Origin of the sequence: Flexithrix dorotheae DSM 6795 (assembly GCF_000379765.1) — a bacterium.
GTDB classification, from domain to species: domain Bacteria; phylum Bacteroidota; class Bacteroidia; order Cytophagales; family Flammeovirgaceae; genus Flexithrix; species Flexithrix dorotheae.
Genome location: NZ_KB903435.1, coordinates 57,672 through 173,014, shown reverse-complemented (window position 1 = coordinate 173,014; position 115,343 = coordinate 57,672). Strand labels below are relative to the sequence as shown.

Sequence of the window (115,343 nt, the reverse complement as noted above, 5' to 3'; positions counted from 1 at the left end):
ACAGGTATCATTTGCTTACAGCTTTTTTTCCTAATGACCTTGCTTATTCAATGCAGCGGGCCTCAGGAAAAAGATCCTGAGTTTTTGTTTAGGGCCAGCCTGTTGATGAATGAAAATCATACCTGGTTTAAGGGCCTGGAACATTTTAGTGCGCTTGTTTTAGAAAGATCTGAGGGTAGAATAAAAGTAGAAGTTTACCCTTCGGAGCAATTGGGAAAGGAAAGTGAAGCCATTAGAATGATTCAGGCTGAAATAATCGATCTGACCACCACTGGTGCTTTGTTAAACAACTGGATGGAAATTGCTGCTTTTTGTGAAATGCCTTTTTTGATTAAGGACTCTTTACAGAAAGAAATGTTGATCAATGGTCCAATTGGTAAAAGAATAAAGGAGGATATGATTAAAAAAACTGGTCTTCGGCCAATTGCCTACTTTCAAACCGGACCAAGAATGTTGACATCCAACCGGCCCATCAAACATCCGGATGATTTGAATGGATTAATCGTAAGAGTACCGAATGTTCCTTCCTTTGTGACGGCCTGGCAGGCATTGGGAGCCAAACCTACCCCAATGGCATTTTCCGAAGTATTTACCTCATTGCAACAGGGTACCATCGAGGCTCAGGAAAATCCCCTGGCTTTAATTGATGCTTCTGGTTTTTCCGAAGTCCAACAATATGTCAACCTTACCGCCCATGTGAATAGTTGGAGCTATGTGGTAGTGGGGGAAAAGCAATTCAAAAAGCTTCCTGATGATTTGAAAACCGTTTTTCTGGAATGTGCACAAGAGATGCAAAAGTTCGAAAGAAAACTATATCAGGAGGACGAATCGAAAATTAGGGAAAGACTAAAAAGTCAGGGGATGATTTTCATCGAATCAGACAAAGCCGCTTTCAGCAAAGCTGCCGAAGAAGCCATATTCCAAAGCTTATCCCCGGAAATGCAGAAAGTTTACAAGGAAATTTCAGTATTGGGAGAGTAATACCAATGGATTTTTAGTAGTAGATAGATAAAAACAAAGCCCCATTCTTTCCAGAATGGGGCTTTGTTTAGTGATTTAGGACTCTAAATTGGTTATCCCTGATAATTAGTGATCTAATAAATCGAGATGATATCTTTTGATGATGCTTTTTAATAAATTCCCATATACGGGTGAAGTGGCATAACCTACTCCTCCATCTTTTACTGAGCCAATTTTTTCAGCCCAGTCCTGATACCTTTTCCCCCCGGTAAAAAGTGGTGCATATCTTTTGTTATTCACCAAAAAAACAGAATGCGCCCTAAAAGAATGCCAGGGAGAAGCATATTGCTCAAATTTATCTTTCACCCGGCAAACGTATAATTCCTGCCCATTCACATTCAGCTTTTTCTTGGAAATGATTTTATGCTTGTTTCTTTCCACTTCCTTTTTGTTGTAATATTCAGTAGTAACCTGAGCCTTGGTTTTCCCCGATTTATCCTTTATCCCAAAGTAATTATTGTTTTCCACCCGTCTGCCATAGGAGCTTTCCAAAGCAGATTGTGCCAGCTTTATGGAAGCGGGAACATTGAACTTCGCCTGCTCCATAAGAGCTGTTTCCAGCTTGTACAAATCTTCTGTATCAGTAAAATACTTCCATACATGGGGCTGAACATCCAGCTGACTGAGTACTTCTTCAGTAAATAAATCACTGATTTCCCTGTTCATTTCCAGTAGAGAATTATCATTCAGCTGATCTACCCTGCTCACATTGTTACGAGTGGTATATTCGAAAATAATTTTCAGTTTTCCCTTGATAAATTTGCTTCGGAAATCTTCTGCATTTACAGTTTTAAAATGACTGTCAAAATCCAGGTCTTCTTCCAGGGACTTAATTTCCTCAGTTACGGAAATTTCAGGTTTCGGCTTTTCATAAATATTGACTTCCACAAAGTGGCCCGTATGATTTAAAAAGATAGTAATGGCAATGATCATCAGCCATCGGGAATCAAGGATGAAGATATTCTGACCACCATTGTATTCAATGAAAGCGCTTCTTCCCCTGGTCCCCACGGTTATCGGATTTCTCTTATAGGTGATTAAAGGTAGTGTATATTTTTTATCATTCATTGTGATGGATTTTATTGGCTGTTGCCTGATAAAAAAAACAATTTTGCTAGTCGAAAAAACTTCCCGGAAGTAAAAATTTATACCCCCAAAAACACCTGGGGAAAATTTTAAAAATCAGGTTTTCAGAATTCTAATTTAGGATGCTAATGGCATCCTAAACACCATTATCGATTTACTATAGTTTGTTGAAATTAATAAGTCTCTCACAAAATTCAATGGGTTTCAAACATTTTAAGTTCCGCAACTTTTTAAATCCTTCACTCCCACTGACTTTAATTTTTCAACTTCCTTACTTTTACAAAAGTATACTTAAAAAACAAAAATGTCAATATTTTAAACATTTATAGTTTAAAATATTGACATTTTTAATACAAGTGATTGATTATCAGCATTAAAAATCTTCAATCAATACACCCATTTTCCCCATTTGGTAATCTCTCATCGCTTCCATGATCTCGGTGTCTTTATTCATCACAAAAGGTCCGTGAGATACTACTTTTTCTTCTATGGGAACCCCTGCTAAAAGAATAGCCCTGGTGTTTTCCTCCGCTTCTAATTGTATAGATTCACCATCATTATCAAAAACTACCAATTCTTTTCTGCCGGCCAAATGGCTGCCATTGATTTTTAACTTCCCATCCAACAGGTACAACAAAGTGTTAAAATTCTGATCAATTGGTAACTCAATTTTTCCACTTTTTTGAGCAGTAATTCTCAGGTTAACCATTGGGGTAAATTGCGGAATCGGTCCTTTCACTCCTCCAAACTCTCCGGTGACTACTTGCACATTTACCAGGTTATCTGGGGAATTAATCTCAGGAGTTTCCTCCGCTTCCAAAGGAAAATACCTTGGTTGAACCATTTTATGTGCTGCCGGAACATTTATCCACAACTGGATAATTTCCATTTTGCCACCTTCAGCAGCAAAAGCCTTAGAGGGTCGCTCGCTATGAATAACCCCCATACCTGAGTGCATCCACTGAGTACCACCAGCTTTCACTACAGAGCTGTTTCCCCTCGAATCTCTATGGTGAACTTCTCCTTTATATACAAAAGTAACTGGAATAAAACCCCTGTGGGGATGAGGTCCGACTCCGGTTGTTTTTGGATTTGCCCCTGCTTCATATTTGGCATCAGCATGATGAATGAGCAGAAAAGGGTTTACCATATTTATTTGAGGTAATGGTAAAGCCTGATCAACTATAAAACCGTCCATATTTACTTTCTGAGCCTTATCTACCCGGCTAATACTTCTTGTTTTCATTTTTATTCTCCTTATATTTCTATGTTAGAACTAACTTATGTTGTTACAATTATTGTTATAACAAATAAATGGTAAAATGATTCAATTTAAGAGAAACAGATGTCCAATAGTAGGTATAGCATTGCAAAACCCAATGTGATAAAAGTGATGTCCCAGCAGGGTCTGCGTTTTCGCGACCCTGCGTCATTAAACATCAGAAGCCCTTTCTTAGCAAGGTCTCTAACGAAGACCTTGCTAAGAAAGGGGTTACAATTACCAAGAAAAATACTGAAATGAGTCAATTTAAGAAAACATAAAAAAACCTTAAACCTGTTTTTCAGGCTTAAGGTTTACATTGACAAGAATACTAAAAAATTACCTCACCGAAAAAACAGCTTCAAGCGCTTTTGGAGCCCCTAATTCCTCTGATCTTTTTCCAGGAGATGAACCTCCAATCGTAACTTTAAATTCTCCTTTTTCAATTTTAGATTTTCCTGCCTCGTCTACCAGCATCATATCCTTTTCCGTAATTTCAAACTCCACAGTTTGTGATTTTCCCGGAGCCAGTTTTATTCTTTTAAAACCTTTAAGTGCATAAAGCGGAGTCCTTGTAGAAGCTTCCAGGTCGGTGATATAAAGCTGTACAACTTCCTCACTTTCCCAGTCACTTGAGTTGCTTACGGTTACCGATGCCATTACCGAACTTCCCGCTTTGATTTTTTCATTGTCTAGTTTAATATCTGAATAAGTGAATTTGCCATAAGTTAAACCAAAACCAAATGGATATTGTGGTTCTTCTTCCATATATCTGTAAGTCCTGCCTACCATGGCATAATCTTCATATGCAGGTAATTGATCTACAGATTTAGGAAAAGTGATGGGCAATCTGCCTGAAGGAGAAGTTTTCCCAAAAATGATATTAGAAATAGCTTCACCACCAGCTTCTCCGGGGTACCAGGCATAAATCACGGCATCCACCAAATCGTGTACCTCAGGAATAGCCACAGGACTCCCTCCTGATAAAATAAGGATTATTGGCTTATCTCCCTTGGATTTCAGTTTCTTTAAATAATTGATCTGGTTTTCTGGCAGGGAAATATCGAATCGGTCGCTTTTAGTTGGGGAAGCCAAAGCTTCACCTTCTTCGCCTTCCAGTAATCCGGATAATCCCATGGAAACAATAATGGCATCTGTTTTATGCGCATCATCAGTGGACCAGTCAATTGGATTTATATTTTCCCTGTCAAGTAAGAAAGCATGTTTGTATTCCATGCTGGTTCCGGGATGCATATTTTGGGCAATTCCCTCCAGAATTGTAGTCATATTTGGAGTAACGCCATAATAATTACCCAGCATCACATCTCCATTGGTAGCATTTGGCCCCAGCACAACCAGACTTTTAATGTCCTGCTTCAGTGGCAATACATTGTTTTTGTTTTTTAACAATACCACTGATTTTTCTGCGGCTTCCAAAGCCAGTTTGTGGTGCGCTTCAGAGTTGATCACATCAGCGGAAATATTATTATAAGGATTCATTTCTACCGGATCGAATAGGCCCAGTCTGAACCTTGTTTTCATTAAAGTAGCCAATACTTCATCAAGTTTCTCTTCTGTGATTAATCCCTGTTCTACAGCCCCTTTCAAATTGGGAGAAACCGAACCACAATTCACGTTTACACCACTGTTAAAGGCCAAGGCAGCTGATTCCTCAGGCGTTTTAGTGACTTTATGGTATTCATGGAAATCTACCAAAGCCCAGCAGTCAGAAGTAACATGTCCATCAAACCCCCATTCATCTCTCAGAATATCTTCCAATAAATAACTACTTCCGCAGCAGGCTTCATCAAAAGTTCTGTTATAGGCACACATTACAATTTCCACATCGGCCTCCTTTACTAAAGCCTCAAAGGCTGGTAAGTAAGTTTCCCTGAAATCCTTCATTGGCGGAACCGCATTGAAAACGTGCCTGTCTCCTTCCGGCCCACTGTGTACCACATAATGCTTGGCACATGCCGCTGCTTTTAAATATTTAGGATTATCTCCCTGCAGGCCTTTTACATAATTCACTCCGATTCGACTGGTCAGATAGGGATCTTCTCCGTAAGTTTCCTGTCCCCTTCCCCATCGTGGATCACGGTATAAATTCACATTGGGTGACCAGAAAGTTAGGCCGGAATATCGGTTGTAATTACCAATTTTCTGAGAAGCATTAAACTTTGCCCTGGCTTCATCTGAAATAGCTGTGGCAATTCTGAAAATTAAATCTTCATCGAAAGTAGCTCCCAGGCCTATTGGTTGGGGGAAAACCGTGGCTCTACCATTCCGGGCCACTCCATGAAGGGACTCATTCCACCAATTGTATTCCGGAATTCCCAATCTTTCTATGGCCGGAGCCTCATAATTGAGTTGGGCAATTTTCTCTTCCAATGTGAGATGGGAAACGAGATCTTGTGCACGTTCCTCAATTGATAATTCAGGATTCCAGAAAGCCAGATCAGACTTTTTCTGGGCACTGGTGTTTAAACAAAAAAACATTCCTGCGATCAGAAATGAATATAAAAATTTGGTCATGATAAAAAGAATTTGTTTGTAAAAAAATCTTCTATTAGTTTATAAAATACATGGGCACAATATAAGGACAAGAAAAAAAGATAAATGCCCTAAAAAAAACTGATAAATTGATTTGGATTTTCCCTATTGTAAGCTTTTACAGTGGGTCTAAAAACGAATAAAGAAGAACTAAACATCAGTCTGAGCAAGGTCTGTATTTTGACTGCGCTGTGTTCTAATTGGTATTTTATTATAATGCTGAGGCACTCGACAAAGAAACCCTTTTAGGTAAATTGGATATTTTTGGTACCTTTCACTGCAATCAAGGTATTTGCTTTGTTTCAGTTTTCAGAAATTGAGAAGAAGAGAACTGTAAATAAAATTACCCCCTCTTATTTCCTTAAAATTAACTTTTTAAAAAAATCTTTTTTTAGTGTGACGAAAAGGACTTCCTTTTAATTTTTTTATGTAAATTAATACCAACCTCTATGGTAAATTATTTTTTTGTCGACAAAATTCTACCCTGGATTCCATAATTGGAATTTTTTGTAATAAAGCCAAAAAAGCCCCTCTCATTGTGGCGCTTTTTTGTAAGTATTTTTTTAAATGGTAAATAACATTCTGCTTGTTTCTGACACTACTGCTGGAGAGTCCCAAATTGAAAGTCTCCTTCAGGAAAACAATTTGAACATAAAGATTTTCAAATGCACTTTTAAAGCGCTTTCTCTCCGATTGAAGACCACATTATTTGACCTTTTGTTGTTGGAAATCGGGGATAGTGAGATTCTGGAGACGCTAAAAAAATTAAAGGATAAAGAAATAACTGTCCCTCCGGTAATGCTGATTTCTGATCAGCTGGATGACTTTAATTTTGAAGAAGCTATAGAACTTGGCGTCAGTGATTTTATTGAATTACCAACCGATTCCAAGCATATTGTCAACAGGATCAGATTTAACCTGAAATTCAATTTAAAAACAGGATCTTACGGATTAAAAGAAGGAAAAGCCCTTAATCGGGGAATGATGGACGCCATTATTTCCTATTCCCCAATGATTATCTATGTGTTGGATTACGAAAGCAAAACACCTATTTATCTCAATAACAGAGGACTCACTTTATTGGAATATTCGGTAGAAGAACTGGATGCCATGGGTAACAGTTTCACAGAGGAAATTATGTACCCTGAAGACCTTCCTGGTTTTTTCAAACACTTTAATGAGCTGGGAAATCTTAAAATTGGGGAAACAAAGGAATTCGAATACAGGCTGGTCTCTAAATCTGGAGAAATCTTTTGGTATAAAAGTAAGGATTACATTTTTACTGTAAATGAAAAGGGTAAGCCGAAGCGGATCATAGGAATTGCGGATAATATTTCAGCTGAAAAAAATATAAAGAAAGAGCTTCTTTTTTTCCAAAAAGGACTTAAAACCCTCAATTTAATTTCCACTGATGCGCATTTAAATTTTGAGGAAAAAATTCAGAAAGCACTGGAGTTCCTTACCTCTTATTACCAAATGGAGATTGGGATAATTAGTAAAATAGCAGGTCATAACTATACCATCAAGAAAGTTTTTTCTACTATGTCCAATTTGGAATTAGGCGAAGGAGACGTTTTTGATCTCCAAAATACTTATTGTGACATTGTCTGGAAAAAGAAAAGAGTAACCGCCATTCATGAGATGGGAAAGTCTAAATATTCCCAGCTTCCCTGCTATCAGTTATTTAAATTAGAAAGCTATATAGGTGCTCCTTTGGTGGTAAACCAGAAACCATATGGCACCATTAATTTTTCCTCTTTCCAGGTGGGAAAAACTACTTTTTCAACTCATGAAAAAGAACTGATGGTCATTTTTGCCCGATGGGTTGCTTCATTATTGGAAAGGAAAAAATACGTGGACCGACTTGAAAAACTAAATGCTTCCAAAGACAGGGTTTTGGCTACAGTGGTGCATGATTTGAGAAATCCATTGCATAATATAAAAGGCTTAAGTTATATAATTGGTCAGGAATTACTTCGGGGTGGAGATGTAAGCCAATTTTTGAATATGGTAAATGAATCCTGCGATAAAGCCGATCAGCTGATTAAAGAGTTATTGGAAATTGCGGAGCTGGAAGATGAAAATTTTGTAATGAAAAAAGAAGAAATTGAACTTACAGATTTTATTAAAACCACTGTTTCTGCCTTGGAAGATGATATAAAAGCGAAAAAAATTAACCTCGAATTGAAGCTACCCAAAGAATCCACACCGGTAATAATTAATCGCTCCAAGTTTTCCCGGGTAATTGAAAACCTGGTAAATAATGCCCGAAAATTCACACCAGAAAATGGAAAAATTAAAATCTCCTTAAAAAAACTGAAAAAAGAAGTGGAGATCAAAATTGCCGACACCGGCATTGGCATCCCCAACGAACTCCAGCCCATCATTTTTGACAAATTTTCCCGAGCCAGAAGGGAAGGATTAAAAGGGGAAGCTTCCACCGGCCTGGGCATGTCCATCGTAAAACAAATTGTGGAGCTTCACCACGGGGAAATATGGCTGGAAAGCCGGGAAAACATTGGAAGTACCTTTACCATCAAAGTTCCCCGACAAGCAAGTTAATGGGCAAATTTGCCTATTTTTTCAGAGAGGCCTTTGAGAAAATGTAGTCGGGAATATCCGCATCAAATTCAATTTTTTCAATGATAAAATCAGTTCCCTTTCCGTCTTTAAGCATGTCTTTATAATTCATTTTTTTGGGAAACCACCTTCCATCCAGTCTCTCCACCTGGCTTAGGGTAATTCTTTTCAGCAACTGCCCGCTTTTAGCATAAAGTTCCTCTTTCAAGGGTACGTATCTTTCCTGATCAATCCAAGATTTTCTGGATTCATAAGAAACATCATCTACCTTGGCAGTAAGTTCCAGAATCCAGACTTTTCTATCTTCTATGGTTTCTTCACCAATAACTTTTGCATTATAAATTTCGGTGAGTTCACGGTCTTCCATCATATCTTCATAAGATAAATCAGAACCCATTACTGATTGCCTGAGCATGTGTCCGGAAAGTTGAATTGTTCTGTCTGTGGATGGAGAATAAATCCATAGTCGGTCTTCCAGCTTAAGCATTTTTGTTCCTTTCTCTCTCTCAGGAGATAAATACTCCGTAAATGATTTGGTGTCTCCTTCTGAATAGCCTTTAGAGGTAACCGTTCTGCTATTTCTTCTGCCATAAATAACCATTTTTGATTCGGTAATCCGGTTTTTGGACATCAGGTTTTCATCCACTTTTTTCAAAATTTCATTGGCATCGGGGAAATCTCCTCCCCCACCAATGATTAAGGAAAATACTATTACCAATAATGATTTCATCTTTATCTGTTTTTTTAATTTTTTCTATTTCAGGCATTACAAATGCCACATTTATTACAGTCGCAATACAATTGCTCCCGAGCTGGAAAAACTAATTACCAACCACCAACCTAAACTTCAAGTTCTTTAAACAATACAGCTGTTTCCCTTTTATAAATACCGATTCCGGAAAGTGCATTTCCTATTACCATGGCAATCAGACCGGGAATAAATCCAATGTATAACAAATCAGGTGTAAATTTCGAGCGTAAAATCGTAGGCATCAGCATGGTACTGTTATTCAGCATTTCACTTATATCAATTCCCTCGTATTGCATGTAAAATGTTATGCCCAAACCTATAGCTGTACCAATCACCGATCCTATTACCCCAATCAGGATCGCCTCCAATATCAGGGTTTTGTATATCTGATTTTTAGCTTCTCCCAAAGCAAGTCTAATCCCAAATTCCTGATATCTTCTTAAACCTCCAAGCAAACCAGTATTCCAAAGGACTATTGACATGGCCATTACAAAAATGCCCACGAAAAATGCAGAATATAAATCTACATAGTCCAGGTAACTGGCCAGATTATTTTGCTCTTTAAGCGTGAGCATCATTGGTGCAAATTCATCGGCTGCATCCAGGTTTTGATTAAAATCAGCTTTGAGTGTTTTAGCTTTATCATCATTGTAAACTCCCTCATTGAAATAACCCAGGATTTCGCTGCTCCCATCGAATAAGTCCAGCATTTCCTGCACATCGGCTATGTCTGCAATGATGGTTCCTCTATCCATAGCCGCTACTCCAAACCGAATCGTACCACTCACCACAAAGTTCTTGAAAGTCATACTGCCGTTCATAGTGGAGCCTACATAAGTGATTTCATCTCCTGTTTCAATTTGCAGTTTATGGGCAAAATCATCCCCAATTAAAGCCTCTCCTCTCTTTGTAGGCAGATTTCCCTTCACTAGCGAACTGGCAATATTCAGCCGGTCAATTTCTCCGCTTTTGTCATCCAACAATTGAAGAGACATCCCGGCTGCCGGTCCCTGTCCTTTAGTTTCTCCATTTTCATCCGGAACATCTATCAATCCCCCAAACCTTGTCCGTTTTACCCACTGCACATCCGGATATTTAGTGGAAAGAACCTCCTGAAGGGAATCTACTCCAAGTAGGGCCAGATCGATAGGAAGCTGATCCATATTTTCATGGTAAGCCCGGGTAACCACTTTCACATGCCCTGTTTCAAATCTGGCGTTTTGATCGGTGATATCTCCCATGGCCCCCCGAATATAGCCACTGAGCATTACGGTAAGTGACACACCTATGGTCACAATAATGATGGGAAGCAGACTTCTGCTTTTGTCCCTTAAAATCCCTTTTAACAAAAACTCTATCATTGTAATTTTCCTTTAATGGCGTTAACCGGGTCCATTTTCGCAATTTTTCTGGCTGGTAAATAACTTACAATCGTAGCAGAAATGACAACCAAGGCAATAGTCCCCAATATGAGTACAATTCCGTAAACCGGATAGATTCTATCAGCTAGGGATACCCCCATATTTTGTGAAGCCTCAGGAATTCCAATTCCCGTTGCAGATAAATAGAGCAATAATGGGATGCCGTAAGCACAACCCAGCACCATGGCAAAAATGCTGTACATCCCTCCTTCTACCGTGAATAATCCCACAACCTGTTGTCGGGTCATACCCAGGGAAATATAAGTTCCAATTTCCTTTTGCCTTCTGAAAATGGACAGCACCTGAGTATCGAATATGGCTAAAAGTGCGATAGCCAACAGCAAAATATACATGATAGAGCTACTCGCTTTTTTCATCTCAATAATTTCAGAAAGCTCTCTCAGCAAATCTTCCTGGCTTCTGAAATTCCATCCCGGTACATCCACTGGCTGATCTGCTTCGGAAATAAACATTGTCGCATGGCCTTCCATTCCAGTCATTTCCCATAGTTTTTTAATGGGAATCCAAAACTGTCCATTATCTATAGTAGGAACATTAGAATCGAAAATGCCCACAATGGTCACATTTTTTGCATCGAAAGTGCCATTTTTATCCCGCCACCTGAGCAACAATTCATCATTCACTTTTAAGTTGGCCGATGTGGCCATCCTTTTCCCAATAATGGTAGGAATATCTGCTTTGCTGTTTTCTAGTAAATCAGTAGGTAATCCCAGAATTTCCTGCGGAACCTCAATCCCTTTTAAGGAAATGGAAAGCATTCTTCCCTCAGGGTAAACAGAAGCCTGTCTGATCAGAATAGGAACCAGGTTCTCTTTTGCAGACGTTGGCAAAATTCCATGGCCATCCTGCACAGAAAAAGGGTCGAAGGGATCATAATCTGTATGGATGAGTTGCCCTTTCCCATATTCCCATTCTATATTATCCCGTTTTGCCTGCTGATTCCATCCATCAAGTAATCCATTAAAAAACAGGATAACCACAAAGGCAAAAGACAAAACCGCTGCATTGAGCCAGGTCCTCAAACCAGCTCCCATGAGATTTCTATATGCTAACTGAAATGCCAGTATCATGATGCTACGACTTTAGTTCTAATTTCATCCTTTACCACCTTTCCATCTTCCAGATGCACTATTCTTTCCAGGTACTCCATCACTTTTTCATCATGTGTAGAAAAAAGGAATGTGGTATCCAGTTCCTTATTCAGTTTTTTCATCATTTGTAAAATGACATGTGCATTATTTGCATCCAGATTGGCAGTGGGTTCATCGGCAATTAAAATTTCCGGTCTTTTTACCATGGCCCTGGCTATGGCCACTCTTTGGCCTTCCCCACCAGAAAGCTTAGCTGGTTTTTTATCGGGCATATTTTGTAAACCTACCCATTCTAGTGCTTCCATTACCATTTTCTTTCTTTCGGAGGTATTATAGTCTTGCAGCAACAAAGCAAATTCTACATTTTCGAATACGGTATAAACAGGAAGCAGATTATAAACCTGAAAAATGAAGCCAATATGCTTATTCCTCAATAAGGCAGATGCTTTGTGGGAAAGTCCGGCAATGTTTTTTTCCATAACAAAAGCATTGCCCTCAGTCGGACTGTCCAAAGAGCCAATGATATTGAGCAAAGTTGTTTTTCCCGAACCACTTGGCCCCACCAATCCGGCAAATTCCCCTTTTCCAAATTGAAGATTGATATTTTTTAAGGCGGTAAACTCACCATCACCATCCTTAAACTTTTTGGTGACATTTTCAAGCGAGACTATGATATCTGTTTTCATTTCTATGAGGTATAAATTGATAATTCAAAACCGAGCCTAATACCCATTTTAATTAAAATCTACATTCCCTCCCCCTACCCCCCTCAATTGAGGGGGAAATAACTTTCCCCTCTGGAGGGGATACAGGGGAGGTTTTTAGCATTCAACAATGAGAAATATTTATAATTCCTGAGCGAATGATTTCTGATTAGAATTATTTTTGTCCATTAGTATGCAAATCTGTTATTTATCTGTCGTACCTAGTTTCATTAAAAGCACTAGTGCTCAATGATTATAAACCAACATCAGCCTAAATCCTGGTCCTTTTAAAGCATTTTCTATATCATTTTCAATAAATCCCGGTGGTGTATCCGGATTATAAAAGAGCATTGCATAACCTGAAAATTTGCTAAACTGATGTTCGTAATTTAGGAAAAAGGAAGCATCTTTTGATTCCCAATTGAAGGTAGAAACCGCGCTTAGATTATCGAAAAAGCCCAATGGATAAGCCAGGGTAACCGCTGAAATATTAAAGGTTTTTTCAAATTTGAAAGCATTTTCATCCACTGCAGAAATAAGGTGCTCAAATACGAAATTCATTCCGTTTCCAATGCCAAAAGTGTAGTCCATTCCGAGGTTAATCAGGGTCTGATTGGTAAAAATTCCAAGGTTTTTCGTCTTGTGAATATGGGACGCTTCCACCCACAAACCGATGGTTACATCCCATTTGGCATCAAATCCGAAACGGTTTTCCGGAATTCTCTCATATTGAGGCAGGGTAGGAATACCCTGGGAATCGGCTACTCTGTGATGATAAGTAAATGCTATTTCCCCTTTGGGCACCGGATATTGAATCCTTCCGCCAAACTCGGGAATATGGGAATTTGAGCCCATAATTTCAAAACCCTTTGGCTTATCGTTTCCATATAGTGTCCAAATCCATATATTGGCATTGTTTAGAAAATAGTATCTCCCCAATGCGCCATAAACTCCATTTGTAATTCCTAAAGGATCTCTGGGATCCACCTGATTGAACCATTGCAAGGGTCTTAAAACTGTGGCTACTCCAAAGTCAATTTTCTGCAGCCCAACCCGCACTTCATATTGATTTCCGGTAAATCTGGCCCATATGCGATAAGGTTGTACATCCCCTACATAATGAGTAGAATCGAATGGATGGAAACTGGCACTGCCGTAAATATTTCCAGAGGCAAAAAAATCTAACGTTTTTCCTGAATCCAGCGGAAGGCTATAGGACAGTTCTGGGATGTACCTGGCTCCAAATAAATAATTTAAGTCATTGTCTGGAGCATAATTTCCAAAGGCTGATACCTGACCATCAAAAACCACCTTATTTTGGGCAATTCCCAAACCGGGTAAAGTGGTAAACAGACATATCCATATGAAGATTTTCAGTTTCATCAGGCTTTATCATCTGGAGGAAATAATCCATACAGGAAAAAATTGGTAATTTCCATTGCAGCATCATGAACATTTTCATACTGACTCAGGAAAGCATCATCCACCATTTTCTGGCTGAAATAATCCAGCATCTGCATGATAAAACTTATCTTAATATCCTTCCTGATTTGTCCAGTTTTCTGGGCCTCCAGTAAATCGTCAAAAAACCTTTTGTAGGAATTTTCCTTATGTGTTTCTAAAAAATTTCTTAACTCAGGATCATTTGCTTTATAAAGGTCTTTTATAAATTCCATGCTTACATTTTGGGATTGTTCGTGCTTCAGCAACACCAGTTTTCCCATTTTCTCCGCAAACGAAATTTCCTGATGCATGATCGCATTATAGTTTGCCAATCCCTCTTCAGTAAGGTTCTGAATAACAATTTTTGCCAATTCCTGCTTGTTGGAAAAATTGCGATAAAAAGTCATTTTACTGATGCCCGCTTCCTCACAAATATCCTCAACCGTAACTTTTTTTATCCCGAATTTCCAGAATAAGTTTTTCGCACTTTCCACTACTTTGATATGTGTCTTACTTTTCTTCACAATCAAATATACTTACTAAATTCAATTAATGTTACGTTTTTTGTAATTTTTTATATTTTTTATAACATTCTTTAATTTTAGTATCGCTTATTGGATAAAAAAAAGGAAGCTGCTTTAAAACAACTTCCCTTCTCATCTCAAAATAGATAATCCTAATTTGGCTGAATTGGAAATTTTTTAAAGAGATCAGATATACCTTTATTAACTCTGGCGTCCATTTTTTGATCATTTTTGGTGATGTTACCCATAATCACGCCCTGCCACAGCATTACATTTTCTTTGCGATCAACCATATCCACTTTTACTGTTCCGGATTCGTACTTGTTCACTACCACCTCCTCACTTTCCCAATGGTAATTTCGCTGCCCGGTATAACCTAATCTGGCATCCCTGAAATCAGTTTCCCTGGTTTGTTCCAGTTCTTCTATTATCAGTCCTAGGTTAATCATCAGGTCCGGATCTTTATCTTTTAAAGTAAAATCCCGTAATTCCATTTCATGTGTGATGGCCTTTTTAAGTCTGGAAAAATCCGGTTCAGAAAACAAAATTTGATCTCTGTCTTCCACTGTAAGTTCATAAAAACCAAAAGTTTCATAATCCCTGAAATTAACATCAGGATCTTCTTCTGATGAAACTACTCTAACGGGTACACAGGCTACAATTAAGCACAAAAGGAAACCAAAAATCAATGCCAGGGTTTTCATATTCATAAGTGTTATTTAAAATAAGGTTCTTCTGCAATAATTTTAATTAAATCGCCCTCCTTCAATTTGGTATTTTCTTCTAAACCATTGGCTATTGCCGTAAATTTAGGGTCCCAATAATTATTTAGGCGTTTTCCCAAAGCTTCAAAAGATTCTCCTTCTTTTGCTTTCACCACTCTTAAGACCCTGTTTTTCACCAGCCCCTTGTCGGAAGAGGATAAGGATTTTATACTTTGGGCACAATTAATAAAGGCATCTTTAAAATTGCCATAGTCCATCCCTACAAGCCTCATGAGTTGATTCCCAATTTTAAACCAGACCATATTTATAAAAACCACCTGTCCTTTATCTTCCATAGCCATGGTAATCATGTAGCCCTTTTGTCCATTAATATCAAGTGTTTTTTTTGCTTTGGGATCAAGCTCCATTTTATATTTTTCTTTCAGCGCATTTTCAAATTTTTGAGCATACACTTCAGGGCTGTCATTGCTCTCCTCAGCCTGCAATAAAATCATTCCCTGCTGGTTTTCATCAACTGCTCCTACGACCCGCGGACTATTGGATGTCAGCCATTTTTCCGGAAAATCTATCACAAAATTCATATCCGGATGAATAAACTTTGTTCCTGCAAACACCCCTTGTTTTGGATTTTCACCAAAATGCACCCCGTCCAGCTTTGCGAGAAATTCTGCTTTATTTTGGGTAATAGGAGCTGCTTTGGAAACCTGAATTTCTTCGGATTTCTCATTTATATATTCTACTCTTTTGGGTGTAAAAGGGTGATCATTCAAATAAGATTTTTTTTCAGCTTCACCAGTCTGGTGCTCCAGGGAAGTGGATAAATTCCTTAAAATAATAGCAAGTTGTTGTGGTTCATAGCCGGTTTTTGCCGCAAGCTGAATACCATATTCATCCGCTTCCTTTTCCTGCTTTCTGCCATATCCGGCAATAGTCATTTCAAAGGGTGTATTAATGATATTGCCCAAATCGCTATTGATCACACTACCTACAATATTTCCGGGAACTTTCAGGATATTGGGCAAAATATTTCGCTTCATTCCTTTTACCGAATGTCTCCTGTTCACATGGATAATTTCATGGCTGATCACATCAGCCAGTTCATCTTCAGTATTGGCCAAAACAACCAACCCTCTGGAAACATAAATATATCCTCCGGGAAGCGCAAAGGCATTTGGCTCTTCCATATCTACCAGATGAAACCTGTACTTAAAGGGCTGATCTCCTAGATTTTTCACCAGTCTTTGACCGATTGCATCTACAAATTGTAAAGTTTTTGGAGCATCATATAAACCCATGCTTTGTTCTACTGCCGCTGCATTTTCAGCACCTAATTTTTTATCCAGGTCAGTGTTTTGGGCAAAACCTGACATTGCATAAACACACAGGAAAGCAAGTACAAAAAAAGTTTGAAGTCTATTCGTTTTAATCATTATAATTTCAGGTTAAATTTTGATATCCTAAAGATAAAAAACCCCTTTCCTTTAAAGCAAAAAACTAAAATAATTATTTTTGATAATTTACAAGGCTACAAATAACTTCCTTTACTTTTCCATTTTCCATCTAGTTTATTTTAAAAAAACAAAACTTTCAGGAGAAATTTGTATGTGGATTAAACAGGCCTTTCCATAACAAATTGTTATTAGCAAATCCTACCGCATTTCTAATCATTAATGAAAAAAACCAGGAAATTACTTTCCTCAGCCCTTATTCCTGAAGGGCATTTATTTCATTATCAAGGCTATTCTCTAGGTTTTCTATTTGTTGGCTAAAAGCGGCATATTTTTTCAGTATAAACTTTCGCCCAAAATATACCTCCTCCAGAAGATAGCGTAATTCATCATCTCTGCGAAAACGGTAAAAATCTTTTGGAGAAATGGTAAACTTCACCATTTTGTCACCTTCAAAAGCATATTTATAGTTGGTGAAGTTTCTGCTGAAATAGCCTGAAAATCGCTGGTGAAATTGCAATGGATAATAGGAATCTTCGAACTTTTCCAATTCTGCAAAATCATGCTCATAATAATTGGCTATTTGTGAGCGAAGTTGGGCATTGGTTATTTTATCCAAACCACCGGATTTTGCTGCTTCGTAAGCACCTTTATTACAGGTAAGCAGCTCTTCTGCCAATAAATCATTAAAAAATACACTCATAGAATCATTAAAAGAATAATCTACGACTTCCATATAATGGTTGATGGCATTATATGCTCCCAATCCTTTTTGATGTGCCTTTAAATTTTGGGCTATCGTGGTTTTATCACTTTGTAATGCAGCCTTTATTTGTCTTAAAGTAGCGATTTCATTTGCAGCTCTTTCATTTTCTTCCAGCATATTGTTAATGCCAAATACAATAGAAATTCCAATAAGAACCGATAAAATTTCAAGGGAAAACGCCAGAAAATTAATTTTTAAAGAAGTGCCAGCCATTTAGTTTCAGTTAAAAAGCATTGTGGCAGTAATTGATGATAAGGGTGAATTTAAATTTTAGATTAAAATTTGTTCTGTTCAATTACTTTCTGATTGCCTAATACTTGGTTTCTAATATTATTTAATTTGCAAATCTCTAAGATTTTTTGAGAAAGGAATATTTATTAACAAAAAAATGAAGAAATATGCCCTAATTGTGAGTTAATGGCTATTGCCATCAGTGTTTTTATTCAAGTTTTCTCCGATTTTAAAGCATTAACAAGCCTGATTCCCTTAATCTCCCCCAGGTGAAACTATTGGCCAGTTTATCAAAATCTCCAATTCCCTGCGATTCAAATGTTTCAATTAATTTTCCCAAAGTATATTTTTCAGGGTTCGAAGAGGCCAGTTCTGGAAGTATTTCGGACAGCCATTTCCCGATTTCCGGCATTGTTATCAGCTCAATTTTTTCTGCTTTATTGTGTATAGTGATCTTCCCTTTCCTGCGGATTTTACCTTTTTTATTTACTTCAATTTCGGAAAATACCGGCAAGTTTCCCAGCCAGATCACTTTGGAATTTTCTGATTCAAAATCGTAGGAATTGGCAATCGCTTTTTGAATATAATTTTTCGGAACAGTGGTTTTCGGAATTTTAAAATCGAACCATTCGTAAAGTGGAAAATCCAGGCAAATCCCGTGCATATAATTGAATAGTGATTTTCGGAGTCCTTCACTAAATTGTGCATGATCGGCACCATCCGGATCTTCATGTACCAGGTCATTATTGGCAAAGCTGCCCTCATCCGGTCCTACTTTTACCACACCAAATGCTGCCGGATTGAGGCCTACAGGACTATGCGCAGTCATGGCAAACCTGTGCCAAAAACCAGACTGCACTACTCCGGCTTCAAACAATTGCCTCACCATTTCCAGCGAATCAATGGTTTCCTGAGCTGTTTGGGTAGGAAAACCGTACATTAAATAGGCATGCACCATAATTCCTGCTTTGGTAAAATTCTCTGCTACTTTCGCCACCTGTGCTACGGTTACCCCTTTTTTCATCAAATCCAGCAAGCGATCTGAAGCTACTTCCAAACCTCCCGATACTGCCATGCAACCAGCTGCCTGTAAAAGCCTACACAAATCAGCTGTAAAGTTTTTCTCAAAACGAATATTCGTCCACCAGGTGACAGTAAGTCCTCTTTTTAGAATTTCCAGGGCCACATCACGCATCAATGCGGGAGGAGCAGCTTCATCTACAAAATGAAATCCAGACTCCCCGGTTTGTGCGATCAACTCTTCCATTCTGTCACAAATAATACTCGCATTTACAGGAGTATATCGCCCAATATAATCCAGGGAAATGTCACAGAATGTACATTTTTTCCAGTAGCAACCATGCGCCAATGTCAATTTATTCCATCGCCCATCACTCCAAAGCCGGTGCATAGGATTGACAATCTCAATGACTGAAAGGTAATTTTTAAGGGGCAAATCGCTGTAGTCTGGTGTACCCGTTTTGGAAAATGGAATATCTCCTTCCAGTGCTCCATTCCAATAAATTACCGCATCCTCATGTCTGGAAAAAGTTCTTTTCAAATTTTTGAGTTCCCGTTTGCCTTCCAACATTTCAATCAGGCACTGGATTGGTCTTTCTCCATCATCCAGCGTAATGAAATCTACAAAATCAAATACTCTTGAGTCTGTCAGAGAGCGCAGTTCAGTGTTGACATACCCCCCTCCCAATACCACATGGACATGGGGATAATTGTTTTTAATAAATTGCCCACACCTAAAAGCCCCATAAAGATTTCCGGGAAATGGCACGGAAATACAAACTATTTCTGGTTGTTGGGTTTTTATTCGCTGATTGAGAATATTCACCAGAATATTATCCACAAAAGTCTCTGGTGCTAAGACAGCCTCATAAATTTCATCGAATGAATTGGCAGACATCCCTAATCTCTCTGCATATCGGCTAAATCCAAAATGAGGATCAATTGTTTCTTTGATGAAATCCGCCAAATCTTCCAGGTAAAGTGTAGCCAGATGCCGGGCTTTATCCCTAATGCCCATTGTGCCAAATGCCCAGTCCAATTCCTCTAATTGCTGAAACCGAGATGCTTCAGGTAAATATTCCCCATCACATATCGTATGGGCAAGTGTGGGATTTTTATCCTGAAGAAAAGCAATTACCGAATCTATTGTAAGTAAATAATCCTTTTTTAAACTCAGCATCCGCTGGGCATTTTCTGAAAGTTCATCACCATTTTGTTCTACTTCCCGAAAAAGTTTTTCCAACCCTTTTTTTGAGAAAAGTCGCAAAATTACATCTATTCCCAAATCAGATTGGAAAGCACTAATATTAATGGTATTCAGAAAACCTTTAAGGTAGGTAGTAGCCGGATAAGGCGTATTAAGTTGCGTAAATGGGGGAGTAATTAAATAAACTTTCTTTTCCAATATCCGGGTTAATTTTTTATAACTCCAAATTTCGGAAAATTTTGTCAAATTCCTCAAAAGAAAAGCCTTTTACCCCTTCATTTTCAGGCAAAAGGCTTTTCTTCACTTTTGAAAAGCAGATTTTACAAAGCCTGCGAAACTTTAAAAACCCAGGCATAATCACAAGGATTAGTGGCTGGAGTAACTGCAGGAGGGGTAATGGTTACCGAACTTCCACCAGCTTTATATTTCACTTTTCCTTCAAATCCCAATAAACTCACTTCTTTGGCTCCTTTCAGGTTTTTAACAGTGATAGATTTCTCTGGAAATTTGGTGCAAATCACATATAAATCATTGCCTTTTTGAGTGAAAAAGACATGGTCCTGCTTGTTGGCGTCCGCCTTTTCCCACATTTGTGTCCCATAAATGGCATCCCCATTCACATCCAGCCAATTGCCCATGTCCATCAGTCTTTGTTGCATAATCACTGGCACCCTTCCATCAGCAGTTGGGCCTATATTGAGCAGCAAATTCCCACCTCTTGCCACTTTATCAATCAGAATATGTACAAGTCCTTCAGAGGTAGAGTAGCTTTCCAGGTTTTCATTTCTGTTATATCCAAATGAACCACCAATTCCCCGGCATTCTTCCCAGGCACGCTGAAACGTACCTGTTTTTATTCCTTCATGTACCAAATCATATTCTGTGGTAAAAAAACCTCCATGTTTCCCACGGGTTTCTTTACCCCACCTGTCATTTACCACCACATTTTCCTTTACCGGAGAATCATTGTAGAGCCAGGCTAAAAACTCCGTACTTTTCCATACTTCACTTGGATGATCCCACTCTCCATCCGTCCATAAAACATCAGGTTGATATCGGGTGACCAAATCTTTCATTTGAGGAATCATGTGCTGATCCACATAGGCATCCACATTTTCTTTGTATTGGGGATTGAACCATTCGTAAAGGGAATAATAATAGCCCATTTTCAGGCCTTCCCCTTTCACCGATTTGATTAAATCACCCGCCAAATCCCTATGCGGACCTACATCCACCGCATTCCAATTCCACGATTGTTCACTTGGCCAGAGGGTAAATCCTTCATGGTGTTTGGAGGTAAGCACCACGTATTTTGCTCCAGATTTTTTGAATAATTTTGCCCAGTCGTCAGGATTAAACATTTCGCAATTAAAGCCGTTTACAAAATCCTGATATTTAAAATCTTCTCCATAAGTTTCGTGATGGAATTTTTTGAAATTTTCATGGACTTTAGAATCCTTATTCATCAGTTTGCTCCAATACCATTCTGCGTATTTATCGTAAACTCCTGCATCAGTTGGACCCCAGGCTGGCACAGCATACAATCCCCAGTGGATAAATATGCCAAATTTGGCATCAGAAAACCATTCAGGAATAGGTCTGGAATCTATAGATTCCCAATTGGCTTCATACTTTTGAGCAAAAGAAAATAGGGGGGAAAAAATGAGAAAAGAAATGGCAATTATTTTAATTGCACTTTTTTGGAACTGCTCCAAATGAGTGATATTTTTCATTTTCAATAAATTAAGTTTCAATTAATAGTATCTCAAATTTAAAAGAATGGCTTTCTTAATCACAACTTAGATAAGGAATATGCTTAAGGAATCGGGGTTAAACCTTTGCATCGTTAATCATATGATAAACTTCTTCAAAATTCCTTAAAAACTCTAGCTGGTACTCTTTTTCTACTATTTTTTCATTGTCATTTTCAAAATATTCTCCACAGCTAAATACTATGGTACCGACTTCAAAATATTTGTCTATCCATTGTCTTTCTAACCTACAGGATTTAATTAGATCAAATCTAAATTCCACTTCACCTTCTCTAAAAAGCTTTTTTTGAATTTTTAGAGAATTTGTTAAAACTGAATACTTTAAATTGGGGTAGAAAATCAAGTATTTAATAGCTTCACCAACCGAAAGTAAAATAATAAAACCACAAAATATTAGAATATCTTTCCTTACAAAGTAGGATAAAAATGGTTGCTCCCAGGAAAGAGTTGCGAAAAAAGTAATCGTATAGATCATAACTGGAAAAATTAAATAAACCAAAATCCCAGTTTTAAAACCCACTGTTATTATTTGAAAGGATTTAACCAAGTAAGGATAAAAATCAGGCTTACCTTCCCATATTACTTCTTTTTTATTCTCCAATAGCATTCATATTAATTATAACTTGCTTTGAAAAATAAGCAAATAACTAGCAAATCCTTTCAAAATTATTGAATTATTTTGAAGACTCTGTTAAGCTTACTCTATTCTTGCACAAAGACAAGAAAACAGAATACCTAACCTAAAAAATTATTGATTAATTTTACCCTTAATGAAATGCCAATATCATCATAAAATCCACACACCTTTATTTCTCCTGTTTTTTTTATTGTTGATCCAGGATAAGATGCTTTTTGCACAAAATTACCTGGACGATTACAGTTTTCTGGTAGAAGAAATCCGGCAAGCTGGTCCTGAGGAGACTATAGGTTATCAAATGGCCCTCTTTGGGGAAACTTCTCAACTGAATGAAGAAAGGTTGAAAGGAATAAAAGCTTTTTTGGAAAAGGACGAAAAAAGATTGGTTTGTCTTATTTTGAAAGATAAGGCCACAGGTTTTTATGAAAAATTGAAAAAATATAAACTTCAAACCCATTTATTTTCCCCCGAAAAGGCTGATCCGCTTTTGGGAATAGCACTCGATGGGAAAAGCAGGTTATTTGTATTTGCAGAGCAGCACCCAAAATTTTTAAATGCCTCCAATTATTTAAGGTATTTCAGGCTTGAAGAAAACAAGTTCATTCCGGAAGAAAAAGAAGGCAAAATCACCAATGACCTTTCTTTTATTTCACTACCAGCTCCTTTTGAGGGAAATTTTGAGCAGTTGTTTTTTGATTTTATTGACCAGACTGGTAAGCTTCCAAACTTTGTCTTCACTGCGGAAAAGGAAAACATTTCCCAAATTTTGAATGACATTAATCAGGAGAACTGGTTTAGAGCAATTGTGGCCGAAAAAGACCGAAAACTTGAAAATGTTTCCTGGAATGAGCTCCCGGAACTGACCAGCTCTGGTAAAATTCATGTTTCCCAAACCAGAATCAGCCCTCACAAACGGGGATACCGTTTTTCCCCTGATGTGATGAATTTTAACAACTTGAATTCAAACGTGGTTAAACTTTTTCGGGCCAGTAAATTTCGGTTATTTGATCATTTACAATATCATTTCGATTTCGATGAAAATCTCACTAACAAAGCGAATCCGGATCAGCAACTTCTTTACAGTTACATTGAATTTGAAACAGATGAGGAAAGGGGGAAATATGCCAGTTTCAATGGGGAAGGCCATTACATAGACTACGGAATCCCATCTTCACTTTCCATGGAGGAGATCACTATTTCAGCCTGGATCAAACCTGCCAACCTGATTGGGGGAAGAAGTATTGTGGGCATGGGAGAAGTCTTCAGTGCCAAAGTTTTTGATGGTTATCTGCATTTTACCACTCCTGATATAAAAGACCATATCAATGATGCTTCGGTAGTAAAAGGTGACACCTGGCAACATGTGGCTTATGTGTATATGGCCAATAAAGAAGTTCTATTTTATTACAATGGGAAACTGGCCGGAAGACTTCCTGCCTCCGAAATCACCGTTTCTCCCCAATCTTTACTGATAGGAACTAACCTTTGGGATGAGTATTTTGAAGGAGGATTAGACGACCTGCTTATTTGGAATCGCGCCTTAAGTGATCTTGAAATCAGGGAAATTTATGAAAATATTGATAGCCTTAATGAAGCGCAATCTGATTCAAAATCCTTACTGTGGCTCTTTTCTGCCCTGTTTTTTATTTCCGGGGGTATCCTTTATCTAATAAAAAAGAAAAAACCAGGGGAGGAAAAAAAATCTGCTTTTCCCACCTCAAATAAGAATTCAAAAGAGGTTTTAAATTTTGATTCTATCAAAAAAACCATCCCTGCCTGTGGAGTTTTTCTTTTTGGCGGATTTAAACTAATCAACAAAAATGGGAAGGAACTCACCGCCCTGTTTTCCCCAAAGCGAAGAGAACTCTTTGTACTTTTACTACTTTTTACGATTAAAAATAAAGGGATTACCTCTAAAAAAATGTCAGACATTTTATGGGCTGGGCATTCTTTTGAAGGAGCAAAAAATAACCGGAGTACACAAATCAAAAGATTAAGGGAAATTCTGGCTCAAAATACCGGAATTTCTATCACCTACGATGATAAACTCTGGAAAATCATCTTTGAGAAAAATGTGTATTGCGATCTGGCTGATTATTGGGAGGCAAAAGCAAATTATTTACAACAACCTCAGCCCGAGATTCGCAAAAACATATTGAAGGCCATGCTGGAAATTCCCCAGGTAGGATTGCTTTCACCAAATATGCAGTATGACTGGCTGGATAAGTTCAAAAGTCAGCTTACAGAAGAATTGCTGGAAATTTTAATTCCCACTTTAAATGAAAATCAGTTGGGTTTAAATAAAACTGATTTATTGAAACTTACTAACATCATTTTTACCCTCGATCCCCTCAATGAAGCTGCATTGGAACACAAAATCAGGCTTTTAATAGAGGAGGGAAAACACACCCTGGCTAAAACCACCTTCGAACAGTACGAGCACTTGTATTTTAAATATTACAATGAAAAATTCCCCGGAAGGTTTTCTGAGTTTGTTTAGGCTAAGCCCGCATTTTTACCGAAATTGATACCAGATAATTCACAAGGTCCGCTGTGCACCAAGCTGTGTACTATTATTTTAGAGAAATAATAATTTCTATATCAGGCTTTTGTGTCAATCGCATACTTGGTAATTTAATTTTAACAGCAGTAATCAATCTATGAAAATAATTATTTCGGAAACTAAACAGGAGTTGAGCATTGCAGCGGCAAAAAGTGGTGCTCAAAAAATTAATGAAGCAATTGAAGCCAAAGGAACAGCCAATATCATTCTGGCTACAGGAGCTTCACAACTTGAAATGCTCAACCAACTGATCAAAGAAGATATTGATTGGAAAAAGGTAACTGGTTTTCATTTGGATGAATACATTGACCTTCCTCCTACCCATCCGGCTTCTTTTCGAAAATACCTGATGGACAGATTTGTTAATCGGGTGCCTATTGGAGATTTTTTTCTTATTAACACTGAAGAGGATATCCCCACAGTTTGTAAAAAACTGAACCGCTTAATTCTGGCAAATCCAGTTGATGTAGCCTTTGTTGGTATTGGGGAAAATGCCCACCTGGCCTTTAACGACCCGCCTGCCGATTTTGAAACAGAAGAGCCATTTATAAAAGTAGTGTTGGATGAAGCCTGCCGTGAACAACAACTGGCAGAAGGATGGTTCGATTCCCTGGAAGAAGTTCCGACCATGGCAGTTAGTATGTCAGTCAGGCAAATCATGAAAGCCTATCATATTATTTGCACAGTTCCCGGTCCAAGAAAAGCCAAGGCCGTTGGAGCTGTATTAAATGGAAAGGTTGTTCCTGAAGTTCCGGCATCCATTCTAAATCTTCATGCCAGTACCCAGCTTTTCCTAGATAAAGACTCAGCCAAATTAGCCGACTCTGCAACTTCTGGTTGATTTCGATAAAAAAATCCAAAAAAAACAATAAAATCGGACTCGTTACCCCATTTGTTACCCCAAAAATTAAGCCCCCAGGCCCTATTCTTGGGTATTCCTGCTTTTTGAAGGGCATGGCATTTTTCCCGAATTTAATACAAACAATTACTTCAATATGAAAAATAACAGACGGAAATTTATAAGAAAATTAGGCGTAGCAGGTGCTTCTGTAGTAACTGCTTCCGGATTTGCATTGGAAGGAAATGCAAAAAATTTAACTTATCTGAAAAGAACTAATGGGCTTTCCGCCTCAACCGATATTAACCTGGCCATAATTGGAGCCGGAGGTATGGGTACTGAAGACACCAATACAGCTTTGAGACACGAAGGTGTGAAATTGGTAGCTGCCTGCGATTTATATCAGGGAAGACTGGAAAGTGCGAAAGAAAAATGGGGTGCGGATATTTTCACCACCACCGATTACAAAGACATCCTTAAAAGGAAAGATATTGATGCGGTAATTATCGGTACTCCTGACCACTGGCACAAGCAAATTTCCATAGATGCATTAAATGCCGGAAAACACGTGTACTGTGAGAAACCAATGGTACATTCTGTAGCTGAGGGACATGATGTGATCAATACCTGGAAAAAATCCGGGAAAATTTTTATGGTGGGAAGCCAGGGGATGTCCTCTTTGGGAAATGAAAAAGCAAAACAACTATTAGCTGAAGGCGCTATTGGAGAATTAAATTATGCGGAAGGCTTTTGGGCAAGACACTCTCCAACCGGAGCCTGGCAATATCCTATTCCCAAAGATGCCTCTGAGAAAACTGTGGATTGGAAAAAATACATTGCCAATACCAACAAAAGAGATTTCGATGCAATGAGATTTTTCCGATGGAGAAATTACCTGGATTATGGCACAGGTATGTCAGGAGATTTATTTGTCCACTTATTTTCAAGTCTTCATTTTGTGACCAATTCCAAGGGCCCTACAAAAATTAGCTCAATGGGTGGTTTGCGCTACTGGAAAGATGGTAGAGAAGTGCCAGATGTTTTGTTGGGTATGTTCGATTATCCTGAAGCTGAAGCACATCCCGCTTTCAACCTATCTCTAAGATGCAACTTTGTAGATGGCACCAGCGGCTCTACTTATTTGAAATTGGTAGGGAGTGAAGGATCAATGGATATTAAATGGGAAGAAGTAGTGCTCAAAAGAAACAATTTCAGTACAAACGATCCTTTTGCACTGGCCAAAGCCAAAGAAGCAGGAGTGGAAATCACAGACAGGAAAAAAATGGTTCCCCCACAAGAAATTAGTTATAAGGCGGAAAAAGGCTATAAAGGTGCCCATTACGACCATTTCAGAAACTTCTTCAATGCCATCAGAACAGGAGGAACGGTAGCTGAAGATCCGGTTTTTGGATTCAGGGCAGCAGCTCCGGCATTACTTTGTAACGATAGCTACTTCCAGGATAAGTTTATTCAATGGGATCCTGAAAAAATGGAGTTGGTGAGCTAAAATGTCTCAGACTATTATTTGTACAGGTCTGTACCAGGCCTGAAAATTTATTTCAATATTTAATGATTAGTAAAATGAACTTTAGTAAATATTTTATTTTCACTTCTCTGATTGGATTTACCTTAATGGGTTGCCAGCCAAAACAAGCAGAAGAAACCGCTGAAACCGAAGTGAAAGAATCAACAGAAAAGGTTTCTGAAACAAAAGGAGAATGGATTTCCCTATTTGATGGAAAAACTGCCAAAGGATGGAGAGGGTTTAATCAGACTTCACTTCCAGAAGCCTGGGTAGTGGAAGATGGTACTTTGAAATCTTTGGGAAAAGGTGGTGATGTTGGAGGAGATATCGTCTTTGGGGATATGGAATTTGAAGATTTTGAATTGCAATTGGAATGGAAAATTTCCGAGGGCGGAAACAGTGGAATTTTCTACCATATTCAGGAAGGAGATCAATATCACACGGCTTATGAAACTGCACCAGAATACCAGTTAATTGATGATATTGGATTCCCACAAAAGTTGGAGGAATGGCAGTCTCTGGGTGCTGATTATGCCATGTACCCTGCAGATAAGGAAAAGAAAATTGTTAAGAAAGCCGGAGAGTGGAATACTTCCAGAATTATTTTCCAGAAGGAAAAAGCTGAATATTGGCTTAATGGTGAAAAAGTAGTGAGTTTCGTTCCATGGTCGGAGGACTGGCAGGAAAGAAGGGATTCAGGTAAATGGAAAGACATGCCAGATTATGGAAAAGCTAAAAAAGGTTTAATTGGACTTCAAGACCACGGTAGTTTCATCTGGTTCAGAAACATAAAAGTAAGACACCTCTAACCACAAGCATGCTGCTTGACCCTTATATTGAAAATTATTTTTGGCAATATTTGGATTTAGTGGCACAGTAAAATCTTTAATAGCGAGTGGTTCAAACCATTCGCTATTACATAAAAAAGTGAAAAATTCGAACATCTAATTTCAAAAAGTAACAATACATGAAAAATAAATTAATTGGAATCATATTATTCTTTTGCCTGGGGCATTTGACCAGTTTTGCCCAAACCACCGAACTTTTTAATGGTAAAAACCTGGATGGCTGGAAAGCTTTCGGAACTGAAAAGTGGTATGTGGAAAATGGGGAATTAATTTCAGAAAGTGGTCCTGATGCCCAATATGGCTATTTAGGGACAGAGAAAAATTACAAAGATTTTATTCTTACCCTGGAATTCAAGCAGGAAGCCAATGGAAATAGTGGTGTTTTTATCCGATCATTTATTGAAGAAGGTGTGAAAATAAATGGATGGCAGGTAGAAGTGGCTCCAAAAGGAAAACATTCAGGAGGAATTTATGAATCGTACGGAAGAGGCTGGCTAATTCAACCTGATGAAAAAGGTGAAGAAGCATTGAAGGAAGGAGAATGGAATAAAATGAAAATCAAGGTGGATGGAAACAAAGTCACTACATGGATAAACGGACAGAAAATCGTAGCACTTGATGATGAAAAAATCGGTAAAGGTGAAGGATTTATTGCTTTGCAAATACACGATGGCGGGGGAATAAAAGTGAGATGGAGAAACATCAAAGTAAAAGAATTATAATTTAGAATTTCTAGCTGAAAGTCAGGGTGGAGTTTTCCAAAAAGGCTCTGCTTTGACTTTTTTAATTATATCAACTGCTTAATTACCCATTTACTGACTATATGAAAGTGAAGTTTTACCCTGCTAAATATACCTACCTGATTTTATTCATTTCGGCCTTTATTTGCTCCCAGGAATCTTTTGGCCAAAAGAAAAATGCTGCCTATCGCATTCACATTGCCAAGACCAGTGAGGAAATTACCATCGATGGTGATTTAACCGAAAAGGCATGGCAGGAGGCAGATGTGGCCAAAGATTTTTTTATGGTATTACCCATGGATACCAGCCTGGCTCAATCCAAAACTGAAGTGCGATTATGTTACGATGATAACGCCATGTACATCTCAGTGATTTGTTTTGATGACCTCCCCGGAAGAAGAACCGTAGAATCCCTTCGAAGAGATTTTTCTTTCGGAAGCAATGAAAATTTTCTGCTATTTATGGACCCTTTTGATGACCAAACCAATGGATTTTCCTTTGGTGCCAATGCAGAAGGTGCCCAATGGGATGGCCTGATGGCCGATGGCGGAAGTGTAAACTTAAGCTGGGATAATAAATGGTATTCCAAAGTTAAAAGTGATGACGAAAAATGGGTGTTTGAAGCATCTATTCCCTTTAAAAGTATTCGCTATAAAAAAGGGATTACTGAATGGGGAATAAATTTTAGTCGGCTGGATTTGAAGAGAAGTGAGAAATCCAGTTGGGCGCCTGTTCCAAGGCAGTTTCCTACCGCCTCTTTGGCCTATACAGGAACGCTGGTTTGGGATGCTCCTCCTCCTACAACCGGTTCAAATATCTCTCTAATTCCTTACACCCTGGGAGGGGTTAGTCGAGATTATCAAAATGGAAGTAACTCAGAAAACCGCTTTGATGTTGGGCTTGATGCTAAAGTAGCGGTCACTTCTTCCCTTAACCTGGACCTTACCGTAAATCCGGATTTTTCCCAGGTAGAAGTGGACAGGCAGGTAACCAACCTGAGTCGTTTTGAGCTTTTTTTCCCTGAAAGAAGACAATTTTTCTTAGAAAACAGTGACCTTTTTGGAAACTTTGGCCTGGACAATTTAAGGCCATTTTTTTCCAGAAGAATTGGATTGAACAGCCCCATGCAGTTTGGGGCAAGATTAAGTGGGAAAATCAACCGGGACTGGCGCATTGGGGTAATGAATGTACAAACTGGAAAAGTAGATAGTTTGGGAATGCCGGCTCATAACTACACGGTAGCTGCTATTCAGAGGCAGGTTTTTTCCAGATCCAATATTTCATTAATCTATATTGATAAAGAAGCTACCAATTACAACCCTAATCCGGATGATGAAAATCCATACTCAAAGTATAACCGAAACCTGGGATTGGAATATAACCTGGCTTCAGCCAATAATATCTGGACAGGAAAAGCCATCATCCACAAAAACTTCAGACCTGATAAAAAGGAGGATACCTATATGCATGCCATGAAATTAAAATATGGTGCTCGAAAACTTAACCTCACCTGGCAACATGAATTTGTAGGAGAAAATTATAATCCTGAAGTGGGATATGTTCCACGAAAAAATTATATCAGAGTTAATCCTGAAGGCAGTTTTCTGTTTTTTCCAAAATCCTCTGAAAAAGTAATTTCTCATGGGCCTATGGTTTATAACTCAACCTATTTCAACCATGAGTTTGAAAAAAATGAATGGGAAACGAGCATTGGATATGGGGTGGATTTTCTCAATCGAAGTAGTGCTGATGCCTGGGCAAGTGATATCTATATTAAACTTTTGGCTCCTTTCGACCCAACAAATTCAGGAAATGATACCCTCCCTGCAGGTAGTGAATATCAATGGAAAGAAGCCGGTTTTCAATACTTGTCCAAACCAAATAGTTTGCTGACCTATGAGTTTTCCACTATTGTTGGCGGTTATTTTAATGGCAAAAGGTTCAATACCAGTTTGGATATTGGCTATAGATTTCAGCCTTATGTAAGCCTGTCCACCAATATTGAATACAACAAATTAAGTTTTGATGAGGGAAATAATCTGATAGACCTCTGGCTTATCAGTCCCAGACTAGACTTTACCTTTACCAACAATATTTTTCTTACCACTTTTGTGCAATACAATAACCAGCGGGATAATGTAAACCTGAATGTGCGTTTCCAATGGCGATACAAACCTGCATCTGATTTTTATGTGGTATATACCGACAACTATTTCCCGGAAAACTTCCAGGTGAAAAGCAGAGCTTTAGTGCTGAAATTTACTTATTGGTGGAATTTATAGGTGGGTTATTCTTGTTAGATAAAGGATAATACTATTATACCATCCTCTGCAAAATTTGGAATAAGATATTCTTAATTATATTATTGTTATAAATAGAGAATCCAAAGTTATTTGGAAATATTTTACCGTAAAATCCTAACAGGGTTAATAATTATTCTCAAAATAAAAGCAGGAACTCATGAAAGTTTTATTAGATATTAAAGATGATAAGGTTGACTTTATCATGGAGTTACTTGGTAATTTTTCTTTCGTAAAAACCAAACCACTTTCTCCATATAAAGCAGAAATAATTGAAGGGCTAAAAGATGCTATGGAAGAAATAAGGCAAATTAAAGCTGGTGAAAAGAAAACTCAGTCTTTAAATTCTTTTCTAAATGAATTATAAGGTTGACACTATTGCAAATTTTCGTAAAGGGGCTAGAAAGCTCATAAAAAAATACCCGTCTTTAAAAAATGAATTGGCTGTTTTGGGTCAACAACTTTCACAAAAGCCTACTTTAGGAACTTCTCTAGGTAATAATTGTTACAAAATTCGGCTTTCAATAGCCTCAAAAGGTAAAGGAAAATCAGGAGGAGCTAGAGTAATAACTCATATTTATATTTCTGAAGAAACTGTTTTTTTAATTGCCATTTATGATAAGTCAGAAAAGGAATCTATATCTGATAAGGAAATAAAAGAAATACTTAAGGAAATCGATAACTAATCAATTTGTAAGGTTATTTTAACTTTCTAAACCTCAAACTCCATCCCTTCTCTGGCCAGGAAGCAGTTTTTGAATCGCTGCTGGCATTTTTTCTCTATTTCCCTGAGAAAGGCATCATTATGATCAGGATCGTGATGCGTCATCACCAGTTTTTTGCAATTGGCTTTTTCTGCCACTTCAATGGCTTGTTCAAAACTGCTGTGGCCCCAGTCTTTATGTCTTAGCAGTTCTTCTGAAGTGTATTGGGCCTCATGGATCAATAAATCTGCATCTTTGGCAAAGGCCACAATATTTGGATCAAGTTCATCACCATGCTCAATATCGGTGCAAATGACCAAAGACTTGCCCTTCCAGTCCCCTCTATAGCTAAAAGCTCCCCCCGGATGCTTATGTTTTTGAATGGAAATTTTTGCCGTAGGAAAAACTTCTCTTTCCGTCTCACTCAGTATAAAATCCATTTTTGCACCCATATCATCTAAAGCAATGGGAAAATATTCCGATTGCATCTGGGTACTGAAAAGCTCCTTCAAATCTGAAATTTCCTGTCCTTTTCCCAAAGCCATAATTCTCAGTTCCCAATCCTTTTCATAAGCCGGATCGAAAAAGGGAAATCCCTGAATATGATCCCAATGAAAATGAGTGAAAATTAAGGAAACCTCCTTTTTTAGGTTGGAAAAACCATCTGAAAGTATTTCTTTCCCAAGTTTCCTGATTCCGGTTCCTGCATCTAAAATGGTAAGATGATTATTGTCTTCATTGAATATGGAAATACAGGTAGTATTTCCCCCAAATTCAAAAAAATCCGGATCACAGATTGGAATCGAACCTCTAGTTCCATAAAATTTCACTTTGATTTTGGGAGCCATATTTAAATAATCTTCTTTGGAAAATTAGTTCTTCCGGATTTAAAATTAAAAATTCTAATCAACATTTTCCCATTGTTGACTCTCTAATAATTAATTTAGTTGGGAGAATTTTGGTCTGAATTTCAGGTTCATCTGTTTTTAGCTGATAAAGGAACATTTTTGCTGCTTCCTGACCCATTTTAAAAGCAGGTTGTTCAATTGTAGTCAACCTTGGGTTCAGTAATTTGGCATAAGGTTCATCATTAAAACCGATAACCGCCACATCATCTGGAATACTTAATCCTTTTTCCCTAATAGCAGCAAGCGTACCCATTCCAATCCTGTCATTAATACAGAAAAATGCATCAGGAGGTTCTTTCATACCCAGCATTTTTTTCGCATTGGAATAACCCATATCCGAACCAAACTTACAATGGCTTACAAGTTTTTCATCAAAGGGGATTCCCGCCTCTGCCAGGGCTTTGATATAGCCTTTTTTTCTGGCATTTCCTATAGGTAAACTTTCCGGCCCCTGTAAATAGGCGATTCTTTTACAGCCTGTTTCTATCAGGTATGATACTGCCACCCTCCCGGCTTCTACATTATCAATCATTACTTTAGAAATATTTGGTACATTAAAGCCTCTGTCAAATAACACCAGAGGAGTACCTCCTTCCAGTATATTATGTAAATGGCTCATTTGCTGTGTTTCTCCGGAAATAGAGGAAATGATGCCATCTACCTGATTGGCCATAAGGTATTCAAAATGTAAAATCTCCCTTTCGTATGATTCGTGGGTCTGGCAGATAATCAGGTTAAAACCTTCCTTCAGCAATATGTCTTCCAGCCCCATGATAAGAGTGGCATTAAAATAATAGGAAACCTCCGGTACAATCACTCCTACTGTAAAGCTTTTTTGTTTTATTAACCGCTTGGCCACCAAATTCGGTTTATAATTCCATTTTTTGGCCAGTTCCCACACCGCCTTTTTCGTTTCCTCCCCAATCTGATAACTATCCTGCAAAGCTCTGGAAATTGTTGAAGGAGAAACATTTAGCGCTTTGGCCAGGTCTTTTATGGTTACCCTTTTTGGCTTCATTACCCTTAAATTTTTGCTAATTATTGAGTTGCTTATTACCCGCTTTGAAATTACGCAATTTTACGCAAACCTTTGCGTAACTTCATCCTCAAATCCTTTTTTTAATCTTCAAAAAAGAGGAAAATTGTTACAGAAGGGAGGAGTCCTTCAACAGGAAACCCCTATAGAAGCGAATATTTGTCTTAGCAAGGTCTGCATTTTCGCGACCCTGCCTCTTTAAAGCTTCTGAAGTCCTGTTACGCAAGGTCTCTATCGAAGATCTTGCTGGGAAAATCTGTTTTAAAGATTTCTTTGGGAATTACTGATTTTTTCACAGGAAAGAAGCCTAACCGGGAAAGGCATTTGAAATATCCGAAATTAATTTGAAATCGGGCTAATTATCAATGAAAATGAAAAAATTACGATTTGCAGTAATGGGATGCGGTTTTTGGGCAAAGTTTCAGATTGGTGCCTGGATGGAGTTGAAGGAACATGTAGAATTAATAGCACTTTATAACCGAACCCTTTCCAAAGCAGAACATCTCGCAGATTGCTTCAATGTTCCAGCCGTTTACGATGATCCTCAAAAATTACTGGACAATGAAGAACTTGATTTTATAGATATCATCACTGATGTGGATACCCATCCGGTTTTTACCAAAATGGCAGCAGAAAGGGGAATAAATGTCATTTGCCAGAAGCCAATGGCTCCTACTTTTCAGCAGGCCAGAGCAATGATGGAAAGCTGTAAATCAAATAAAGTTGATTTTTACATTCACGAAAATTTCCGCTGGCAAAAACCGGTCAGGGTTTTAAAGGAAAAACTGACTTCTGGTATCATTGGAAAGCCATTTAAGGCTAATGTTTCCTTTTGTAACAGTTTTCCGGTATTCGATAATCAACCATTTTTGGCAGAATTAGAGCAATTCATTATCACCGATTTAGGCTCACATATTTTAGATGTTTCCCGGAGCCTTTTTGGGGAAGCAAAGTCACTGTATTGCAAAACTCAGCGGGTGAACCCGAATATCAGAGGAGAAGATGTAGCAAATGTCTTTATGGAAATGGACGATGGTGTGCATTGCTATGCAGAAATGTCCTATGCCAGTATTTTAGAAAAGGAGCGGTTTCCCCAAACCTATGTTTTAATTGAAGGAGATAAGGGGTCATTGTATCTGGGACCGGATTTTGAAATCAGCACTACCACAAAAACAGGAACTACCAAGGAAATAGTAGAGCCAACAATCTACGACTGGGTGGATCCTGATTATGCAGTTGTACATTCCAGTATTTTCGATTGCAATCAGGATATTTTGTTGGATATGTTGGGAAAAAAGGAGGCCGAAACCACCGGAGAAGATAATTTCAAAACGATTCAATTGGTGTTTGATTCTTATCAGTCAGCAGCTGAAAATAGTGTGATAAATTATTAGCAAAACCTGGACGTTGCAAACTTCAAATTATTGATAATGCTAAAGTTACAAACTTTAGCCAAGTAAATTCTCTTTTTCCCCTCTGGAGGGGATACAAGGGAGGTTCTAGTTATTAGATCAGTTCAAACAGGTTTAATTTTAAATGGAAACTTTCCATCTTAGATAAGTTTGGTAAAGTAGTATTGGAATGACTCAAACTTTAGCCTGATTTGGAGAACAGCGAAACGTTGTTCAAATATTTCGGCCAGGCTGATGCTTGAACCAGACAATTTTATAATTATTTAACATGAGATTTGGAGTAGGAACTTATGCTTTTGCCTGGTCAATTGGGGTACCTGGAAATATGCCAGAAGAACCCATGACAGTTTTTCAATTTTTGGAAAAGGCCAAAACCCTGGGAGCAGATTGTGTTCAAATTGCTGACAACCTGCCTCTTGATCATTATAGCCCAACTGAATTAAAACAAGTAAAGGAAAAAGCTCAGGAATTCGGTTTAGCTATTGAAATTGGGACCCGAGGACTAAGACCTGAAAATATCAAAAAACATCTCGAACTGGCTGATTTTTTCAATTCTCCAATCTTAAGAATGGTGATCGATGCAGATGGCTATGAACCGGAAGTTCCTGAAATCATTGATTTAATCAATTCATTTCTTCCTGCTTTTAGGACCAAAAATATCAAACTGGCCATTGAAAATCATGACCGGCTAAAAGCAGCTGAATTTCTGGAAATCATAAAAAAAACAGATGAAAAACAGGTTGGAATTTGCCTGGATTCTGTGAACTCTATTGGAGCCGATGAAGGATTTGCAGAAGTAGCCCGGCTGCTTCTCCCCTATACCATTAATCTGCATGTAAAAGATTACAGCATCAAAAGATTAAGCCATAACATGGGGTTTTCCATTACCGGAACGCCAACAGGATTGGGAATGCTGCCATTACACTGGCTTATAGAAGAACTGGACAAAATTGGAAACTGCCAGAGCGCCATTATGGAATTGTGGCCTGGACCGGAAAATCATATTCAGGAAACAATAGTCAAAGAGCAGGCATGGGCAAAAGAAAGTGCTGAATATTTAAAATCAATATTAGCCCATGTTAAAAAGTAAGACTATGGAAGGAAAAAGGATAAATGCCAATTACCTCATTGAAACTGCTTTTCCATTGGAAAAAGCTGCTGAAACAATGGCCGGAGAACAATCTTGTGGCACTTTTGTTCCAACACCAGGAGAAACACAGGAATTAAAAGAAAACCATAGTGCAAGAGTAGAAAATATCACTGAACTCAATTATGAAGGAGAACCTTCATTACCCGGAGCCAGAATGCCCAAAGGGTATCATGGCAAAGTAAAAAGAGGAGTAGTTTCTCTTAGCTGGCCTTTGGAAAATGTGGGTCTCCACCTTCCAAACCTGATGGCTACTTTAGCGGGAAACTTATTCGAATTGGGTGCTTTTTCAGGATTAAAATTATTGAATTTTGATTTACCCGAAGATTTCTCCCAAAAATATCCCGGTCCAAAATTTGGCATTGAGGGTACCAGAAAATTTACCGGAGTAGAAAACCGGCCAATTATTGGCACCATCATCAAGCCAAGCGTGGGCTTATCCCCTGAAGCCACTGCGCAACAAACCAAAACCCTTATTGAAGCTGGTTTGGACTTTTTAAAAGACGATGAACTGATGGGAGATGCTCCCCATTCTCCCTTTGAAAAGAGAGTGGATGCCGTAATGGAAGTCATTAATGATCATGCCGAAAAAACCGGAAAAAAGTCCATGTATGCCTTCAACATTAGCGGGGATATAGATGAAATGAAAAAGAGACACGATTATGTGTTGGAAAAAGGAGGAACTTGTGTAATGACGAGTATCAATTGGGTGGGAATCAGCGGTTTATTAAAACTTAATGAATTTACCCAATTACCCATTCACGGTCATAGAAATGGTTGGGGAATATACGCTCGTTCTCCTGTTTTGGGGATGGAATTTCCCGCCTATCAAAAGTTTTGGAGACTAGCAGGAGTAGATCATTTGCACACCAATGGCATCCGCAACAAGTTTTGCGAAACTGACACTTCGGTTATTCAGTCTATTCAGGCTTGTTTGTCGGGATTCATCGGTACAAAAAGCCCCATGCCTGTACTTTCCTCGGGACAATGGGCTGGTCAGACTGTTGACACCTACAATGCCATTAAAAGCACTGATGTGATGTATGTCTGTGGAGGGGGGATTGTAGCACATCCTGATGGCATTGCCGCAGGAGTAAAAAGTATAATTCAGGGTTGGGAAGCTGCCATTAAGGGAATTGATCTGGAAACTTATTCCGAAGATCATGCAGAATTGAAAAAAGCCTTAAAATTTTACGGAAATTTATCATGAAGTTGCTTCACAATAATATATGGCTAAGTTATTACGGGGATGATTTTACCGGTTCCACCGATGTGATGGAAACCCTGGCATTTAATGGTATCCCTACCGCATTGTTTCTGAAACCTCCTACAAATGAGGAAGTTAGCAGCTTTAAACTTAAAAAAAATGTAGGTGGTGAAATATTAAAAGCTTTTGGTGTAGCAGGAATTTCCCGAAGCCTGAATAAGCAGGAAATGGAGAAAGAATTACTCCCGGTTTTCAAAAAAATCAGTCAGATTCCCACCGATTTTTTTCATTACAAAGTGTGTTCTACCATGGATTCTGCTCCAGATAAAGGGAATATTGGCAGAGCTACAGAACTGGCAGAACGATTTTTTCCATCAGCCACTGTTCCTATTATTATTGGAGCCCCTTTTCTGAATAGATTCGTGATTTTTGGAAATTTATTTGCCAGAATTGGAGCAGAAACATTCCGGCTGGACCTCCACCCCGTAATGGCGAATCATCCGGTTACCCCAATGCGGGAAAGTGATATCAGAAGACATCTGGCTTTGCAGTCGGACAAAAAATGTCAGCTTTTCGATTTACATGATTTTGAATTAAATGAGGAGGAAAAAATAGAAAAAGTGAAATCCCTTTCAAGAAACCCGGGAGATTTTTTATTGTTCGATACTTTTAATCTTCACCATCTGGAAACAACGGGAGCACTTATTTTTAAAATCAAACAAACTAAAACCCAACTCCTGGTGGGTTCTTCGGGAATCAATTATGCTTTGGCTAAATATCTTCAGAAAATTGGAGAAATTGAAAATGTAGAAAATACCTCAAAAGCAGATAAAGCTGAGCAAATAATTGTAGTAGCCGGGAGTTGTTCCCCGATCACTGCAAATCAATTGAATTATGCTGCAAAAAAAGGGTTTGAGGAAATTCGAATTGATGTCATCAACCTTTTAAATCATCCTGAGAAAGAAATGGATGCCATTATTAAAAAAGCATCCCAAATCCTCAGTCAAAATAAAAGCCTTACAATTTTTTCAGCCAAGGGTCCCGGGGATAATTCCATTGCCATGGTAAACCAGTGGATGGCTGAACACGGAGATGACAATTCGGGGAAAATTATTGGAAAAGCCATGGGAAAAATCATGAAAAGCTTACTGGAAAAACACGGAAAAATAAGGGTTGTTTCGGCCGGTGGAGATACTTCCGGGTATGTTTCCAGAGAACTGGGTATTTATGCATTGGAAACTTTATGCCCTATTGCCCCCGGAGCGCCTTTGTGTGTGGCTCATTCCAAAAACCCGGCTTTTGATGGACTGGAAATTTCTCTAAAAGGCGGGCAAAATGGGAAGGAAAATTATTTTGAAGCCATTTTGAATGGCGGAATCATAGACAGTATTTGAGTGAAAATTTTTGATTATTAATATATAAAATAAGGAAACATGACAAAAGTAACGATAGTTGGAGCTGGAGGAAAAATGGGTTGCAGGCTTACCGACAACCTGAAAGATTCCAAATATGACATGACCTATCTGGAAGTTAGTCCTGAAGGAATTGAAAAAGTAAAATCAAGAGGAGTGGACGTTTCCAAAGCTGAGGACGCAGTACCTGAGGCCGATTACGTAATCTTTGCCGTTCCGGATATTGCCATTAAATCAGTCACTTCCAAAATTGTTCCTATGATGAAACCCGGAGCAGTTGGCGTAAGTCTTGATCCGGCAGCACCATTGGCCGGGCATCTTTTTGCAAGAGAAGATATTTCATATTTCGCTTCTCACCCTTCTCATCCTTCAGTTTTCAACTGGGAACCCAATGAAAAAGCACATTTTGATTATTTCGGAGGAATAGCCGCTAAACAAACCATTGTTTGTGCCCTCATCCAGGGACCTGAAGAGGTTTATGCTGCCGGGGAAGAACTGGCAAAAATCATGTATGCACCTGTAACGGTTTCGCATAGAATTACCATTGAACAAATGGGCATTCTGGAACCCGCTTTATCCGAAACTTTTGGCGCTGCAGTAGTTTCAGTTTTAAAAGAGGGAGTGGACAGAGTTGTAGAATTAGGAGTGCCTAAAGAAGCCGCTTATGATTTCTTTTTAGGGCACATCAATATAGAATTGGCATTACTATTCAACCAATTGCCAGGTGGTCAGTTTTCAGATGCAGCTTTAAAAGCTATAAATATTGGTAAAGAGCTGATTTTCAAAGAAAACTGGAAGGATGTTTTTGAAGCCAAAAGTGTGAAAGAACAGATTATCGCCATTACCTGATTGGCAATTTTGAATACTTTCTATTACTGGCTTAAGTATAAGCGAAGCGACTACTTAAGTCTTTAAATAAAGGAAAGTTTGCAACTTTCCAGCCTTGTTCTGGAAGTTACAAACTTCCTTTTACTAAAATGCTTAAGTTGAAAACTTAAACCAGAAGAAAACTAATCACTAAATTGAAAATGAAAAACTTACTTCTCTTTTGTTATTTTCTAATGCTTTTTCCATTAACAGGAAATAGCCAGACACCTGTTTGGGGAAAACTGGAACTGAATTTTACCAGCTCCCAGGCCTACGAAAATCCACTTTACGATCTCAAAAAATTTCACGCAGTTTTCACTTCCCCCTCAGGAAGAACAAAACAGATCAATGGCTTTTGGGATGGAGGACAGAATTTTAAAATTCGTTTTTCTCCGGATGAAATTGGTGAATGGACTTATGAAACTTTTTGTTCAGATGAGAAAAATACGGGCTTAAATGCACAAAAAGGAAAGTTTGAATGTAGGGAAAATAAAAGCAATTTATCCATTTATAAAAATGGCGCAATTCAACGGAGTAAGGGAAATTACCACCTGAAACATGCTGATGGGACTCCATTTTTCTTCACTGGCTGTACTGCGTGGAATGGTGCTTTAAAATCTACGGAAGCTGAATGGGATAAATACCTGAAACATAGAGTGGATAATCATTACAATGTTATTCAGTTTGTCACCACACAATGGAGAGGATGCGAAAAAGACAGCAAGGGAGAAGTCGCTTTCACAGGAAGTGGCTATATTGAATTGAACATCGATTTTTTCAAGCGGATGGATAAAAAAATTGATAAGATCAATGAATATGGTTTGGTAGCCGCCCCGGTTTTGCTTTGGGCTTTGCCTTCTATTCAGGGTAGATATTTGAGTCCGGGATATTATTTACCCAAAGATGAAGCAGTACTACTAGCCAAATACATGGTGGCTCGATTTGGTGGAAACCAGGTGATTTGGTTTTTGGGTGGAGATGGGGAATACCTGAAGGAATATGAACAACGCTGGAAACAAATAGGACGGGAAGTTTTTGATGGAAATCATCCGGGAATTGTAGCCCAACACCCACATGGAAGTTCCTGGATTGGGGAGGCTTACCGTGATGAGGACTGGCTGGATATCGTTGGCTATCAGTCCAGCCACAATAATCAACAGCGGGTGGTGGACTGGATCAATAAAGGCCCTATGGCCGATAACTGGGATAAAATTACGGCCAAACCCCTTATCAATCTGGAACCAAATTATGAAGAAATACACTTTAAAATCACAGCTGAAGATGTGAGAAATGCTTCTTACTGGAGTATTTTTGCTACTCCGCCTTCAGGCATAACTTATGGAGCCAATGGCATTTGGCCGTGGATTCAAAAAGAGGGAGAACTTGTTGAAAATCACAGAAATCACGGAGATAAAGGCCCTTCCACCTGGGAGAAAAGCATTGAATTTCCCGGAAGCCTGCAAATTGGTTACCTCTCCCATTTCATTCAACAATTCAACTGGTGGAAATTAAAACCTGCAAAAGAACTTTTGGTTAATCAGCCAGGAGATCAGGTCTTCAACCATTTTATTTCAGTGGTATCAAGTGAGGATTATTCCACTATTCTAGCCTATACTCCTCAACAACAAGAAATTACGATAAGAAACCTAAATCATTTGAAATACACAGCAAGGTGGTTTGACCCTGTAAATAATCAATATGAAAAAGGAGAAATAAAAGTAACTGGAGGCATCCTTAAAACGACCCCGCCAAAATCACAGGATTATGTGTTGATTTTGGAAACTGAGGATTAGAAGCTGGAAGTAAAATGGGAATTATTAGAGCATTTAAATATGACATTTTCCCCTCATCGAGCGGGTTAGGGGGGAGTTTGAAATACATTACAACTTAAAATCAGAATATGAATCACAAAATTTTAATTATACTTTTTACACTTTTAAATACAAGCATTTTTGCACAAGAACTGAAAATCAGTGATGACAAACGCCATATCGTTTACAAGGATGGAAAACCATTTTTCTGGCTGGGCGATACCGCCTGGGAATTATTCCATCGTACGAATAAGGAAGAAGCTGATTTGTACTTACAAAACAGGGCAGACAAAGGGTTCACTGTAATTCAGGCTGTGGTTTTAGCTGAGCTGGAAGGATTAAATGTAGCCAGTTCCAATCAAGAAAAACCATTGATTGATAACGATCCTTCCAAGCCGAATGAAGCTTATTTCAAACATGTAGATTACATTGTAAATAAAGCTGGAGAATTGGGAATGTTCATCGGAATGTTGCCCACCTGGGGAGATAAATTCAATTTGAAATGGGGAGTAGGACCTGAAGTTTTTACCCCAGAAAATGCCCTGGTTTATGGCAAATTTTTGGGAAATCGATACAAAGGAAAAAATATCATCTGGATACTGGGAGGAGACCGGAATCCTGAAAATGAGGAAGATCTGGCTATTATCCGAGAAATGGGAAAAGGAATCAGGAGCGAAGTGGGAAATGCCCAGTTAATAACCATGCACCCTCAGGGAGGAAGCAATTCGGCCATGTGGTTTCATGAGGATGACTGGCTTGACCTGAACATGTATCAATCCGGGCACGGAGATATTCATAAAAATTATCTGGTAACGGAAAAACTCTACAAACTTGAGCCCGTAAAACCCGTGCTTGATGGAGAACCCTGTTATGAAGATCATCCTATCAACTGGAAGGCTTCAAACGGTTGGTTCGATGAATTTGATAGCCGAAGAGCGGGATACTGGTCCATGCTTGGCGGGGCTTGTGGGCATACTTATGGCAACCATAATATCTGGCAAATGTGGCTACCGGGAAGAGATCCAATATCAGTGGCAAGAACCCCTTGGACACAAGCTTTGAATTACCCGGGAGCCTTTCAGGCTGGCTATATGCGCAAATTTTTTGAATCACTGGAATGGCAAAAATTAGAACCGGCCTCCGACTTGATTACAGATGGTCCAAACAATTTGGGGAAAGAAATAAGATGTGCCATTGCCACCGATGACAGTTTTTTATTAGCTTATTCTCCATATGGCAGTAATTTCTCCTTAGATCTTAGTAAATTGAAGACAGAAAAATTAAATATGACCTGGTTTAATCCTGGTATTGGGGAAAGTATATCAATAGGTGAGGTCAGTAAAAATAACACCATGAATTTTGATCCCCCTTCCGATGAAAAAAGAGGAAATGACTGGGTATTGGTTTTGGAGGTGAGGTAGTAATTTTATCCGCCCCTTGACTTTTTCTGGCTTAAGCATAAACGAAGAAGTTACTTAAGAGCATGTTTAAATTTTATCAAAAGGCTAAAGTTGCAAACTTTAGCCATAAGCAAAAAAAGAATTTAACTGAGTGGATTAGAAAATGATCTCAAAAGAAATACTCTACTATGGAAATGAAAAACCTTTAAAACCTGCAAGGGAATTGAGGGCTGGTGGGTTTCGTATGGTTTATGAAAATGGATTTTTGAGATATATCAAATTGGGTAATTCCGAAGTGCTACGGATGATTTATTTTGCCCTTCGAGATCAAAACTGGGATACTATTGAAGGACAAATTGAACATGAAAAGATTCTGGCCCATGATCAATCTTTTTCCATCAGTTATGAGTGGCATTCCCGAAATCCAGCATTCCCTTTTGTCTGGAATTGCCAGCTAAAGGGAAAGGAAATTGGAGAAATAATATTTGAAATTAAAGGCAAAGCACTGGAAAGTTTTAGGAAAAACAGATCCGGCTTTTGTGTGCTCCATCCAATTGCCGAATGTGCCGGAAAATCCTGTAAAGTTGACCTTGTTAATGGAAATGATGTGGAAGGCCAATTTCCCCAAAATATCAGCCCACATCAGCCATTTATGGATATGAAAGCTATTTCCTGGAAACCTGATGGGGAAACAATGGTAAAATTGGAATTTGAGGGAGATACTTTTGAAATGGAAGACCAGCGAAACTGGACTGATGATTCCTACAAAACCTATTGCACGCCATTGGTGCTCCCCTTTCCGGTTGAGCTCCAAAAAGGAACGGAAGTACATCAAACCATAAAACTATCAATAGTATCTGGAAACACTTTGTCATTAGGCGAAGAAAATAAAATCATTTCATTAGTTCCCGAGCCTGAAGATTATGGCATAAACCCTAAAATTGGTTTGGAAAAATCTAGTACGGGTCTGGAACTTACCAAAAAGGACATTGGTTTAATTAAATCTATTGGGTTTGACCATTTCCGTGCAGAGGTGAACCTCACTTTAAACAACTGGAAAGTTGCCCTGGTCGCTGCAGTAGGTGAAGCTCAAAAACTGGAACTGGCCCTTGAACTGGTTTTATTTTTCAGCAATCAGTTTGAAAAAGAATTAAACAGTTTCTGTTCGGCTGCATTAAAAATTAATCCTTCCATTTCCCATATTCTTATTTTTCATCAGGCATTTAAATCTACCCCAAAAAATTTGATTGATGCAGTAGTTCCAAAATTGAAAACTACTTTTCCAGAGGCAAAAATTGGGGCTGGTACCAATGCCTATTTCACAGAATTGAATCGGGAAAGAGTGGAAGCCACAAACCTTGATTTTGTGAGTTATTCCCTCAATCCTCAGGTGCATGCTTTTGATCATGATTCCCTGACTGAAACTTTGGCCGCACAGGCTTATACGGTTAATAGCGCAAAGGCTTATTTCCCCCATAAAGAAATTAATATTTCGCCCATCACTTTAAAGCCAAGATTTAATCCCAATGCCACTACCGAAGCAATGAAAAATGAACCAGGTGTACTGCCCGAACAGGTAGATTCTCGGCAAATGTCTCTTTATGGAGCAGCCTGGACAATGGGAAGTATGGTTGAACTAAAAAAATCTGGAGTAAACAGCCTGACTTATTTTGAAACTTTTGGCTGGAGGGGAATTATGGCCGGGCAATACAAACCTGGTTTAACGGAACAATTTTATGCTGCAAAAGGAATGATTTTTCCCTTGTATCATATATTCAAATTGTTCCTAAAAAATAAAAAAGCCAGGTGGATACCCTTAAAAAGCAGCCAGCCTTTAAAAACAAAGGGAATTATTTTTAGGGAGGAAAATTCCCGAGATGAACTGTTAATAGCCAATTATAGTGGATCAGAAGTTACGATTGATGTAGCAATGAATGAGGCCAGTTGCTGGGTAGGATTTTTAGATGAAAATAATGTAAAGGATTCCTGGAATGAACTCGATTTTTTTGAAAAACTAACTTTAGATAAATATGAAATTTCAAACAATGGCTTAACTTTAAAGATTAAGCCTTTTGGCATTGCCTATGGAAAAATATGAAAATGATATTAAACTAAAATTAAATCACATCACCAAGTATTTCCCTGGGGTGGTCGCTTTGGAAAATGTGACTTTGGAACTGAAAACCGGAGAAGTACATGCCCTTTGTGGAGAAAACGGTGCAGGTAAAAGTACCCTGATGAACGTGCTTTCGGGCAACCACCAGCCTGATGGTGGAGAAATTATACTTAAAGGCCAACAAGTGGTAATGGAGGACCAGCAGGTGGCCCAGCAAATGGGAATTGGCATTGTTTATCAGGAAAGAAGTCTGGTAAACGATCTTTCCGTTGCAGAGAATATTTATGCCGGAAATCAACCTACTAATGGTTGGGGATTCATCAATTTTAAAAAACTTTTTGCCCAAACCAGAATTTTACTTGAAAAACTGGGCATGGCAGATATTGATCCTACCACCAAGCTGGAATATCTTTCTCCGGGAAAACAACAAATGGTGGAAATTGCCAAAGCACTCTCTCAAAACCCGGAAATTCTTATCCTGGATGAACCTACAGCTTCTATCTCCGAAACTGATGCCAAGGTATTGTTCCAAATCATTCGCTCACTTACAAAAGAAGGTGTAGCCGTGATTTATATTTCCCACAGAATGTCCGAAATTTTCCAGATCGCCAATCGGGTCTCTGTACTCAAAGATGGCAAATATCAGGGAACTAAGGAAGTGGGTGAAATTGTGGTAGACGATATTATCCGGATGATGGTGGGAAGAGATTTGGTTAAGCAGGATTATAAAAGCCATGCTTTAGATGAAATCGTAATGAAGGTTGAAGACTTTAATGGGCCTGATTATCTAAATATTAATTTCGAATTGAAAAAAGGAGAAATTTTAGGACTGGCCGGCCTTGTGGGTGCAGGAAGGACAGAATTGGCCAGAGCTATTTTTGGCATGGATAAAAAGTATGAAGGCAGGCTTTTCCTGAATCAAAATCAGGTTACCATTAATCACCCGCTGGAGGCTATGAATTTGGGGATTGGTTATTTGCCTGAGCACCGAAAAGAACAGGGGCTGTTTCTGGAAATGACTGTAGAGGAAAATATAGTAGCTACAAATCTGGTAGTAGCTGTGGAAAACCGATTATTGCAGTTTTCAAAAATCACTGAAATTGCCGATGCTTATATTCAGAAACTAGGCATAAAAACACCTGATTCCAAACAAAAAGTAGTGAATCTGAGTGGGGGAAACCAACAAAAAATAGTACTGGCCAAGTGGTTGTTGCTCAATCCGAAAGTACTAATAGTCGATGAACCCACCCATGGGGTAGATGTAGGGGCAAAATCAGAGATTTATGCGATTTTAAAAGAACTCACGGAAAAAGGAACTTCTATTATCATGATTTCCTCAGAATTACCAGAATTACTCAGTTTGAGTGACAGAATTCTGGTGCTGTGCAATGGAAACATGACTGCGGAACTACCCAGGGAAAAATTCTCAGAAGAAGAAATTATGCATTACGCTTCCGGTACTAAAAACATGTTTACCAGTGACTTAACAAAAAAAGGACAACCCATTTCGGTTTCCTGAAAAAAAATATGAAATATGAAATTATCAACTAAACTATTACAAGACCGGGTAATCACCCTTTCTATTACCATTGCCATACTCATTATTATCAGCAGTATTATATGGCCTACAAAATTTCCCACTTTTGACAACCTTTCGCTTGTTTTACTTAATCTTTCGATAGAAACCATTGTGGCTGTGGGCATGATGATTTTAATGATTTCAGGTTCTTTCGATCTTTCGGTGGGATCGGTAGTTGCTTTTGCCGGTGGTTTTACAGGCTTTCTTATGTATTATTTTGGAGTGTTCGTCCCGGTGGCCATTTTAGCAGGAATGGGTGGAGCCATTTTCATTGGTTTTATCAATGGGTACCTTGTAGCCAGAGTCGGAATAAATCCTTTAATCCAGACACTCGCCATGATGGGTATTGTAAGAGGGCTCGCATTAATGGTAAGTGGCGCTGGAATTCAAAACTTTCCGGAGAGCTTTAATGTAATTGGCCAAACCGTAATTCTTGGTTTCCAAACTCCTGTCTGGTTTATGCTTATCATTGTTGCACTTTTCTCCTTTTTAGTGTCCAAAACCACCTTTTTCCGGAAATACTATTATATAGGAGGAAATGAAAAAGCAGCAAAGCTGTCGGGAATACGAGTGGAAAAAATGAAAATCTATTCCTTTATTTTGATTTCTGCACTTGCCGGATTTGCCGGAATTTTACTTTCATCAAGATTAGGAGCAGCTATGTCTACCTCCGGACAGGGAATGGAATTAAGGGTAATTACTGCTGTCATCTTAGGTGGAGCAAGTTTGCTTGGCGGTCAGGGAAAAATTGTGGGGGCTATGTTGGGTACCATCTTTATGGGGCTGATCAGCAATGTGATGATTTTGGCTAGAGTTTCCGGATACTGGCAACAAATCATTCTTGGACTAATCCTGATTCTGGCAGTTGTCATCGATATTATTTTAAAGAAAAATGTAGGGGTAACACCTAAAAAATATTTGAAAAAAGCGGTGGAGTAAGAAGTATTAGCTCTGCTTGGCTTAAGTATCAGCGAAGCGTTTACTTAAGCCTATTTAATAAAAGAAAGTTTGCAACTTTCCGCAAGACTGGCGATACAATCGCCTTTCTCAGCCATCCTCGTTGAAAACGAGGATGATAAACTTGGTTAGTCTGACCGCTATTGCGATTTTTGGCAGTTACAAACTGCCTTTTATTATGAAGCTAAAGTTACAAACTTTAGCCAGAGAAATTAATGAAATAACTTGATTAAAAATACTGAAAATGAAAACTTATAAAAATCAACTTTTCCTAATTTTTTGTACCTTATTTACCCTGGGATTGTACAGTTGTGATCCTTCTAAAGGTGCTTATTTCAAAGAAAAAAAGGCGGAAGAGGAAGCCGCCAAGCCAGTAAATCCCGATGAGGAATATGTGATGATCACTACCATTGTCAATTTTCCCATGTATGTGAATCATGATCAGGCCGCTTTTAAAAAATGGGGAAAAAGAATGGGCGTACGAACCACAGTTTTAGGTCCTTCCGAATGGGATGTAGCTTCCCAAATCTCATTCATTGAGCAGGTGATTCCTTCCAAACCAGCCGGGCTTTTAATTAATGGCACTGATCCTGCCATTGCCAGCGCTATCAATAAGGCTGTGGATGCTGGCATCCCCACGGTAGTTTACGATTCGGATATTGTAAATTCTAAAAGGCATGCTTTTCTGGGCACCAATTGGTATGAAATCGGACGAATGCAAGGGGAAACTATGGTGGAATTGATCGGAGGAAAAGGTAAAATTGCCTATATGGGCATCATTGGTTTAGCCAATATGGAAGCTGGTTTCCAGGGTTTGCTGGATGTCTTGAAAAATTACCCAGAAATAGAAGTTGTAGGGAAATATGATGACAAAGCCAATGTAGAAGAAGCTGCCAGAATTACTTCTGACCTGATCAGTGCCAACCCTGACCTGGCTGGAATTTGCGGATTTGATGCCATGAGTGGGCCGGGCATTGGCCTGGCAGTAAAAGAAGCAGGAAAGGTGGGCAAAATAAAAATAACTACGGTGGATACCGAACCAGAGCATTTAAAACTGGTAAGAGATGGCGTTATCCAGACTTTGGTAGGACAAAAACGGGAATTATTTACCTGGTATGGCGCCCAGTTTTTATACGATATGGTACACAAAACCAATACCCTGTCAGGTGACGATCAAAAAGCCGGCATCACCAATATTCCTTTTTCGGTAAATACAGGACTTTTCACCATTGATAAAACCAATATTGAGTTATTTGAATCGCCTTATTAGGATTTTCGGAATTTGTAGGTTTCCTGTATTAGCCAAAAGAGGAAAGGTCTATAATAAAAAAAGCCCCTGAAAAAACAAGGGCTTCAAAAATTGCAACTAAATCAATCTGGGTATTACCTAATCATAAGTTAAGGTAATATCGTCAAAATAGACTCCTCCTGTTGTATTTTGCAGATATATTAAAAACACGGTGAGGCTTTTAATTTCTGATTCTACATTTTCAAGTTTAAGAGTATATTCTTTCCAGTCGAAGTTCCCTGTAATTTCTGTATTACCATAAGTAGTTATAAATTGTTCTGCCAAACCATCGTTATCTCTAGGGTCTTCCGTGTCATCTCCCCTAATCACCAAACTAATGCCTTCCCCAGATAATTCACTTTTAATTTTTGCCTTAAGTGTGACATCTTTTCCAACCGGAATATTGGAATTAATTATCTGAGCCCAGTGAGAAAAGTCTAAAGAATCAATTGTTTCTGTGTTAATGTGCAGAGATTTTTCACCAGAATAAGCCTCAGTTGTCGACCAATTATGTTGGGATTGAGAGCTTTGCTTTTTAAACCAATAATCAGGATCATTGTTCCCTTCCTCCACATCGGTGTTCAATAATAACTGGTTAGGTTTTACTTCGTCATCTTTACAACCAATGAGGGAAATTGTAGATAGTACTAAAAGTAAAAGAATAGAATTTTGCACTTTCATATAAATAGTTTTTTGGATGAAAAATATTTAATTTGTTAGTAGGAGTATCCTGAGTTTGAGTATTTCAAATAATTGATTTTAAATGTTTAATAATTGAATTTTTTTAATTCATTATTCTAATAAAAATAATAATATCCATAAATCATAACACTCAACAATAAATACACATCCATTTTATATGAGGTTGGAATTATCCCATATTTTTTTTTGGTATTGCGGTTAACCTCCAAATTTCCATAATCATAAGCTTTAAAAACTATTGATATCAAAAAGCATTTTTCCTTTTCCAATCCTATACTTTAGTTTTGTAATATCTTCATCAGCTTTCACCTTCCTAAAACCGCAGGCAAATCCCTGTCTTTTATAAGTGAATTTTCTATTTCTGAAATCCGGCACAAAATCAACCTGAAACTATGACATTTTCATTGGGCAATTCCAGCTTCGTATTTGATTTTAATTTTCCTCTAAAAGATATCCTGACTTATTTACTTGGGGTAGGAATTATTTTTATAGTGACATTCACTATTTACCTGGGAATCAACCAACTGGTGAAAAGACTTGAGCTAAAATCTAAAAATGAATTTGCCAGAAAGATTCGCACAGGGCTGAAAACACCAGTTATTCTTTTAATGGCAATTATTTCCCTCTGGCTTCCTATGCTATTCACTCAGGTACCTGAAGTAATTGCAAATCCTGCTAAAAAAGTATTAACTCTATTGTTGATCGCGATTCTTACCTGGATCCTTATCAAACTGGTAGGACTGATCAAATACATTGTGCTGAAACACTATGATATTGGGCAAAAGAATAATCTCCGAGCCAGAAAAATTTATACACAATTCAGAATAATAGAAAGGATTCTGGTATCCCTAATTCTGGTTATTGCTGTCGCCCTGGCCTTAATGAGTTTTAGCGAAATCCGAAAAATAGGACTGAGTTTAATGGCATCAGCCGGAGTTACCGGGATTATTCTGGGTTTTGCCGCCCAGAAGATTTTAGGAGGTATTCTCGCTGGAATCCAGCTGGCTTTTACCCAACCCATCCGCCTGGATGATGTGGTCATTGTAGAAAATGAATGGGGAAGAATTGAGGAAATTAACCTGACTTATGTAGTGGTAAAAATCTGGGACGAAAGAAGACTTGTAGTGCCTTCCTCCTATTTTATAGAAAAACCCTTCCAAAACTGGACAAGAACCAATTCAGATATATTAGGAACTATTTTTATTTATACCGATTACAATGTGCCATTCGATGCCCTTCGGGAAGAACAAACCAGAATTTTAAATGAAACTGATCTTTGGGATGGAAAAGTGAATGTACTTCAGGTGACAGATTCTACGGAAAAAACTGTGGAAATCAGGGCATTGGTAAGTGCTGCAGATTCTCCTACCGCCTGGGATTTAAGGGTATTGGTAAGGGAAAAGCTCATTACTTTCCTACAAAAAAATTATCCCAACAGCCTTCCCCGCTCCAGAGTGGTTTTTGAGAATAGTCATAACGCAAATCCCCAACAAAATTCGGCTCAGTAAAAACGAGGAGAAAATAAACCATAATTATCGATTCAAAAGGCTTCGCAAATGTTTTAAATCCCTTCTACACCTTAAATTCCCGATCTTATCCCTTTTATTTTCCGCATTCAGCCATTTCATTTGTTTTGCTCTTTATGATTCGTTAAAATTGCCGGAATTTTGACTTATCATGATGCTTTATTGATAGGAAAGTGGCTGCTTTACCTGCCTTAAACTCATCTAAAAAGGTAAGGAAACCGATTCCTATAAAAGTGTATTTATATTACTCAGAGTTTCAGAATATGAAAATTAACGTTCTCAGAAATTTAATAATTTACCTTCTTCCTTTATTCCTTTTAAGTAATTGTAAAGAAGAAAAACCCAAAGAAACACCATTAACCGTTAGAGAAAATGCTGATGGCCTGGCTGAAAGAGCAAAGGAAATAAGAGAAAACACCGCCATCCAGTTGGCCGATGGACTTGAAGTAAGCCTTTGGGCTTCCGATTCCCTGGCTCCCGATCCCATTGCCATGTCTGTAGATGACTTTGGAAATGTGTACCTCACCAGAACAAATCGTCAGAAAAACTCCGAATTCGATATCAGGGGCCACCGAAACTGGATCACCCCATCCATTGCCCTGGAGACTGTTGAAGATAGAAGAGCTTTTTTAAGAGAATATTTTGCTCCGGAGAAAAGTGAAGAAAATTCCTGGTTAAAAGATTTGAATAATGATGGCAGTCACGATTGGAAAGACCTTGCGGTAGAAAAAGATGAAGTTTGGAAGTTGACTGATGAAACCGGAGATGGTATTGCGGATGTATCAACCAGAATTCTCAGCGATTTTAATGAGGAAATCACTGATGTAGCCGGTGCCCTTTTAGTAAGGCGGGAAGATGTTTTTGTAGGGATAGGCCCAGATATGTGGCGTTTAAAAGATACCAATGATGATGGAGTGCTCGATGAAAAAACCTCTATAAGCCATGGTTATGCCGTGCATATTGGTTTCAGTGGCCACGGAATGTCAGGTGCCATTGAGGGGCCTGATGGTAAAATTTATTGGGGCATTGGAGATATTGGAGCCAATATTACCGCTCCGGATGGCACACATCATAAATATCCCAATCAGGGCGTTTTGGTAAGGTCAAATCCCGATGGAAGCGATTTTGAAGTTTTTGCTGCTGGTTTGAGAAATACCCACGAATTTGTATTCGATGAATATGGCAACATCATCAGTTCGGATAACGATGGTGACCATCCTGGTGAAAGTGAAAGATTGGTACATATTGTAGAAGGTTCTGATGCCGGCTGGAGAGCCAATTGGCAGTATGGGAAATATACTGATCCCAAAAACAACAACTATAAAGTGTGGATGGATGAGGAATTTTTTAAACCCAGATGGGAAGGACAGGCCGCTCACATTATTCCTCCTATCAAAAATTTCCATAATGGCCCTACCGGAATGGCTTATAATCCTGGGACAGCTTTGGGATCCAAATGGAAAAATCATTTCTTTCTGGTAGAGTTTGTAGGTAATCCAAGCCGATCTCCTGTTTGGGGATTTACCCTCAAACCCAAAGGTGCTTCATTTGACCTGCAAAGTGAGACTGAAGTATTTAAAGGTGTATTGCCCACAGGAATAAAATTTGGACCTGATGGTGCTTTATATGTAGCAGACTGGATAAATGGCTGGGGTACAAAGGATTATGGAAGAGTATGGAAACTGGATGTGACCAATAATGAAAATGATCTGGCAGAAATAAGGAAAAAGACAGAGGAATTGATGCAGCTGGATTATGCTGGCCAGAGTGACGAAAAATTATTGGAGCTTTTGTCTTATTCAGATATGAGAATCAGGCAAAAAGCACAGTTTGAACTGGCTTCCAGAGGAAATGATGGGGATGCTGTATTTCAAAAAATAATTACCCAAAAAGAAAACCAACTGGCCAGAATTCACGGAATATGGGGTATTGGCCAGTTAGCCAGAAAAGATTTGAAATATGCCCAATCACTGCTTCCATTATTAAAGGATTCCGATCCGGAAATTATCGCTCAGGCAGCCAAAATTCTTGGCGATGTGAAATATCCCGAAGCAGCCGAAGCTTTAATTCCACTGGTAAACCATGACCATGCAAGAGTGGTATTTTTCAGCACTCAGGCTTTGGGAAGGTTGAAATATGAAAAAGCTATTGAGCCAATATTGGAAATGCTTAAAACCAATAATGATGAGGACCTTTACTTGCGTCATGCGGGAGTGTTGGCACTTACCAGAATTGGAAAAGTGGAACCTGTAGTTGCGCTATCTACCAATGAAAACAGGTCTTTAAGAATTGCCGGAGTATTGGTTTTAAGGAGATTACAAAATGAAAAAATTGCCAGTTTCCTAAACGATCAGGACGAATATATTGTGACTGAAGCTGCCAGAGGCATTAATGATGACTGGTCAATTGAACCTGCTTTACCTGCCCTGGCTGCAATTCTTGCAGAAGACAGATTCTCCACCGAACCATTATTAAGGAGAGCAATAAATGCAGCCTTAAGGGTTGGAGGAGAAAAAGAACTCAATTTATTGATTGACTTTGCCCAAAGAAAGGACATTTCCCCGGTGTTAAGGGCCGAAGCTATTGCCACCTTGGGCACCTGGGCTGAGCCTTCAGTTACGGATAGGGTAGATGGACGATACAGAGGCGTAGTCAAAAGAGATGATTTATTGGTAAAAACAAAGGTTGGAGAAAATCTGGATAAATTTTTAAGTGAAAAGAATGAAGATATTCTTGTGGCCACTTCAGGCATGTTGAAAAACCTGAATATTTCCAACCAAAATGATAAACTGGTACAACTTTTTGCCAACACCAAATCACCAAAAGTTAAAGCAGCTTTAATACCTGTTTTATTTGAGTTGGAATACGATCAAATGGAATCCCTGATCAAAAAAGGAATGGCAGATGCCGATAGTCAGGTAAGAGCTTCAGCCCTGGGATTGCTAAACCAACTGGATATCACAGAAGCCGGATTATCCGATATGGCTAATTCTGTTTTCAGAAAAGGTTCATTGAAAGAACAACAGGAATTGCTGAAAGTATTGGGTAAAATGCCTGTAGAGAAAACGCAAAAAGTTTTTGATCAACTGATAGATGATCTGGAAAGCAAAAAATTATCTCCTACTCTAGCGCTGGATTTATCAGAAGCTATTGAAGCCACTAAATCAGAGGCATTAATAACCAAACTCACTTCGGTAAAACCAGAAGAAGGTAATACGGTGGCTGCTTTTCAGGAGGCCCTTTATGGTGGCGATGCCAGAGTAGGATCGAGATATTTCTTCAGAAATTCAACTGGTCAGTGTGTCCGTTGCCATGTGGTGAAAGGGCAGGGTGGTGAAGTAGGTCCTGAACTTACCAATATTGGAAATATTCTCACCAGAGAACAGATTCTGGAGGCTTTAATTGAGCCAAGTGCAAGACTTTCTCCAGGTTTTGGAATGGTAAACATCACCCTTGATGATGGCCAGACTGTTTCCGGGATTTTGATGGAGGAAAATGAACATGAACTGATTATAAGAACTTCAGCAGCTGAACCACTTGAAGTGGCAGTATCCCGAATTAAAGAAAGACAAAACTTACCATCAAGTATGCCACCAATGGGTACTATTATGTCAAAAAGGGAAATCAGGGATGTGGTTGAATTTTTAAGTAATTTAAAAGGGTAGACAATAGGAGAAATGCTTTGCCCCTAAAATCACTTATTTTTGATAAAGGATTCACATGGAATTATTCCAAAAATCATAATAAATCGGGTAGCTGATCATAAGCAATGGTGTATTTTTGGCCTGGCAGCTTTTTTTGCAATTTAGCGGAAAAAGAGGCCGTCAAAAAGCACGGTTTTTTAAGGCTGGTTACTTAAATATTTACAATCTTGCCAATACTCCCGGGTAGCGTAGAAATTGCTCTATTCTATCAAGGAGGGCACATATGAAAATCAAACATCAGAATTATTAATTCAAAAATGAAGAAGAGCAGAAAAGTGCTGAATACTCTGAAATGGCAATGGGTATTTGGCTTCACAATTTTTTATGCCCAGATCGGCATGTCCCAAAACAATATTTCATTGGACGACCTCTCCTTTTTTAAGGAACCAGGCAAAAGCTGGAGTATTGTGGGCAATGTGGTAGCAGATTTACAGGAGGACAAAACTTTGGAAGTGTCCAAAGGAACCGGAATTTTGGTCAATAATCCTTCCAAAAAGAAAAAAGGATTAGACCTTTATTCTAATGAAGAATTTGGTGATATGGACCTGGAACTGGATTTCATGATGGCCAAAGGTTCTAATTCAGGAATTTATTTACAAGGAAGGTACGAAGTCCAGTTGCTGGATAGCTGGGGAGTGAAAAATCCTAAAGCTGGTGACAATGGCGGGATCTATGAAAGATGGGATGAAAGTAAGCCAGATGGCCAAAAAGGTTACCAGGGTTATGCACCTCGACAAAACCCAAGTCTTGCCCCGGGTTTATGGCAACATTTAAAAATCAGATTTCAGGCACCTAAATTTGATGAAAGTGGCAAAAAAATCGCCAATGCCAGAATGTTGGAAATCGAACTCAATGGTGTGACTATTCATGAAGATGTGGAGCTTTTTGGTCCGACAAGAGGCCCCATGGCTGAAAATGAAGTAAGCAAAGGACCTTTGAGAATTCAGGGAGATCATGGGCCTGTAGCTTTTAGAAACATTCAAATTACAAACTATGGCAAGAAAAACCCTACCATGAGTGATTTGAAATATCATGTTTATGAAGGGGTATTTGAGGTGGAGCCCGATTATGCTTCAATTGAGGCCAAAAAGTCGGGGGAAACTGAAAAATTAACTGCAAACGTAAGCCATGTAAAAAATAACTTTTTGATTAAATTCAATGGTAAGCTAAGTGTTCCTGAAGCAGATGAATTTAAATTTTATATCAATGCCCCGGGAGGATTTGGAGCTACGAAAATTAATGGAGAAAAAATCCTTTCAGGAAAACCTATTTCATTAGACAAAGGGGAGCATGACCTGGAAATTGTTTATGCCAAAACAGTGAGCTGGGTGCCTGGAAGCATCGGGTTTGCATTAGAAGGAAAAGGGATCAGACGATTCCATTTCACTGAGGATAATTTCAATACCAACAGGACAGCTGATCCGATTTTGGTTCATGCCCCTGAAACTAAAATATTGAGAAGTTTTGTAGATGTTCCTGAAGCCGACAGAGTGGTACATGCAGTTTCTGTAGGAAGTCCTCAAAAAATCCACTATACCTACGATATGGATAATGGCATGATTGTTCAGCTTTGGAAGGGGGAATTTTTAGATGCTACACCTATGTGGCATAGCCGTGGAAATGGCGTTTCCAAGCCCATGGGAGCTGTAAAATTCTTTGGCAAACCGCTTCCGGTTGTTCAAAAATTAGCCAGTTCTGCCACAGCATTTAAACAGGATACAACTGGTACTGGTTACAAACCAAAGGGATATTACCTGAATGAGGCTGGTCTTCCTACTTTTAAATATCAGATTTTTGATCAGACCATTCATGATGAAATCAGGGTATCGGAAGATGGTAAAGCACTCAAAAGAAATATAAAACTGGAAAGTGCAGGAGAAGGCATGTATATCCAGCTGGCTTCCGGAGATTCAATTGAAGATTTGTCAGATGGATTGTATTTGGTTGATGATAAATCATTTTACCTCAGAGTGGACAATGCCAGTCAGGTAAAACCTGTCATTAGGGAAATCAATGGGAAAAAGGAATTAATCGCTCCGGTGACTAATTCCCTTAGTTATACCATCCTTTTCTAATAAAAGGTAATTCCATTACTGAGCAGTTAAATTCATTATCAGTCATTGTGGCAAATTTAAATTCGTGAATTATTCAGCCACAATAAAAAGAATCTAGAAAAATGAAAAATATATTAATCAAATTAAAAGCAGGGAAAAGCCTCATTTCGCTTTTTGCCCTGTTATTTTCCACTGTATTTCTGAGCAATGTTTCCGCTCAGGAATCTCCTTTAGAGGAAGATTTTTTTAAGATCATGAAAGTACCTTCCCCGGAAGGAACTATTCTGGAAGTTGGAGGACTTACCACCCTGCCAAATGGAGACCTGGCTATTTCCACCAGACGTGGTGATGTTTATATAGTAGAGAACCCTACCAGTATGAACCCATATTTTAGGAAATTTGCCTCAGGGCTTCACGAAATTCTTGGTTTAGAATACAAGGATGGTGCTTTGTATTGCGCCCAAAGAGGGGAATTAACCAAACTGGTAGACACCAATAAAGATGGTTATGCCGATGTTTACGAAACTGTTTCGGCCTGGCCAATTTCAGGTCATTACCATGAATACAGTTACGGCCCTAAAATCGCTCCTGATGGTTCCTTCTTTGTGTCAGGAAATGTGGCCTTTGGAAACGAAGAATGGTGGAGAGGAGAAAGCAGGGTGCCATGGAGAGGCTGGATTTTCAAAATTCATCAGGATGGTCAATTAGAGCCATGGGCCACCGGAATGAGAAGTCCTTGTGGTCTTAGCATGATTGATGGTGAACTTTTTTATACAGATAATCAGGGAGACTGGTTTGGTTCCGGAGGAATATGGCAGGTTGAAAAAGGGGATTTCGTAGGTCACCCAGCAGGATTAGCCTGGTCTGGTTCACCTAATTCTCCTGTAACTTTATCGGAAGAAGAATTTTTTGCCAAAATAGACAACAGACAGGTGAAAAATGAAAATGGCCGATATATCAAGCCAGAGAATATTACTGACGAAAAAGACTTCAAAACCTTATATGATGTAAAAAAGGAGTTTGATCAGGTAAAACTTCCCGCAGTTTGGTTACCTCATGGAATTTTAGGTATTTCCAACTCTGAAATCGTAAAAATTCCGGAATATACTTTTGGCCCATTTCAGGGACAATTGCTTGTGGGTGACCAGGGGCAAAGTAAAATCATGAGGGTTCACCTGGAAAAAATAAACGGTGAATATCAGGGGGCTGCATGGGATTTTAGAAGTGGATTCCAATCCGGTGTACTGAGAATGTCATGGGCGGAAGATGGCTCATTATTCGTAGGTGAAACTAACAGAGGTTGGGGTTCTGCCGGAGAAGCCAATGAAGGACTTCAAAGGCTAATTTGGAATGATCAGGTGCCTTTTGAAATGCTAAAAATTAATGCCAAGCCTGACGGGTTTGAAATCGAGTTCACCCAGCCAGTGGATAAGGCAACTGCTGAAGATATCGCTTCATACAGTGTTTACAGCTACACTTATAAATATCACCCTGTTTATGGTAGCCCTCCAGTGAAAAACAAGACTCATAAAGTAAAAGGGGTATTGGTATCTGATGATGGAATGAAAGCCAGAATTATTGTGGATAGTTTGCAACAATATCACGTTCATGCAGTATCCTTAACTGGTGTAAGAGATAAAAATAATTCTTACTCTTTGGTGCACCCTACTGCATATTACACTCTAAATAATATCCCTAATGGAGAAAAATTAGATATTACCAAGGTGAGCACAAAGGATTCTTCTATTCCGGTGGAAGTAGAGAAAAAGCCAACTAAATCTACTACTTCAACTAAAAAAACCGCTCCAACTAAAAAGGTTGTAGCCGTAGCTTCTGCAGCACCAACTTATGACGAGGTAAAAGGAATTTTAACCAAAAATACCTGCCTGGCTTGTCATAATACAGACAAAAAACAAATTGGGCCTGCATTTAAAGATGTGGCAAAAAGGAAATACACTCCAGAGCAAATTGTAGAATTAATTTACAATCCTAAACCTGAAAACTGGCCAGGATATGCTACTGAAATGCCTCCTATGCCTCAGGTTCCAAAAGCTGAAGCTTTAAAAATTGCCAAATGGATCAATTCTTTGGATTAAAAAGTAGAATCAAAATTCATAAAAAAAGCAAGTCAGAGCATCTGACTTGCTTTTTTGCTTTTTATGGAGGACAAATTCATTTGTCGAAAAGTACACTTCTCACTTTTTCTCCACTTTAAATACAACCGCCATTTCATCCAGGTCGGTGGCTGGTATACTTATTTTTAAGCCTTCATCAGTAAGGGACCATTCGATTTCCGCATCATTTCCCAACAATGAGATTTTACTAATTTCTACAGGTTCGGGTAAATTTTCCCTGGAAAAAGAAGTCAGTAAAATTTCTTCATTAGCTTGAGGAGCTCCAAGCGTCATGACATAGATATTATCTCCTTTTGCGGTAAACCGGTAATCCTTTTCCGAATACTTAATTTTTAGAAATTCTGCATGATTTTTAAAATGGCCTTCAGGTTCTTTGGTAGGTCCTTCCCCATAAGTGTACCAGGGTTTGGTGTCATATATAGCTTCACCATAATTGCTCAACCAATTACCCATTTCCAGTAAGGATGTTCTCTGATCTTCGGGAATAGTACCATCCGCTTTAGGGGAAATATTTAATAACAAAACGCCATTTTTACTTACAATATCAATGAGTACATGAAGCACTTCCCCTGCTGGTTTTATTTTTAAATCTTCTGTATAACACCAGCTTCCCTTGCTTATGGTTTCATCGGTCATCCAGACTTTTTCCTCCAGTCGGTTTTTCCTGGATTTCTCCAAATCGTCTACACTCACATCCAATGGAAGATCATCCTGCTTTCTTACAATTACCACTTCTTTGCCCCATTTCTCTGCTTCATTCAGGTAGTAAGCACAAAACTCCTGTCGGTAGGATTCAGGAATTTCATCCAGCCAGGAATCAAACCACATAATATCAGGTTGATATTTATCTATTACTTCAACCAGTTTACCCATCCAAACCTCTCTGTTCCATTGTTCCTCCGGAATATTTCCGTACAGGTATTTCAATTCTTCATCCTCACTGCTTGGAGGCATACCTTCAAAAAATGGATAATGACTATTCCAATAAGGATTTTCTGAAGTAGAATTATGTCTTTGTAAGTGCCTGGCATGGTGAAATGTGGCAATAAGTTTCATATCACTGGCTTTAATCTCCTTACTCAATTCGCCCAGAATATCTTTTTTAGGACCTTTATCCATACTATTCCAGGGAGTTATTTCACTATCCCACATCGAAAAACCATCGTGATGTTCGGCTACAGGCCCGGCAAAACGCGCCCCTGATTTTTTGAATAATTCTACCCACTCTTTAGCATCGAAATGTTCTGCTGTAAACATGGGAACAAAATCATGGTACCCAAATTCAGAGGGATGACCATATTTTTCCAGGTGATGTTTGTATTCCTTTCTATTTTCGAAATGCATGTGCCGGGGATACCACTCATTCCCAAATGCGGGAACAGAATACACTCCCCAGTGGAAATATATACCCAGCTTGGCATTGGCAAACCATTCTGGCGCTTCATTATGTTTTTTTAAAGATTCCCAATCCGCCTTGTAGGTCAGTTCTTTTTCAGGGCTTTCGTCCTGTTCCTCCTGCTTTGGAGCATTGCAGGATAATAAACTTGCAAAAATTACGAGTAAAGGGTAAAAAATAATTTTGTACCTTATAAAATCCATTTTCATAAAATTTGATTCATTGATTCAAATAACTAAAGCAGCAAGGTAGAGCAGATAAATATAAGATTCAAGTTAAAGGTTTTACCTCCCAAGGCAGGAAGGTTTTTTTTGCCCCATACCGTGAGAATGAACCTTTTTTACCTGCATTTTTGAGAAAATAGTACAATAAACCGGAGATTATTTTAATGAAATTTGTTCCTAAGCTAATGGATTTATCATGACGAATCCGGAATGGTTCGGGAAGGCATTCTTAATACAGTTTTAACCTTCATTGCTAAAATTTGCACATCAATAGTTAAAATAATACTATTTGTGTGTGTTAACTCCAGATAACTTTACAAGTTGTTGGAAGGTGAATTTAGAGGGCTGCCTTCCCGGACGATACTAACATAATTCTAAAAAATATGAAACGCGGAAAATTACCTAGCATTTACCTTTTCTCTTCCCAGCTTCTTTGTCTATTCATTGCGCTAATTTCGGCAAGCTGTCATGTGGAAAAGCCAGCAGAAATTGTGGAGGCTTATCAGGATCTTCCCGAAAAAATTGACTTTAACCTGCATGTAAAACCAATTCTTTCCGACAGGTGCTTTGCCTGCCATGGTTTTGATAACAATAAAAGAGAAGCCGGCCTCAGACTGGACACGGAAGAAGGAGCTTATGCCGCATTAACGGAATCACCGGGAAAACATGCCATTGTACCGGGAAAGCTGGGCAAAAGCGAAGTCTGGTACCGCATGATTTCTGACGATCCGGAACAGGTAATGCCACCAAGCGAATCCAACCTTACTTTAAGCACGGAGGAAATTGCCACTATTGCCAAATGGATTGAGCAGGGTGCAGAATACAAACCTCACTGGTCATTTATCAAACCTGAAAAACCTGAAGTTCCCACGGTAAAGGAAGAGGGTCTTGTGATAAATGAAATTGACTATTTTGTATTAAATAATCTGGAAAAACAAGGACTTTCCTTTTCTGAGGAAGCCAATAAAGAAACACTGGTTCGTAGAGTTTATCTTGACCTTACAGGGCTTCCCCCTACCCTTTCACAAATTGATGCATTTTTAAATGACCACTCTGAAAATGCTTATGAAAAGCTGGTAGACCGGCTTTTAAAGTCCAAAGAACACGCTGAAAAACTGACTATGGACTGGCTGGATGTAGCTCGTTATGCCGATTCCCATGGTTATCACGCAGATGGTTATCGCTACATGTGGCCCTGGCGTGACTGGGTGATAGATGCATTTGATAAAAATATGCCATTCGATCAGTTTGTAACTGAACAAATTGCCGGAGATCTGATGCCCAACCCCAGCAAAGAACAAATTCTGGCAACGGCATTTCAGCGAAATCATCCGATGACAGCCGAAGGTGGAATTGTGGATGAAGAATACCGACTAGAATATGTATTTGACCGGGCTATTACAACTTCAAGAGCGTTTTTAGGATTAACCCTGGAATGTAGCCGGTGTCACGACCATAAATATGATCCCCTTACCCAAAAGGATTTTTACAAACTTTCTGCTTTTTATAATAATGTGAATGAGGTGGGAATGACCGGAGATGATGGCAATGCAGGTCCCATGCTGTGGATGACATCAGAGGAAACCGATCAGCAAATTGAATTTATCAAAAATCAGCTTAAAGGGGGTGACGAAAAACTAGCGGAAATAATTGAACAGATTTCTCAATCTGACTTATTGGTAAAACAATTTAAAAAACCTGCTAAAATTCCACAAAATGGCCTTGTGGCACATTACCCGCTGGAGCAGACCGAAAATAATAAAACAAGAAACCTGAAATCGCCATCCAAACCTGCAAAAGCCTATGGAGAACTGGATATTGTGGAAAGAGGAACACATAAAGGATTAAATTTTAATGACGATTATGATTATCTTCATTTGGAAGGCGTGGCCCATGTAGAAAGATATGAACCCTTCAGTATTGGGGTTTGGGCAGCTCCGGAAAATGTAGATGATTTTACCGTAATTTTTGGAAATGCCGGAAATAAAAACTCTTACTGGAGAGGTTATGAGGCTTACCTGGATAAAAATCTGCAACTTACAGTAAGGTTAATGCATGCCTTACCCCATAACCTCATCCATATTTCAACAAAAGAAAAAGTTTCGGAAAAAGAATGGACTCAGATTACCATTACCTACGATGGGTCCAGTAAAGCAAAGGGCTTGAAGATTTTCCTCAATGGTAAGGAAGCTGAGGTGACTGTTCACCATGATAACCTGTATAAATCTCTAAAATCCCAGAATAAAAACTTACAATTTGGAAAAAGCTACAGGGCATTTTCAGGAGATAATGGAATCTATACAGGAAACCTTTCAGAAATTGTGATTTACAACAGGGATTTATCCGCTTTGGAAGTTGCAGTTTTAGCCGGAAAAGATGGTATTCCCGAAAATCCAGATAATTGGACGGATAATGATAAAAAGCTGGCAGCCGAGTATTTTGCCAAAACTCAGGATGCTCAAGTCAAAAAAATTCAACAAGAATTACTGGATATCCGGAAAAAGGATTTCAGTCTTTTGGATACTATTTCGGAAGTGATGGTGATGGAAGAAATGGATAAACCCAGAAAAACGCATGTGTTGGACAGAGGGGTTTATGATTCTCCAAAAGAAGAAGTTGATCCCGGAACACCCGATGCTGTTTTGAGCTTCGCTGAGGATTTACCTAAAAACAGACTTGGACTGGCACAATGGCTTTTCCATGAAGATAATCCTTTAACTGCCAGGGTTACAGTAAACCGCTATTGGCAAAACTATTTTGGAAAAGGAATAGTGAGTACTCCGGAAGATTTTGGAAACCAGGGAGCATTACCCAGCCATCCCAAATTATTAGACTGGCTTGCCATCCATTTCAGGGAATCCGGCTGGGATGTAAAGGCACTTCAAAAAATGATTGTAATGTCAGCCACTTACCGACAAAGTTCCAAAGCTTCGAAGGAATTAAGGGAATCTGATCCTGAAAATATCCTTTTAGCAAGAGGCCCAAAACACCGTATGTCAGCGGAAATGATTCGGGATAATGTCTTGGCTTCCAGCGGACTATTAGTGAAAAAAGTAGGTGGCCCCAGTGTAAAGCCCTATCAGCCAAAAGGATTGTGGAGTGAAAAAGCTTCCTTTTCCGCCATTTTATTAAAGTACAAGGAAGACAAAGGAGAAGGACTTTACCGAAGAAGCATGTACACCTTTATCAGACGAACTTCCCCTCCCCCTTCTATGATGGCTTTCGATGGTTCCGACCGGAATGTTTGCATAGTGAGAAGGCAAAATACCAATACACCTTTACAGGCACTGGTGTTGCTTAATGACCCACAATATGTGGAGGCTTCCAGGGTGTTAGCTGAAAAATTATTGAAAGACGATCAAGGAGAAATTGATACCAAAATTGAAACCGGTTTCAGACTCTTAACCGGCAGAAATCCCAATCAGGACGAGTTATTATTGTTTAAAAATCTGTATGAGGATGAATTGAAAAACTATAAGGAAAATCCTGGAAAAGCCCGGGAACTTTTGTCCATTGGTGATATGCCTTTTGATCGCCAGCTTGATCCGGTAAAAACTGCAGCACTTGCCGTGACCACCAGCATGATGATGAATCAGGATGAAGTTTATACCAAGCGATAGGGTAAAAATTGGCCAAGTTTTAAAGACAAAAAAGACATTTAAATTGATATGAAAGCATTTGAAAACCACCGCACAAAATCCAGAAGAGATTTTCTTACCAAAAGTTCACTAGGCCTGGGAGGAGTAGCATTAGCTTCTTTATTCTCAGGAAATAAATTATTAGCTTCCAGTGGAATACCCAATGATGGCGGTGGCATTCTGGATAAATTGCACCATCTGCCTAAAGCCAAAAGGATTATTTATCTTTTTCAATCGGGTGGCCCATCTCAGCTGGAAACTTATGATTACAAGCCTACTTTGGAAAAAATGCATGGAGAACAACTTCCCGATTCTGTGCTAAAGGGCAGAAGACTTACAGGAATGACTTCGGGTCAAAAATCCATTCCATTAGCAGCTTCTCATTTCAAATTTAATAAACATGGCCAGTCTGGTATAGAAGTAAGTGAATTACTGCCCAATATTGCCGGAATTTCAGATGAAATTTGCCTGATCAAATCCATGTACACTGAAGCCATTAATCACGATCCGGCTATTACTTTCTTCCAAACCGGATCTCAACAACCGGGTAGGCCATCTATTGGCTCATGGCTTAGCTATGGCCTGGGTACCGACAATGAAAACCTACCCTCCTTTTGTGTGTTGCTATCAGCCGGAAGAAATGGTGGCCAACCACTTTATTCAAGACTTTGGGGCAATGGCTTTTTACCTTCTCTGCACCAGGGGGTACAATTCCGTTCGGGGAAAGACCCTGTTTTATACCTGAACAATCCTCCGGGAATTGACAGAAATGACCGGGCCAGACAACTGGAATATTTAAAGCAGGTCTATGAAAACCAATATAATGCTTTTGAAGATCCGGAAATTCAATCGAAAATTGCCCAATATGAAATGGCCTACCGAATGCAAAGTTCTGTGCCTGAAACGATGGATATCACCGGGGAGCCAGATTATATTTATGACATGTACGGTCCTGATTCCAGAAAACCTGGAACATATGCAGCCAATTGCCTTTTAGCCAGAAGACTGGCCGAAAGAGATGTGAAATTCATCCAATTGTATCATCAGGGATGGGATCAGCACGGCAATCTACCCAACGATATTCAAACCATGTGTAAAAGTGTGGATCAGCCTACGGCAGCATTAATCAAAGATTTAAAACAAAGAGGATTACTGGAAGATACTTTGGTGATATGGGGAGGAGAATTTGGAAGAACTAATTATTCTCAGGGGAAATTAACCAAGACAAATTATGGCAGAGATCATCATGCTTATTGCTTTTCTGTATGGATGGCGGGAGCTGGAGTGAAAAAAGGTTACATTCACGGCCAAACCGATGATTTTGGGTTTAATATCGTAAAAGACCCCGTCCATGTGCACGATTTTCAGGCTACCTTACTTCACCTGCTTGGAGTTGACCATGAAAAACTGACTTTCAAACATCAGGGAAGAAGATACAGGTTAACAGATGTCCATGGAAACGTTGTCACTGATTTATTAACCTGATTATTTTGAATTCAATAAGAATTAAAGGACTTTTAAAAATTGGAAACAATCCCGATATTGCAAGTTTTACCATTGTCTCAACAGGGTTTTCTCCTAAGAGAGCCCCTGCTTTATAGCAGAACCCTTACAAAAACGGAGGGTCGCAAAAATGCAAACCCTGCTGAAACCAAATGGTTGTTATTAAAAAATTTTGACTCAACAAATAGAAATATTAATTTTATAAGATGAAAATGAAATCTACAAGTAAGAATAGGAGAACCTTTTTGAAGAGTGCTGGAGTATTAGCAGGAACTGCATTAGTAACACCAACCTACAGCTTTAATATCAACAAAAGCAAACCAAAATTAAGCAAGGAAGTTATTGGACATGGAGATTTTAAATACCGTGTGCATAAAGAATGGGGGAACCTGGATCCTGCCAAAACCCCAATTAACAATTGCCATGAAATGGTGATGGACTCCAAAGGAAGGTTGATCATGGTGGGGGACGAAACCAAGAATAATATTTTAATCTATGACAAATCCGGTAAATTACTGGATTCCTGGGGCCACGATTTCCCTGGCGGCCATGGCTTAACTTTATCCAATGAAGGCGGTGAAGATATGTTATTCATTTGCGATCCTAATATCAGCAAAGTATTCAAGGCTACTGTAGATGGAAAAATCCTTTTAACGATAGACCATCCTAAAACCATTGGAATTTACAAGGAAGACGATCCCTTCAAGCCTACTGAAACTGCCATTGGTCCAAATGGTGATATCTATGTAGCCGATGGTTATGGTTCACAGTATATCATTCAGTATAATTCCAAAGGAGAATACATCAGGCATTTTGGTGGAAAAGGGGATGGTGATGATAAATTCGATACAGCTCACGGAGTTTGTCTGGATACAAGAGACAAGAAAAATCCTACTTTAATTTGTACTTCAAGATCTCATAATTCATTCAAGAGATTTTCGCTTGATGGTAAATACTTGTCTACTATTTTCCTACCCGGAGCTTTTGTGTGCCGGGCAGTAATTGATGATGATAATATTTATGCAGGGGTTTGCTGGTCGAGATTAAAATACCTGAACCGTACCAACGATTCCGGTTTCGTCACTATTTTGGATAAAAAGGATAAAGTCATTTCCAACCCGGCAGGAACTGCTCCGGAATACAGAAATGGAGAATTACAATTGATGGTGCAGGAAACTCCGGTTTTCAATCACTGCCATGATGTGTGTATCGATGAAGATAAAAACATATATGTCTGCCAGTGGAATGCTCACCAGACTTATCCTATAAAACTGGAAAGGGTTTAAATTTAAATAATTAAAAAACATTTCAATTTTGCCATTACAATTTGATAAGAAATGAATTTTCTCAGAATAATGAACATGGTACATACTAAATTTTATCAGTTATGATATTCAATATTTTATTAGCTGCCGATGGTCCTTCAGACTTTGTGATCTTTTTTGGAAGGTTTCATCCGCTTGTGGTGCACATGCCAATTGGTTTTTTGATTTTGGCTTTTTTAATGGAAATGGCTTCAAGATGGCAGGAAAAATATAAAAGTCTACGAGATGCCACAGGATTTGCGCTTTTATTAGGAGGAATCAGTGCAGTAGTTTCAGCCATCGTTGGTTTTATGCTTTCTCAGGGTGGTGGTTATGATGATTCCACTTTATTCTGGCACAAATGGCTGGGTATTTTTGTAGCAGTATTTGCTTTTGTAGCCTATTTTGCCAAAATAAAATCTGAAAATGGCGATCAGCAATTGATGAAGCAGTTGTACACTTTTTCGCTTTTTGCAGTAATGGGGATAATGACTTTTGCCGGTCATTTAGGAGGAAATTTAACCCACGGTTCTACTTATCTTACACAATATACACCCGAGCCATTCAGGAGTATTGTGGGGATGGAACCCAGAAAAGGGAAAGAAAGGAAAAAAATTACAAATTTGGATTCGGCTTTGGTTTTTGAAGATATCATTCAGCCCATGATGGAGGCCAGATGTGTAAGTTGCCACAATCCTGACAAGCAAAAAGGAGAATTGCTCTTAACTTCAGTAGAGGCTTTTAAGGCAGGTGGGGAAAATGGACCAATCATAGAAGCCGGAAATGCGCATGGCAGTGAAATTTACAAAAGAATTACCTTACCGCATGATGATGATGATTTTATGCCTCCGGAAGGTAAAACACCATTATCAGATGAGGAAGTGGAAATTATTGCCTGGTGGATTAATAAAGGAGCTTCTTATGAAAATAAAGTGGCCCAGGTGGGAATGGATGATGAAATTAAACTGACTCTGGAAAAGACTTTGGGTGTTGGGGAAGCCGGAAAACCAGATTTCCTTGAAACTGAAATGGCAGCAGCCTCTCCTGAAGCCATTGAAGGGATCAAAAAAGAAGGCGCTCTGGTGATGAACATCGCCATGGAAAATTCCTTTTTGGATGTAAATTTTGCCACTTCTGGAAAAGAGGTTACCAAAGCAAATCTTGAAGCTTTATTGAAAGCTAAAGATCAGGTAACCTGGCTGAATCTAAGCGATTGTAATATTACGGATGAGCATTTGGAAATTATCGGTCAATTGCCTAATCTTACCAAACTGAGATTGGATAAAAATGAGATTACAGATGCTGGCATAAAACATTTGGAAAAACTCGAGCATTTGGAATACATCAATTTATATGGAAGTAAGGTGGGTGATGAGAGCTTAAATTCTTTAAAAAAGCTGCCAAATTTGAAAAAAGTTTATTTATGGCAAACTAATGTAAATAAAGAGGCAGTAAGCAACGTTAAAGAAGAGCGACCTGACATGGAAATTAACATAGGTGTAGAAATGGAAGATTCTACTGCTAACTCAACTAAAGAAGCATAATAGAATTTTTATTACTTTCTACCAAAAAATGAAAAGCCCGAGTGTTAAACAACTCGGGCTTTTATATTTATGAAAAATTGTAATAAAAGCTATTCGACTTTTGCAAAGTCGAATCACTATCCTAGGATTTATAATCCGATTTTGCAATGATGATCCGGATTAAAAATCCTACGATAGAACATCGGGATTATAAATCCCGATGAGCACCATAGCAGCACTTGTGAGCATTTTCCTACACCCCTCCCTTTTTTTCATTGAACATTTACTCAATTTGGTTGTTTTCCATTTCAGGTTGGTTGAAAAAATCACATAGTTTATCAGTTTATTTAATTGCATATGCAACTACTTCTTATAATTGTCTATCTTTGCGCTTAATATTCTATGTTATGAAAAAAAAGGAAGACATCCTTAACCTGGAGCACACTTTACTTCCCTGGATGGGAAGGACAATGAAGGTTCTTGATTATTTTATAGGAGATTTCCTCAACCTAAAAGGCATCGAACTAACCAAAGTCCAATGGATTCTGCTCAAAAAGCTGAATGAACAAAATGGACAACCTCAACAAAACCTGGCTTTCCTCACCAACAGAGATAAAGCCTCTCTTGCCCGGCTGATTACTACCATGGAAAAAAAAAAACTGGTTGAAAGAATTCCTTCTAAAATTGATGGGAGGATCAATCATATTTTCATTACTAAACACGGATGCGAAATTTTACAGAAATCGGCACCTGTTATAGAAAAAGTGGTTGGTTGTATACAGGAAGGAATTTCACCTGAAGAAATTGAGACAGTAATAAAAGTAATGCAAAAAGTAAACAATAATATTAACCGGGCTTCAAACTAAACATTGGGCTTTTTATAAACACTAAATAATAAAATCGATACTAAAAAATAAACATGAGAAAGTACATCACTATAGGAATTGGGATTGTGGTTTTAGTTTTAGGTTTTTTTGGTTTTACCAAACTTAAAGACACGAAAAAACCAAGGAGACCCCAACCAGAAAATGTATTACAAACTGTTTTTGTGGAAAAAGTAGAAAATACTAATGTGCCTGTTTTAGTAATTGAAAGCGGGTCTTTGGTAGCTAAAAATAAAATAGAATTATTTTCTGAAGTGCAGGGAGTGATGGAAAAAACGGGTAAGGAATTTAAACCCGGTGTTTATTTTAATCAGGGACAAGTGATGGTGAAAATCCGAAGCAATGACCATTATGCCAATTTGATGGCTCAGAAAAGTAATCTGCAAAATCTGATCAATGCGATAATGGCTGATTTAAAACTGGATTACCCGGAATCATTCGATAGTTGGGCGACTTATCTCAGGGATTTTGATTTGGAAAAACCAGTCCCGGAGTTACCCAAACCTCAATCTGAAAAAGAGCGAACTTTTATCACGGCCAGAAATATTTATGCTTCTTATTATAATACCAAAAACATGGAGATTATTTACGAGAAGTATACACTAAGGGCTCCATTTTCTGGAGTGGTAACTGATGGTGTACTTACTCCGGGCACTTTAATCAGACAGGGACAGAAATTGGGAGAATTTATCAGCACTTCTTCCTACGAAATGGAAGTAGCTGTAGGAAAAGCCTTAATGTCATCACTGGAAATTGGAAAAAAAGTGAAAGTGAGGGAACCCGGTTTTGAAAAACACCAATGGGAAGGACGAATTTCTAGAATAAACGGGAAAATTGATCTGGCTACTCAAACTGTGAAAATTTTTATTCAGTTAACAGGTAAAGATTTGAGAGAAGGGATGTATCTGGAAGCAGTAATTGAAGGAAACCCTATTGAAGATGCTAAAGAAGTGGCCAGAAATTTACTGGTGGAAGGTTCAAAGCTTTACATAGTAAAAGATAAGAAACTGGAATTAGTGGACATAGAACCAGTTTATTCAATGCAAAAATCTGTTATTGTAAAAGGCCTAAAAGATGGAGATCAGTTGGTAATCAGACCCGTTCCGGGTGCATACTCAGGGATGGAGGTAAATACAAATCAACCCGCTCAGTAATTTTTTCTGATCGACAAGAAGTCAACAACACCGGGCCTACAAAATATATATACACATGAAGAAAATTATTGCTCATTTCATCAAATATCCGGTAGCCGTAAATGTGGTTATCCTGGGAATTGTGGTTCTGGGAATAGCAGGTCTTTCCTCTTTAAAATCTTCGTTTTTCCCTCTTAATGAATCCAGAAACATCAATATTAGTGTAAATTATCCCGGGGCTTCGCCTGAAGAAATGGAGGAAGGGATAGTACTCAAAATTGAAGATAACATCCGGGGATTAATCGGAGTTGACCGGTTTACTTCTACCTCTTCAGAAAACTCTGCCAGTATTCGGGTAGAAATCCTGAAAGGATATGATATTGATGTGGTACTTGCAGATATCAAAAATGCAGTGGATAAAGTCCCTTCATTTCCTGTAGGTATGGAGCCTCCTGTTATTTCCAAAGAAATATTCCGAACAGAAGCTGTCTCCATTGCCCTTAGTGGGGATAATGTGCCTCTTAAATCTCTGAAAACCATTGCCAGAGATGTGGAAACCGACTTAAGGGGAATTGATGGCATTTCCCAGGTAGAAATTTCCGGGTTCCCAGCCGAGGAAATAGAAATTGCTGTTGATGAAAGTAAACTCCGAGCCTACAACCTGACTTTTCAGGAAGTGGCCAATGCCGTTACCAGCACCAATATTCTGGTTACGGGTGGATCAATTAAGACTGCCTATGAGGAATATCTGATCAGGGTAAGCAACCGGGTTTATCACGGTGATGAGCTGGACCATATTGTTGTAAAAGCAGATCAAAAGGGTAACCTGGTGAGATTAAGTGATATTGCAGAGGTAAGGGACAGGTGGTCCGAAACTCCTGAAAGATCCTATTTTAATGGAAAACCTTCCGTGACGATCACGGTGAGTACCACTAACTCCGAAGATTTAATCTCAGTTGCCAACAAATCCAAAGAATATGTTGAAAATTTCAATGAGACCCATCAAAATGTAAAACTTGATGTGACAAGGGATTCCTCCATCACCGTTGTGCAAAGGACTGAACTTTTAATGGAAAATGGCACTCAGGGAATTTTATTGGTATTGTTATTTTTGGCGCTTTTTCTCAAACCAAGACTTGCTTTTTGGGTAGCTTTTGGATTACCAATTTCCTTTTTTGGGATGTTTATTTTTGCCAATTACTTGGGCGTGACCATCAACGTACTGTCACTTTTCGGGATGATCATTGTAATTGGTATCCTGGTAGATGATGGTATTGTGATTGCAGAAAATATTTACTTCCATTATGAAAAAGGAAAATCTGCAATAAGAGCGGCTATTGATGGAACTATGGAAGTGATCCCTCCTATCACATCCGCTATTCTTACCACACTTATTGCTTTTTCTACCTTCTTCTTTCTGGATGGAAGAATTGGGGAGTTTTTCTCTGAAGTTGCGATAGTGGTAATACTTACTCTATCAGTTTCTCTGATTGAGGCTCTTATAATTTTACCTGCTCACGTAGCCCATTCAAAAGCACTTACCAGCAAGCAAAAAACCTACTGGTTTAATAAATATGCCGATCAATTGATTACCTGGATGCGGGATAAACTTTATGCGCCTTACTTAAAATTTTTCCTTCACAATAAGTTACTTGGCTTTGCCATTCCTATTGCACTCCTTTTAGTTACCCTGGGGGCTATTGCAGGGGGAATTATCCGGGTTTCCTTTTTCCCAAATATTGCCAGTGACCGGGTTTCCATTACTTTAAAAATGCCACAAGGGACAAATGAAGCCATCACTGATTCTCTAATCACAGTGATTGAAGAAGCAGCCTGGGAGGTAAACAAAGATTTCACAGCCAGGCAGGAAGGCAATATTGATGTGGTAGAAAATATCATCAGAAAAATTGGGCCCGGAACATCCAATGCTTCCCTTTTAATCAACCTGCTTCCTGGTGAAAAAAGAAATTTTCCTTCTTTTGCCATCGCCACTGCCATTAATGAAAAAGTAGGGAACATTCAGGAAGCGGAAAGTGTGGAATTTGGATCTGGAAGTAATTTTGGAGGAAAACCTGTTTCAGTTTCCTTACTTGGTAGCAATATACAGGAATTAAAAGCAGCAAAAGAATATTTAAAAGAAGAACTGGCCCAACATCCTGCCCTGAAAGATTTAGCGGATAACGACCCTGCAGGAATTAAGGAAATAAAAATTAGCCTAAAAGACAATGCCTATGCCATGGGTTTTCAGCTAAATAATGTAATTAGTCAGGTAAGAAGTGGGTTTTTCGGCTATCAGGCGCAGCGTTTCCAAAGAAGAAGAGATGAGATCAGGGTTTGGGTAAGGTATAATAAAGAACAGCGATCATCTATCAAAAACCTGGACGATATGCGGGTAGTAAGTCCAAGTGGTCAGCGGGTTCCACTAAGTGAAATTGCCGATTATTCCATCGAAAGAGGGGAAATCTCTATCAATCACCTGGACGGAAAAAGAGAAATTAGAATTGATGCGGATTTGAAAAATCCTAATGTGGATTCCGGACCAGATATTCAGCAGGAAATCAAAGCTAAAATGTTGCCGGTGATCAATGCACAATTTCCCAGTGTAACGGCTTTATTTGAAGGACAAAACCGGGAAGCCAATAAAGTTACAGGCTCAGCCGGGTTGGTATTGCCAGTAATAGTTTTCCTCATTTTTGTGGTGATTGCCTTTACTTTTAGGTCTTTTAGTCAGCCTCTTTTATTATTGTTAATGGTGCCCTTCAGTTTAATCGGAGTGGCCTGGGGGCACTGGATTCACGGATTTCCTGTCAATATTTTATCCTTTTTGGGCATCATTGCCTTAATAGGAATTGTAGTGAATGATGGCCTGGTATTAATCGAAAAATTTAATGGATACCTGAGGGAAGGAATGGAATATGAAAAAGCATTGTTTGAAGCCGGAAAATCAAGGTTCAGGGCAATCTTTCTAACGACCATTACCACTGTGGCCGGACTGACCCCATTGATATTTGAAACCAGCAGGCAAGCGCAATTCCTAATCCCAATGGCGATTTCCATTGCCTACGGAATAAGTCTGGCTACCCTGCTCACCCTGGTGATGTTGCCAATGTTGCTTTCTACAGGAAATATGATAAAAGTGGGATTCCTCTGGTTGATCAGTGGTAAGAAACCAACCAGAGAAGAAGTAGAGAGGGCTATAAAGGAACAAAAGGTAGAAGAACAAGAGCAACCTGACCAGCACCAAGAATTGGTGGAAGAAGAATATTGAGGTATTAGAAAAAAAGCTGTTTCCGAACTGGAAACAGCTTTTTTTCTAATTAATTGAACCCAAAATATTGATTTGGAAAAGCTGGGGCTTTTATTTGTTTAATAAAACTTTCCTCTCAATTTTTTCATTTTTGGTAGAGATATTCAGCAAATAAGAACCTGAGGGCAAATCCTTTGAGTCCCAGGTTACCTGGTGCTTGCCAGCAGCCATTGATTTGTTCAATAAGGTCTCCACTTTTTTACCTGAAAGATCGAATATTTCAATACTTACTTTTTCATTTTCCTTTAACTCAAAACTGATATTCATCTCTCCTTCGGTTGGGTTGGGATAGGCTATTACAGATTGCGCCAAAGCTGATTTTGTGACTAAACTTTGCTTTTCAACTACAGGTCCAGTCCCTTTTTTAGTCTTTACCAAAATCACCCCTTTTTTACTCACTTCTCCAAATTTTTCCACTGCTTTTTCACCTTTTATCACTTCAATGGTAGCAATGCTTGTAGGATCCAGTGCCTCCAAAGATTTTTGGGAACTTTCAAATCCATCAATAAAAATGGTAACATCATCCATGCTATCTGATGACTTGATTTTAACGCTGTTAGAATCTTTAATATCTACTACAAGATTGCTATCCGATTCAGCAAATTTTTTAACCTTTACCTTGGTTTTAACCTTCTCTTTTTCTTTTGGTTCTTTGAAGGATTTCGTGGTAATAATAATTACCCCATTTTTCCCTTTATCTCCATATTTGGCAATAGCAGCTTCATCTTTAAGTACTTCGATATTCTTAATGCTATTTGGATCTAAATCATTAATTTCAGTTTGAATTTTTCCATCAATAACATAAAGGGGTTCTAATACTCCATTAGGTGATACAATTTTTACTCGTGACACATGATGTTTCCCAGAAAAAGTACTATCCGATTCTATATTTTTATTGTCAATTAAATCAATCTTTTTCTTTTGATTTTCTTTTGACTCTTTATTATTTTTTGTGGTAATTAAAATTACACCATCCTTCCCTTTTTCTCCATACATTGCAATAGCACTTTCGCCTTTAAGTACATCCATACGTTTTATTTCATGAGGATCTAAATCAAATATTTCTTTATTTGTTTTTTGCACCCTTCCATCAATCACATATAGGGGATCCTTTCCTTCATTGGTAGATACGATTCTTACTTTTGCATCATGATGTTTTCCGGTATGAAGACTATCCTTTCCAATAAATACTATATTTCTTTGCTTTTTGGTCGAATCCCCTAATGGTAAATTTGGATTATTTCCATTAATCAAATTCACCTGAATTTTTTTTCCCTTACCCGAGTTTAAACTATCATTTTCGAAATGAAAATCCCCCTGATAAAAATCTCCCTTATATTGCATAAGCTCTTCTCTTATCATTTTCCCATTTTTCAAGTACATCACTTTCACGTCATGTGTATTTAAAAGAGAATCATTTTCAGAATGAAATTCAATGATTTCATCCACACCATCAAATGAACCATCCATATTTTTACCTACCCAGGTACCTCCTTCTCCAATGCCAACAATATTGTGCATAATGGTATCTCCATCTTCTATGGTGAAAATTTCCTCATTCACCCAGACATTGGAATCCTGAGCAATCTCTGATGAGTTACCTTCCACTGCTATTTCAATTACTTTCAGTTTTTTCTTTTTGGTGGTATCATCCAGAAAAATAGTTTTTACCTGGTCTGTTTTCCATTCAGGAGGCATCGCATTACTTGGCTTATATCCGGAAGATACTGTAAAGAAAACCAGCAGGAATAGGGTAAATAATGCTGCGGTAAATCTTCCAAGTGTTTTTTGAGAAAGGGCATTGGCACTTTCCAACTGATTGTTTCCCTTCGCCACAATTCTTTTTATTCTATACAATACACTGCCCTTTTTCCCCATTACCGAAAGTGAAAACTCGGGTGTATTATACTGGGTTTGTGCAAGGTTGGCCAGGGCATTGACATAGGCTTTTACACTTCCTGTAGCTTTCAGTGCAAGGTCGTCACAGCAGTTTTCCCTTTCATCATTAATACAAACAGAAATCCACCAGGCAGCAGGATTGAAAAACAGGAGAATTTCAATAATCGACTGAAGGATGTTGAACAGATAATCGAACCTCCTGATATGCGCAAGTTCATGTGCCAGAATGGCTTCAATTTCAGCTACTGGAATTTGAGAAAGCATACTCACAGGCATCAGAATCACTGGTTTTAACCACCCAACTACCGTAGGCACTTCTACCAAATCAGATTGGAACAGGCTAACCTTCAGGGAAATATTCATTTTTGCACACATCACCTCCAGTTTCTCCTGCCAGTATTCAGTTACAGGTTGAACTTTCTGTGTTTTGATTTTTTGAATATAATATAACCCACTGATAAATCGCAAAGAGAAAAAACCAACCCCTACCAGCCAACAAATGAAAATCATATCAGAATAGGTTTTTATTGTTTCCACAGTGTTATTGTAAAAACTACTCAATAAAGATGATAGTGAATTTTTGGTTGACTTACTGGAAATTGACAATTCCGATAAATCCTCATAAATAATTGATGGCATTAATCCGGAAGAAGTATTCAGGTTTTCTTCAGATTGGAAAGTAATCAGAAATGTACTCACCACCACAACAAGTAGAACCAACATAGCGGACAAAGAGGCTAAATATCGGGTTTCAGCGCTTTTTCTTCGAAGGATCTTAAGAATAATTCCCAATAATACCGCAATAAGTAAACCCTGCCAGAGAGAATGTAAAATAGTGATGCTCAGGGCCTCTACCATATTATCCATAGTAGCAATTTTATCTAAAATATTCATAGCTCTTTGTTATTTTCAAGGTCTTCTAATAATTTTTTGATTTGTTTGATTTCCTTAGGGCTGGACTTTTTATTGCCCAATGCCTGCAGCATCAATTTTGCCGCTGAGCCTTTAAACACCTTTTCAACAAATCTATCAAGTAACTGAAGTTGGGTAGCTTCTTCTTTGGCAACTGCCTCATAAATATGGGTTTTTCCAGAAAGCTCCCGGGCCACCAGTCCCTTTTCTGCCATAATTTGCATAATTTTCAGCGTGGTGGTATATCCGGTTGTTTTGAGCTTGTTCAGCTGGTCATTTACAAATCGGACAGTACTTGGGCCAAACTCCCAGAGTATTTGCAAAATATCCAGTTCCGATTCGGTCGGTTTGGGTAGTGGATTGTTTTTCATATGAAAAGGGATAAAAAATTATAATCTACGAATAAGTTCGTAACAAATGTATTAGAGAGAATTGAATAAGTCAAGTCTATCTACGAATATTTTCGTAATATTTTAATTTTTATGGTTTCTGAGCTAAAACCATCTTCCACTTTTCCGTCTCCGCAAAGTCTTTAATTACCTGATTCCTTTTAATGAGCAGGTTTTCCATATACTTCTCCAGGAAGAGGAAATCGGCTATTTTACCCAATATCCCAAAAGGTGATATATAATCGAAAATATCTGTCATTTCCACTTTTTCCCCTAATTTACTGAAATAATGTTCGTGTTTAAAGCGCTTAAATGCCCCATCCACCATTTCATCAGCAAAATACCCGGGAGAGTTAAACTCCGTCAATTTTGAAGTTAAAGTCTGGGTTATGCCCAAATGTTTGGCTCGCCAGGTCACCGATTCATTCAGTTCCAATAAACCACTTGTTTTCCCGGCAATAGCTTCTTCCTGTGTTTGAGCAGTGGAAATTTTATGTAAATCAATACTTCTGGATAAATCAAAAACTACCTGGATTTCGGCATAAATAATAGTTTTTAATTTAATTCTGGGCATATCCTGATTGTTATGAAAAGGTAAATGAAAGCCTAAAAAACCATGGAACTTCAAATCATTTTAATCCATATTTTTTTAGGCCAAATATAATATTAAACCTCCATTTTCAATCCTCCGCTCATTTCCTTGTGATGTACCAACACATTATTTGCCTGTACGATATGCCTTTGGTTGTGGTAAATCACTACCCTAAATGTATCTCCAAGTCTTAATTTAATAAAATTGGAAATGCTAATGGAGGTTTTGGTTTTGGTTAAGTCAATAGTTCGGGCTTTGTCCAACAGACGCAGCATGGTCTTTTGCTGGTTGATAAATTCTTTTAGCACTTCTTTATCCAGTTTGCTGCCTAGAGGATTCATGCTTTTAAAGGTTTTCATTTTATTCAGTTTTTCCCTGGGCAGCATGCTTTTGGCAAAATAATTACCCAACCATCCACTTCTGAAAATAGGATTGTCCAACTGCCGGGCATTTTCAATTCTGTTATTGATTTCTGGCAAATAAAAGTCACCGTACAAATTGAGGTGAGCAATACATTCCAGGATACTCCATTTATTTTCATATTGCCTCCAATTGAGCATTTCGGAGGAAAATTCCATAAATGATTCTGCCTGATTGAGGTTTTCTCTGGTTCTTTCTATTAAATCTTCAATTAAACTGGTGTTTGATATTTTCATAACTTTTGTTTTTATTTCAAAATTCAGGGTTTTTAAATTGATAAATCTTGATTGAAGTCAAGGTTTTTTGAGACGGGAAAGGGTTTCCGGACTCATGCGGAGATAGGAAGCAATATATTTATGGGGAATTTCCTGAAATAGTTGGGGGCTTCTTTTTAAAACCCTTTCATAACGCTCCATTGGAGAACTGATCAATATATCCTTTTCCCTTTCGATTTGCTGATAAATGAGCTGCTCCATTATCTTATGCCAAAGCAATAGATTATCCCGGCTTTCTTCCATAAAAGCCACAAATTTTTTCTTCGAAACCACTTTTAATTCACATTTTTTCAAAGCCTGAATGTAAAAATCGGATGGTTTCTCAGAGATGAAAGCATCCAAAGCAGCAATGAAATTATCCTGATAGCCAAACCGGATGGTATGCTCTTCCAGATCATTGTCCAAAAAAACTCTCAAGGAACCATTCACTACATAATACAAATTGGTGTCCACACTTCCCTTTACTTTCAGGTATTGATTTCGGGATAGGCTAATGTCTTTTCCCCAAAGTCCTGCCTGATCGATTTTGTTTTTGAGTTCAGCTATCAGATTCATAAGTCTGAAATTTTTATTTTTAAGCTTTTACCAACTTATGTTTGGCAATATAATCCGGATCGATAATGAGTCCCAAACCCGGACCAGTAGGTACTTTCACTTTTCCTCCTTCACTGTTTAAATCGGAAGTAGGGCATTCCATAGGAATTTCCTGATTGAATCCTTTGAACTCATGGTAAGGCCCTGCATTAGGTACTGCCGAAACAAAATGCATCATATACAGGTATCCAATTCCCGAACCGGAGATATGTGGAATGCAAATTTTGCCTCTTGCTTCAGCCATTCGGGAGACCTTCATGGATCGAATCATTCCTCCGAAATAGAAAATGTCCGGTTGCACAATATCGAGTCCATCATTTCCAATTAACCAGCGGAAGTTATGCATGCTGGGTTCCTGTTCCCCTCCAGCGATTGGCACCTTTAAGGCATCTGTAACCGCTTTGGTTTCTTCGTACCAATCGAATGGTACTGGTTCTTCATAAAAATCATATTTATATTCTTCCATAATTTTCCCAATTCTGATGGCTTCCCTGGCAGAATACGAACCATTTGAATCGGCATAAATAATCATTTCATCACCAAAAGTTTTTCTCACCAAGGGAATTAATTTTTCGGTTCTGCCAGCCGGATAATCCTTATCTTTGCTCATCCTTCCTCCTACTTTGAATTTTACTGCCCTGGCATTTGATTCCTGAACCTGTTCTTCAATCAATTTAATCGACTCTTCTGCAGATTTACCTCTGAAATTGTTCGCCTGATAAATGCCAATTTCCGGATGATGGACCTCCCCGATTAATTCTCCGATTGATTTTTGGACAATTTTTCCAAGCATGTCCAAAACAGCAAATTCAATCGTAGCCAGTGGCACCCATAGTGCCAGATTTTGTACTTTATAATTACTTTTATATACATAAACCTCTTCAAGTAAATCTTCCCAGTCTCTGGCATCTTTACCAATAAAAAAGGGTTGCAGACGATTTAAAAAAATGGGATAAAAATGAATCATCTGAAAATTATTCCCAACTGAAATACCTTCTGCACCATCCCTGGAAGTGACTTTACACAAAAAATTATTTTCATATCTTACCAATTCCAGTTTCTCAATCACTACCGGATCGGGAAAAAGTGACTTTTTTAAAACCGGTTGAGCAAGAATTTTATCCAGGTCATTATAATCTGTTTTTAGGACTTCATTTTCATGATTGTTTAAAGCCTTTTCATTTGTACACGATTGAAAAAGCATAGTTCCTCCTAAAGCAGTTGCAGAGGCTTTACTTAAAAAATTTCTTCTGGTCTGTTTCATTAGTTTGACAGTTTTGGTGATAAGTGGAAATTTAAGATTCTACATCCTTTTAAGGTAAAAAACAGAGAGTTGGCTTCATTAAAACCCTGATTTTCCAATTTAAGAAAATTAAAACAGGAAAGAATAAAAGTGATTTATTATATTCGGGATTGGAAATTATTTTACCAGTAGGTCTATAATTGAAATATGAAAATTAACAAAAATGAATAGACGATCATTATTAAAAAACCTTGGTCTTATTGCCGGAGGAACTATGCTGCTCCCGGCCTGTGATTTTTCAGAAAAAAAGGTATCTATTGCCTTAAATAATCTGAAAATTACAGCCGATCAGGAAGAATTTCTGAAGGAGTTAGTCAACACTATTATTCCTGCTGACCCACAGGAAAGTTCAGAAAAATTCCCAGGTGCTCAGGAGCTGGGTGTCCATAACTTTGTGTGGGTGATGGTTGATGACTGTATGAAAGAATCTGATCAACTTATCTTTATCAACGGCCTGAATAAATTTGTACTTTACACAGAAAAACTAAAGGATAAAGCATTCGAAAAATTGACCCAGGAAGAGCGAATCGCTTTTCTTAAAGAAACCCTGGCCGTTCCGGGAATTAAGAAAGAGGATATGCAAAAAACAGAACCCGCAGAAGGATCAACAGATGCGGTGAAGCATCCACCAGAGTATTACATTGAAGATATAAAGGCTTTTATCAATACTACTAAAGGACTTACCCAATATGGCTATATGCAATCGGAATATATCATGACTGAGGTGATGCCTTATCCGTTAGTTCCGGGAGGCTCCCAACCATGTGAAACCATTGATCCTACCAAAAGAATAAATATTTATGCCTAATTTTAATATAGATAGCAAGCAACAAAGAACTTATGATGCCATTGTGATTGGCTCCGGAATTAGCGGAGGCTGGGCAGCAAAAGAGTTTACAGAAAAAGGTTTAAAAACACTTGTAATTGAGCGGGGCAGATCTGTGAAGCATATCCAGGATTATCCTACTACCAATAAATTTCCCTGGGAATTTGAACACAGAGGGGAAATACCGGAAGCCATTAAAAATGAGAATCCAATTATCAGTAAATGTTATGCCTTTAAAGAAGATGCCGCACACTTTTTTGTTAAGGACAAGGAACATCCATATGTACAGGAAAAACCTTTCGACTGGATTCGGGGTTACCAGACAGGTGGAAAATCCCTGATGTGGGCCAGACATACCCAGCGATGGAGTGATTATGATTTTGAAGGCCCTGCCAGAGATAATTTTGCTGTTGACTGGCCTATCCGATATAAAGATATTGCTCCCTGGTATAGCTATGTAGAGAAATTTGTAGGGATATCCGGAAACAAAGATGGTATTCCCGAACTTCCCGATGGGGAATTTTTACCCCCACTGGAATTATCCTGTGTAGAAAAATACTTTAAGGGCCAGGTAGCGGAAAAGTATAATAACAACAGACATGTCATTATCGCAAGATGTGCCCATATTACCGGGAATGCCCAAAATTTTGCAAATCAGGGACGAGGATTGTGCCAACAAAGACGGTTATGCCAAAGAGGTTGTCCTTTTGGAGGCTATTTCAGCAGTAATTCCAGTACTTTACCCTGGGCGGAAAAAACAGGTAATCTAACCCTGGTAAATGATTCCGTGGTACATTCTATCATTTATGATGATGAGAAAGAAAAAGCCACTGGCGTAAATGTGATTGATGCCAATACTAAAGAAACGATAGAATATTATGCACCAATCATTTTTGTGAATGCCAGTGCGTTCAATACCAACCTGATTTTATTGAATTCCAAATCGAAGCGATTTCCCAATGGGTTAGGAAATGACAATGGATTGCTCGGAAAATTTATTGCATTCCATATTTACCGGGGAAGAATTTCCGGAAAATTTGAAGGATTTAAAGATAAAGCCAGTTTTGGAAGGAGACCAACCAGTGCCTATATACCCCGATTTAGAAATGTAAAAAAACAGGAAACTGATTTCTTAAGAGGATATGCGGCAGGATTTTCTGCAGGAAGACAAGTAATTCAGGATACCAAAGATGTTATGGGAGCTGAATTGAAGAAAAACCTTTTAAATCCTGAATATGGACCATGGAGAGTTGGCTCGCACATTATGGGAGAAACGATTCCAAAAGAAGAAAGCCAGTTGACGCTCGATACCAACCGTACGGATGAATGGGGCATTCCATTATTAAAAATAGATTTGGATTATGATGATAATGATGAAAAAATGATTGCTGATTTCTTTGAACAATTCACTGAAATGTTTGAAGAAGCCGGATTCACAGATATCAAAACCAGTGACTCAAAACAAGCTCCGGGACTGGATATTCATGAAATGGGCGGGGTAAGAATGGGAAAAGATCCTAAAACTTCCTTACTTAATAAGTGGAATCAGTTACATGCCTGTAAGAATGTTTATGTGACTGATGGGGCCTGTATGACTTCCACCAGTACACAAAATCCATCTTTAACCTATATGGCCTTAACAGCCAGAGCAGTAGATCATGCTATAAATGAAAGTAAAGCATAAAAGGCTGGTTCTAAGAATTAAAAAGGCAAATAGGCGGATGCGCTTGTTTGCCTTTTTTTATTCCATTTGCAAACTAAGGATAGTTTTTATGCACATCGTGATTTGCAATCCCGATGTGCTATCACAGGATTTTTAATCCGAATCACAGTTACTGAGGAGGATTGCAAATCCTATGATAGAGATTCGACTTTGTAAAAGTCGAATAGCAAAAATTATGAATTATCAAGGGTATCTAAAAGTTTAGACACCCTTGATAATCTTTCTCTTTTATTTCTTAGGTTGGTCTCCCATTTCCAATTTCACGGTTGCGCCTTTGGTTAAGTCATGGAAATTAAGGAAAATGCTTTCATGGGTTTTGCCATTCAACTTTACGGATTGGATGTACCTGTTTTGTTCACTGTTGCCTTTAGCTTTGATGGTGAATTCTTTTCCCTGGAAATAATCCGGGCTGAGTTTAATGTTAATTTCTTCAAAAATAGGGCTGCCCAGTTCCATCTTAGGCTCGGCTTCGTTTCCACTTTTCATTTCGAACAAGCCAATTTTCATCAATACTGACAGTGAACCCATTAACCCCTGATCTTCATCCCCATTGAAACCTCTTTCGGGAGATAATTGACTAAATGCTTTGTCCAACACTTCTCTGGACCAATATTGAGTGAGCCACGGATGCCCAATATGATTGAAAACAAATGCGGTTTGAATGCTGGGCTGATTGCCATAATTGATAGGAATTCTTCTGAATTTTTCATCAGTTTCATCGGCATGTGCATTTCCAGAGGTAAAACCCAATTCAGAAGCTTTTTCAAAACTTTCATTTAGCTTCTCTGCCATTTTTTCATTTCCACCCATTTTTTCACCCAAACCTGGTAAATCGTGGGGCACATACCAGGTACTTTGCGCACCATTCGATTCTACAAAACCATGGTTCAATTCAAAAGGATCATAAGGCGTCCACCATTTTCCGTCATGCCCTTTTGCCCTAATCCAGCCACTTTCTTCATCATACAGATTCTTCCAGTTTTCAGAGCGCTTCATGAATAGTTCATAATCTTCTGTTTTGCCCAACGACTTAGCCAATTGCGCCAAACACCAGTCCTGATAACTATATTCCAGCGTTTGTCCCGCTCCCTGCTGATGACCTCCCCATCTTTTTTTACCTAAGGGATAAGGTACATAACCTTTTTCAATATAATATTCAATTCCTCCTCCTTTGGTAGTTTCATGTTCATATCCCGCTTTTGACATCATTCCACCGGGCAAAGCATTTTTCTTCATGCCTTCGTAAGCTTTTTCCACATCAAATCCGCGAATGCCTTTCATATATGCCCCTACAATAAATGGCGTGGAAGAAGCTCCAGTCATCACATAGGTATAATTTCCCCCAGATGGTCCTCTTGGAATTAAGCCACCATCATCATACATCAATAACATAGAATTCACAAAATCTTCTGCAATTTCAGGATAGACCAATTGCCAAAGAGAAGTGATTGTCCATTGCGCTCCCCAAAAGGAATCTGAGTTGAAATGATTGAATTTTGGTTTTCCATTTTCTAATGGAATTTGTCCGATTCTCGGCTTTTCTCCTGTCATGTCACAATATTTCCCATTGGCATCGCTAATGATTCTTCTCCCCTGCAAAGCTTTCCACAAATCAGTATAGAACCTCCTGGTTTGTTGTTCATCATTTCCACTCACTTTTATTCTACCAAGTTTTTCATTCCATTCAGCCCTGGATTCCTGCACTACCTGCTCAAAATCCCAATGCGGAAGTTCAGTTTCTATATTCAACCGGGCTTGAGCTGCGCTTACATAGGAAATTCCCACTTTCATTTGTACCTGCTCGTTCTCTTCAGTTTCAAAGCCGAAGTAAACTCCTCCATTTTCTCCATCAAATTCATTTACCTCACCTATCAGCTTTTTATCTTTCCAGGCATTTAAAGTCTGAAAAGGCTTTTCCAACTGGATGACAAAATAAACATAAGTATCTTTTGGCCTTCTACCCGTTTTTTCCATTAAAGCATATCCTTCAATTTCCTGATCAGAAACCTTTTTTACATTTCCTTTTCTGGTCCCGGATGGCCCCAGAACTGTACCTAAATCCAGCAAAATATTGCTTTCTGCAGATTTTGGAAAAGTATATCGGTGAAAACCTACTCTGGTGGTGGAAGTTAACTCTGCTTTAATCTGGTAATCTTCCAACATCACCTCATGAAAACCCGGAAATACTTTTTCCTTTTCATGGCTATATTTCGATTGGTATTGATCCGGTCCCAAATGCCCTTTAAACTCCCCTACAGTAGGCATTACAGGTACCCCTGAAAGTTGCCAGGCATGGATATGACTGAAAAATTTGATGCTGTCTTCTTTGTATCTGTAGCCTGAATTCCATGCTCCTTTGATCGACATATCCGGGCTTAAGTTTACCATTCCGAAAGGACGGGAAGCTGATGAAAAGTAAAACCATCGGGAATTTGCTGCATCCAGAAAAGGATAAACCAAATCCACATATTCTTCTTTTTCTGATTTTGGCTCTTCCTTGATATTTGAAGAGCATGCATTCAAAATGATTAGCAGGATTAATACAAATGAGTTATAGATTTTAGTAGTATACATTTATTAATAGTTTGGTAATTTTAATTATAGTTTCAATCATTTCGTTGTCCTCCCAATTGCTATATTGTTAGTCTATTCAAATTAAATCACTGTAATAGAGTGATTACCACATATATGAAAGTTCCCTGGAAAAATGGCAAAAAGAAAAATAGCACAGATATAAACTTGCTAAATAATAAGACACCAGCCAAACACAAAAGCTAACAGAGAAGGTGAAAATTAAAAAAAGAACTTCTACTTACACTTCTACCTTTTACTTTTTTCCTGATGTTCTGGGCAATCAACCCTAAGCTCAAAACTCAAAAGAGGCTTGTTCAATAACTCGCAATAATGTCCTTCCTTTTGCCGATAATGTCCACAGGAAAAACACATTCGCTGAATTTGGATAACCCCTGAACGATGAAGTTGATCTATAAACTGAAGTAATTGTACCAGAAAATCTGTTTTTTGTTTGGGGCTGTTTCCACTTAAAGCTTTGGAAAAACCATTCGCAAACAAAGCTGATTTTTTAGCCACTTCCCTACCCTGTGCTGTCAATTGAATGGTATAACTTCTTGAATCTTCCGGATCTGTAGATTTATCAATTAATGCTTTTTTATCCAGAATTTTTACAGCATCGCTTATAGTGGCTTTGGTCATATTAAATTCCTTGGCCAGATAAGTCACTTTACATTTATCCTGCCCATGAAAAGCCATAAAAATCAACAATTGGATTTGGATGGGGCTTAATCCCGTATCTTTTGATTCATTCCAGAGATTCACCCGAAAAGCTTCAGAAATTCTCTCCAGCGCCACAATGATTTTACTATCCAGATTCCCCAATTGCTGTTCCGGATTGAATACGCTTTCTTTCATTTTTGTTTTTTTTCTATAAGGTAAAACAAAAATACCTCACAAAGTTAGTAATCCTAACAATGTGAGGTAAAATTTTTTCGGATTTAAAACAACTCTACTTCAGATCTGCTATACCTGCTCCATAGTTAATGTGCAACACATGCCCGTTATCCAAAACCAAGGCTGGCACTGATTTTACCCCCGCATTTTCTGCTTCAGGTAATCTTGATTTCACCTCTCCTAAATGTACTACTTCTACTTCTACCTTGTCAGTAATTAAGTTCAACATTTCCTGTTCTGCACTGACACAAACCGGACATCCCGCATGATAAAAAACTGCTTTTTTCATTTTATAAATTTTTTGGTTTGAAAATAATTAATGACACAATATTAGTTAGGAATCCTAACTAAAGCAAATAAATTTTTTAATTTCATGAAAACAATCTTTATTCAAGACCAAAGATCTTCACAATCAGCAAGAAAAAAATCTCCAACTACACGATAAGCACCAACTTTTGCTAGTTTTGCAGTGACTGAAAAGGATCCAGTCAGGGTTGAATATAATTTCCTAATAAACTTTAAAATCAATCTCCATTTTTTATATAATTTTCAGAAATGCATTAATATCACGCGATTTTAAAAAAATAAACAGAAGATCATTTAATCTTTTGTAACAATAAACTAATTCTCAATCATATTCGCCAGAAAAAATATTCTGGTACACTTACCAATACTATCCAGATGAAAGTAAAAAAAGCCGTAATTACAGCAGCAGGAAGAGGGGAAAGACTTTATCCGGTTGCTGATACCGTCCAAAAAGCCATGTTGCCGGTTGTAGATATCGATGGACTTCACAAACCTGTTTTGCAAATTATTGCTGAAGAAGCCATAAATGCCGGAGTAGAAGAAATTTGTGTAGTCTGTGCCCCCGGGGATGAAAAACGCTATTTGGAAAATTTTAAAAACCTGAGAGAAAATCTGCTCCATACCTATTCAGGAATAGAATGGGCACAAAGAGAAGCAGAAAAAATTCAGGATTTGCTGGGCAGGTTACAGTTTTCGGTTCAAAAAAAATCCAAAGGCTACGGGCATGCCGTAAATTGCGCCAAAGATTTCGTAAATGGAGAACCATTTTTATTGCTATTGGGAGATTACCTGTATGTTTCTCACCAAGCCGGAAAAAGTTGTGCCAGGCAATTGATTGATCTGGCTATTCAGGAAAATTGCTCTGTTTCCGCAGTGAACCCTACCAAAGAATTTTTAGTGGGTAAATATGGAACTCTAACCGGAAAGCACTTTGGGACCACTTCGGGGATTTATGAAATTGAAAAAATAATTGAGAAGCCTTCTTTAAGTGTGGCTGAGCTTGAATTACAAACCCCTGGATTAAGAACCGGATACTATTTGTGTTTCTTTGGCATGCATGTATTTCAGCCTGTCATTTTCGATATTCTGGAAAAACATCTGGAAGAAAAGAATTACCCCTTACTGCTTACTCCTGCACTTCAGGAATTGGCCGATAATGACAAATATCTGGCACAGGAAGTAAAAGGAAACCGATACGATATTGGGAAAAAATTTGGCTTGCTGGCAGCTCAGGTCGCTTTGGGTCTTGCCGGGCAGGAAAAAGACGAAGTACTTACCCAACTCGTAGAATTATTGGCTGAAACCAAAAAACAATAATTTTCCTACGATTAAGTACACTCTAAATTATTAAAAAAATTTTCCAATTTATTCAGTGTCTCCATTCATAGCATGAGTAATAAATTCATAGCAACAATTACAAGTCCGGATCCGGAAATTAGAAACCAGTCATTTTTCGATTTATGTAAAAATGATTCTGTAAAATCTCTGGCAAATGATCTTGATGAACTTGAAAAATTCAGAAAATCTACAGAAAACCTCTATGAGCGTGTAAGAGCCTGTTTGTTTTTATATGCCGGTTACAGATTTGTGCTCGCAGATTCTGCAGAAATAAAACAGGTAGGGAAAATTCCTTATGATGGTTTTGAATGCCTGCTTACCAGAAAATTTGAACAGGCCATTATCATTTTCAGAAATCAATTAAAAAATGAAGGATTGAATGCCACCATCCTGAGTGGTTTGGCTAATTCCTATCATCAACTGTCTTTTCAGATTCTGGCTGACCAGGTAAGGAAAAGTGTACGGTCCAGTAAAGGAAACCAATGGATGTTTCGCGTAGGAAATAAAGATGAGCATCCAATCAAAATTCATCCGAGGATGATGACCCGGGAAAACGGGAATGTGCTCTATCCTATTCTAATGGAAAAAACTTCTGTAAGGATGGACCTTAGTCATAGCGGCTGGTCGGATATTTTCTTTTTAGGAATGGATTATCCTGAGGGCGCAAGAGTTTGTAATGTATCCATAGATTTGGGCGTTTACAAACGGGATAAAGATATTAAGCCCCCTATTGAATCTTATTTGAGGGTAATTCCCGAACCCGTAATCCGGGTTACCAGTCTCGATTTAAATGCAACCAAAGACATTTCCGACTTAAGTGATTTATTCAACTTTGGAAATGACTACTTGAGTTTACTTAAAGCGGGAATTATTGCTTCTGGTGTAATTCCTCCTTCGTTTGAAGGTACTAACCAAAGTCTGGAGAATATTCTTGGAGAAATTGTGGGCCAGGGAATGGGTTTTGAACTCGTAACCAAAGTAAATGACATCCCAAAAGGCTCCAGGTTTGCAGTTTCTACCAATTTACTGGCTTCCATGATTAGCGTATTGATGCGGGCCACTAACCAGACCAAATCCCTGGAAGGGCCATTGGAAGAAAATGAAAGAAGACTTGCGGCTTCCAGAGCAATATTGGGAGAATGGGTTGGTGGTTCTGGTGGTGGCTGGCAGGATTCAGGAGGAATTTGGCCGGGTATAAAAGCCATAGAAGGCACTTTTGCCAAAGAAGGTGATCCCGAATATGGCATCAGCAGAGGGTGTTTATTACCCAGGCACCGTATTTTAAAAGATGGAGAACTACATCCGGAAATGGATGAAAGGCTCGCCAATTCTCTTGTATTAATGCATGGAGGAATGGCTTCGAATGTTGGGCCTATTTTGGAGATGGTAACGGAAAAATACCTGCTGCGCTCTTCCAAAGAATGGGTAGCCAGGCAAAATACCAATGCCATATTTGATGATATTCTCGCAGCATTAAAAGCTGGAGACATCAGTAAACTGGCAGCAAGCACCCAGAAAAATTGGGATAATCCTATTAAAACTATCATCCCCTGGGCCTCAACTCATTTCACCGAAGTGATTATAAAGAAAGCAATAAAGCGATTTAATGAGGACTACCTCGGTTTCTTAATGCTTGGCGGTATGTCCGGAGGAGGAATGGGCATGTTTGTAAATCCTGAGAAATATACCGAAAGGAAAGATGGTGTGCTGGATATTTTGATGGAAACAAAGGAAGAGTTGAAAGATTCCATGCCATTCGCTATGGAACCTGTAGTTTATAATTTTAAAATTAATAAGGCAGGTACTTCAGCCAATTTACTGAACGGTGAAAAAGCTTTAATGCCCAATGCTTATTATAACCTGCAGCTTTCTACTTTATCTACTAAAAATCCTGAGGAAATTCCTTATTCCAGAAGAGCAGAAATGGATTTTTATACTGTGGTTTGTGAAAAGAATGAAGAAGCCTATCCCCTTCTCCGAACTATGGTAAGTAGCCTATTCAGGGTAGTGGATTCTGCTAATCAGGAAAATAAATTATTGGAAAATGAAAAAGCCAGAAAAGTTAAGGAGGAAAATGGTTTTGATTATATTCAGCATGAACAAATAAGAGATGATTTAAGAAAAGGAAGGATTGGACTTTCCAGAAACAGACTCCCTGTGCAAACTTCTATCGAAGATGTGGAAAAAGGAGATGTGGTATTTCTGGATAAATTATCCAAACATCAGAAAGAAGGGGAAAATGCGCTTAAAAAAGGAGAAGCCGGAATTTTCTCTCTTGCCGCAGGAGTAGGTAGTCGATGGACAAAAGGAGCCGGGGTAATTAAAGCACTCAATCAGTTTATTGAAATAAACGGCCAACACCGAAGCTTTCTTGAAATACATTTGGGCAAAACCAGGAAAGTAGCCCAAAAATATAAGGCGAACATTCCCCACATTATAGCCACGAGTTATTTAACCCAAAATGCCATTGCAAACCAATTGGAACTGTCTAATAATTTTGGTTATGATGGACCGGTCTATCTATCAGCCGGAAGATCAATTGGACAACGGTTTATTCCAATGGAGAGAGATTTAAGGTTTCTGTGGGAAGAAACTCCGCAGGAAACACTTGATGAAAATAAGCAAAAGGTTAGAGATGCGGTTCGAAAAACCCTGATTGGGTGGGCCAAAGAGAAAGGCGAAGGTTCAGATTATGAAGATAACCTGGCAAGTCAGCGATTTAGCCCATTAGGTCACTGGTACGAAATTTCTAATATGTTGCGGAACGGCACTTTGGGGAAAGTACTAGAGGAAAATTCTAATTTACAAACCCTTATGCTGCACAATATTGATACTCTTGGAGCAGATTTAAATCCGGATGCACTTGGCCACCACCTTGCTTCAGGAAATATCCTGACATTTGAAGTAGTTCCCCGAAGAATTGAAGACAGAGGCGGAGGATTGGCAAAAGTGAATGGCAAAACCAGATTACTGGAAGGATTGGCACAGCCCAGAGAGGAGGATGAATTAAACCTGAGTTATTATAATTCGATGACTACCTGGATTCAGATCGATCCGCTTCTGGCACTTTTCGGATTGAAAAGAAAAGACCTGAGTGGAAAACAGGAGAAACTTGATGAGGCGGTAAGAAAAATGGCTCAGCGAATGCCTACTTATGTTACGATTAAGGACGTAAAATTCCGCTGGGGACATGGGCAGGAAGACATTTATCCTGTTGCTCAAATAGAAAAATTATGGAGTGATATGTCTGCTTTATCTGATGTACCTTGCGGCTATGTGGTGGTTCCAAGATTCAGAGGTCAACAGATGAAAGATCCGGCACAATTGGATGAGTGGGTAAATGATGGCAGTAAGGCTTATATTGAAAATTTATGCAAAATAGACTAATGTCTCATTGCACCTTTTTATAGATTGATTTGTTAATCCTTTCATCAGAATGAACTAATTTTGAATTGAAAAAATTAAAACTCCGAACCAATTGATAGGGGATTTCTCATTTAAAAAAGACCTTTAACTGTAAAAATTAAACATATGAAAAGTCGTTTTATATCCATCTCGGTATTCGCGTCAATTTTTGCCCTAATTGCATTAACCAATTGTGGGCAAAAGGATCATCAAAACCATGCATCACACGATGAAGGAGCTGCTCATGACCATGAAAAAGTGGAAGAAGCAAAGCTTAGCCTGGATATAGATGCCTCAGATTATAATCTGGAATTGGAAGGTACCCCGGGAATGCTCGAAACTTATTATTTCCTAAAAGATGCCCTTGTAGCAACAGATGCAGACATTGCTAAAAAAGCAGCTAAACTGCTGGCAGAAAAATCTGAAGGAGAAATTAAATCAGCTGCAGAGAAAATTATTTCGTCTGAAGATGTGGAAACACAAAGAGCTGAATTTGAAAACATCTCAAAAGAGTTATTTGAAAAGGTAAAAAACGAAGGAGAAAATTCTGAAGAGGTTTACCAGCAATATTGCCCAATGGCATTTGACAATAAAGGAGCCTTTTGGTTAAGCAAGAAGGAAGAAGTAAAAAATCCATATTTTGGTGATAAAATGCTAAACTGTGGTTATGTGAAGGAAACCCTTGCTGCTAATTAGATCTTTCATACATTTTTGATAAGGAAAGGGAAGTATTCATTAGAATTACTTCCCTTTTCTCTATTAATTTATCTAAGTTATTAACTTTATATAAATTATATGCGAGGTTTTTATGGTGTAACTTTCTGGTTATAAGCTTTTTAAGATCAAATTAAAATCAGACTAGCACCAACTTTCTACACAACCAACACCCACCTTTTGCACAACCAACACCCACCTGGTGTTCGACTGACACCCACTTTCTGCAAGATAAACACCAATTATTGATTGCACGACCAGCACCAACCTTTATTTGCTATTCTCCTGCTTTACTTCACAACTAACACCAACCTTTTATAATGAACTCCTGCACAACCAACACCCACCAGTCTGGAATCCCTCCTGCACAACCAGCACCAACCATTTTGTAGTTAGATAGAAGCTCAAACTGCATGACTAACACCCACCAAATTGATTACCATTTGTGAGTTTCTGCATAACCAACACCCACCTTTTGCTGAATGGTATTTTCTGCACGATTAACACCAACCTATAACATTTGATTAATTTGTACTGCACAACCAGCACCAACGGGAATTGTGATTAATATTTATTGTACTGCATAACTAACACCAACTATAAAATTGATAATGAAATCTGAAATCTATTTTTCCTTCACAACTTCCTGATTTAGAGAATTGAAACAAAAAGAAAATGGCCTCTTACCTTAATATGGGAGGTAGGATAACGTTTACTATTGTTAAATACATTTGAGTAATAAATCCACTTTAACTTCTTTGGGTATTTGGTAGGTGTGGAAAACAGAAAGAAGGGGATTAACTAAACAACAAACTAATGAACTTTCAAGCAGCTCTAAAGAGGTTTTCGCCTTTTATCATTATTCTATTTGCTTTTAGTCAACCATCAATAGCTCAGGATATTGTTTTTTCGGAACTTGCCAAAGTAAATGACTTTTCCGGAGCCACATTCGACTTTTTTGGTTGGTCGGGAGATATTGAAGGGGATCTGATGGTAGTGGGTTCTCCAGGAGATCAGAATTCGGGGAATAACAAAGCAGGCTCTGTCTTTATATTTCAAAATTTTTCAGGCACCTGGGGACAAGTTAAAAAATTAACTGCCCCCACCCCATCTCTAAATGGACAGTTTGGTTACGCGGTAGGAATTTCCGGTAATCTAATTGTTGTTGGAGAGTATGGTTTTGGGGGAGCAAAAGGTCAGGCACACATCTTTGGTAAAGACGTTGGAGGTGCTGATAACTGGGGATGGATTGTTACAATACAGGCAGCAGATGGTGTGGCAGGAGATTGGTTTGGTGCAAAAGCTGACATTGCTAATGGATTAGTGGCCATTGGAGCACCGGGAAATGGTAATCCTTCGAATACTGGTGGGGCTGTTTATATTTTTGGCCAGGATGAAGGAGGAGCGGATAATTGGGGATTGATTAAAAAAGTAGTTCCTACTGGTTTGGCTCAGGATGATGAGTTTGGTGTGGCAGTACAATTAGGGGGTGATCAATTGCTGGTTGGTGCCGGAAAACAGGAAAATGGTACAACTGATTCTGGTGGTGTTTATTTATTCTCAAAAAATCAAGGGGGGGCAAACAATTGGGGTTTAGTAAAAAAAATTCTACCTGATGATCCTTCAAATGCAGCATTTTTCGGAAATTCTGTGGCCATTTCCGATACTTTAATTGCGGTGGGGGCTCCTCAATATAGCAATCCATCTACAAAAAACGGTGCCGTATATTTATTTTCCCAAAATACCGGAGGAGCTGGTAATTGGGGACAACTCAAAAAATTAGTAGATAGCAGCCCAGGTGATGATGCGCTTTTTGGACAATCAGTGGCTATTTCTGGAAACCTGGTAATTGGAGGGGCTTATGGAAAAAGCAGCAGCACAGGAGAAGTTTTAGGATTTACTAAATATGCAGGCGGACTAAATGGATTTGAATTGGTGAGCAGAGTAGAAGCTGGAGATAAAGCTATCAATGAGCAATTTGGTTATACCCTGGCTGTTTCGGGTGCATCTGTTATGATTACTTCAAATCAGGATAATGGTGGTAAAGGAGCTGCTTATAATTTTTCTTTTCCAACAGCCAGCATCACCAGCCTGAGCAAATTGGATCCCGATCCGACTGAGGAGGGGACAGTGAGATGGCAAATCGTATTTTCTGAAGCCATTACCGGATTAAGTACGGGCAATTTTGAAGTAGAACAAAGCGGGTTATCAGGTAGTCAGAATATTACCTCAGTTACAGGTTCAGGTACCACTTATGAAATTAGTGTGTCCACTGGAACCGGTGTTGGGAGTTTAGCTTTAAAAATGACTGATAATACAAACCTGGATAAAGTGATAGAAAATCTTGTATTTACAGGAGAAAGCTATAATGCCAATATCGTTTTAAATAACGATCCTACAGACATTGCCTTGTCTGGTAATCAGGTTGATGAAGGAGTGGCAGTTGGGGCAGTTGTGGGAAATTTTTCTACTACTGATACGGATGGTAGTGATACCCACACTTACACTTTAATTGCCGGAACCGGGGATACTGATAATGCATCTTTTACAATTGTTGGAACTCAATTACAGACGGCTGAAGTATTTGATTTTTCCACAAAGAATTCATACCAAATTAGGGTAGAGACCAATGACGGAAACGGAGGAACATTTCAAAAAGCTTTTACCATTTCGGTTTCAGAAGTGAATAATATTCCAACCGATATTTCCCTAAGTAAGGATACGATTTCAGAAAATTTGACTTCAGGAACTACTATAGGTACATTTTCAACTTCAGATGCTGATGGTTCTGATTCACATACTTATACTTTAGTAACCGGAACCGGAGATACTGATAATGCTTCCTTTTCCATTTCTGGTACGTCCTTAGTATCTAATGCAGTTTTTGATTATGAAGTCAAATCTTCATATAGCATTCGGGTAAAGACTGCAGATGGAAAAGGTGGGGAATACGAAAAAGCTTTCACCATCAACATTGTTGACCAGGAGGAAACAGTTTTACAGCCTCCTGTAATTGAGGTGTCGGCAAATTTTGAAATTACACTCCCTGAAAATTCCCTGACGATTGATGCTAGCATCTCAGATCCTGATGGTTCCATTTCCACCATTGCCTGGTCACAGATTTCCGGGCCGGAAGCTACTTTAATTAACCCTACGGAGGAGGATTTGTTACTTGAAGGATTATCTGAGGGCGTTTATACCTTTAGGATTGTGGTTACGGATAATGATGGAGAATCAAGTGAAGCCCTGGTTTCTCTTACTGTATTGGCTGTTCAGGTAACAGAGATTAATGCCCCTAATCTGTTTTCTCCCAATGGTGACGGAATTGATGATGTGTGGGTGATAGAGGAGATCGAAAATTACCAAAACTTCAAATTAACCATATTTAATCGATCCGGGCAACGTGTTTTTGAAGCCATGCCCTATAATAATGACTGGAATGCTTCAAATGCTGGTACCGAATTACCAGAAGGTGCCTACTATTATATTTTTAGTTCTGACCAAAAAACATTTACCGGAGGGATAAGGATTGTGAGATAAAAACCAATTAAGTACCAGTACTTTTAATATTGAGCTTTCATCTCAATATCAATCAGTGATGGCAAATTAAATGGTTGTTTTTTCAGTCTAACCACTTACTTATTAGCTATGAAAAAAGGAATTTTTACTTTCATAATATCCATTATCTGGACCATGAGCATTGCTCAGGAAAGACCAGATTTTCAAACTTACCTGACGAATCCTTATTTAATCAATCCTTCATTTGTGGGCAATAGCGGTTATACAGAAGTGGGCATGACTTACAAAAAGCAATGGTCAGGATTTGAAGATGCTCCAATTAGTACTGCTTTCAATCTGATGTTGCCTACTAAAGGGAGCCTCAATTTTGGATTGTTACTGATGAATGACAAGAGTATTTTACTGAGTAATAATAATTTATTATTAACCCTGGGATATAAAGCATCATTTGGTGAAGATCACCATTTTAAGTTTGGAATTTCAGGTGGAATGGGTTCGAGTAAATTTGACCTGGCCAATGTGAGCAACCCAAATGATCCGGCTTTGGCCAATATTGTTGCCAATAATAATTACCTTGATGGAAATGCTGGTGTACATTATAAATATAAGGGTTTCGAGGTGGGCTTTGCCTTACCCAGATTGTTTACTGTAAACCCTGTTGGATCGGATGGTTTTGAACAGGGAGAAATCGGGAATTTGGATGAAAAGGTAATCACAGCAAGTTACCAGTTTGGTTTTAAAGATGGATTGTACACATTTATGCCAGTATTGATGTACAGAATGAATGAACTTTTTAAGGATGAGCTTGAGGTTTCTGGTTTATTGAAAATACAAAAGCTGATATATCTGGGAGGTGGATACAGTCCAGATAAAAGTTTAAGGGCTTTGGCGGGTATTAGTTTAAAGGAAAAACTGGACCTGGTTTATAGCTATGAAAAACCTGTAGGAACTCTTGGAGGAGTGTCCATCAATAGTCATGAAATACAATTGAAGATAAGGTTTGGAGAGAAAAAGTCGAAGGTGGTAGAGCGAAAAGAGCGTAAGGCCAAAGAAGTAGTAGAAAAATCGCCAAAAGAAAAAGAGGAGAAGGAAAATAAAGTGGAAGAAAAGCAAAAGATGACTCCGCCTGTAGAAGAAAAAGAGGGTAAAACTATTGAAATGGAGAATTTAGTGGAGGAGCCAGTTAAGGAAATTGTCCTTCCAACAACAGGAGAAACTAAAAATAAGATTGAGCAATTAACCGAATCTGATCCAAAAGAAAGCTTGTTTAAAATGGGAAAAGGATTTTATGTGGTAGTAGGCTCATTTGAAGAGTTTAGAAATGCCGAAAATTTCAGTGATCAGTTGTTTAAGCTTGGATTCAATTCTAAATATGGTTTTAATTCTGAAAAAGGATTGTATTATGTATTCCTTGATAAACAAGCCGATAAAGCTAGTGCTGATGCCGAAAGGGACCGCTTAAAGGAGACAGGAAAAGTAGGAAAAATTTGGACTATGGAAATAAAATAAAAATTATTCTTACTATTCTATAGAAAAAAATAACAACATATAAAAATATCCTATGATTTCCATAGGATATTTTTTTTACATCTAAGATGAAAAATACTCATTTGTTAATAGGTTAATAAACTTTAATGCGACTTTATAAGAAATCCTTATTATGTAATAAAAGAATTGAAAAATCACATTTTTCCACTAACAATTGTTCACAAAGTACCACCCAACCCTGCTGAGTGGGGTTTATCAATCCATTCATCTTATACAAAACCCCAAAATACAGATGTTCATAAGTGTTAGTTTTCACCATTAAAGTATACATAGTATGTAGTAAATGCCACGTTAAGTTAGAACACTGATTTCATGTAAGTGTATGACATTTGTTATAAGTAAACCCAAACCGGCTAACATAAAATTCTAGATGGCTAAAAACTACAAAACTTTACAAAACTTTCGGTGGATTCTTCTAATTACATTTTTCATTTTGGGGAATAACCTGATGGCACAGGAAGATATCAAGCTTGTTTCAGGTTCAGTAGAAAAAGGCTGTATTCCTTTTTCTGTGGAGTTTGAAGTAACAGGACTTGATCCTTCTAAAACGGTAACAAATTATAAGTGGGATCTGGGAGATAATATTAAACCCGAAGGAGCAGGCAGGCAAAAAGTAGGAAGGATTTATAACACTTCAGGTACATTTACCATAAAAGTGGAGATTTATTATGACAATTCTCCAACTCCGGATGCAATTGTGACTAAAACAGATTTTGTGGAGGTTTTTGAAGGGCCTCAGGCTGAATTTACTTATAGTGCTATTGGTGGATGTAAAGGAGATACCATCTATTTTAAAGATAAATCCGATGGGGTTTCAGGTAATATAGATGATTCAAAAACGATTTGGGAATTTGGTAATGGCGGGTCGGCCACAGGAAAAAATGTTTTTTATGTTTTTAATGAAGCTGGGGTTTTTGATGTGGCTGTTTTTGTGGAAGATGATAATGGTTGTAGAGCTGCCATAAAAAAAACAGGTTTAATTACCATCATTGATGATCTGGATGTAGATTTTATTACGAATGATATAAGAATAAGCTGTGGAAATGACCTTACTGTTAAGTTTAATGATAACACCAGTATAGGATCACCAGGTAGCCTGACCTATCTCTGGGAGTTTGGAGATGGTTCAACTTCTACCGATAAGGATCCTACACATACTTATTCCAAGACCGGAAGCGATCCGGATTTATTTGATGTAACACTTACGGTAACCCACGAATCTGGTTGTTCTCAAACTTTCACCAGGGATGATTACATTCAACTACATGATTTTACAGCTGATTTTGATATGAGTTTAATTACAACCTGTACCCCTATGCAGGTTAATTTTAAAGATAATTCTTCTCCTCAATTTTCCTTTCAAAATGTTTCCTGGGATTTCGGTGATGGAAATTCTGATACCGGAAGAGATGTAAATCATACTTTTAATAATAATACAACTACAACGCAAACCAGAACCATAACCATGACGATTACAGGTGGGGATGGTACTTGTGTGGGTGTGGTAACCAAAACCCTGGATATTCCTCCACAGCTTGTGGCAGATATTCAGGCAGACCATACAGAATTTTGTGCTGATAATTTCACAGTAACTTTTGATGGAAGTGCCTCTGAAAATGCAGTGAATTATAAAATTGATTTTGGAGATGGTAATTCGATTACCGGAGCCGGAACACCTCCAAACAATATTTCCCATAATTTTACCAGCCATGGTGTTTTTGATGTTAGACTTACCATAGATGATGGACTAGGTTGTGAGGAAACGGAAACGATTCGTATTGAATCCCAACCAATAGATGTGGATTTTAGGATTGATGGTAATAGAGAAGGATGCGAGCCTTTAGCTATTCAATTAGAGAATCGTACTTCTACTTTAGGTAGTATAAGTGTAACAGATTGGTTTTGGGAGGTTTATAATCAGGATAACGTATTAGTGAAAACCTCAACTGATGAAGAACCTAATTTTAATTTAAATACTGGGACCTATAAAATAAAATTAACCGCTTCAAATTCTGAATGTAGCGAAGATTTTACAAGGTATAACTACGTAAGGGTGGGGATGCCTCCAATCAGTCTGGATTTTACCCCTTCCAAAACGGTTATTTGTAATGGAACCAGAGTTGATTTTGCAAATAATTCGGTAACCGATCCGAGCAATCCATTTCCAACATTCTTCGAATGGGATTATACCAACTCTGGTAACTGGCAAAGTGCTTATAATGGATCCAATGTATATGATAACCTACCTGCGGGTCCAATTACGGTTGCTATGAGAGCGTATTCAAATGGGTGTTATTCTGAGCCTATTTACAAGACTATCACAATGGAAGTCCCGTTGGCGGATTTTGATGTGATCATTGATAATTGTGATCCGGGAAGATTGGAAATCGTGAACCAAAGCCAAAATGCGCAGTTGCACAGCTGGAAGTATTTTGATGATGCAGGAAACGCAGATTTTTCCACAGATCTAAACCCGGTTTGGCAGGTTGAACCTGGAGTAACTGCTACTATAGAATTGGAGGTATTTAATAATGCTCCATTAGGAGGAATTGGCTGTTATGATTATCACGAGAGAGTGGTTACCATGCCTGCTCCGCTTCCAGACCTCAACCCTACTGCTTCGGACCATAACATTTGTATTGGGGATAAAATTAATTTTGATGCAGTATTTGTAGGAGGATCAAATTACAAGTGGAAGTTTGGTGACGGACAGAATAAATCCGGGAAAACGCCTGAAGTAACATTTAATAAGGCAGGGACTTTCGATGTAGAATTACAAGTAACTTCCAATGGTTGTGTGGTAGATACTTTATTGCAAGACTGGATTACGGTTACAGGACCAAATGTCAAATTAGTAAAAGATAAAAGTAATGGTTGTGCTCCATTAACGGTAAATTTTGAAGATCAGTCCACTTTTCATGGGGCTACCTTTAAGAGTAGAATCTGGAAAGTTGACAATGTTGCCCAACCTGAAACATCAGCGAATTTCACCTATACTTTTACTGAGCCAAAAGCTAAACAAAGCGATAGATATAAGGTAACACTTGTGGTGGAAACCAATGAAGGATGTAATTATTCCAAAAGCACCTGGATTAGAGCAACTATGCCCAAGCCTGATTTTACGATGGATTCAGTTAGATCATGCGGAACAATGGAGGTGAGTTTTGTGGGAGTAAAGCATGATAGTACTGCCTATGAACCAAAATATAAGTGGAGTACAACAACTTCTGGTATTACCTTTTCACCAAGTTCCTCTAACAGGAAACCAAAAGCAAACTTTCCTGATGGAACACATGAGGTGACTTTGGAAGTAACCGATAAGTATGGTTGTACAAATACTATCACTAAAACTTTTGAGATAAACCTTGGTCATCAGTTAGAAGCCTTATTTACCGCTGATCCTGTTGAAGTGAATTGCCCTCCGGCAGCCATTAGTTTCCAGGATACGTCCATGGGAAAAGTGCCTGTTGTAGCCTGGTTATGGGATTTTGGTGATGGTGCAACTTCAACCTTACAAAACCCCACAAGAATTTATGACAGACCAAATCCCCAGGGGTTTGATGTTACACTTACCGTTTGGGATTCTATTAATTGTAGTCATTCTGTTACAATTACAGATTTTGTAAAGGTTAAAGGGCCTGATGGAACCTTTGCTGTAGACGATACCATCGGATATGAGCCATTTGAGGTTAACTTTGAAGGTACTTCTGATAATGTAACCAATTCCTATCAGTGGCAATATGGCGATGGAGACCTGACTTTGAAAACACCCCAGGATTCGATCAAATCCAAAATATATAATCCTGTTACAGCTGGCTTACCAAGTAAGTTTGAACCAGAGATGATTTTATATGATACAGCAGGCTGTAGATTTTCAACACCATCGGATATCGCCATTACCGTTCTCCCCTGCCCTACTTTGGATATAGGTAATGATACGACCTATTGTATCAACTTTGGAGATCAGACTTTAAATGCTTTTAATCCTTCTCATAATATTACTTTGGGTACCATTCATTATGAATGGAGGGTAGATGGAGGAGCTGTGTTTTCAAATGATCCTTCAATCACGCTACCAGCCGTGATTAGTACAAAAACCTATACAGTGGATTTATACATTTTGGATAATGGAGATACAGTTTGTGCCAAAAGCGACACCGTAGAAGTTATTTTTGAAGATGGACCATATGGAAAATTTAAAATTGACCCATTTCAGAATTTATGTGAAGGGGTAACAATTGATTTTACCAATACATCCACTTTCCCTCCAATAAGTGGACGAGATTCTATCAGATGGGATTTTGATGGAGATGGTATTTTTGATGAAGGTGATTTAGATAATCCTTTTTGGTCTTACTCAACTGCTGGTACTTATCAGGCTACATTGGAGGTATTTGCAGGTAATGGTTGTAGTGATATTTTTATCCGTGAAATTGTTATTAACCCACTACCAGTTCCTGAATTCTCCACAGAAAACCTTTGCGATGGGGAAACAGTCCAGTTTTATGATTCTTCCACAGTTGCTGTTGGAAATGTAATAGGATGGGAATGGGATTTTGATAATGATGGAACTCCAGATAGTTTCATTCAGAATCCGCAACATTTATTTAGTGGAGGAACAGGAATATATCCTGTAACATTAAGAGCAATTACCGATAGTACTTGTAATGAGGTAATTACCAAAGATGTACATATCTATCCATTACCAACGCCAAAACTTGCACCTTCAAGTAATGAAGTTTGTTTCAATGAGGTGATTACTTTTGATGCTTCGGCTTCTAATGTAGCAAATCCTGGAGGAGTAACTCCAGTACCAGCTATTGATCAATACGAATGGGATTTCAATTATGATGGAAGTAATTTTAACATTGAAGCTACAACGTCTAATTCAACAGCAACGATTGACTATAACTTTGCTACACACGGAGCTTACAAAGTTGCCGTTCGGGTAGTTACTAATAATGGCTGTTCGGCTATTGAAACAACAGATATAATTGTAAATCCTAAGCCAGTTGCAAATTTTACAATTGATAATGTCTGTGTGGATTCTGATGTGCAGGCTGGGATTTCAAATTCATCCGATGTTGTTAACTTTAACGGTAGCCTAATTGATAAGTATCAATGGGATTTTGATTATGATGGAACAACATTTACTGAAGACGCCTTGGGTGAAACTCCTTCTTTCGCTCATAGTGTAGCAGGTGATTATACGGTTGCTTTAATTACCACAACGAATAAGGGTTGTAAAGATACGACTACTCAAAATATCACTATTTATCCTAAGCCAGTAGTAGATTTTGATATTTCCAATGTTTGTGATGGAGTTACTTTATTATTCTTTGATAATTCTACAATACCTGTAGGATATAGTAATGTTCAATTTGAATGGGATTTTGATGGTGAAAAAGTCTATGGTAGAAATGCTAAAAAGGTATATCCTACTCCAGCTTCTTATCCTGCAACAAAATCAATTACTTTGACCGTAACATCCGATAAAGGTTGTATTAGTTCCACCACCAAAACTTTTGATCTGACCACTGACCAGATTCCAGTACCTGGCTTTACTTTTACGGGCTTTTGCGCTGATGAATCATTTAGTTTTGATGGCAGCAGCAGTAGTGTAGGAAGTGGTGGCATCACCAATTGGGAATGGGATTTTAATAATGACAGTATTTTTGAAGATTCGGGAGAGCTTATAACTGCTCCTCCATTTAATCATCAAGGCGATCATCCTGTAACATTAAGAGTAACTACTGATAAAGGTTGCCAGGAATTAGTGACCATAGATGTTCCTGTAGATGATCCTCAGGTAGACTTTGGCTACACCAGCATCAATGTTTGTATGGGCGATAGTATTTTCTTCTGGGATCAAACGACTTTCCCAGATCCAGTTTACGGAAGCAGGGTTCCAGGAATAGTGCATTGGGAATGGGATTTTAAAAATGATGGTACGGAAGTATTAAATGGTGCTGACAAGGACAAGGTAGGCTTTGTATATGAAAAAGCAGGAGATTATGATGTGAGATTAACGATCACAACAGCTTTAGGATGTGAAAGAACCCTCATAAAAACCATTACCATTCATCCAGACCCCATTCCGGTATTTTCAGTTTCAGAGGCTTGCCAATATGCTGAGAATATATTTACAGATAATATTACCACTATTCATCCAGATTATAAAGGGGATTCTATTCCGGGGAATACAATTACAGCCTGGTATTGGGATTTTGGAGATTTCTCACGACCGGAACTAACTGCTACAGGGGAAGCTTCTCATACTTATAATTTTCCAGGAACTTATCAGGCTTATTTAATAGCAGAAACAGATAAAAGCTGTAATGATACTTCAGCTGTTGTTGATGTAATTGTTCATCCTGCTCCAGTGGCTGATTTCTCTATGGATGCCAACTGCCAGGGAGTGGATATTAACTTCACTGATTTATCTACTTTGGAAACTGACGCAAATGGGGATTCCATACCTGGTAATAAAATTGAAGCCTGGTACTGGAGTTTTGGAAATGGAGATATTGCTACAACTCAAAATCCAAATATTACATACATTGTTCCGGATACTGTGTTAGTAAGCTTAAGAGTGGTCACAAACCAGGATGAGTCTTGTTCGGATTTGATTATTAAACCACTTGTGATTCACCCCTCTCCTATCACCGATTTTGTAGCAGATACAGTTTGTCATGGCGGTATCACTCAATTCACCGATGCGAGTATATTAACGCCAAATAGTGATGGCAATCAGCCTCCGGGGAATGAAATCGGATTATGGCAATGGGATTTTGGTGATGGAAAGAAAGGATTTATCCAAAACCCTGCACATGAATATGAAGAGCCGGGAACTTATACCGTTATTTTAACTACTTACACGGATAAAGAATGTTTCTCTTCTGATACATCGGAAGTAATTGTAAGGCCTAATCCAATAGCAGATTTTGAAGCTACTTCGGTTTGTTTTGGAAATACCACTGTATTTACTGATAAATCTACTGTGGAAAAAGATATGAATGGTGATGAAATTTTAACAAGTGTAATCAATACCTGGTCTTGGGATTTTGATGGAGATGGAAAAGAGGATAGTAATTTACAGCATCCAACATTCGATTATACCGCAGCCGGGACTTATGATGTGACACTTACGGTTACCACAAACAATGGATGTTCTCATTTCATTACTTATCCGGTAAAGGTTCATCCGGTTCCCGAAGTGGTTTTCCTTTCAGAAAACCTCTGTAACGGTCAGGTGAGCTTCTTTATTGACTCTACTTCACTACCTTTTCCGGAAACGGATTTTCTTTCCACATGGGTATGGGATTTTGGAACTTCAATTGGTGGGGTAGCAATGACTTCAACAAAGCAAAACCCAAGTATTACCTATCCAGATGCAGGAGTATATAAAGTTACGCTAACAGTGACAACAAATAATGGTTGTATCAGTCAAACAAGCCAGGAACTTACTGTATACCAAAGCCCTGTGGCTGATTTCAATACTGAAAATGTTTGTTTTGGAAGTGAAGCTCAGTTTATAAGTACCTCCAATGATGCAGGTAGAGATTTTGTCTCACAGGAATGGGATTTTGATCATGATGGAAAATTTGAATTGGAAGGAGCAGAAGTTGGATTTATTTATGATGAGCCGGGTGATTATGAAGTATTACTAAAAGTGACCAGTATTACAGGATGCGTGGACACAATTGTGAAACCTATAACTATTTATTCCCTACCTGAGGCTTATGCCGGAATTGATAAGCGATTGTGTGATGGGGAAAGGACAAGTTTATCTGCTACAGGAGGATTAACATATTTATGGAGTACAGGTGAAACCACCAAAGGAATTAATGTACTTCCTGAAGAAACCACTACTTATACGGTTACCGTTCAGGATGAGAATGGTTGTTTAAGTTTTGATTCGGTTAGGGTTGTAGTAGTTCCGGAGCCTATTCTAAATGCGGATACTGCGGTTTGTCAGGGCGAGATTCCCATACTGGACGCCTCTATAGTAGGTTATGATGCAAAATACCTTTGGTCCACAGGGGACAGATCAGCTCGAATTGCTGTAACTGAGCCAGGTGATTACTTTGTGGAAGCAGTGGTGGATTATTTGGGTAAGGAATGTATTTTTACTAAAACCATAACGGTTAATTTCGATAGTATTCCAACAATTGAAACCCTTCCTGAAGAACAGATACACTGTTTTGAAGATGGTCCTCTAAAACTGGATGCTGGAGCAGGAAGTGCTTATACCTGGAGTAATGATATGACCACCCAAATCATTGAAGTTGAGAAAGAGGGAATTTATCATGTGATTGTAGAAAATTCTGTTGGTTGTACTTCCAGAAAATCTGTGAAAGTAACAGAATTGTGCCCTCCAAGGGTTTATTTCCCAACAGCATTTACACCTAATGGAGATGGGGTTAATGATGATTTCAAACCGGAATGGGCCCATATGGTTGCCTTTGAGTTAATCATTTATAACCGATGGGGTGAACCAATATTTAAAACCACAGAACCTACAAAAGGCTGGATAGGTGATTATTTGGGAAAAGATATGCCTTCAGGAACTTATCCCTATAAGGTTACCTATACGAGTGAATTAGAACCTGATAAAGAAATTATCTATTCCGGATCTGTGCTATTGATCAGATAAAAACAGTTTAAATTTATACCTGAATCCCTACCATTTAATTTGGTAGGGATTTTTTTTATAATACTCAATAGGATTGGTAACTGCACGACTGACACCCACCTTCTTTACGAGATTAAAGGATTTGGAAGGAAATACTGCATAACTAACACCCACCAATATGAAAATAATACAGGAATTAGTACACAACTGGCACCAACTTTAACTGTTTAACATCAATGGAAGTTTGGGTTTAAATATTTAATCTATTTCCTGATTGAATTTGAAGTAATCCAGATTGACATGAAAAATATATTTCAATCCTCCCCATTTGTTTCGGCCTTCTTCAAAATTTTTCAAAATTCCAATTTTCATGGCACACTCTATTCCCTGGCTTATTCTCTTTTTAATGATGCCTTTCCTGCCGTTTTTCGCATAATTCTCCAATCTCATAATTGGAATCAGGGTTTCATAATTTTGTTCTATAGTATTGGTTTGAGCCTTCTGGGCATGGGCAAATAAATTAACCACAAATAATTGAATGGCTGGGGAAATCCGTTTTCCCCCCATTGCATCCACTATTTCTTTATTCAGGTATTTGGGAAGTTTAAAATAATTTTTCTGTAAATCCCTTAGGAAAACTCCATCAAGGGTAAGCTTCATGCTGTTACTCAAAATGATTTTTTCATGACCTGTTTTCTGTTCTTCTACTATTTTTATTCCCTTAATATCAACCAGTTTCTTGATATTGATTTCCCTAATTGTTTTTGTGCTTTTTTTACTTACAACTGTTTTTTCATTTGGCAAAATAAACTCCCTGTTATGTAGCTCTAATAAACCTTGTTTGGCCCTGTCCTGAGCTCTGGTATCAAACCTGAATTTCCCATCCTTTTCCTTCTTTTTCACCAGCCCGTAAAGGTTATAATATTCGCCTAAATCAAACTCCAGCACTACCAAATCCAGGTTTTTCACGTATTCAATGTCCTTAGTGGCAATGGCCTTATTCACCAGGCCTACTATAGCATGAATAGACTTCACCTCATTTTCAGAAAAATCCCTTGAAACCTGTTGAAGGACATCGGAAGGCATATTATTTTCAAAAATTGGAGGGAGGTCAATAGCCCTGGATATAGAACTTGGATTTTTTGCTTGATTACTTGTCAGTAATTCATCTATTTTTTTATTAAAAAGTTCTGTTTCCTGAACCTTTCTGGGTGTTTGCTCTGCAGAAAATATGGAAAGCTGTTTTCCATTGAGTTGCTTCCTGGCATAAACCTTAAATAGTTCGTGACCATGCCGGATTACCGGGGTAATGCTTTGCTTTAAATATTCGGCAATAATATGGGAAAAGAGCAGGATTTGGTCATTAGAAAAATAGTTAAAGAGTTCTACCGATCCGCTTTCCTTAAATTTATTTAATCCGGTTTTAAGCATTTCGCTTTGAAGGGAAAGGGCCTGGGAAATTTCCTTCTCTGTGCTTTTTATAAACTTTCCATCTCTTTCCAGTACTAAGTCCTGCTCCTGGGCCAGCACATTGTAAAAATTCTTTAATTCACCGATTATCCTGTTGAGAAACTCAGCTTGCTTAATGGCATCCTCCTGGGTAAGGGCTTTTATCACCTGGTTAACGAGTGCCTGGTGATAGCCTCTTTCATACAAATAATCCTTTATCTTCTTTTCTAGCTTCTTATCCATTATTACCCAAATAGTTTAAGGTATTCTCTTTTTCCAGTGTTTGTACATAATGGTGCTTACCGTGTAGTTCTAAGTTAGCAATTTTTCCCGGGGTTCCGTTTCTGTATTTCAAAGTTTTTATGTCAATCTGAGAAATTTCTCCCTTCTTCAATGGCGTTCCCATTTCATCCTCAGTTTCATCCACAAAATTATAATTTAGCAATCCCAGGATAGTATTCGCATCCTGCTCCAAATCTCCACCTTCTCTGAGCATATCAGAGTGCAGTTCCCCTACCCTGTTGGCTCTGGCTTCCCGGTTAAATTGCGCTCCCAAAATTACTGGAATTTGCAAAGGAACAGCTATTTTATTTAAAATGGTATTGGAAATTTGTTTGATGACCTCATACCCCTTAGCTTGTTGACTGACTGGGATTTTTTGAATATAATCTATATAAACGGCTCCGGTTGTTCCCTTTTTGTATTGAGCTTTTATGGCCTCAGCCAGTTCTTTATCATTCAGGTTAAAGCTAAAAATATTTAGTCTTTTGTGATTAATGAGTTCACTCAGCCTTTTTTTGGCTTGTTCCACCTGATCAATCGTATTAATTTTACCTGCCTGATAACTTCTTAAAAAGTTCAAATCACTCTTATACTTAAATTCTTCATATAATATCCTGTTGAGAATTTTGAGTAAAAGATATTTGGCAGGTTCCTCATAAGTAAAAAATGAAAATTGTCTTTCAGGGTAATGCTTGATCATGTTATAAAACATATTAAGCATAAGGGTTGTTTTGCCATGTGATGGTCTTGCGGCTACCAGCGTAATAGCAGATTGAGGAATTTTTATAATTCTGTCAAGTGAAGCAATTCCTGTGATAAGATCGTCTGGTTCGGTAGCGGTTTCCTCTACAAATTCAGAATAGGTATAGGGTTTGACTTTCTCCTGGATTTCAATGCTTACGAATTGGGAAAGTTTATTTTCCAATTGTTGTTTGGCCTCCAGAACCTGTCCTTCCCTCAATAGCCTTGAGGCAATTTGAGTAACCCTTTGCAGGTCTTTGGCTTCTTGTTCTTTCTGATGGTTATACCGTAGTTTTGCTGCAGCTTCTTCAATAGTTTGGCGGGTAATTCCAGCTTCTTCTCCCCGGCTCTGCATAAATACATCCAGAAATTTGCCTTTTGTAAGCTGGTTTTTAATGGTAGAAGCATGGGCCGCAATAGATTCCAGGTATTTTTCTTCTTCCACCTGGGTAAGCATATCTCCCTCACTGGTCTTTATTTTTTCCAGAATAGAAATATTTAACCAAATATGTAGAGGAAGGGCTTCATCTATCGCCTTTTGTAGGGATTCTTCGCCTAAGGCTTTTATCACCTCATTAGGGTCTTTTTCCTGCTCTGGTAGGGCAACTATTAAGAAACTGAGAAATTCACTCTCAGGGCTGTTTAAGAGTTTTTCCAGGCCTTTTTCCGTAGCGAACTTTCCTGCAGAATCTCCATCAAGGCAAAAAATGATAATTTTGGCTTTACTTTCGAGTATTTGCCCTGCCTGCGCATCTGATAAATCACTGCCATTAATGGAAACTACGCTTTCCAAACCTCGGGATTCCATCAGTTTACAATCAATCTGGCCCTCTACCAATATAAGTGGTTTATCGGGGGAAGTCTTTCTTATATTTAGGTTAAATAAGTTTCTTGACTTTTCATAACCTTCAGTATATCGATACCGGTCTCCTTTGTGAGCAGGTTTAATATTTCTGAGGATAAACCCCTCTGTCCTTCCCAGTTTGTCAGTTACCGGAATAGCCAGGTCAAACTTTTCTTCTGAAGTGAAAGAAGTAAGCAGGGAGTCAATTTTGTCTTCTTCATATCCCGACTTGAGGAGATATTTTTTTAACCGGCTTTTTCCCGGATAGAATCCAAATCCAGTATTTTCTATATCCTGATCAGTAAATGCCCTCTCCTCTTTCAGGTATTTTACATGCGCTTCCCCTTCTTTTTCATGTAATAATAAGTATTGAAAGTAATTTTCTACAGACGACCAGATTTCCTTTATTTGTGTGTTTTCCTTTTGTTTTTGGATTTGCTCCGGGTTGGAATGTGGGAGGGTAAGGTTCACCTGCTCAGCAAGAAAATTTGCCGCTTCTATCCAGGAAATTCCATCCCTTTCGGTAATATAAGCTACAAGATTTTTAGAAGGGGAGGAGGCTTTAAAACTCTTCAAAATCCCCGGTCTGTTTTCATAAATATAAACTGAGCCGCCAGTGCTGCCTTCTGTCCCATCCGTTTTCAATTTATTCTGTTTCCCACTTTGCCAATATCCTTTTTTATATTGTAAATCAAACTCAGGCAATAAGGTATCCAGTCGGGAAAATACCGCAGGATAAATATCGGTTTCTAAAAATTCGCTTAATTCAGGCATTTCTTATCTCAAAAAATATTATTGAAAAAAAGGATAATTGGTATTATAATGAAAATCTAATATCAGGAGATCTCTTTTTTCAGGGCCTCCAATTGATTGATAATTTGGTCGAAGGATTTCGGGTTTCCTGTAGAAATATACTTATCCAATTCATTGAATATTTTATTTCTAATTTTTTTGACATTAGCATTTATTCCCTCGGTAGTGCTTTTTGCTAATTCAGTTTTTGATGAACTGTGTTTGGTAAGGATTTTCTTAATATCCTGAGCTGATTGAATATTTAGTTTTTTGTTTTCAATTCCAGCGAGTTTTTGGACATCCGATTTATTGATTTTTGCATCACCTTTCAGAATTGCACTTTTAAGTTCAGGATTGGATTTTCCAATTAAATCGACTCCCTTGGCATATTGGGCATCCCTTCTTACCGTCTTTTCATCCACGTTATACTGGTCGGCTATTATTGTTGCTGTTGACTTTTGGACATTTTGTCCAGAAGTTAAATCCGATCGCTTTCCCTGTTGTTTGTCCGATAAATACCTTAGTCCTCTCAAGTAGCTTTTTTGTTCATTCGTCAGGTTTCTTTTCCCAAGCTGGTTGGCAATCATCCAGTCTTTTGCCTCTTCTCTGGAAGTAAATGATTGCCTGCTTACTTTAAAAGAAAGATTGTTATTTTGAGAAATTTCAAACCTGTTATGTCCATCGAGCAGGATGTTTTCCTCCTCCCAAACAACAAGGGGTTCTCTTACGCCTTCCTTAATAAGATTTTGTTCTAATTGAAACTTCTCTTCCTCTGTAAGTGCTGGGATCAGTTGTTTAAATTCCTGATCAACTTTTATGGTTTCATTGGAAAATGTATCTGATTTACTTAATGCATTCCCAAGTATAGCATCAAACTTTTTCTTCTTTGCCATTTAAAAATTCTTTTGAAAGTGCTAAATAATCTTTTGCTCCATTGCATTCCGGATCGTAGGTAAAGATATCCTGGCCTGTGGAAGAGCTTTCTGGTAAAGCGATATTTTGCCTAATTACGGTTTTAAAAACTTTCCCTTTGTAAGTCCCTTTTACCGAATCAATAATACTTTTACTCAATACCGTATTGTTGGTTTGGGTAAGTAACATGCCAGCTATTTCCAGGTTCGGATTATGATTTTCCTTTAAGCTTTCTACCAGATCAAGTATAGTATTAAGACCCTTTACAGCCAAAAACTGTGATTGAACACAAATAATAATTTCTTTAGCGGCAATCAGACTATTGATTGTCAAAATACCCAAAGAAGGAGGGCAGTCAATAAATATAAAATCATACTTAGAGCTCACTTCTTTAAGAAGTTTCCTCAGTTTAAAATACCCGTTTACATCTGCCTGGAGTTTAATCTCTGCGGTAGTAAGTTCCAGATCAGAGGGAACCAAATCAAAATTTTTATCAATTGTTATGATGGGTAAGGAGGTCTGGTCACAGAGGGAATTGAAAATACTATCTTCCTGTTCCTCTATTCCCAAAGATTGACTTAAGTTTGTCTGAGGATCCATATCTACAAGCAATACCTTCTTTCCGGCAAGTGCCAGAGCCTTTCCCAGGTTTAAGGTAGTTGTGGTTTTTCCTACTCCTCCTTTGTGATTAACTACTGCAATAATTCTGGACATGTTAAGCTTATTAAAATATTAAGCTCGCAATTTAATAGTAATTGATTTTAGTTTTGATGTTTTTGACTAATTTTTTAGGGAATAAAAATTATTATAAAGAGGAACTTTTTCTTAAGGAATGAGGAAGTATTTTGTAGAAACATACGATCATAATATTTCAGTTTTCTGAATTAAAAGTTAACTTTAAAAAACAAATTTGCATAACAATAAAATTAATAAATTGTCCCTCATAAACTAGCCAAATAAATATTGAATTTGCAGGGGTTTTATTTATTTCGGAAAAGCCAGATTCCCATATTTTTTTCAGATCATCGTTTTTAAGGGAAACGAAACTTACCGATGATAAAAGTATTTTCGCTAAGAGTGGTGGGAAAAAATATACTACCTGTTGTGTAACAAAAATAACAATGAAATTACATGGAGAAATCACTAGAATGAGGAGCAAAATTGTTGTGTAAAAAGGCTTAAAATTCAACCGGAATACTCATATTGCATTGTATTAAATGAAAGACCAAAAATATACGATCCTTTATATTGACGATGAAGAAAGCAATTTAAGAGCTTTTCAATCTACATTTATGTGGGATTACCATGTTTTTTTAGCAAAATCAGGAGAGGAAGGCAAAAAAATCCTGAAAGAGAAAGAGGTGGACCTTATTGTGGCCGACCAGAGAATGCCTGGGATGACAGGAGTAGAGTTTTTTAGGGAAATACTCCATGATTATCCTGAAGTAATCAGAATTTTGCTGACTGGCTATAGTGATTTGGAAGCAGTGATTTCCGCTATCAATGAAGGAAAAATATACCATTATTTTACCAAGCCCTGGGACGAGCAGGAACTCAAACGGGCATTTGATGCTGCATTGGAAAATTCCAGGCTGAAAAAAGAAAATGCGTCCTTAATTCAGGATTTAAAAAAAAGAAATGAAGAACTGAACAATTCCTATCACGAGCTGGATATGTTCCTCTACAGAGCAGCACATGACTTTAAGGGGCCATTAGCCAGAATAGAAGGAATTGCAAAACTCGCTGATTTGGAAATCAAAGATGAACAAGCCCTTTTTTACTTTCAAATGATGGGTCAGATTTCTAAAGAAATGGGCACTTTGCTTGAAAAACTCCTCATGATAAATCTGCTTAATTTATCCCAAATTGAAACAAAAAAAATTTCTTTTAGGGAATTTTTTCAGGATTTATTAATCCCTTTTGAAAATGATTTGGAGAAGAATCAAATTCGATTTTCTACAGTATTTACAGGGCAGGAGGATTTCGTCTCAAAACCTGAGTTATTGAAAGTTATTTTGAAAAATTTAATTGAAAATGCTATTCAGTTTAGTTATCCAAATGCGGAAAGGGAATCTTATATTTTATTAAAAACCAGCTGCCGGAATAATAAGTTGGAAATACAGCTGGAAGATAACGGACTAGGGATTCCCCCAGAAAATCTGGAAAAGATTTTTGAGATGTTTTATAGAGGAGCAAAGGAGTCTAAAGGCCATGGACTTGGGCTTTATATTGTAAAAAAAGCAGTGGAAAAATTAAATGGAAAACTTTCAGTTAGTTGTGAACTAAATAAATATACTATATTTAAAATAGAAATTGCTTCAAATGTGAGTAATATTGAAGTAAAATAAACTAAGGACTAAAGTAATTGGACAGAACTAATTGAAATTGAGATTGTCGAGAAACTGATTGATTGTAAATTTAAAAAGTAAACTAACCTGATCATTTTTTTATAGTAAAAAGTAAATGCTTTAAAAATTAGATAGAGGTGAAGGTTTTTTAGGAGGGAACTGGCTTGACCAAATTTATTTTCTGCTCATGTAAGACAAACAACTTTAGTGGCAAAACCAAAAAACTTAAATGGACGATCAACAATATAATATTCTTTATGTGGATGATGAAGAACCTAATTTAAGGGTTTTTCAGAGCGCCTTCATGTGGAATTACAACATCATTACTGCCATTTCCGGAGCCAAAGGATTAGAGATTCTTAAAAAAGAACCAATTGCATTGGTAATTACTGATCAGCGAATGCCAGGGATGACGGGAGTGGAATTTCTTGAAATTGTGGCGAATGAATACCCTGAAACAATCAGGATTTTGCTCACGGGTTATGGTGATTTGGAAGCAATCAGTTATGCCATTAATCAGGGAGGAATTTTCCGGTATATTCCAAAGCCATGGGATGAAAACGAAATGAAACACATCCTTAAAAAGGCTATTGAAATTTATCAGCTTAAGTTAGATAATAAGCAGCTTATCAGTGATTTGAAGAAGGCATTATCTGAAGTAGAAGCATTAAAAGATAAATTGGAAGAAGAGAATTTGTATTTAAGAGAGGAAATTAAACTCAATCACAATTTTGAAGAAATTGTAAGTAATAGCAAAGTTTTCAAGAAAGTCTTATTGCAGGTAGAACAAGTTGCTCCTTCGGATACCACAGTTTTAATTTTAGGTGAAACTGGTACAGGAAAGGAACTATTAGCAAGGGCAGTTCATAATATTAGTAATAGAAGAAATCAGCCTTTAGTGAAGGTGAATTGTGCAGCGTTGCCTGCCAATTTAATTGAAAGCGAATTATTTGGGCATGAAAAAGGGGCTTTTACCGGTGCCATTTCACAGAAAATAGGAAGGTTTGAATTGGCCAATAAGGGAACTATATTTCTGGATGAAATAGGGGAGATGCCATTGGAACTTCAGGCTAAATTACTCAGAGTACTTCAGGAGGGGGAGTTTGAAAGATTGGGAAGTTCTAAAACTACTAAGGTAGATGTAAGAATAATTGCTGCTACAAACAGGAATTTGGAAGAATCTGTTCAAAAGGGGGAATTCAGGTCAGATTTATATTACAGGCTAAATGTATTCCCCATTAAAAACCCACCGCTAAGAGAGCGAAAGGAAGATGTTCCAATCTTAATAAATCATTTTGTTAAAAAATATGCGGCAAAATCCGGAAAGCAAATTGATGTTATTCCGAAAAAAGTAGTGAATAAACTGCAAGATTACGAATGGCCAGGCAATATTAGAGAATTAGAAAATATAATTGAACGTGCAGTGGTGATTAGCCAGGGGAAAAAGCTGGAAATAGGAAACTGGTTTTCCAGTAGCAAATCCCTGGTATCAAATAAGATTGAAACTTTGGAGGATCATGAACGAAAATATATTCTTGAGATATTGAAAACGACTTCCTGGAGGGTAAGTGGAGAGAAAGGTGCTGCTAACCTTTTGGGTATTAATGCAAAAACCCTTCAATCGAGAATGAAAAAATTGGGAATCAAAAGGACTTAAATATCAGCAATTGCTGATATTTAAGCAATTTTAGGCTGTTTTTCATAGTTACCCCTATTACCACACGTAATTTAAACAACTGATTATCAAGAAATTATGATGAATTTTTCATTTAGGATAAAATTGGTATTTCATTTGGTGTAGGTATTCCATATGAAAACACATCTTAAATGATTGAATATATATTGGGCCCAAAAGATTTTGGAGAAAAAGTGGCCGCTAATCCTGAGTTGGTTTTGGTAGAATTTAAAACTTCCTGGTCAGGTAGTAGCCAGATTTTCACCGCGATTCTTGAATCCCTGCAGCCTTCCTACAAAAATCAGGTTCAATTTTATGAGTTAGATATTGAACAAAATCCAAGTTTGGCATTGTACTATGGAATATATCATTTGCCTACTACTCTTATTTTTAAAGAAGGGGAAATTATAGATTATATAGAAGGGCTTTATCCCAAAGCAATAATTGCTGAAAGGATTCAAAAAAGTATAGACAGCAAATTG

At 38.2% G+C, this 115,343-nt stretch carries 75 protein-coding genes (2 of these 75 cut by a window edge); 43 read left to right on the top strand and 32 right to left on the bottom strand.

The features are described from left to right. Positions 1–981 carry the 3' portion of a TRAP transporter substrate-binding protein gene (locus A3EM_RS0110485; protein ID WP_020528161.1) on the top strand. Its footprint begins 9 nt before the window's first position, so the window shows 981 of its 990 coding nt (coding positions 10–990); its start codon lies off the left edge, out of view; its stop codon occupies positions 979–981. 105 nt (positions 982–1,086) lie between these two features. Here the strand turns inward: A3EM_RS0110485 and A3EM_RS0110480 are convergent, their stop codons facing one another. The 3 genes from A3EM_RS0110480 to A3EM_RS0110465 all read right to left on the bottom strand — a co-directional run bounded on the left by A3EM_RS0110480 (position 1,087) and on the right by A3EM_RS0110465 (position 5,902). Then, positions 1,087–2,088 (bottom strand): glycoside hydrolase family 73 protein, encoded by a 1,002-nt coding sequence (locus A3EM_RS0110480; RefSeq protein ID WP_020528160.1) that lies wholly within the window; start codon positions 2,086–2,088, stop codon positions 1,087–1,089. A 391-nt stretch (positions 2,089–2,479) separates the two neighbouring features. Further along, positions 2,480–3,352 carry a pirin family protein gene (locus A3EM_RS0110470; RefSeq protein ID WP_020528158.1) on the bottom strand — a complete coding sequence of 291 codons (873 nt, stop codon included), beginning with the start codon at positions 3,350–3,352 and terminating at the stop codon, positions 2,480–2,482. 354 nt (positions 3,353–3,706) lie between these two features. Next, positions 3,707–5,902 carry a glycoside hydrolase family 3 C-terminal domain-containing protein gene (locus tag A3EM_RS0110465; protein ID WP_020528157.1) on the bottom strand — a complete coding sequence of 732 codons (2,196 nt, stop codon included), beginning with the start codon at positions 5,900–5,902 and terminating at the stop codon, positions 3,707–3,709. Positions 5,903–6,487: 585 nt separating this feature from the next. Between A3EM_RS0110465 and A3EM_RS45695 the strand changes: the two genes are divergently transcribed. Next, a complete protein-coding gene (locus tag A3EM_RS45695; protein ID WP_020528154.1) occupies positions 6,488–8,482 on the top strand; it encodes an ATP-binding protein in 1,995 nt (664 codons plus the stop codon). A gap of 13 nt (positions 8,483–8,495) precedes the next feature. On the opposite strand, the gene A3EM_RS0110445 is transcribed toward A3EM_RS45695, so the two are convergent. The 12 genes from A3EM_RS0110445 to A3EM_RS0110390 all read right to left on the bottom strand — a co-directional run bounded on the left by A3EM_RS0110445 (position 8,496) and on the right by A3EM_RS0110390 (position 22,225). Then, entirely contained in the window at positions 8,496–9,230 is a 735-nt protein-coding gene (locus tag A3EM_RS0110445) for an outer membrane lipoprotein-sorting protein (protein ID WP_020528153.1), read from the bottom strand. A gap of 110 nt (positions 9,231–9,340) precedes the next feature. Further along, positions 9,341–10,555 carry an ABC transporter permease gene (locus A3EM_RS0110440; RefSeq protein WP_425402056.1) on the bottom strand — a complete coding sequence of 405 codons (1,215 nt, stop codon included), beginning with the start codon at positions 10,553–10,555 and terminating at the stop codon, positions 9,341–9,343. Positions 10,556–10,608: 53 nt separating this feature from the next. Then, positions 10,609–11,763, bottom strand: a complete 1,155-nt coding sequence (locus A3EM_RS0110435) for an ABC transporter permease (protein ID WP_020528151.1) — start codon at positions 11,761–11,763, stop codon at positions 10,609–10,611. Then, positions 11,760–12,470: an ABC transporter ATP-binding protein gene (locus A3EM_RS0110430; protein ID WP_020528150.1), complete on the bottom strand. Its 711-nt coding sequence runs from the start codon at positions 12,468–12,470 to the stop codon at positions 11,760–11,762. Before A3EM_RS0110430 ends, A3EM_RS0110435 begins: the two co-directional genes overlap by 4 nt. A gap of 264 nt (positions 12,471–12,734) precedes the next feature. Next, entirely contained in the window at positions 12,735–13,871 is a 1,137-nt protein-coding gene (locus A3EM_RS0110425; protein WP_020528149.1) for a hypothetical protein, read from the bottom strand. Continuing rightward, positions 13,871–14,455, bottom strand: a complete 585-nt coding sequence (locus A3EM_RS0110420) for a TetR/AcrR family transcriptional regulator (protein WP_044238026.1) — start codon at positions 14,453–14,455, stop codon at positions 13,871–13,873. The genes A3EM_RS0110425 and A3EM_RS0110420 overlap by 1 nt, the downstream gene beginning before the upstream one ends. Before the next feature lie 152 nt (positions 14,456–14,607). Beyond that, a complete protein-coding gene (locus A3EM_RS0110415) occupies positions 14,608–15,165 on the bottom strand; it encodes a DUF4136 domain-containing protein (RefSeq protein ID WP_083925210.1) in 558 nt (185 codons plus the stop codon). 5 nt (positions 15,166–15,170) lie between these two features. Beyond that, positions 15,171–16,610: a M48 family metalloprotease gene (locus tag A3EM_RS0110410; RefSeq protein ID WP_020528146.1), complete on the bottom strand. Its 1,440-nt coding sequence runs from the start codon at positions 16,608–16,610 to the stop codon at positions 15,171–15,173. A 274-nt stretch (positions 16,611–16,884) separates the two neighbouring features. Further along, positions 16,885–17,607, bottom strand: coding sequence for a DUF6090 family protein (locus A3EM_RS0110405; protein WP_020528145.1), 723 nt, complete (start codon positions 17,605–17,607; stop codon positions 16,885–16,887). 247 nt (positions 17,608–17,854) lie between these two features. Then, positions 17,855–20,050, bottom strand: a complete 2,196-nt coding sequence (locus A3EM_RS0110400) for a B12-binding domain-containing radical SAM protein (RefSeq protein WP_026210217.1) — start codon at positions 20,048–20,050, stop codon at positions 17,855–17,857. Positions 20,051–20,172: 122 nt separating this feature from the next. Beyond that, positions 20,173–21,585 carry an alpha-L-fucosidase gene (locus A3EM_RS0110395; protein WP_020528143.1) on the bottom strand — a complete coding sequence of 471 codons (1,413 nt, stop codon included), beginning with the start codon at positions 21,583–21,585 and terminating at the stop codon, positions 20,173–20,175. 97 nt (positions 21,586–21,682) lie between these two features. Further along, on the bottom strand, positions 21,683–22,225 hold the full coding sequence (locus tag A3EM_RS0110390; RefSeq protein WP_157637813.1) for a hypothetical protein: 543 nt from the start codon (positions 22,223–22,225) through the stop codon (positions 21,683–21,685). 169 nt (positions 22,226–22,394) lie between these two features. Between A3EM_RS0110390 and A3EM_RS0110385 the strand changes: the two genes are divergently transcribed. The 8 genes from A3EM_RS0110385 to A3EM_RS0110350 all read left to right on the top strand — a co-directional run bounded on the left by A3EM_RS0110385 (position 22,395) and on the right by A3EM_RS0110350 (position 31,761). Further along, positions 22,395–24,761 (top strand): LamG domain-containing protein, encoded by a 2,367-nt coding sequence (locus tag A3EM_RS0110385; protein WP_020528141.1) that lies wholly within the window; start codon positions 22,395–22,397, stop codon positions 24,759–24,761. A gap of 160 nt (positions 24,762–24,921) precedes the next feature. Further along, on the top strand, positions 24,922–25,665 hold the full coding sequence (locus A3EM_RS0110380) for a glucosamine-6-phosphate deaminase (RefSeq protein WP_020528140.1): 744 nt from the start codon (positions 24,922–24,924) through the stop codon (positions 25,663–25,665). Positions 25,666–25,819: 154 nt separating this feature from the next. Continuing rightward, positions 25,820–27,169: a Gfo/Idh/MocA family protein gene (locus tag A3EM_RS0110375; RefSeq protein WP_020528139.1), complete on the top strand. Its 1,350-nt coding sequence runs from the start codon at positions 25,820–25,822 to the stop codon at positions 27,167–27,169. Positions 27,170–27,243: 74 nt separating this feature from the next. After that, on the top strand, positions 27,244–27,996 hold the full coding sequence (locus A3EM_RS0110370) for a 3-keto-disaccharide hydrolase (protein ID WP_020528138.1): 753 nt from the start codon (positions 27,244–27,246) through the stop codon (positions 27,994–27,996). A 158-nt stretch (positions 27,997–28,154) separates the two neighbouring features. Beyond that, entirely contained in the window at positions 28,155–28,757 is a 603-nt protein-coding gene (locus tag A3EM_RS0110365; protein WP_020528137.1) for a 3-keto-disaccharide hydrolase, read from the top strand. Positions 28,758–28,858: 101 nt separating this feature from the next. Then, a complete protein-coding gene (locus A3EM_RS0110360; protein ID WP_020528136.1) occupies positions 28,859–31,057 on the top strand; it encodes a DUF5916 domain-containing protein in 2,199 nt (732 codons plus the stop codon). A gap of 178 nt (positions 31,058–31,235) precedes the next feature. Further along, positions 31,236–31,442 (top strand): hypothetical protein, encoded by a 207-nt coding sequence (locus A3EM_RS0110355; RefSeq protein WP_020528135.1) that lies wholly within the window; start codon positions 31,236–31,238, stop codon positions 31,440–31,442. Next, complete coding sequence (locus A3EM_RS0110350) at positions 31,432–31,761, top strand: type II toxin-antitoxin system RelE/ParE family toxin (RefSeq protein WP_020528134.1); 330 nt, start codon at positions 31,432–31,434, stop codon at positions 31,759–31,761. The genes A3EM_RS0110355 and A3EM_RS0110350 overlap by 11 nt, the downstream gene beginning before the upstream one ends. A 26-nt stretch (positions 31,762–31,787) precedes the next feature. On the opposite strand, the gene A3EM_RS42025 is transcribed toward A3EM_RS0110350, so the two are convergent. Both A3EM_RS42025 and A3EM_RS0110340 read right to left on the bottom strand, forming a co-directional pair. Continuing rightward, positions 31,788–32,627, bottom strand: a complete 840-nt coding sequence (locus tag A3EM_RS42025) for an MBL fold metallo-hydrolase (protein ID WP_020528133.1) — start codon at positions 32,625–32,627, stop codon at positions 31,788–31,790. 58 nt (positions 32,628–32,685) lie between these two features. Beyond that, positions 32,686–33,705, bottom strand: coding sequence for a LacI family DNA-binding transcriptional regulator (locus A3EM_RS0110340; RefSeq protein ID WP_020528132.1), 1,020 nt, complete (start codon positions 33,703–33,705; stop codon positions 32,686–32,688). Positions 33,706–34,094: 389 nt separating this feature from the next. Here A3EM_RS0110340 and A3EM_RS0110330 point away from each other — a divergent pair, with 389 nt between their 5' ends. From A3EM_RS0110330 to A3EM_RS0110280, 11 genes are all read left to right on the top strand, one after another. Further along, positions 34,095–35,117 carry a Gfo/Idh/MocA family protein gene (locus A3EM_RS0110330; RefSeq protein ID WP_026210215.1) on the top strand — a complete coding sequence of 341 codons (1,023 nt, stop codon included), beginning with the start codon at positions 34,095–34,097 and terminating at the stop codon, positions 35,115–35,117. A 286-nt stretch (positions 35,118–35,403) separates the two neighbouring features. After that, the gene (locus A3EM_RS0110325) at positions 35,404–36,225 is read left to right on the top strand and encodes a sugar phosphate isomerase/epimerase family protein (protein WP_020528129.1); all 822 of its coding nucleotides are present in this window, start codon (positions 35,404–35,406) and stop codon (positions 36,223–36,225) included. Beyond that, positions 36,212–37,492, top strand: a complete 1,281-nt coding sequence (locus A3EM_RS0110320) for a ribulose-bisphosphate carboxylase large subunit family protein (protein ID WP_020528128.1) — start codon at positions 36,212–36,214, stop codon at positions 37,490–37,492. The genes A3EM_RS0110325 and A3EM_RS0110320 overlap by 14 nt, the downstream gene beginning before the upstream one ends. Then, positions 37,489–38,883, top strand: a complete 1,395-nt coding sequence (locus A3EM_RS0110315; RefSeq protein ID WP_020528127.1) for a four-carbon acid sugar kinase family protein — start codon at positions 37,489–37,491, stop codon at positions 38,881–38,883. The genes A3EM_RS0110320 and A3EM_RS0110315 overlap by 4 nt, the downstream gene beginning before the upstream one ends. Positions 38,884–38,922: 39 nt before the next feature. Further along, complete coding sequence (locus tag A3EM_RS0110310; RefSeq protein ID WP_020528126.1) at positions 38,923–39,750, top strand: phosphogluconate dehydrogenase C-terminal domain-containing protein; 828 nt, start codon at positions 38,923–38,925, stop codon at positions 39,748–39,750. Positions 39,751–39,929: 179 nt separating this feature from the next. Further along, positions 39,930–41,561, top strand: a complete 1,632-nt coding sequence (locus tag A3EM_RS0110305) for a glycoside hydrolase family 140 protein (protein WP_157637811.1) — start codon at positions 39,930–39,932, stop codon at positions 41,559–41,561. Between the two features lie 107 nt (positions 41,562–41,668). Further along, the gene (locus A3EM_RS0110300; protein ID WP_020528124.1) at positions 41,669–43,000 is read left to right on the top strand and encodes a glycoside hydrolase family 140 protein; all 1,332 of its coding nucleotides are present in this window, start codon (positions 41,669–41,671) and stop codon (positions 42,998–43,000) included. A gap of 142 nt (positions 43,001–43,142) precedes the next feature. Beyond that, the gene (locus A3EM_RS0110295) at positions 43,143–45,077 is read left to right on the top strand and encodes a D-apionate lactonase family protein (RefSeq protein WP_020528123.1); all 1,935 of its coding nucleotides are present in this window, start codon (positions 43,143–43,145) and stop codon (positions 45,075–45,077) included. Then, positions 45,064–46,614: a sugar ABC transporter ATP-binding protein gene (locus tag A3EM_RS0110290; protein WP_020528122.1), complete on the top strand. Its 1,551-nt coding sequence runs from the start codon at positions 45,064–45,066 to the stop codon at positions 46,612–46,614. The genes A3EM_RS0110295 and A3EM_RS0110290 overlap by 14 nt, the downstream gene beginning before the upstream one ends. A gap of 15 nt (positions 46,615–46,629) precedes the next feature. Next, positions 46,630–47,613: an ABC transporter permease gene (locus tag A3EM_RS0110285; RefSeq protein WP_020528121.1), complete on the top strand. Its 984-nt coding sequence runs from the start codon at positions 46,630–46,632 to the stop codon at positions 47,611–47,613. Positions 47,614–47,875: 262 nt separating this feature from the next. After that, positions 47,876–48,901: a substrate-binding domain-containing protein gene (locus A3EM_RS0110280; protein ID WP_020528120.1), complete on the top strand. Its 1,026-nt coding sequence runs from the start codon at positions 47,876–47,878 to the stop codon at positions 48,899–48,901. 117 nt (positions 48,902–49,018) lie between these two features. Here the strand turns inward: A3EM_RS0110280 and A3EM_RS0110275 are convergent, their stop codons facing one another. Continuing rightward, entirely contained in the window at positions 49,019–49,600 is a 582-nt protein-coding gene (locus tag A3EM_RS0110275) for a hypothetical protein (RefSeq protein WP_020528119.1), read from the bottom strand. Between the two features lie 413 nt (positions 49,601–50,013). On the opposite strand from A3EM_RS0110275, the gene A3EM_RS0110260 reads away from it, so the two are divergent. The 4 genes from A3EM_RS0110260 (at position 50,014) to A3EM_RS0110245 (ending at position 59,001) form a co-directional block, all read left to right on the top strand. Next, the gene (locus A3EM_RS0110260; RefSeq protein WP_020528116.1) at positions 50,014–51,129 is read left to right on the top strand and encodes a mechanosensitive ion channel family protein; all 1,116 of its coding nucleotides are present in this window, start codon (positions 50,014–50,016) and stop codon (positions 51,127–51,129) included. Positions 51,130–51,410: 281 nt separating this feature from the next. Further along, complete coding sequence (locus A3EM_RS0110255) at positions 51,411–54,812, top strand: DUF7133 domain-containing protein (RefSeq protein WP_020528115.1); 3,402 nt, start codon at positions 51,411–51,413, stop codon at positions 54,810–54,812. Positions 54,813–55,108: 296 nt separating this feature from the next. Next, positions 55,109–56,926: a 3-keto-disaccharide hydrolase gene (locus A3EM_RS0110250; protein ID WP_020528114.1), complete on the top strand. Its 1,818-nt coding sequence runs from the start codon at positions 55,109–55,111 to the stop codon at positions 56,924–56,926. Positions 56,927–57,027: 101 nt separating this feature from the next. After that, on the top strand, positions 57,028–59,001 hold the full coding sequence (locus tag A3EM_RS0110245) for a c-type cytochrome (RefSeq protein ID WP_020528113.1): 1,974 nt from the start codon (positions 57,028–57,030) through the stop codon (positions 58,999–59,001). A 99-nt stretch (positions 59,002–59,100) separates the two neighbouring features. Here A3EM_RS0110245 and A3EM_RS0110240 read toward each other — a convergent pair whose 3' ends face one another. Further along, on the bottom strand, positions 59,101–60,639 hold the full coding sequence (locus A3EM_RS0110240; protein ID WP_157637810.1) for an alpha-L-fucosidase: 1,539 nt from the start codon (positions 60,637–60,639) through the stop codon (positions 59,101–59,103). A 404-nt stretch (positions 60,640–61,043) separates the two neighbouring features. Between A3EM_RS0110240 and A3EM_RS0110235 the strand changes: the two genes are divergently transcribed. The 7 genes from A3EM_RS0110235 (at position 61,044) to A3EM_RS0110195 (ending at position 73,913) form a co-directional block, all read left to right on the top strand. Further along, positions 61,044–64,280 (top strand): DUF1553 domain-containing protein, encoded by a 3,237-nt coding sequence (locus A3EM_RS0110235; protein ID WP_083925209.1) that lies wholly within the window; start codon positions 61,044–61,046, stop codon positions 64,278–64,280. 48 nt (positions 64,281–64,328) lie between these two features. Then, a complete protein-coding gene (locus A3EM_RS0110230) occupies positions 64,329–65,783 on the top strand; it encodes a DUF1501 domain-containing protein (protein WP_020528110.1) in 1,455 nt (484 codons plus the stop codon). Between the two features lie 224 nt (positions 65,784–66,007). Beyond that, positions 66,008–67,087: an NHL repeat-containing protein gene (locus A3EM_RS0110220; RefSeq protein WP_020528108.1), complete on the top strand. Its 1,080-nt coding sequence runs from the start codon at positions 66,008–66,010 to the stop codon at positions 67,085–67,087. Positions 67,088–67,188: 101 nt separating this feature from the next. Continuing rightward, the gene (locus A3EM_RS0110215) at positions 67,189–68,649 is read left to right on the top strand and encodes a c-type cytochrome domain-containing protein (protein ID WP_020528107.1); all 1,461 of its coding nucleotides are present in this window, start codon (positions 67,189–67,191) and stop codon (positions 68,647–68,649) included. A gap of 386 nt (positions 68,650–69,035) precedes the next feature. Next, positions 69,036–69,494, top strand: coding sequence for a MarR family winged helix-turn-helix transcriptional regulator (locus tag A3EM_RS0110205; protein ID WP_020528105.1), 459 nt, complete (start codon positions 69,036–69,038; stop codon positions 69,492–69,494). Positions 69,495–69,547: 53 nt separating this feature from the next. Then, positions 69,548–70,666, top strand: a complete 1,119-nt coding sequence (locus A3EM_RS0110200; RefSeq protein ID WP_020528104.1) for an efflux RND transporter periplasmic adaptor subunit — start codon at positions 69,548–69,550, stop codon at positions 70,664–70,666. Between the two features lie 55 nt (positions 70,667–70,721). Then, entirely contained in the window at positions 70,722–73,913 is a 3,192-nt protein-coding gene (locus A3EM_RS0110195; RefSeq protein ID WP_020528103.1) for an efflux RND transporter permease subunit, read from the top strand. A gap of 90 nt (positions 73,914–74,003) precedes the next feature. On the opposite strand, the gene A3EM_RS0110190 is transcribed toward A3EM_RS0110195, so the two are convergent. The 6 genes from A3EM_RS0110190 to A3EM_RS0110165 form a co-directional block, all read right to left on the bottom strand. Then, positions 74,004–76,745, bottom strand: a complete 2,742-nt coding sequence (locus tag A3EM_RS0110190) for a M56 family metallopeptidase (protein ID WP_020528102.1) — start codon at positions 76,743–76,745, stop codon at positions 74,004–74,006. Then, on the bottom strand, positions 76,742–77,134 hold the full coding sequence (locus A3EM_RS0110185) for a BlaI/MecI/CopY family transcriptional regulator (protein WP_020528101.1): 393 nt from the start codon (positions 77,132–77,134) through the stop codon (positions 76,742–76,744). The genes A3EM_RS0110190 and A3EM_RS0110185 overlap by 4 nt, the downstream gene beginning before the upstream one ends. A 109-nt stretch (positions 77,135–77,243) precedes the next feature. Continuing rightward, positions 77,244–77,726: an SRPBCC family protein gene (locus A3EM_RS0110180; RefSeq protein ID WP_026210214.1), complete on the bottom strand. Its 483-nt coding sequence runs from the start codon at positions 77,724–77,726 to the stop codon at positions 77,244–77,246. 92 nt (positions 77,727–77,818) lie between these two features. Further along, complete coding sequence (locus A3EM_RS0110175) at positions 77,819–78,400, bottom strand: DinB family protein (protein ID WP_020528099.1); 582 nt, start codon at positions 78,398–78,400, stop codon at positions 77,819–77,821. Between the two features lie 57 nt (positions 78,401–78,457). Beyond that, complete coding sequence (locus A3EM_RS0110170; RefSeq protein WP_020528098.1) at positions 78,458–78,994, bottom strand: Crp/Fnr family transcriptional regulator; 537 nt, start codon at positions 78,992–78,994, stop codon at positions 78,458–78,460. A 19-nt stretch (positions 78,995–79,013) separates the two neighbouring features. Next, positions 79,014–80,297, bottom strand: a complete 1,284-nt coding sequence (locus A3EM_RS0110165; protein WP_020528097.1) for a mandelate racemase/muconate lactonizing enzyme family protein — start codon at positions 80,295–80,297, stop codon at positions 79,014–79,016. A 202-nt stretch (positions 80,298–80,499) separates the two neighbouring features. On the opposite strand from A3EM_RS0110165, the gene A3EM_RS0110160 reads away from it, so the two are divergent. Further along, on the top strand, positions 80,500–81,144 hold the full coding sequence (locus tag A3EM_RS0110160; RefSeq protein ID WP_020528096.1) for a gluconate 2-dehydrogenase subunit 3 family protein: 645 nt from the start codon (positions 80,500–80,502) through the stop codon (positions 81,142–81,144). Next, complete coding sequence (locus A3EM_RS0110155) at positions 81,137–82,846, top strand: GMC oxidoreductase (RefSeq protein ID WP_020528095.1); 1,710 nt, start codon at positions 81,137–81,139, stop codon at positions 82,844–82,846. The genes A3EM_RS0110160 and A3EM_RS0110155 overlap by 8 nt, the downstream gene beginning before the upstream one ends. A gap of 267 nt (positions 82,847–83,113) precedes the next feature. On the opposite strand, the gene A3EM_RS0110150 is transcribed toward A3EM_RS0110155, so the two are convergent. The 3 genes from A3EM_RS0110150 to A3EM_RS0110140 form a co-directional block, all read right to left on the bottom strand. Then, positions 83,114–85,459, bottom strand: coding sequence for a GH92 family glycosyl hydrolase (locus tag A3EM_RS0110150; protein WP_020528094.1), 2,346 nt, complete (start codon positions 85,457–85,459; stop codon positions 83,114–83,116). Between the two features lie 246 nt (positions 85,460–85,705). After that, positions 85,706–86,314 carry a MarR family winged helix-turn-helix transcriptional regulator gene (locus A3EM_RS0110145; protein ID WP_020528093.1) on the bottom strand — a complete coding sequence of 203 codons (609 nt, stop codon included), beginning with the start codon at positions 86,312–86,314 and terminating at the stop codon, positions 85,706–85,708. A gap of 94 nt (positions 86,315–86,408) precedes the next feature. Beyond that, positions 86,409–86,642: a thioredoxin domain-containing protein gene (locus A3EM_RS0110140; RefSeq protein ID WP_020528092.1), complete on the bottom strand. Its 234-nt coding sequence runs from the start codon at positions 86,640–86,642 to the stop codon at positions 86,409–86,411. A 392-nt stretch (positions 86,643–87,034) separates the two neighbouring features. Here A3EM_RS0110140 and A3EM_RS0110135 point away from each other — a divergent pair, with 392 nt between their 5' ends. The 6 genes from A3EM_RS0110135 (at position 87,035) to A3EM_RS0110100 (ending at position 105,839) form a co-directional block, all read left to right on the top strand. After that, positions 87,035–87,976, top strand: a complete 942-nt coding sequence (locus A3EM_RS0110135) for a UTP--glucose-1-phosphate uridylyltransferase (protein WP_020528091.1) — start codon at positions 87,035–87,037, stop codon at positions 87,974–87,976. 72 nt (positions 87,977–88,048) lie between these two features. Then, positions 88,049–91,384 (top strand): hypothetical protein, encoded by a 3,336-nt coding sequence (locus tag A3EM_RS0110130; RefSeq protein WP_020528090.1) that lies wholly within the window; start codon positions 88,049–88,051, stop codon positions 91,382–91,384. Between the two features lie 144 nt (positions 91,385–91,528). After that, a complete protein-coding gene (locus A3EM_RS42020; RefSeq protein WP_020528089.1) occupies positions 91,529–92,098 on the top strand; it encodes a DUF3347 domain-containing protein in 570 nt (189 codons plus the stop codon). 834 nt (positions 92,099–92,932) lie between these two features. Continuing rightward, positions 92,933–95,656, top strand: coding sequence for a T9SS type B sorting domain-containing protein (locus A3EM_RS45690; protein WP_020528087.1), 2,724 nt, complete (start codon positions 92,933–92,935; stop codon positions 95,654–95,656). 108 nt (positions 95,657–95,764) lie between these two features. After that, a complete protein-coding gene (locus A3EM_RS0110110; RefSeq protein WP_020528086.1) occupies positions 95,765–97,144 on the top strand; it encodes a PorP/SprF family type IX secretion system membrane protein in 1,380 nt (459 codons plus the stop codon). Positions 97,145–97,553: 409 nt separating this feature from the next. After that, the gene (locus tag A3EM_RS0110100) at positions 97,554–105,839 is read left to right on the top strand and encodes a T9SS C-terminal target domain-containing protein (protein WP_026210213.1); all 8,286 of its coding nucleotides are present in this window, start codon (positions 97,554–97,556) and stop codon (positions 105,837–105,839) included. A gap of 237 nt (positions 105,840–106,076) precedes the next feature. Here the strand turns inward: A3EM_RS0110100 and A3EM_RS0110095 are convergent, their stop codons facing one another. The 4 genes from A3EM_RS0110095 to A3EM_RS0110080 all read right to left on the bottom strand — a co-directional run bounded on the left by A3EM_RS0110095 (position 106,077) and on the right by A3EM_RS0110080 (position 111,552). After that, complete coding sequence (locus A3EM_RS0110095; protein ID WP_020528083.1) at positions 106,077–107,510, bottom strand: hypothetical protein; 1,434 nt, start codon at positions 107,508–107,510, stop codon at positions 106,077–106,079. After that, the gene (locus A3EM_RS0110090) at positions 107,503–109,908 is read right to left on the bottom strand and encodes a DnaB-like helicase C-terminal domain-containing protein (protein WP_020528082.1); all 2,406 of its coding nucleotides are present in this window, start codon (positions 109,906–109,908) and stop codon (positions 107,503–107,505) included. Before A3EM_RS0110090 ends, A3EM_RS0110095 begins: the two co-directional genes overlap by 8 nt. A gap of 62 nt (positions 109,909–109,970) precedes the next feature. After that, entirely contained in the window at positions 109,971–110,819 is an 849-nt protein-coding gene (locus A3EM_RS45685; RefSeq protein ID WP_020528081.1) for a ParB N-terminal domain-containing protein, read from the bottom strand. Further along, positions 110,797–111,552 carry a ParA family protein gene (locus A3EM_RS0110080; protein WP_020528080.1) on the bottom strand — a complete coding sequence of 252 codons (756 nt, stop codon included), beginning with the start codon at positions 111,550–111,552 and terminating at the stop codon, positions 110,797–110,799. The genes A3EM_RS45685 and A3EM_RS0110080 overlap by 23 nt, the downstream gene beginning before the upstream one ends. A gap of 503 nt (positions 111,553–112,055) precedes the next feature. Here A3EM_RS0110080 and A3EM_RS0110070 point away from each other — a divergent pair. From A3EM_RS0110070 to A3EM_RS0110060, 3 genes are all read left to right on the top strand, one after another. Beyond that, a complete protein-coding gene (locus tag A3EM_RS0110070; RefSeq protein WP_020528078.1) occupies positions 112,056–113,186 on the top strand; it encodes a hybrid sensor histidine kinase/response regulator in 1,131 nt (376 codons plus the stop codon). Between the two features lie 229 nt (positions 113,187–113,415). Further along, positions 113,416–114,843 carry a sigma-54-dependent transcriptional regulator gene (locus A3EM_RS0110065; RefSeq protein ID WP_020528077.1) on the top strand — a complete coding sequence of 476 codons (1,428 nt, stop codon included), beginning with the start codon at positions 113,416–113,418 and terminating at the stop codon, positions 114,841–114,843. A 170-nt stretch (positions 114,844–115,013) separates the two neighbouring features. After that, positions 115,014–115,343: the 5' portion of a thioredoxin family protein gene (locus A3EM_RS0110060; RefSeq protein WP_020528076.1), read on the top strand. The gene runs 69 nt beyond the window's last position; 330 of the gene's 399 nt are visible here — the first part of the coding sequence; the start codon lies at positions 115,014–115,016; its stop codon lies beyond the right edge, outside the window.

What these genes read in the sequence shown, in the direction of transcription:
- A3EM_RS0110480 (WP_020528160.1), bottom strand. Translation starts at nt 2,088, where the DNA reads ATGAATGATAAAAAATATACACTACCTTTAATCACCTATAAGAGAAAT.
- A3EM_RS0110470 (WP_020528158.1), bottom strand. Translation starts at nt 3,352, where the DNA reads ATGAAAACAAGAAGTATTAGCCGGGTAGATAAGGCTCAGAAAGTAAAT.
- A3EM_RS0110465 (WP_020528157.1), bottom strand. Translation starts at nt 5,902, where the DNA reads ATGACCAAATTTTTATATTCATTTCTGATCGCAGGAATGTTTTTTTGT.
- A3EM_RS45695 (WP_020528154.1), top strand. Translation starts at nt 6,488, where the DNA reads ATGGTAAATAACATTCTGCTTGTTTCTGACACTACTGCTGGAGAGTCC.
- A3EM_RS0110445 (WP_020528153.1), bottom strand. Translation starts at nt 9,230, where the DNA reads ATGAAATCATTATTGGTAATAGTATTTTCCTTAATCATTGGTGGGGGA.
- A3EM_RS0110435 (WP_020528151.1), bottom strand. Translation starts at nt 11,763, where the DNA reads ATGATACTGGCATTTCAGTTAGCATATAGAAATCTCATGGGAGCTGGT.
- A3EM_RS0110430 (WP_020528150.1), bottom strand. Translation starts at nt 12,470, where the DNA reads ATGAAAACAGATATCATAGTCTCGCTTGAAAATGTCACCAAAAAGTTT.
- A3EM_RS0110425 (WP_020528149.1), bottom strand. Translation starts at nt 13,871, where the DNA reads ATGAAACTGAAAATCTTCATATGGATATGTCTGTTTACCACTTTACCC.
- A3EM_RS0110415 (WP_083925210.1), bottom strand. Translation starts at nt 15,165, where the DNA reads ATGAATATGAAAACCCTGGCATTGATTTTTGGTTTCCTTTTGTGCTTA.
- A3EM_RS0110410 (WP_020528146.1), bottom strand. Translation starts at nt 16,610, where the DNA reads ATGATTAAAACGAATAGACTTCAAACTTTTTTTGTACTTGCTTTCCTG.
- A3EM_RS0110405 (WP_020528145.1), bottom strand. Translation starts at nt 17,607, where the DNA reads ATGGCTGGCACTTCTTTAAAAATTAATTTTCTGGCGTTTTCCCTTGAA.
- A3EM_RS0110395 (WP_020528143.1), bottom strand. Translation starts at nt 21,585, where the DNA reads ATGAAAAATATCACTCATTTGGAGCAGTTCCAAAAAAGTGCAATTAAA.
- A3EM_RS0110385 (WP_020528141.1), top strand. Translation starts at nt 22,395, where the DNA reads ATGAAATGCCAATATCATCATAAAATCCACACACCTTTATTTCTCCTG.
- A3EM_RS0110380 (WP_020528140.1), top strand. Translation starts at nt 24,922, where the DNA reads ATGAAAATAATTATTTCGGAAACTAAACAGGAGTTGAGCATTGCAGCG.
- A3EM_RS0110375 (WP_020528139.1), top strand. Translation starts at nt 25,820, where the DNA reads ATGAAAAATAACAGACGGAAATTTATAAGAAAATTAGGCGTAGCAGGT.
- A3EM_RS0110370 (WP_020528138.1), top strand. Translation starts at nt 27,244, where the DNA reads ATGAACTTTAGTAAATATTTTATTTTCACTTCTCTGATTGGATTTACC.
- A3EM_RS0110365 (WP_020528137.1), top strand. Translation starts at nt 28,155, where the DNA reads ATGAAAAATAAATTAATTGGAATCATATTATTCTTTTGCCTGGGGCAT.
- A3EM_RS0110360 (WP_020528136.1), top strand. Translation starts at nt 28,859, where the DNA reads ATGAAAGTGAAGTTTTACCCTGCTAAATATACCTACCTGATTTTATTC.
- A3EM_RS0110355 (WP_020528135.1), top strand. Translation starts at nt 31,236, where the DNA reads ATGAAAGTTTTATTAGATATTAAAGATGATAAGGTTGACTTTATCATG.
- A3EM_RS0110350 (WP_020528134.1), top strand. Translation starts at nt 31,432, where the DNA reads ATGAATTATAAGGTTGACACTATTGCAAATTTTCGTAAAGGGGCTAGA.
- A3EM_RS42025 (WP_020528133.1), bottom strand. Translation starts at nt 32,627, where the DNA reads ATGGCTCCCAAAATCAAAGTGAAATTTTATGGAACTAGAGGTTCGATT.
- A3EM_RS0110340 (WP_020528132.1), bottom strand. Translation starts at nt 33,705, where the DNA reads ATGAAGCCAAAAAGGGTAACCATAAAAGACCTGGCCAAAGCGCTAAAT.
- A3EM_RS0110330 (WP_026210215.1), top strand. Translation starts at nt 34,095, where the DNA reads ATGAAAAAATTACGATTTGCAGTAATGGGATGCGGTTTTTGGGCAAAG.
- A3EM_RS0110325 (WP_020528129.1), top strand. Translation starts at nt 35,404, where the DNA reads ATGAGATTTGGAGTAGGAACTTATGCTTTTGCCTGGTCAATTGGGGTA.
- A3EM_RS0110320 (WP_020528128.1), top strand. Translation starts at nt 36,212, where the DNA reads ATGTTAAAAAGTAAGACTATGGAAGGAAAAAGGATAAATGCCAATTAC.
- A3EM_RS0110315 (WP_020528127.1), top strand. Translation starts at nt 37,489, where the DNA reads ATGAAGTTGCTTCACAATAATATATGGCTAAGTTATTACGGGGATGAT.
- A3EM_RS0110310 (WP_020528126.1), top strand. Translation starts at nt 38,923, where the DNA reads ATGACAAAAGTAACGATAGTTGGAGCTGGAGGAAAAATGGGTTGCAGG.
- A3EM_RS0110305 (WP_157637811.1), top strand. Translation starts at nt 39,930, where the DNA reads ATGAAAAACTTACTTCTCTTTTGTTATTTTCTAATGCTTTTTCCATTA.
- A3EM_RS0110300 (WP_020528124.1), top strand. Translation starts at nt 41,669, where the DNA reads ATGAATCACAAAATTTTAATTATACTTTTTACACTTTTAAATACAAGC.
- A3EM_RS0110295 (WP_020528123.1), top strand. Translation starts at nt 43,143, where the DNA reads ATGATCTCAAAAGAAATACTCTACTATGGAAATGAAAAACCTTTAAAA.
- A3EM_RS0110290 (WP_020528122.1), top strand. Translation starts at nt 45,064, where the DNA reads ATGGAAAAATATGAAAATGATATTAAACTAAAATTAAATCACATCACC.
- A3EM_RS0110285 (WP_020528121.1), top strand. Translation starts at nt 46,630, where the DNA reads ATGAAATTATCAACTAAACTATTACAAGACCGGGTAATCACCCTTTCT.
- A3EM_RS0110280 (WP_020528120.1), top strand. Translation starts at nt 47,876, where the DNA reads ATGAAAACTTATAAAAATCAACTTTTCCTAATTTTTTGTACCTTATTT.
- A3EM_RS0110275 (WP_020528119.1), bottom strand. Translation starts at nt 49,600, where the DNA reads ATGAAAGTGCAAAATTCTATTCTTTTACTTTTAGTACTATCTACAATT.
- A3EM_RS0110260 (WP_020528116.1), top strand. Translation starts at nt 50,014, where the DNA reads ATGACATTTTCATTGGGCAATTCCAGCTTCGTATTTGATTTTAATTTT.
- A3EM_RS0110255 (WP_020528115.1), top strand. Translation starts at nt 51,411, where the DNA reads ATGAAAATTAACGTTCTCAGAAATTTAATAATTTACCTTCTTCCTTTA.
- A3EM_RS0110250 (WP_020528114.1), top strand. Translation starts at nt 55,109, where the DNA reads ATGAAGAAGAGCAGAAAAGTGCTGAATACTCTGAAATGGCAATGGGTA.
- A3EM_RS0110245 (WP_020528113.1), top strand. Translation starts at nt 57,028, where the DNA reads ATGAAAAATATATTAATCAAATTAAAAGCAGGGAAAAGCCTCATTTCG.
- A3EM_RS0110240 (WP_157637810.1), bottom strand. Translation starts at nt 60,639, where the DNA reads ATGGATTTTATAAGGTACAAAATTATTTTTTACCCTTTACTCGTAATT.
- A3EM_RS0110235 (WP_083925209.1), top strand. Translation starts at nt 61,044, where the DNA reads ATGAAACGCGGAAAATTACCTAGCATTTACCTTTTCTCTTCCCAGCTT.
- A3EM_RS0110230 (WP_020528110.1), top strand. Translation starts at nt 64,329, where the DNA reads ATGAAAGCATTTGAAAACCACCGCACAAAATCCAGAAGAGATTTTCTT.
- A3EM_RS0110220 (WP_020528108.1), top strand. Translation starts at nt 66,008, where the DNA reads ATGAAAATGAAATCTACAAGTAAGAATAGGAGAACCTTTTTGAAGAGT.
- A3EM_RS0110215 (WP_020528107.1), top strand. Translation starts at nt 67,189, where the DNA reads ATGATATTCAATATTTTATTAGCTGCCGATGGTCCTTCAGACTTTGTG.
- A3EM_RS0110205 (WP_020528105.1), top strand. Translation starts at nt 69,036, where the DNA reads ATGAAAAAAAAGGAAGACATCCTTAACCTGGAGCACACTTTACTTCCC.
- A3EM_RS0110200 (WP_020528104.1), top strand. Translation starts at nt 69,548, where the DNA reads ATGAGAAAGTACATCACTATAGGAATTGGGATTGTGGTTTTAGTTTTA.
- A3EM_RS0110195 (WP_020528103.1), top strand. Translation starts at nt 70,722, where the DNA reads ATGAAGAAAATTATTGCTCATTTCATCAAATATCCGGTAGCCGTAAAT.
- A3EM_RS0110190 (WP_020528102.1), bottom strand. Translation starts at nt 76,745, where the DNA reads ATGAATATTTTAGATAAAATTGCTACTATGGATAATATGGTAGAGGCC.
- A3EM_RS0110185 (WP_020528101.1), bottom strand. Translation starts at nt 77,134, where the DNA reads ATGAAAAACAATCCACTACCCAAACCGACCGAATCGGAACTGGATATT.
- A3EM_RS0110180 (WP_026210214.1), bottom strand. Translation starts at nt 77,726, where the DNA reads ATGCCCAGAATTAAATTAAAAACTATTATTTATGCCGAAATCCAGGTA.
- A3EM_RS0110175 (WP_020528099.1), bottom strand. Translation starts at nt 78,400, where the DNA reads ATGAAAATATCAAACACCAGTTTAATTGAAGATTTAATAGAAAGAACC.
- A3EM_RS0110170 (WP_020528098.1), bottom strand. Translation starts at nt 78,994, where the DNA reads ATGAATCTGATAGCTGAACTCAAAAACAAAATCGATCAGGCAGGACTT.
- A3EM_RS0110165 (WP_020528097.1), bottom strand. Translation starts at nt 80,297, where the DNA reads ATGAAACAGACCAGAAGAAATTTTTTAAGTAAAGCCTCTGCAACTGCT.
- A3EM_RS0110160 (WP_020528096.1), top strand. Translation starts at nt 80,500, where the DNA reads ATGAATAGACGATCATTATTAAAAAACCTTGGTCTTATTGCCGGAGGA.
- A3EM_RS0110155 (WP_020528095.1), top strand. Translation starts at nt 81,137, where the DNA reads ATGCCTAATTTTAATATAGATAGCAAGCAACAAAGAACTTATGATGCC.
- A3EM_RS0110150 (WP_020528094.1), bottom strand. Translation starts at nt 85,459, where the DNA reads ATGTATACTACTAAAATCTATAACTCATTTGTATTAATCCTGCTAATC.
- A3EM_RS0110145 (WP_020528093.1), bottom strand. Translation starts at nt 86,314, where the DNA reads ATGAAAGAAAGCGTATTCAATCCGGAACAGCAATTGGGGAATCTGGAT.
- A3EM_RS0110140 (WP_020528092.1), bottom strand. Translation starts at nt 86,642, where the DNA reads ATGAAAAAAGCAGTTTTTTATCATGCGGGATGTCCGGTTTGTGTCAGT.
- A3EM_RS0110135 (WP_020528091.1), top strand. Translation starts at nt 87,035, where the DNA reads ATGAAAGTAAAAAAAGCCGTAATTACAGCAGCAGGAAGAGGGGAAAGA.
- A3EM_RS0110130 (WP_020528090.1), top strand. Translation starts at nt 88,049, where the DNA reads ATGAGTAATAAATTCATAGCAACAATTACAAGTCCGGATCCGGAAATT.
- A3EM_RS42020 (WP_020528089.1), top strand. Translation starts at nt 91,529, where the DNA reads ATGAAAAGTCGTTTTATATCCATCTCGGTATTCGCGTCAATTTTTGCC.
- A3EM_RS45690 (WP_020528087.1), top strand. Translation starts at nt 92,933, where the DNA reads ATGAACTTTCAAGCAGCTCTAAAGAGGTTTTCGCCTTTTATCATTATT.
- A3EM_RS0110110 (WP_020528086.1), top strand. Translation starts at nt 95,765, where the DNA reads ATGAAAAAAGGAATTTTTACTTTCATAATATCCATTATCTGGACCATG.
- A3EM_RS0110100 (WP_026210213.1), top strand. Translation starts at nt 97,554, where the DNA reads ATGGCTAAAAACTACAAAACTTTACAAAACTTTCGGTGGATTCTTCTA.
- A3EM_RS0110095 (WP_020528083.1), bottom strand. Translation starts at nt 107,510, where the DNA reads ATGGATAAGAAGCTAGAAAAGAAGATAAAGGATTATTTGTATGAAAGA.
- A3EM_RS0110090 (WP_020528082.1), bottom strand. Translation starts at nt 109,908, where the DNA reads ATGCCTGAATTAAGCGAATTTTTAGAAACCGATATTTATCCTGCGGTA.
- A3EM_RS45685 (WP_020528081.1), bottom strand. Translation starts at nt 110,819, where the DNA reads ATGGCAAAGAAGAAAAAGTTTGATGCTATACTTGGGAATGCATTAAGT.
- A3EM_RS0110080 (WP_020528080.1), bottom strand. Translation starts at nt 111,552, where the DNA reads ATGTCCAGAATTATTGCAGTAGTTAATCACAAAGGAGGAGTAGGAAAA.
- A3EM_RS0110070 (WP_020528078.1), top strand. Translation starts at nt 112,056, where the DNA reads ATGAAAGACCAAAAATATACGATCCTTTATATTGACGATGAAGAAAGC.
- A3EM_RS0110065 (WP_020528077.1), top strand. Translation starts at nt 113,416, where the DNA reads ATGGACGATCAACAATATAATATTCTTTATGTGGATGATGAAGAACCT.